We start from the raw sequence: 112,814 nt of genomic DNA, 5'->3' as shown, positions 1-112,814 counted from the left end.
GTCGACGCTGTCGCCGATCATGCCGCCCATCCGGTCGACCGACTGGCCGAACGTGAGCGGGACGATCTTCGTCTGGGCGGCGAAGCCGAGGTAGCCGGCGGCCTGGAACTTGCCGGGGACGACGTCTCCGTTGGCGTCCTTGCCGGCCACTATGTTCTTCAGCAGGTTCGCGTGGAGCACCTGCTCGTGGCCGTCGCGGCGGATGGTGAGGGTGGCGGGGCCGATGGTCTTGCGGATCTTGTCGGAGAGCGTGTTCCAGTCGTCGACCTTCTGGCCGTCGAAGGCGACGATGGTGTCGCCCTTGCGCAGCCCGGCCGCGGTGGCGGGCGAGACCGGGTCGCCCTTCTGACAGGTCTGGCGCTTGTCGCTCTGCGAGATCACGCACCTCTGGACGCCGCCGACCTCGGTGGTCTGGGTCTGGAAGCCGTAGCTCATCGCGACGCCGAAGAAGATCACCGCGGCGAGCACCAGGTTCATGAACGGGCCTGCGAACATCACGATCACGCGCTTCCACGGCTTGCGCGTGTAGAAGAGGCGGTGCTCGTCGCCCTCCTCCAGCTCCTCGAAGGCGGCGGAGCGCGCGTCCTCGATCATGCTGCGCCAGGGCGAGCTGGAGCGGGCCTCGATCCGGCCGTCGGGTCCCGGCGGGAACATCCCGATCATGCGGATGTAGCCGCCGAGCGGGATCGCCTTCACGCCGTACTCGGTGTCGCCCTTCTTGCGCGACCACACGGTCGGGCCGAAGCCGACCATGTACTGGGGCACCCTGATGCCGAACATCTTCGCGGTGGACAGGTGCCCGAACTCGTGGAAGGCGATGGAGAAGAGCAGGCCGACGGCGAACACCAGGATGCCGATGACCGTGAGAAGAATCGTCATGCGCGGGCCTCCGCCGTGGCCTTCCGTACGAGTTCCGTCGCCCGGGCGCGCGCCCAGGTCTCTGCTTCCAGGACGTCCGGGAGGGTCGGGTTCGTTCCACTGCCGGGGCCTTCGTGTTCACCGACGACCGCGGTGACGGTGTCCATGATGCCGTTGAACGGCAGCCGTCCGGCGAGGAACGCGTCGACGCACTCCTCGTTGGCGGCGTTGAACACCGCGGGCGCGGTACCGCCGAGTGCCCCGACGTGCCGGGCGAGGCCGACCGAGGGGAACGCCTCCGTGTCGAGCGGGAAGAACTCCCACGCCGACGCCTTCGTCCAGTCGAAGGCGGGGGCCGCGTCCGGGACGCGGGCGGGCCAGCCGAGGCCGATCGCGATGGGGCCCCGCATGTCGGGCGGGGTGGCCTGGGCGAGGGTGGAGCCGTCGGTGAACTCCACCATCGAGTGCACGTACGACTGGGGGTGCACGACGACCTCGATGCGCTCGAAGGGGATGTCGTACAGCAGGTGGGCCTCGATGACTTCCAGGCCCTTGTTGACGAGCGTCGCGGAGTTCACCGTGATGACCGGGCCCATGGCCCAGGTCGGGTGGGCGAGCGCGTCCTTCGGGGTGACGCCGGCCAGCTCGGCGCGGGTGCGGCCGCGGAAGGGGCCGCCCGAGGCGGTCACCACCAGCTTGCGCACGTCGGCCCTGGTGCCCGCGGCGACCGCCTGGAAGAGGGCCGCGTGCTCCGAGTCGACGGGGATGATCTGGCCGGGCTTGGCGAGGGCCTTCACCAGCGGCCCGCCGACGATGAGCGACTCCTTGTTGGCGAGCGCGAGGGTGCGGCCCGCCTCCAGCGCGGCGAGGGTCGGCGCGAGGCCGATGGAGCCCGTGATGCCGTTGAGGACGGTGTGGCAGGGGGACGCGGCGAGTTCGGTGGCCGCGCCGGGGCCCGCGAGGATCTCGGGCAGCGGCTCGCCCGCCCCGTACTCGGCCCGCAGGGCGTCCGTCAGCGCGGGCACGGCGTCCTCGCGCGCGACGGCGACCGCGGCGGGCCGCAGGCGGCGGGCCTGTTCGGCCAGCAGGGCGACGCGCCCGCCCGCTGCGGACAGCGCGGTGACCCGGAACCTGTCGGGGTTGCGCAGCACGAGGTCGATGGCCTGGGTGCCGATGGATCCCGTGGAGCCGAGGACGACGACGTCCCGGCGGCCTTCGGCCGGATCGAAGGCGATGTGGGGGTCCGCGAGAGGGGCTGGACTGTCGCTCATGGCACCCATTCTTGCCCCATTCGCCGTGCCCGCCGACAACCGAGGGGCGAGCGCCACCCGATCCGGGCCTTTCCCCGTGGTCAGCGGGGCGCACCCGGTGCGGCACCGGGGGCGCGGCGCCCCGCCGGGTCAGGCCTGCGCGTGCGGCTCGGCGTCCCAGGTGTCGCGCAGCGCGGCGAACGCCTCGTGGAAGCCGGGGAAGGTCTTGCGGACGCAGCCGGGGTCGTCGTACGTCATGCCGGGCGCGCGCAGCCCGGTGACGGCGAACGACATCACGATGCGGTGGTCGCCGTGGGTGGCGATCTCGGTGGCGCGCGGCGCGCCGGGCCGGATCTCGATCCAGTCGGGCCCTGTCGACACGTCGACTCCGAGGGCGCGCAGGTTCTCGGCGCAGGCGTCGAGGCGGTCGCACTCCTTCACCCGGGTGTTGGCGACGTCCTCGATGCGGACCGGGCCCTCGGCGTAGGGGGCGACGGCGGCGAGCGTCGGCATGGTGTCGGAGATGTCGCGCATGTTGACGGTGAGGCCTTGCAGCCGCCGGGGGCCGCGCACGGTGGTCGCGCCGTCCGCCCTGACGACCTCGGCGCCCATGCGCTCCAGCACGTCGACGAAGGCGGTGTCGCCCTGGAGGGCGTGGCGGCCGAGGCCGGGGACGGTGACCTCGCGGCCGGGGGAGAGCGCGGCGGCGGCGAAGAAGTAGCTCGCGGTGGAGGCGTCGGGCTCGATCTCGTACTCCACGGCGCGGTAGCCGCCGGGCGGGACGGTGAACCTGTTGCCCTCGCGTGTCACCCGCACGCCGAAGTCGCGCATCATCGCGAGGGTGATGTCGACGTAGGGCGCGGACACCAGCCGGGTCACGTCGATCGTCAGCCCCTCGTCGGTGAGCGGGCCGAGCATCAGCAGCGCGGTGAGGTACTGCGAGGACTCCCCCGCGTCGAGGATCAGAGGGCCGCCCTTGATGCCGTGGGCGTCGATGCGCAGCGGGTAGTGGCCCTCGCGCTCGCCGTGGGTGACGTCGACGCCGAGGTCGCGCAGGGCCCGGGTGAGCGGCCCGAGCGGCCTGCGCCGCATCTGCGCCGAGGCGTCGAAGCGGTACGAGCCGGACGGCGCGGCGGCGACCAGCGCGGGCAGGAAGCGCGCGGTGGTCGCGCCGTCCCTGCAGTACACGTCGGCCTCGGGCTCGCCCGGGCCCTCGGGGCGCCCGGCGATCCGCCAGATCCGGTCCCCGTCCTCCCGTACGACGCCGTACCCGAGCCGGGAAAGGCCCTCGGCGAACCCCTCGGAGTCGTCGGAGCGCAGGGGCCGCCGCAGCACCGTCTCGCCCCGCGCGGCGGCGGCGAGGAAGAGGGCGCGGGCGGTCACGGACTTGGAGCCGGGGATCTCGATGACGGTCACGGGCCCATTATTCCGCGCGTGCGTACGGGCCCGCCCGGAAGGGGCGGGCCCGCAGGGCGGCCGCTACAGGGCGAGGCCGGTGAGCACGAGGACGCGCTCGTAGGTGTAGTCGTCCATCGCGTAGCGCACGCCCTCCCGGCCGACGCCGGAGAGCTTGGCACCGCCGTAGGGCATCTGGTCGGCGCGGTACGAAGGGACGTCGCCGACGATCACGCCGCCGACCTCCAGCGCACGGTGCGCCCGGAACGCCGCCTGCACGTCATGGGTGAAGACCCCTGCCTGCAGGCCGTACTTGGAGTCGTTGACCGCAGCGAACGCGGCCTGCTCACCCGCCACCCTGCGCAGCGTCAGCACCGGCCCGAAGACCTCCTCACGCGCGAGCGTGGCGCCCTCCGGCACATCGGCCAGGACCGTGGGCGCGTAGGCGGCGCCGTCGCGCCTGCCGCCGGCCAGCACTCGCGCACCGGCCGCGACGGCCTCATCCACCCAGCCCTCCACCCGCCGGGCAGCGTCCTCACTGATCAACGGCCCCACATCGGTCGCCTCGTCCGCCGGATCACCGGTCACCTGCGCCCCCACCGCCGCCACCACCTTCTCCACCAGCCGGTCGTAGACGGCCGCATCGGCGATCACCCGCTGCACAGAAATGCAGGACTGCCCGCCCTGGTAGTTGGAGAACGTCGCGATCCGCCCCGCCGCCCACTCCAGATCCTCCTCCGAGGCATAGTCCGCCAGGACCACAGCCGCGCCGTTGCCGCCCAACTCCAGCGTGCAGTGCTTGCGCGGCACCGCATCCATGATCGAATACCCGACCCTCTCCGAGCCCGTGAAGGAGATGACCGGCAGCCGCTCGTCCTGCACCAGAACGGCCATCCGCTCGTTGGGCACCGGCAGCACCGACCACGACCCCGCCGGCAGATCGGTCCCGGCCAGCAGCTCACCCAGCAGCAGCGCGGACAACGGCGTCGCCGGCGCGGGCTTGAGAACGATGGGCACACCCGCCGCAAGGGCCGGGGCGATCTTGTGCGCGCACAGGTTCAACGGGAAGTTGAACGGGGCGATGCCCAGCACCGCACCCTTCGGGAAGCGCCGCGTCAACGCCAGCCGCCCGACGCCACCCGCATCCGTGTCCAGACGCTGAGCCTCACCGCCGTTGAAGCGCCGCGCCTCCTCCGCGGCGAAACGGAAGACGGAGACGGCCCTGCCGACCTCGCCACGCGCCCACTTCAACGGCTTGCCGCTCTCGTCCGAGATCAGCCGGGCGACCTCCTCCGCCCGCTCGCCGAGGCGGCGCGCGACGTGGTCGAGGGCGGCGGCCCGCACATGCGCGGGAGTGGCGGCGAAGACGGCCACGGCCGCGTGCGCGGCGGCGACGGCCTCCTCGACCTGCGCATCGGTCGGCACAGAGACCGCCCCGACCACGCGCCCGTCCCACGGGGACGTGACATCGAACGCGTCGTCGCCGGTGGCCCGACGGCCCGCGAGCCAGAAGGCGTGAGTGGAGGTCGACATGGAGTCCCGGCCCTTCCGAGTGACGTACGGCGGGCGGCGCGCCGGCCGCCTGCCTGACCTGACAGGCGGGCGTCCGCTGGACGCCCCCCGCCACACCGTAGGCCCGCGCGGGGACGCGGTCGCTTGGCCGCGGCGTAGTAGTGGACCTGGCGGCTTCTACGGTTTGGCGGGGCGCGGAGGCGGCCCGCTCCGTCCGTGCCGCTGGTGGGCGCGGCCGGGGCGGCGGCCTTCCGCTATACGGCCCGGGCCGTGGTCCCCGGCACCACCACCGTCCCCGCGGGCCACACGGTGATCGTCTCGCCGGCGCCCACCACTGCCGCGGCGCGCCTCTGACGCCCGTGCGGTGCTGAGGTGCCGGGAGGCGAGAGGGCCGGTGCGGAGGTGCGGCGAGAAAACCCGACGCAGTGGCGGTGGCGCGGGACGGCGGCGGAGCGAGGCCGCGGGCTACGCGGGGTCCTGCGGCGGGGCGGCCGCGTGCGCGGTCTGGCCCGCCGTGGCCTTCAGGGCGAGCCAGAGCTCCATCCGCACGTCGGGGTCGTCCAGCGAGCGGCCGAGGATCTCCTCGACGCGGCGCATGCGGTAGCGCAGGGTGTGCCGGTGGACGCCGAGGTCGGCGGCGGCCGCGTCCCACTGGCCGTGCCGGGACAGCCAGGCGCGCAGCGAGTCGACGAGGTCGCCGCGGCCCTTCGCGTCGTGCTCGCGCAGGGCGCGCAGCATGCCGTCGGCGAAGGCGCGTACCGCCTCGTCGGACAGGAGCGGCAGCAGGGAGCCGTCGGCGAGGTCCTCGTGCTCGACCAGCGCGCGGCGGCGGCGCCGCGCGACCGTGAGCGCCGCCTCGGCCTGCCGGTAGGCGGTGCCCGCCGCGATGGGGCCCGTCGGCGCCGACAGGCCGGTGACCACGCCCGCGTCCTCGGCCGACCGGTCCGCGTAGCCGGCGCACAGGACCGCCGCCGCGCCCTCGTCGACCACGATGGCGACCAGCCGCCCGGCCCCGTCGGGCACGAGGAGCACCGGCTCGCCGGCCCGGGTCGCCGCCGCTTCGAGGCCGCGGGCGAGCAGGTCGAGCGGCGCGTCGCCGCCCGGCTCGGCCGCCGGGTCCACGGCCTCGGCGGCCAGCAGCCTGAAGGGGGCGTCGAGCAGGGCTCCGTACAGGTCGCCCGCGACCGTACGGGCGTGCTCCGACTCGCCCGCGAGCAGCATCCGCAGCACGGCGGCCCCGAGCCGCTGCTCCGCCTCGCGCAGCGACCTGCTGCGCTCGGTGGTGAGGGTGAGCAGGGCGATGGCCGAGTGCACGGCGTAGCGCGCCGCGGTGCCTGGGGCGCCCGCCGTGCCCACGGCGAGGACGCCGCCGGGTCTGCGCCCGCTGCCGAGCGTCTGGAGCTCGACGCGGTCGCCGCTCTCGCCGCCCTCCGCGTCCGGGTCGCCCACGACGGAGCTGGTGTGCGGGCCGCGCAGCGCGAGCACCGCGGCGTCCTCGCAGAGGCGGGCCGCGCGGCGCGCGGCCCAGGCGGGCTCGGCCGCGACGACCGCGCCCGCCGGGTCGTACAGCGCGGCCCAGCCGTCGACGTGCGCGGCGAGCCGGGCCAGGAGCTCGGCGGGGCCCTCGGCGAGCGCGGCGCGCGTCAGGTCGCGCTGTGCCTCGAAGCCCTCGGTGACCGCCCGGTACTGGTCGGCCGCGACGGCCTCGGACACCGCCTTGCCGATGGCGATGAACGGCGTGCGGCGCGGCACTTCGAGCAGCGGCAGGTTCTCGGCGCGCGCCGCGTCGAGAAGCGCGGCGGGCACGTCGTCGTAGGTGACGCCGACAGCGAAGCCGAGGCCCGCGACGCCCGCGGCGGCGAGCCGCCGCACATAGCGGCGCATCGCGTCGGCGTCCGAGGCGGCCAGGTTGGTGGCGGTGACGAGCAGCAGCTCGCCGCCCTCCATGTACGGCACCGGGTCCACCAGCTCGCTGGCGTGCACCCAGCGCACGGGCACGTCGAGCCGGTCCTCACCGGCGCGCACGGAGAGCCTGAGCGCCGAGTGCTGGACGAGCGAGGCGAGGGTGGGCGGCATGCCCGAATGCTACGGCCTGTATGAAGGGCCTCGCCCGTTTGGGCCGCGATGTATGAAGAACCCGGTGGTCGGGGGCCGCGGGACCGCGCCCGGTGCGGTCCGTTCGGTCGGTGCGCCCGGTCCGGCAGGTGCGCCCGGTCCGGCCCAGTGGGGCCGGTCCCCCGGTCCGGCCCGGGGGCCGTTCGGCCGCGGGCCCGACGCGGTCAGCCCCCGGCCGGGCACTCCGCGGCGGGTGCGCGCCCGGCGCGGCCGGCGGCGAGGCGGCGCAGGGCCGCGGCGAGGGCGAGGAGCAGCAGCCCGCACAGGGCGCCGCTCGCGACGACGTCCAGCGGCCAGTGGTAGCCGCGCAGCACGAGGCCCGTCGCCGTGGCCACCGTGAGCAGCGCCGCCGCGGGGACAGTGGCGCGGCGGCCCGCGTACGGCAGCAGCACGAGCGCCGCCGCTCCGTAGGCCACCATCGCCGTGGCCGTGTGGCCGGACGGGTAGTAGCCGGTGGCGTCCGTGAGGGGACCCCTGCGGTCCGTCCAGATCTTCAGCGGTACGACGAGGGCGGGCACCGCCGCCATCGTCAGCGCGCCCGCGAGGACCGGGGCGCGGGCGCCGCGCCACAGCGCCCAGGCGAGCGCGGCGGCCAGCACCGGCAGCGCGACCGGCATGGACCCGAGGTCGGAGAGCGCCTCCGCGAGGGCCCGCGGAGCGTGGCCCACGACGGCGCGGTCCAGCCGCTCGTCGGCACCGAGGAGCGGCCCGCGCACCAGGACCTGCCAGGTGCTCAGCGCGAAGGCCACGGCGTACAGCGCGGCGACGACGGCCCGCAGCCGTCCCGCGGGCATCCCGAGGGCCGCGGCGAGTGCGGAGAGGAAGGAGGTCGGCCGTCCCGGAACAGGGGGGGTGGTTCCGGGACGGCCGACGGGACCGGTACGCCGCGCGCCCCGGGGGGGTTGGAGCGCTCGGCCGTCCGATCGGTGAGGAGATCCGGGGCTCTCGGCCCCGGACACGTGCGCGGACGCACGCCCGGCCCTGAACTGGGGATGCCCCTGACCGGATTCGCCCGCGGTTTCCCGCGCGCGGGGTGTTTCTCTCATCTGCGGGAACAGTACGCCGCCCGCGTCACGCGGGACAGCCGCACCCCCATCCCGCCATCGCCCCCGCACACCTTCTTCACAGCGGTCCCCCGGACGGGGGAACGCCCCCGGGACTCAGAGTGCGGCGAGTGCCTGCTCGAGGATGTCGAGGCCCTCGGCCAGCAGGTCCTCGCCGATCACGAGCGGCGGCAGGAAGCGCAGGACGTTGCCGTAGGTGCCGCAGGTCAGCACGAGCAGGCCCTCCTGGTGGCAGGCCTTGGCGAGCGCGGCGGCCGCCTCGGGGGCGGGCTTCTTGGTGGCCCGGTCCTCCACCAGCTCGACCGCGATCATCGCGCCGCGCCCGCGCACGTCGCCGATCACGTCGTACTTCCCGGCCATCGCCGAGAGGCGGCCCTTCATGACCTCCTCGATGCGGCGGGCCCGCGCGGGCAGGTCGAGCTCCTTCATGGTCTCGATGGCGCCGAGCGCGGCGGCGCAGGCCACCGGGTTGCCGCCGTACGTGCCGCCGAGGCCGCTCGGGTGCGCGGCGTCCATGATCTCGGCGCGCCCGGTGACCGCGGCGAGCGGCAGGCCGCCCGCGATGCCCTTGGCTGTGGTGATCAGGTCGGGCACGACGCCCTCGTCCTCGCAGGCGAACCACTGCCCGGTGCGGCAGAAGCCGGACTGGATCTCGTCCGCGACGAACACGATCCCGTTGTCCTTCGCGAAGCGCGCGAGCGCGGGCAGGAAGCCCTTGGCCGGCTCGACGAAGCCGCCCTCGCCGAGGACGGGCTCGATGATGATCGCGGCGACGTTCCGCGCGCCGACCTGCTTGCTGATCTGGTCGATGGCCTGTGCCGACGCCTCGGGCCCGCAGTTCTCGGGCCCGGTCGGCCAGCGGTACGGGTACGCCATCGGCACCCGGTAGACCTCCGGCGCGAACGGGCCGAAGCCGTTCTTGTACGGCATGTTCTTCGCGGTCAGCGCCATCGTCAGGTTCGTACGGCCGTGGTAGGCGTGGTCGAAGACGACGACGGCCTGCCGCTTGGTGTACGAGCGGGCGATCTTCACCGCGTTCTCGACGGCCTCGGCGCCGGAGTTGAACAGCGCGGACTTCTTGGCGTGGTCGCCCGGCGTGAGCGCGGCGAGCTCCTCGCAGACCGCCACGTACTCCTCGTACGGGGTGACCATGAAGCAGGTGTGGGTGAAGTCCGCGAGCTGCGCGGAGGCGCGGCGCACGACGGCCTCGGCGCTCGACCCGACGGTCGTCACGGCGATGCCGGAGCCGAAGTCGATCAGCCGGTTGCCGTCCACGTCCTCCAGCACGCCCCCCGCGGCGCGTGCCGCGAAGACGGGCATGGTCGAACCCACGCCGGCCGCGACCGCGGCCGTGCGCCTGGCCTGCAACTCCTGCGACTTCGGCCCCGGGATGGCGGTGACGAGGCGGCGCTCCTGCGGGATGGCGGTCATGCGGGCTCCTGTGGGTCTGTCCCGACGCTGCATGGTGCTGGTCCGGGTTCGTGAGCAGATCCGTGTCTTCTCCGCAGGCTAGGGGCGCGGCGGCACGGTGGGCATGCTCCGTTCGGTAGTGCTCGGCGCGTGTCGTTGTCCGTGGCGTCCATGGCGGGCCCGGGGCCCGCCGCCGGGCTCCTTGCCGGTGCACGCGGCCGGCAAACCGGCAGGTGGGACACCCCGGGCGCGCAGAACGGTGAACTCCCCGTGCAGGGGCACTAGATTGACGGGTGCACAGAGCGGTCCTGGCTGGTCAGGGGGCAGGGTGAGTATGGAATCCGACGGTACGCACGACCCACGGGGCACACGCGCCACGCCCGTGCCCCGTCCGGCGGCGCCTCCCCCGCCGCCGCCCGCTGCCCCGCCGACCGCAGGCACCACGCCCCCGCAGGGCGCCCCCCACCCGCCGCCCGCGCCCGGGTACGCCCCGACCACGGGCCCCACGCTGCGGGACTGGCTGCACACCCCGCGCCGCTCCGACGGCCCCGGCACCTGGGCGTACGGGCACAGGCCGCGGCCCGCGGTGGAGCCGGAGCTGACACCGGTGCGGCAGCTCGCGGTGGGGGCGGGGATCTCGCTGCTGGTGGGGGTCCTGCTGTGGTCGCTGCTCTGGAACCGCTATCTGGGCGGGTTCTGGCTGTGGCCGCTTGAGGCCCTCACCCCTGACGCGTGGTTCACCGACGGCTCGTCCACGACCGCGACGGTGGTCGCCTACCTCTACTACGCGATCGTCATCGCGATCCTCGCCGTCGTGTTCGGCCGTCTCGGTCGCTGGCCCGAGCTGCTGCGGCGGGTCTTCGGGCGGCGGCAGCAGCCGCGGGGTGAGGAGGCGAAGGCCGACGCGCCGCCGCCGCCCGAGAGCGACCTCGCCGAGTGGCCCGAGCTGCGGGCGGCGGGGCAGGGTGAGCTGGCGGGGCGGCTCGCGGCCGAGGTGCGCGAGGGGCGGATGAACGACGTCGACTTCACCCGTATCCGCCGGGCCTGGAGCTCGGTGCGGGTCGACCCGTCCCGCCTTGCGGCGTTCGCCGACGCGGTGCGGCGGGACGGCGCAGGGGCCTGCGTGCACCCCTCGGGTGGGCGGGACCTGCCGGTCAGGGCGGCGCGGCACGACCTGCTCACCCGTCAGGTACGGCTCGGCACGGTGCAGGACGGCGAGCGCAACCCGTACGCCAGGCGCGGCACGGGCCTCGCGCTCGATCCTGGGCTGCTCGGCACCTCGCTGCTCGCGGTCGGCCCGCCGGGCGCGGGCAAGACGCGGGCGCTGGTGCGGCCCGTGGTGGAGTCGCTCTCCCTCCAGGCGCTCGCCGGGCAGGCGGCCGTCGTCGCGGTGTGCGCGGCGGGCACGCGGCTGGGCGCCGACGCGGCGTTCGACGTCGTGGTGCGGCTCGGCGACCCCGACTCGCTGTACGACCTGGACCTGTACGGCGGGGCCGCCGACCCGGACGAGGCGGCGGCCGTACTGGCCGAGGGGCTGGTCGGGGATCTCGCGGACACGGACAGCAGGCGGGCCGCGACGGCGCTCGCCCAGCTGCTCGGCCCGTTCGCGGCGGCCCACGGCCGCCTGCCGACCGTGCCGGAGCTGCGGGAGCTGCTCGACGGGACGCCGGAGGCGCTGGCGGCGCTGCGGGCGGCGCTTGACGCGGGCGGCCACCGGGCGATGGCACGCGAACTGGACGCGCGCGAGCGCCAGTCCGCCGCGCCGGGCGATCCCGGGCGGGCGCTCGCCGACCGTGTCGCGCTGCTCGACCGGCCCGCGTTCGCGGAGTTCTTCGACACGACGGGCAGGACGCGGCTGTTCTCGCTGCGGACGCTCGAGCACCCGCTGCGGGTGCGGATCGACCTGCCCGAGCGGGGCCACGCGGAGGCGTCGCGGCTGCTCGCGCGGCTGGTGCTGGCGCAGTTCACGGCCGGTGCGGCCGCGCGCACGGACCACTCGCTGTTCGCGTGCCTCGTCCTGGACGACGCCACCCGCACCCTCACGGCGGAGACGCTGCGCGGGGTGCAGCGGCTGCGGTCGGTGAACGCGGGCGCGGTGCTGACGCTGCGGACCCTGGACGACGTGCCGGAGTCGCTGCACACTGCGCTGCTCGGCGCGGTCGGCTGCCGGATGGCGTTCGCCGGGGTCACGACCTGGGACGGCAAGCGGTTCGCGGAGGCGTGGGGCACTGAGTGGGTGGAGACGAAGGTGGTCACGCAGCGCACGGTCTTCGCGGACCAGCCGCTGACCCGGGCCATCCACTCGTTCCGCAAGATGGTCACGGGCAAGGCCGTCACCACGGACGCGGTGACGGTGCGCCAGGTGGAGCGGGAGCGCTGGTCGGCCTCCGACCTGGCGCACACGGTGCCCGCGGGGCACGCCGTACTCTCGCTGCGCACGGTGGGCGGGGAGCACGCGCCGCCGCTCCTGGTGGACCTGCGGGGCTGAGCGCGGGGCGGGTCTGCGGGCCGCCGCCCCGCGCTCGGCCCCTGGCGGTCACCCGAAGTACGCGTCGAAGGTGTCGGCGAAGGCGTTCTTGCCGAAGACGTCCCAGTTCACCGACCAGGCCATCAGGCCGCGCAGGCCGGGCCAGGTGCCGTGCGGGGTGTACGCGCCGCAGGAGGTGCCCTTGGTCAGGCAGTCGAGGGTGCTCGTGACGGCGGAGGAGTCGATGTAGCCGCCGCCCGCGTTGACGGAGGCGGGCAGGCCGATCGCCACCTGGCCGGGGCGGAGCGCGGGGAAGACGCGGGAGGTGTCGCCCGCCACCGGGAAGCCGGTGAGCAGCATGTCCGTCATCGCGATGGGGAAGTCGGCGCCGCCCATGGAGTGGTACTGGTTGTCGAGCCCCATGATGGGCCCGGAGTTGTAGTCCTGGACCGTGAGCAGGGTGAGGTCGTCGCGCAGCGCGTAGATGACGGGCAGGTAGGCGCCGGAGCGCGGGTCCTGGGTGCCGGACGCCCCCGCGCCGTAGAACTGGTAGCCGAGTTGGACGAAGAAGGTCTCGGGCGCCATGGTCAGGGTGAAGCCGCTGCCGTAGTGGGACTTGAGCGTCTTCAGCGCCGAGATGAGGTTGACGATCGCGGGGGTCGTGGGGGCGCGGAAGTCGTTGTCGCCGGGGTCGAGGGAGAGCGAGTCGTTCTCGAAGTCGATGTCGACGCCGTCGAGTCCGTAGGTGTCGATGATCTTCGAGACGGAGGCGACGAAGGCGTCCCTGGCCGCGGTGGTGGTGAGCTGCACCTTGCCGTTGGCGCCGCCGATCGACACGAGCACCTTCTTGCCCTCGGCCTGCTTGGCCTTGACCGCCGCCTTGAAGGCGTCGGCGGACTCGACGCCGGGGCACTCGCTCGTCGGGCAGAGGCTGAAGTCGATCTGGCCGGAGGTGGGCGAGGTCGGCTCGGCGAAGGCCAGGTCGATGACGTCCCAGGAGTCGGGGACGTCGGCGAGCGGGATGTAGCCGGAGCCGTTGGCGAAGCTCGCGTGCACGTAGCCGACGAGGGCGTGGGAGGGGAGTTCGGCGGCGGGCGCGGCCGCTGCGTGCGCGGGCGGGGCCGCGCCGGCGGTCTGGGAGGCGGCGACGAGGCCGCCTGCCGTGAGCAGTGCCGTCGCGCATGCCGCGACGAGCCGGGTGTAGGGGGAGCGCCGCTTGGTGGGGTCCACGAGTGCCTCCGGTGGAGCGGGTGGGGGGACGGAGCGGCGCCGAGCGCGGGACGCGTGTCCTTGCAGGGGCCATCCATGGCGTGATCCCGACAAGATGGTCCAGACCAATACCCTTGTCAAGACTCCCCGTCGGTCCACGGCCCGCCGCCCTGGCCCTCTCCGCGGTCGGCGGGACGCCCCCGTGCCCCCTCCTCCGGCGCCTCGGTCCCCGCCGACTCGGCGAGGCTCGCCGCGGCCTCGTGCATGGCGAGTTCGAGGACGGCGGGGTCGGTGAGCGTGCCCGAGCCGTCCGGTGCGACGAGCCAGCGCATCCCCGCCGATCCGCGGCCCGGGTGCGGGACGACGACCCAGGTGCCGCGGCCCGCCCCGCGCACCCCGGTGCCGAGCCAGCGCGCGGCCGTGCCGGGCGGCACGAAGAACCAGGTGCGGTCCTCGCCCGGGTCGGTGAGCACGGGCCCTGGCCGCGGGACCAGCCGCGCCAGCACGTCGAGCGTGCCGCGGCCGAGTTCCGCGGGGAGCATCAGCACGTCCCAGCGGCGCCCGGCGGGCAGCAGGGCCACGCCTGCCGGATTGCGCTCCCACTCCCAGCGGCACACCGCGGGATCGGGCGCCGCCGACGCGAGCCACTCCACCGCGCTCCTCGTGCCAGAGGTCCCACCCGAGTCAGCCATCCGCCCCGTCTCCCCTTCTCGTCTGTCGTCCGGTACGCACACCGCGCGGTCGGCGCGGTGCCTGGACGTCGTGTCCTCAAGGGAGAGAGCGGGGTGGGGCGCTGGTATGACGCGGGTTCGGCGACGGATGACGGATGTTTTCCGGTGATCTGGATCACGCGCACGTCAGTACCGGCACCGGCCGGCCTCGGCGCACCGGGGCCCGGGCAGGACCGGCGCCGCGGTCGCGGGCTCTGGTCGGCGCCGCCGGACGGGGGCTCAGCTGTCGAAGCCGAGGCCGAGGCGGTCGAGGGTGCGCAGCCACAGGTTGCGTCGGCCGGCCGTCGCGTCCGCGCGGGCCAGCGACCACTTGGTGAGGCCGATCCCGGCCCATGCCAGGGGCTCGGGCGGGAAGGGCACCGGCCTGCGCCGCACCATCTCAAGACCGGTGCGCTCGGTGGGCTCGCCGGAGAGCAGGTCGAGCATGACGTCGGCGCCGAACCTGGTCGCGCCGACGCCGAGGCCGGTGAAGCCCGCCGCGTAGGCGACGCGCCCCTGGTGCGCGGTGCCGTAGAAGGCGGCGAAGCGGGTGCAGGTGTCGATGGCGCCGCCCCAGGCGTGGCTGAAGCGGACGCCTTCGAGCTGCGGGAAGCAGCGGAAGAAGTGCGTGGCGAGCTTCAGGAACGTCTCGGGGCGCTGGTCGCGGCCGGCGTCGAGCCGCCCGCCGAAGGGGTAGACCGCGTCGTAGCCGCCCCACAGGACGCGGTTGTCCGCGGTCAGCCGGAAGTAGTGGAACTGGTTGGCGCTGTCGCCGAGCCCCTGCCGGCCGCGCCAGCCGACCGAGGCGAGCTGCGCGGGCGTGAGGGGCTCGGTCACCAGCGCGTAGTCGTAGACCGGGACGGTGTACGGGCGGACGCGGCGCAGCAGCGAGGGGAAGACGTTGGTGCCGAGCGCGGCCTGCCGGGCGCCGATCGCGCCGTACGGGGTGCGCACGGCGACGCCCGCGCCGGAGCGCGCGAGGGCGAGGCCCGGCGTGTTCTCGTAGATCCTGACGCCGAGTCCGAGGCAGGCGCGCTTGAGGCCCCAGGCGAGGGCGGCCGGGTTGACGAGGGCGACACCGCGCCGGTCCTGGAGCCCGCCGAGGAAGGTGGGCGAGTCGACCTCGGCGCGTACGGCGTCCCGGTCGAGGAGTTCGAGGCCGGTGATGCCCGCCGCCTCCGCCTCGTCCTTCAGCGCGGCGAGCTCCGCGAGCTGGTGGGGCGCGGTGGCGACGTCGATCTCGCCGGTGCGCTCGAAGTGGCAGTCGATGCCGTGGCGGGCGACGGCGCCCTCGATGGCGTCGAGGTTGCGCGCCCCCAGCTCCTCCAGGGCGCGCAGTTCACCGGGCCAGCGGGCGAGCCCGTTGGGCAGGCCGTGGGTGAGGGAGGCGGCGCAGAAGCCGCCGTTGCGGCCGGACGCCGCCCAGGCCACCTCGCGGCCCTCGATGAGGACGACGTCGCGGCCCGGGTCGCGCTCCTTGGCGATCAGCGCGGTCCACAGGCCGCTGTAGCCGCCGCCGACGACCAGCAGGTCGCACCGCTCCGCGCCGGTGAGCGCGGGGAGCGCGGCGGGCCTGCCGGGGTCGTCGAGCCAGTACGGCACGGGCCTGGCGTCCGCGAGGGACGCGGCGGCCGAGCGTGCGGCGTGCGCGGTGTCCGTGGCTCCCTGGGTCATCTCTGGCAGCTCCTTCCTGGCGCCGGCGGTCAGGACGCGGCCCTGGCACGCCGGCGGCTGACGGCCTGGCCGGCGACGACGACCAGTACGGCGATGATGAACATCGCCGTGCCGATCACGTTGATCTGCACCGGCGTGCCGCGCTGCGCCGAGCCCCAGACGAACATGGGGAAGGTCACCGTGGAGCCGGCGTTGAAGTTGGTGATGATGAAGTCGTCGAATGAGAGCGCGAAGGACAGCAGCGCGCCCGCGACGATGCCGGGCGCCGCGATCGGCAGCGTCACCCGCAGGAAGGTCTGCACGGGGCCCGCGTACAGGTCGCGCGCGGCCTCTTCGAGACGCGGGTCCATGGACATCACGCGCGCCTTCACGGCGACGACGACGAAGCTCATGCAGAACATGATGTGGGCGATGAGGATGGTCCAGAAGCCCAGCTGGACGCCGAGGTTGAGGAAGAGGGTCAGCAGCGAGGCGGCCATCACCACCTCGGGCATCGCCATCGGCAGGAAGATCAGCGAGTTGACCGGCCCCCGCCCGTGGAAGCGGTGCCTGACGAGGGCGAAGACGATCATCGTGCCGAGCAGGGTCGCGCCCATCGTCGCGTACACGGCGATCTGGAGGGAGAGGCCGAGCGAGCCGCACAGGCCGGCGGCGCCGCACGGCGACTTCCACGCGTCGAGGGAGAAGTGGTTCCACGAGTAGTTGAACCGGCCGGTGGGCTTGTTGAAGGAGAAGACCAGCACGACGGCGTTGGGCAGGACCAGGTAGGCCAGTGTGAGCAGGCCCGCGATCACCACCAGGTGCCGCCGCAGGGCGCGCAGCGCGGTCGTCACAGCAGTTCCTCCGTTCCCGCCCGGCGGATGTAGAGGGTGACCACGAGGAGGACGACCGCCATGAGGATGAAGGACAGCGCGGCGGCGGCCGGGTAGTCGAGCACGGTGAGGAACTGCGACTGGATGACGCTGCCGATCATCTTGGTGTCGGCGGAGCCGAGCAGCTGCGCGTTGACGTAGTCGCCGCTCGCCGGGATGAACGTCAGCAGGGTGCCGGAGACGACGCCGGGCAGCGACATCGGAAAGGTCACCTTGCGGAAGGTGGTCAGGGGCGCCGCGTACAGGTCGCCCGCGGCCTCGTGCAGCCGGTGGTCGATGCGTTCGAGCGAGGTGTAGAGCGGCAGGATCATGAACGGCAGGAAGTTGTAGGTGAGTCCGGTGACGACGGCGAGCGGGGTGGCGAGCAGCCGGTCGCCGCTGGTCCAGCCGAGGGCGTTGGTCAGGTCGAGTACGTGCGCCGAGTTCAGCAGCGCCACCACGGGCCCGCCGTCGGCGAGGATCGTCTTCCACGCCAGGGTGCGGATCAGGAAGCTGGTGAAGAACGGCGCGATGACGAGGACGAGCAGCAGGTTGCGGTAGCGCCCGCCACGGAAGGCGATGAGGTAGGCGAGCGGGTAGCCCGCCGCCAGGCACAGCAGGGTCGCGACGGCGGCGTACAGCAGGGAGCGCAGGAACTGCGGGTAGTACAGCTGGAGCGCGTCCCAGTACGTCTGGACGTGCCAGGTGACGCGGAAGCCCTCTTCGAGCGAGCCGGTCTGCACGGACGTGGACGCCTGGTAGACGAGCGGGACGACGAAGAACACGAGCAGCCACAGGACGCCGGGCAGCAGCAGCCAGTACGGTACGAGCCGCTTGCGGCGCGGTGTGCGGCGCGCCGCGGGCTCGTCGGCTGGGGGCGCCGCCGGTGCAGGGGGCGCCGTCGCTGCGGTCATGCGGCTCCCCCTTCGCCCGCGGTGATGTCCTGGTCGGCGCCGAGCCCGAAGGTGTGGTCGGGGTTCCAGTGCAGGACGACGTCGGCGCCCGGCGCGAGGCGGCCGTCGCGCTCGATGTTCTGCGCGTACACCTCAAGGCCCTGGCCTGCGGGGCTGTCGACGACGTACTGGGTGGAGACGCCGATGAAGCTCGCGCCCGTGATGCGCCCTGGCACGCGGTTGCGGCCCTCGGGCACGGTCTCCGCGTCGTCCGCGTGGGTGAGGGTGATCTTCTCGGGCCGCACGCCGACGAGGACCTTGCCGCCGGTGGCGGTGGGGGCGGTGCAGCGGCCCGCGGGCAGCGTGAGCTTGCAGCCGCCGCCTGAGACGGTCAGGCCCGTGCCGTCGGCGCCGAGGACCTCGGTCTCGATCAGGTTGGAGGTGCCGAGGAAGTTCGCGACGAACGTCGTGCGCGGGTTCTCGTACAGCTCGCCCGGGGTGCCGAGCTGCTCGACGCGGCCCGCGCTCATCACCGCGATGGTGTCGGCCATCGTCATGGCCTCCTCCTGGTCGTGGGTGACGTGGACGAAGGTGACGCCGACCTCGGTCTGGATGCGCTTGAGTTCGAGCTGCATCTGCCGGCGCAGCTTGAGGTCGAGGGCGCCGAGCGGCTCGTCGAGCAGCAGCACCTGCGGGTGGTTGATCAGGGCGCGGGCCACGGCGACGCGCTGCTGCTGGCCGCCGGAGAGCTGCTGCGGCTTGCGGCGCGCGTAGTCGCCGAGCTGTACGAGGTCGAGCATCTCGCCGACCTGCTTCTTCACGGACCTGATGCCGCGTCTGCGCAGCCCGAAGGCGACGTTCTCGTAGATGTCGAGGTGCGGGAAGAGCGCGTAGCTCTGGAAGACGGTGTTGACGGGGCGCTTGTGCGGGGGCAGGTCGGTGACGTCGCGGTCGCCGAGGAAGACGGTGCCCGTGGTGGGGTCCTCAAGGCCTGCGATCATCCGCAGGGTGGTGGTCTTCCCGCAGCCGGAGGCGCCGAGCAGCGCGAAGAACGTCCCCTGGGGCACGGTGAGGTCGAGGGGCCTGACGGCCTGGAACGTGCCGTACTTCTTGCTGATCCCGGTGAGGCGGACGTCGCCGCCTGCCTGCGCGGTGGGTGCGGTCTCTGTCATCGGTTCCGGTCCCGTGGCTGGTGGGTTGAGGGGCGGGGGCGGCGGCCGGGCAGGCTGGGGCCTCTCGTTCGGGTGGAGGCCCTAGGCGCCGATGAGCCGGGAGAACTTCTGCTCAAGTGCGGTGTCCTCCTTGTTGCTCAGGGCGCGGAAGGTGTGGGACGCGGCCTGCATCTTCGCGTCCGGGATGATCAGCACGTTGTCCGCGGCGTCCTTGTCGAGCGTGGCGAGCTCCGGCTTGACGTTGTCGCAGGGGCAGACGTAGTTGATGTAGGCGGCGAGCCGGGCGGCGACGGGCGGCTCGTAGTAGTAGTCCATGAGGCGCTCGGCGTTGGCGCGGTGCCGGGCCTTCGCGGGGACCATCATGTTGTCGCTGGAGATCATGTAGCCGGCCTCGGGCACGGCGTAGCGGATGTCGGGGTTCTCCGCCTGGAGCTGGACGATGTCGCCGGCCCAGGCGACGCACGCGGCGATGTCGCCCTTGTCGAGGTCGGAGGTGTAGTCGTTGCCCGCGAAGCGGCGTATCTGGTTGCTGTCGACGCCCTTCTGGAGCCGGGCGATCGCCGCGTCGTAGTCGTCGGTGGTGAAGGTGGCCGGGTCCTTGCCCATGTCGAGCAGGGTCATGCCCATGGTGTCGCGCATCTCGGTGAGAAAGGCGACCCGGCCCTTGAGTCGCGGGTCGTCGAGGAGCTGGGAGACGGAGTCGACCTTCCGGCCGCCGGTGGCCTTGACGTTGTACGCGATGACGGCGGGAATGCCGGCCCACGGGTAGGAGTGGGCCCGGCCCGGGTCCCAGTCGGGGCTGCGGAACTGGTCGATGAGGTTGGCGTAGGCGTGCGGCAGCCGCTCGGCGTCGAGGGTCTGCGCCCAGCCGAGGCCGATGATGCGGCCGACGAGCCAGTCGGTGAGCACGATGATGTCGCGGCCGATGTCCTGGCCCGCGGCGAGCTGCGGCTGGATCTTGCCGAAGAACTCGCTGTTGTCGTTGATGTCGGTGCTGTACGCGACCTTGACTCCGGTGCGCCGGGTGAACTCCTCAAGCGTCGGGTAGTGCTTGCCGTCGTCGGTGACGTCGATGTACTCGGTCCAGTTGGAGAAGACGACCTTCTTCTCGCGCGCCGAGTGGTCGGGGTCGCCGCCCGGCCCCGTGTCCTTCTTGGCCGCGGGGATGCCGCAGCCGGTGAGCGCGGCGAAGCCGCCGAAGGTCAGGGCGCCGAGGCCGCAGGACCGCAGCAGGGAGCGCCGGGTGGGCGCGCCCCTGCCGGTGGTGAGGTGCCGCCGTATCGCCGCGAGCTGGACCGGCGAGAGGCCCTCGGGTTCTTCGTCTGCCATGGGCTGTGCCCTCCCGGGAGTTTCCGTCACGTCCTGTCCCCGAAGACCGTGTGGTGCCAGTCCTTGGCCGCGGCCGCGGTGTTGTCGTACATGACGTGCTTGACCTGCGTGTACTCCTCGAAGGAGTACACGGACATGTCCTTGCCGTAGCCGCTGTGCCGAAAGCCGCCGTGGGGCATCTCGCTGATGATCGGGATGTGGTCGTTGACCCAGACGCAGCCGGCCCGCAGTTCGCGGGTGGCGCGTCCGGTGCGGTAGACGTCGCGGCTCCAGGCGGAGGCCGCGAGGCCGTAGGGGGTGTCGTTGGCGAGGGCGATGCCCTCGTCGTCGGTGTCGAAGGGGACGGCGACCAGGACGGGGCCGAAGATCTCGGCCTGCACGGCCTCGCTGTCCTGCGGGGCGTCGGCGATGAGCGTGGGCAGGTAGTACGCGCCGCCCGCGAGGTCGCCGCCCGGCGCGGCGCCGCCGGTGACGACGCGGGCGCCGGCGCGGGCCCGGTCCACGAAGCCGGCGACGCGGTCGCGGTGGGCGTGGGAGATGAGCGGCCCGATGTCGGTGTCCTCGGCGAAGGGGTCGCCGACGCGCACGGTCTCCATCAGCGCGGCGACGCGCGCCACGAACGCGTCGTACAGCGGGCGCTGGACGTAGGCGCGGGTGGCGGCGGTGCAGTCCTGGCCTGTGTTGATCAGGGCGCCGGCGACGGCGCCGCGCGCCGCGGCCTCCAGGTCGGCGTCGTCGAAGACGAGGAAGGGCGCCTTGCCGCCGAGTTCGAGGTGGAGCCGGGTGACGGTGGCGGCGGCGAGTTCGGCGACGCGCCTGCCGACGGCGGTCGAGCCGGTGAAGGACGTCATGGCGACGTCCGGGTGGGCGACGAGGTGCTCGCCGGCCTCAAGGCCCGTGCCGCACACCACGTTGACGACCCCTTCGGGGATCCCCGCGTCCCTGGCGGCCTGCGCGAACAGCAGCGACGTCAGGGGCGTGGTCTCGGCGGGCTTGAGCACGGCGGTGTTGCCCGCGGCCACGGCGGGCAGCACCTTCCACGCGGCCATCTGGAGCGGGTAGTTCCAGGGCGCGATGGAGCCGACGACGCCGATGGCCTCCCTGCGCACGTACGAGGTGTGGTCCGCGCTGTACTCGCCGGCCGCCGCGCCCTGGAGGTTGCGGGCCGCGCCGGCGAAGAACGCGGCGTTGTCGACGGTGCCCGGCACGTCGAAGCCGGTGGAGAGCTTCAGCGGCTTGCCGCACTGGAGGGACTCCGCGTGCGCGAGGTCGTCGGCGCGCTCGGCGAGCACGGCGGCGAAGCGGTGCAGGGCGTCGGAGCGCTCGCCGGGGGTGGCCGAGGACCAGGCGGGGAAGGCGGCGACGGCGGCGGCGACCGCTGCGTCCACGTCGGCGGTCGAGGCGAGGGCGTAGGAGAACACCGTCTCGCCGGTGGCCGGATCCACCACGTCCTGGGTGCGCCCCGAGGTGCCGTGCGTGAGCCGCCCGCCGATGAACTGCGCCCCGTCGACGAAGCGTTTCTCTGCCTGGAAGCGGTCCCTCATGAACGTTCTCCGTTGTTCCAGCTTCGATTGAGTGCCGATCCTGGCAGAGCATTGCCCATGCAACAAGGGATTCCGTTGTTTCCTTTTGGTTACGCAACGGAATCGGTCGACCACGCGGACTCCGGAAGGGCATCGGCCCCGGCCGCCACGGGGCCGCTGCGAGACTGGCCGCATGGACACGGAGGCGGACGGCGCGGAAGCGGAGCTGGCCGGGCGGGTGCAGCGGGGCGAGGCGGTGGGCCATCTCCTGTTCTGGGGGCATGCGCCGCGGCGGGACGGGCAGCTCTCGGTGAGCTGTCTCAGCCAGTGGTGGCCTGCGCCGTTCACGGTGGCCGGCACGGAGTACGCGACGGCCGAGCACTGGATGATGGCGGGCAAGGCGCGCCTGTTCGGCGACGCGGAAGCGGAGCGCGAGGTGCTCGCCGCCGGCCACCCGTCCCTGGCGAAGAAGGCGGGGCGGCTGGTGCGCGGCTTCGACGAGGAGGTCTGGCGGCGCGAGCGGTTCGCCCTGGTGGAGGCCCGCACCCGACTCGCCACCACGACCTGAGCCGAACAACCACGGAGCGGGCCGCCCGTAAGGCGGCCGCGAGGCCGGGACCGGGCGTGCGCGGCGGCCGCGGGACCGCCAGGAGCGTCCGCCGTCCGGTGTCAGGCCCGGGGGTTCAGGGGGTGATCGTCAGGGACGTGGCGAAGGGGTCGCCGTCGGAGAAGGGGTCGTCGTCGTGGTGGTCGGAGCGCACGCCGATGACGATCGCGACCACCAGGAAGGCGACCACCAGGGCGCCGATCACCGTGCCGATCCAGCCGAGGATCAGCCCGGCCGTGGCGGCGCCGCGGTTGTTCGCCTCGCCCCTGTCGGCCTTGCGGCGGCCCTTGATGCCCAGGACGATCGCGACGATGCCCGCGACCAGCCCGAAGACGCCGTACAGGCAGAACCCGACCACGGAGATGATGCCGAGCACCATGGCAGCGGTGCCCAGGCCGTTGGACGGCATGGGCTGTCCCGTGCCCCAGGCGGCGCCGGGGTAGGGCGCGGAACCGCCGGGGTACTGCGGGTAGCCGTAGGGGCCCGCGGGAAAGCCGGGCGCCTCGCCGTAGCCGGGCGGGCCCTGGTACGGCCCCTGGCCCTGCGCGGGGCTCCCCGCGGGCGGCTGCGTCGGGTAGGCGTACGGGCCGGGCGCGGGCGGCGGCGGGGGCACGGCGCCCGGCTGCCCCGCGACCGTCGGCTGGTCGTGCACCGAGCCGCCCTGCGGCGGCGCGGCCGGCTTGTCGAGCGACGGCCGCTGCCCCGGCGGCGCCCACGGGTCGTCCGGCCGCCCGCCGTCCGGCTGCTGCCCGTTCTCGTCTGACATCGCGATTCCCCCTCGTTCGAGCGGCCATGCTACGGCCTCGCCCGCCGCACCGGCCTGCCGGGTTTTCCCGGCACCCGCTCCGCATACGATGATCTGTCGGCGCCCGGCCGCGCCGCCCGCCAGGCCCCGCCCGACCGCGCCGCTTCACTGGAGGAGCCATGACCGACCTGCACCCGTTCATCGCGGGGCTGCCCAAGGCCGAGCTGCACGTGCACCACGTCGGCTCCGCGTCGCCGCGCATCGTCGCGGAACTGGCCGGGCGGCACGCCGACTCGAAGGTGCCGACCGACCCTGACGCGCTTGCGGACTACTTCACCTTCACCGACTTCGCGCACTTCATCGAGGTGTACCTGTCGGTGGTCGACCTGGTGCGCACGCCCGAGGACGTCAGGCTGCTGACCTTCGAGGTCGCCCGCGACATGGCGCGGCAGAACATCCGCTACGCCGAGCTGACGGTCACCCCGTCGAGCTCGACCTCCCGCGGCATCGGCGACCGCGCCTTCATGGAGGCCATAGAGGACGCCCGCAAGGCCGCCGAGTCCGAACTCGGCGTCGTGCTGCGGTGGATCTTCGACATCCCGGGCGAGGCGGGACTCGCCGCCGCCGAGGAGACCGCGAGGCTCGCGGTGGACCTGCGCCCCGACGGCCTGGTCGGCTTCGGCCTCGGCGGCCCCGAGATCGGCGTGCCCCGCCCGCAGTTCAAGCCGTACTTCGACCGGGCCGTCGCGGCCGGGCTGCACTCGGTGCCGCACGCGGGCGAGACCACGGGCCCCGAGACCGTGTGGGACGCGCTGCGCGAGCTGCGCGCCGAGCGGATCGGGCACGGCACGAGCGCCGTGCGCGACCCGGAGCTGCTGCGGTACCTCGCCGAGCACCGCGTGCCGCTGGAGGTCTGCCCGACGAGCAACATCGCGACCCGGGCCGTCGCGACGCTGGACGAGCACCCGATCGCGCTGATGGTGGAGGCGGGCGTGCTGGTGACCGTGAACAGCGACGACCCGCCGATGTTCGGCACCGACCTCAACCAGGAGTACGGGGTGGCCGCGCGCCTCCTCGGCCTCGACGAGCGGGGTGTGGCCGGCCTGGCGAAGAACTCCGTGGAGGCGTCCTTCCTCGACGCGGCGGGCAAGAAGCGCATCGCCGCCGAGATCGACGCGTACACCGACGCCTGGCTCGCCCGGTGACCGGGCGGGCCGCCGCCGCGCCGGCGCGCACGGTCGTCGCGGTGGCGCACCGCGGGGACCCGTACCGGGTGCGGGAGAACACGCTCGCCTCGATCCGCTCGGCCGCCGCGCGCGGCGCGGGGGCCGTCGAGACCGATGTGCGGCTCACCCGCGACGGGGTGCCCGTGCTGCTGCACGACGCCTCGCTCGATCGGCTCTGGGGCCATCAGCGGCAGCTCGCCGACCTGACGGCTGCCGAGGTGGCCGAGGTGACGGGCGGCGGGGTGCCGGCGCTGCGGGAGGTGCTCGCGGCCACGGACTGCCGGCTCCAGCTCGACCTGCCGGGCGCGACCTCCGGGGCCGTGCGGACCATGATGGGCGTGGTCAGGGAGTGCGGCGCGGCCGAGCGGGTCTACTGGACGGGCGCGCCCTCCACGATGCTCGCGGTGCGCGCGGAGGACGCGGCCGCGGAGATCGCGATGACCTGGAAGACGGTGGTGCCGCCGGTGCCCTCGCTGCTCGCCGCGGTGCGCCCCCGCTGGGTCAACTACCGCTTCGGCGTGGTGACACCTGAGGTCGTGGCGCGCGGGCACCGGGACGGCGTGCTGGTGTCGGCGTGGACCGTGGACACCGCGCGCACGATGCGCCGGCTGGTGCGCGGCGGGATCGACGCGCTGACCACCAACCGGGTCGACGTCCTGGTGCGGCTGCTGGCGCGCTGACCGGGCGGCTGCCGGGCGCGGACCCCGCAGCCGCCCGTGAAACCGCACGCGCACGACATCTGAACTTTCTTCCTCTTTTGCGGTATGGCTAGTATCGAAATCGCCAGACCTCCCAATGGTTTTGACCGGTTGTGCGCGACCGGTCCCACGCAAGGAGCGAGTCCTGCGCAGCGTTGTGTCCCGGCGGTCCGACACCACGAACCTTTCGCTGCGGGCGGCCCTCCTGATCCTGGCGTTCGTGCCGGGGGTCGCGCTCACCGCCCTGTGGGCGGTCACCAGCGGCCAGACGTACGCCCAGTTCCGGCACGAGCAGGCGCACAGCCGACTGGTGCAGCGGACCGGGCTGCCCGCGGTCGCCGTCTACGCGGACCTGCAGGCGGAGCGCGCGCTCAGCGCGGGCGCGCTGGCAGGCGACCCGGGCGCGGCCGGGGCCCTGGACACGCAGCGGGCCCGTACGGACGCGGCGGTGGCCGCGTTCGCGGCGCCCGCAGCTGCCGGGGCGGCGGGCGTGCCGGGCGAGATGCGCGACGCGGTGGCGAAGGAGCGCCAGGCGCTGCGCCAACTGCCCGCGCAGCGCGCCCTGGTGGACCGGGGCAGCGCGGAGGACCAGGCGTCCGTCTACCGCTCGTACACGAACCTGATCACGGTGGACCTGCACCTGTTCACGGCGCTGAGCCATGCCGACGACAGCCGGGTCAACTCGGTGGCGCAGCCGCTGATGGACCTGTTCTGGGCCGAGGAGATGCGCGCGCGCTCCGACGCGCTGCTCGCCCGCGGCTGGCGGAAGCGCGCCCTGGCGCCCGACACCGTGCAGCAGGTCAGGGACGCGGTCGCGCAGGAGTCGTTCGAGCTCGACGTGAAGGTACTGCCCTACCTCCCCGACGACGAGCGCGACGCGTGGGACGCGCTGCTGGCGGGCAAGGACTGGCAGGCGAAGACGGCGGTGGAGCAGAGCCTGCTGGTGCCGGCCGCCGCGGGCCCCGACGGCCTGCTGCCGCTCACCGCAGACGGCGCGTCCTGGCGGCGCTCGATGGACGCGCTCACGCCCCGCATCGGGGAGTTGGTGCGCCTGCGCACCGCCGACGTGGTCGCGACCGGGGACGACACCGTGCGGACGCTGCTGTGGCGGATGGTGCTGACCTCGGCCGTCGGCCTGGCTGCCGTGGTGGCGGTGGTCCTCACCACCTGGCGCCTGACCAGGTCGCTGCGGCGCAGGATCGGCGCGCTCCAGGAGCGTGCGGAGGAGCTGGAGCGCACACTGCCTGACGTCGTGGAGCGGCTCGCGCAGGGCGAGGCGATCGACGTCGACGCCGCCGCCGACGCGGGCCCCGTCCACGGCGCGCAGAGCGCCGAGGGCGGCGACGAACTGGCCAGGCTGGGCCGGGCGTTGAACCTGGCGCGGGCGAGCGCCCTGGGCGCGGCCGTCCGCCAGGCCGAACTGCACAGGGGCTTCGAGCTGCTGCTCCAGCGCATCGCGCGCCGCACCCAGCGGCTGATCGGCCAGCAGCTGAGGAAGCTGGACGAGTTGGAGCGCCGCCACGACGACCCCGAGGTGCTCGAAGGACTCTTCGACCTCGACCACCTGACGGCGCGGCTGCGGCGGTACGAGGAGAACCTTGTGATCATGTCGGGCGGTTCGCCGCACCGGCGCTGGCGCAGGCCCGTGCCGCTGCTCGACGTGCTGCGCTCCGCGCAGGGCGAGGTACGGGACTACCGGCGGGTGGTGCTCGACCCGGGCGACGGCGGCTGGCTGGCGGCGCGCGCGGTCGGCCCGCTCGGGCACGTGCTGGCCGAACTGATCGACAACGGACTTGCGTTCTCCCGGCCGCCGCGCCCCGTCGAGGTGCGCGCGGGCCGGGTGGGCAGGGGCGTCGTGATCGAGGTGGCGGACCACGGCCTCGGCATGGACGAGGACCAGCGCGCCGAGGCGAACGAGCTGATGCTGAGCCCACCGCGCCCGGACGTGCTGGCGCGCGCCGAGGACGTGCGGCTCGGCCTCCAGGTCGTGGCGCGCCTCGCGGGGCAGTACGGGCTGCGCGTGGAGTTCCTGCCCTCGGCCTCGGGCGGCACGCGCGCCGTGGTCTTCGTGCCGGACGAGCTGACGGCCGCCCCTCCCCCGCCGCCTGCCGCGGGCCCGCCGCCCCCGCCCGACCCGGCCGATCTGCTCCCGCCCGCAGGCCCCTGCCCGCCGCCCGCCGGCGGGGAGGGCGCGTACGCCTCGGACGACACGTACGCCTCGGGCGGTGCGGCGCCCGAGGACGCGCCCCTGCCGCGCCGGGTGCGGCAGGCCGCCCTGGCGGACGGGCTGCGAAGCGCCCCCGGCGGCGGCCCTGCCGTGGACCCGCAGCCGCTCCCCTCGGCCCGGCGCGCAGGCGCCGCCATCGGCGCCTTCCAGCGGCAGTCCCGCGCCCGCAGGGCCGCGCAGCAGCCACCCCACGTACCCGCCCCCTTGGACACGAGAGAAGACCGGCCATGACGCGTACGACCGCCCCGCAGCAGGATCTCGACTGGCTCCTCGACGGCCTCGTGGACTCCGTGACCGGGACCAGGCACGCCGTCCTGCTCTCCGACGACGGGCTGGTGATGGCCGCGTCCGCCTCGATCGGACCGGCCGACGCGGAGCGGCTCGCCGCGATCTGCACCGGGCAGCAGAGCCTCGCGCGCGGGGTGGGCCGCCTGTTCGAAGGCGGCGCCGTGCACCAGGTGCTTGTGGAGCTCGCCGACCTGTGGCTGTTCATCGTCTCGGCGGGCGAGGGCGCCCATCTGGCGGTGGTGGCCGCGCAGGAGGTGGACGCCGAGGTGATGTCGCTCGCCATGCACGAACTGGTCCAGCAGGTCGGCAGGAAGCTGGGCGCGCGCTCCCGCGACGCGTTCGGCGCCACGGCGCCCGCGGGCGGCCCTGCCGGGACCGCGCAGGGCGCGCACGGGGCGTGAACCGGCACGTGCGCGGCCCGGCGGACGGCGGCCCTGCCGAGCCCGCGGACGGGACGGACGGCGGCGCCGGCCGCGAGCCGCCCCCGGGCCCCGGTCTCGACGGGGACGAGGGCCCCGACGACGACGGCGCGGGCACCATGGTCCGCCCGTACACCATCACCGCGGGCCGCACCGCGCCCGAGTACGCGGACCTCACCCTGATCACGGTGCTGACCACGGTCCTCGACCCGCGCGGCGGCGCGGCCGCGCAGCCCGCGGCGCTCCAGCCCGAGCACCGGCTGATCCTCCAGCGGTGCCGGCACGCGACGGCGCTCGCCGAGGTGTCCGCCGCGCTCGGCCTGCCGGTCTCGGTGACGAAGGTGCTCGCCGGTGACCTGGTGGCGGCGGGGCTGCTGCTGGCGCGCGCCCCGCTGACGGTGGCGGGCGCCGCGGACCTCGGCGTGCTGGCCGCCGTGCGCGACGGGCTGCGCAGGCTCTGACGCCCGCCGCCGGTGGCCAGGGCCCCCGGGGTCAGTCCTCGATCGCGGTCATCACGTGCTTGACGCGCGTGTAGTCGTCGAAGCCGTAGGAGGAGAGGTCCTTGCCGTAGCCGGACTTCTTGAAGCCGCCGTGCGGCATCTCGGCGACCAGCGGGATGTGGGTGTTGATCCAGACGCACCCGAAGTCGAGGGCCTTGGACAGCCGCATGGCGCGGGCGTGGTCCTTGGTCCACACGGAGGAGGCGAGGGCGTACTCGACGCCGTTGGCGTACGCGAGCGCCTGGGCCTCGTCGGTGAAGGACTGGACGGTGATGACCGGTCCGAACACCTCGTTCTGGATGATCTCGTCGTCCTGCCGCAGGCCGGAGACGACGGTCGGCGCGTAGAAGTAGCCGCGGTCGCCGACGCGGTGGCCGCCCGCCTCGACCTTGGCGTGCGCGGGCAGCCGGTCGACGAAGCCGGTGACGCGCTCCAGCTGGGCGGCGTTGTTGAGCGGCCCGTACAGCACGTCCTCGTCGTCGGCCGCGCCGGTCTTCGTCTCGGCCGCCGCCTTGGCGAGCGCGGTGACGAAGTCGTCGTGCACGGACTCGTGGACGAGGACGCGGGTGGCGGCCGTGCAGTCCTGGCCCGCGTTGAAGAACCCGGCGACGGAGATGCCCTCGACGGCCTTGGCGATGTCGACGTCGCCGAAGACGATGACGGGCGCCTTGCCGCCGAGTTCGAGGTGGACGCGCTTGAGGTCCTTGGCCGCGGCGCCCGCGACCTCCATGCCTGCGCGGACCGATCCGGTGATGGAGGCCATCGCGGGCGTCGGGTGCTCGACCATGGCACGGCCGGTGTCGCGGTCGCCGCAGATCACGTTGAACACGCCGGCGGGCGCGACCGAGCCGATGATCTCGGCCATCAGGACCGTGGAGGCCGGCGTCGTGTCGGACGGCTTGAGGACGACGGTGTTGCCGGCGGCGAGCGCCGGGGCGAACTTCCACACGCCCATCATCATCGGGTAGTTCCAGGGGGCGACCTGCGCGCAGACGCCGACCGGCTCGCGGCGCACGAAGGACGTGAGGCCGTCCATGTACTCGCCGGCCGAGCGGCCCTCCAGCATCCGGGCAGCGCCCGCGAAGAAGCGGATCTGGTCCACCATCGGCGGGATCTCCTCGGTGCGGGTGAGGCCGAGGGGCTTGCCGGTGTTCTCCGACTCCGCGGCGATCAGCTCCTCCGCGCGCTCCTCGAAGGCGTCCGCGATCTTCAGCAGGACCTTCTGGCGCTCGGCGGGCGTGGTGTCGCGCCAGGCGGGGAAGGCCGCGGCGGCGGCCTCCATCGCAGCGTCCACGTCCGCGGGGCCCGACAGGGGCGCCGTCGCGTAGACCTCGCCGGTGGCCGGGTTCACCACATCGGTGGTGCGCCCGTCGGCGGCGTCCCGGAACTCTCCGTTGATGTAGTTGCGCAGACGGCGCGGCTCGGTGGTCACTGCCACCCCTCCTGTCGTTCCGTTGTCCGATACGTGAGACACCCACCCTAGCCAGGAGTCCGACGCTTTCGACAGGCCCGACGCCCCGTAACTTCGGATTCGGTTTATTTCAGGTATCAGAACAACGAATTTCATCGGCCGAGGGTTGCGGGACAGACGAGGAGCAAGGCAGAGTGAGGAGCGTGGTCAGTCGCAGCGCAGAGTTCAGGAACGGGAACGGCTCCGCCCACGGGCTCGACGCCGTCTCCCTCGCCATCATCGAGCAGCTCCAGGAGGACGGGCGGCGCCCGTACGCGGCGATCGGCAAGGCCGTGGGGCTCTCCGAGGCAGCGGTGCGCCAGCGCGTGCAGAAGCTGCTCGACCAGGGCGTGATGCAGATCGTCGCCGTCACCGACCCGCTGACCGTGGGTTTCAGGCGGCAGGCGATGGTCGGCGTCCGCGTCGAGGGCGACATCGAGGCCGTCGCCGAGGCGCTCACCGCGATGTCCGAGTGCGAGTACGTGGTGGTGACGGCGGGCTCCTTCGACCTGATGGTCGAGGTCGTCTGCGAGGACGACGACCACCTGCTCGACGTGATCACCCAGCGGATCCGCACGCTCCCCGGCGTGCGCTCCACCGAGAGCTTCGTCTACCTCAAGCTGAAGAAGCAGACCTACATGTGGGGAACCCGATAGCCGTGAGCAAGGACCTCTCCAAGACCGCGTACGACCACCTGTGGATGCACTTCACCCGCATGTCGTCGTACGAGAACGCACCCGTGCCCACCATCGTGCGTGGCGAGGGCACCTACATCTACGACGACGCGGGCAAGCGCTACCTGGACGGCCTGTCGGGCCTGTTCGTGGTCAACGCGGGCCACGGCAGGCACGAGCTCGCGGAGACCGCGTACAAGCAGGGCCAGGAGCTCGGCTTCTTCCCCGTCTGGTCGTACGCGCACCCCAAGGCGGTCGAACTCGCCGAGCGGCTCGCGCACTACGCGCCGGGCGACCTCAACAAGGTCTTCTTCACGACCGGCGGCGGCGAGGCCGTGGAGACCGCGTGGAAGCTGGCGAAGCAGTACTTCAAGCTCACCGGCAAGCCGACCAAGCACAAGGTCGTCTCGCGCGCCGTGGCCTACCACGGCACCCCGCAGGGCGCGCTGTCCATCACCGGGCTGCCCGCGCTGAAGGCCCCGTTCGAGCCGCTGGTCCCCGGCGCGCACAAGGTGCCCAACACCAACATCTACCGGGCGCCGATCCACGGCGACGACCCGGAGGCGTTCGGCCGCTGGGCCGCGGACCAGATAGAGCAGCAGATCCTCTTCGAGGGTCCCGAGACCGTCGCCGCGGTCTTCCTCGAACCCGTGCAGAACGCGGGCGGCTGCTTCCCGCCGCCGCCCGGCTACTTCCAGCGGGTCCGCGAGATCTGCGACAAGTACGACGTGCTGCTCGTCTCCGACGAGGTGATCTGCGCCTTCGGCCGCCTCGGCACGATGTTCGCCTGCGACAAGTTCGGCTACGTGCCGGACATGATCACCTGCGCGAAGGGCATGACGTCCGGCTACTCGCCGATCGGCGCGTGCATCGTCTCCGACCGGCTCGCCGAGCCGTTCTACCAGGGCGACAACACCTTCCTGCACGGCTACACCTTCGGCGGGCACCCGGTCTCCGCCGCCGTCGGCCTCGCCAACCTCGACATCTTCGAGCGCGAGGGCCTCAACCAGCACGTGCTCGACCAGGAGTCCGCGTTCCTGACGACGCTCCAGAAGCTGCACGACCTGCCGATCGTCGGCGACGTCCGCGGCAACGGCTTCTTCTACGGCATCGAGCTCGTCAAGGACAAGGCCACCAAGGAGACGTTCACCGACGAGGAGACCGAGCGGGTCCTGTACGGCTTCCTCTCCCACGCGCTCTACGACAACGGCCTGTACTGCAGGGCCGACGACCGCGGCGACCCGGTGGTCCAGCTCGCGCCGCCGCTCATCTCCGACCAGGCGGTGTTCGACGAGATCGAGGGCATCCTGCGCCAGGTCCTCACGGAGGCGTGGACGAAGCTCTGAGCCGCGCGGGCCCGCCGCGTCGCGGGTGCCACGCCGCGGGTGCCGCCCCGCGGGTGCCACCGATCGGGTGAGAGAGGGGCACCCGCGCCGCGTACCTCTCCCCCGGCCTGCGTGCCGCCTCCTACCGTGCCCCTGACGATCTGCTCCGAAGCCCGCCGCCGCAGCGGCGGCGGGCCGTCCGATCAGAACCGAGGTGTACGCCATGGTGGCCCCGCCCGACAACGACGTCCTCCGGGCTCGTTCCCTGCACTGCTCGCCGGGGGGCTTCCCCGCGCTCACGGGGGTGTCGCTCGGGGTGCGCGAGGGCGACGTCCTCGCCGTGCTCGGGCCGCGCGGCAGCGGCAAGACCACGCTGCTGCGCTGCCTCTCGGGGCAGCAGGTGCCCCACGAGGGCGAGGTCTGGTTCGACGGGCAGCAGGTCCACACCCTCAGCGCGGCCCGCCGCGAGCGGCTGCGCGCCGACAGCTTCGCCTGGGTGGGCGCCGAGCCCTCGCTCGTGCCCGAGCTCAGCGGCTGGGAGAACGCCGCGCTGCCGCTGCTGCTGCGCGGCACCCCGCACCGCGCCGCGCGAGCCGCCGCCATGGACTGGCTCGAACGCCTCGACAGCGCGGACTGCGCACGCGTCAGACCCGACCGGATGCCCCGCGACCAGCGGCAGCGGATCGCCGTCGCCCGCGCCCTCGCCGCCGCACCCACGGTCCTCTTCGCCGACGAGCCGACGGCCGCGCTGCACGCGGGCGACCGCACCCATGTGCTGCGCACGCTGACCACGGCGGCGCGCTCGCACCACATCACCGTCGTGCTCGCCTCCGTGGACGAGGAGGCCGCCGAGTTCGCCGACCGCGCCGTCCGGCTGGTCGACGGCCGCCGCGCGGACTCCGCGACCGGCTCGGACGAGGGGCAAGAGGCGTGCTCGCTCTCCGTCTAGCGCGCGGCTCGCGCCCACTCGTCCAGTTCCGCCGCCTGCTGGTCGCCGCCGCTTCTGGCGGGGTCGGCTTCCTGCTGCTCGCCACCCTCATGTGGGCGATCGGGCACCCCGAGGGCGCCGTGGTGCGCCTGGTGTGGTGCGTGATCCCGGCCGCCGCCGTCGTGCAGCTCGCGGTGGCGGTGGCCCGCACCGACCCCGGCACCACGCCGCGCCCCGGGCTCTCCGCGATCGGCCTCGGCCCGGTCAGGCTGACCGCGTACGCCTCCGTGACGACCGCGGTCTCCTCGGCAGCGGGGTCGCTCGCCGCGCTGCTGGTCTTCTGGCACCTGCGCGGCGACGGCAGCGGACTTCCGCTGGACGGCGCCGCGGGCGACCTGCTCGCCGCCGAGCAGCCGCTGCCGGCAGGCGCGGTGGCGCTGCTGCTCGCCGCCGTACCGGTGCTCGCCTCGGCCGCCGCCGCCTTCGCGCTGCGCCCCGCGGCCCGCGCCCGCCACGCCGAAGCGGCGGGCGAGGCGCCCGCGCCGGTCGGGCTGCCGTGGGGGGTGGCGCTCACCGCGGCCGGCCTCGCCGTGGAGACCTACGCGAGCCGGGGCCACGGCGCCCCCGTGCCGCTGCCCGGGCGCTTCGACGGCAGCCCTGCCGGGGTGCTCGCGGGCTGGGCGCTCACCGCTGTCGGCCTCGCGCTGGTCGGTCCTGGCGTCAGCCACCTGTGCGGCCGGGCGCTCCAGGCCGCGCGGCCCGGGGCGGTACGGCTGCTCGCCGGCCGGGCCCTGATGGGCCAGGCGGCGCGGATCGGCCGTCCGCTCGGTGTGCTGTGCGCGGTGGTCTCCGGCGCGTTCGCGGCCGCCGCGCTCTACGGTCCCGGCGACGAGCGCCCGTACGGCGCGCTGACGGGTCTCGGCGCGGCCGTCGTCACCGGCTGCGCCGTCGCGACCCTGCTGACCGCGGCCGTCGAGGCGGTGCAGGCACGGGAGGACACCTCGCGCTCGCTGCTCGACCTGGGCGCTCCGGCAGCGGTGCTGCGCACCGCGGCGGGTGTGCGCGTGCTCGTGCTCGCCGCCGCCTTCGCGCCGCTGACCTGGCTGGTCGCCGCGCTGGCCGCGGCCCCGCTCGGCGGCTGACGGGGCGGCTGCCCCGGCCTTGCGGGGCCCCGCGCCGCACTACGATGGCGCGGTGCCGATACCGCAGCAGAGACAGGACCAGGGCGAGGAGCGCGGCCCGGGGCTCCGGCAGGACCGGGAGATCGAGACGCTCGATGAGTTCGACCGCAGGGCGGCGGGGGGCGCGCTGGCCGGCTTCCGGGTCCAGTCCGTCGACCTGACCGGCCGCACCCGGCAGCTGCTCTCCCTGGACACCGCGGGCGCCGTCTTCCTCGGCTGCCCGATGGAGCCGGGGGCGCTCGCCAAGGTGCGCGCGGACGGCGCGCTGGTCTTCCCGCCCGTGCCGCACCTGCCGTTCGACCCGTACCGCGGCGCGCTCTACACCCCCGACCAGCTTTTCGAGCACCTCGCCGAGGGGTACGAGGCGACGCCCGACGCCCTCGCCCACGCCTGGTACCTGCGCACCCGGGGCGGCGGCGACGTCTTCGCCTCGATGCTGCGGGCCGTGCACGACGACGCCGTCTCCGACGCGCTCGACGAACGCCTCGCGGGCGCGCGGGTGGTGGGCGTGATGGGCGGCCACGCGACGGAGCGCGGCACCGACGCGTACGCGGGCGCGGCCCGCCTCGGCCGTACCCTCGCGCGCTCCGGTCTGACCGTGGCGACCGGCGGCGGGCCCGGCGCGATGGAGGCCGCCAACCTCGGCGCGTACCTCGCGGACGCCGGGCCCGAGGCGACGGCGGAGGCGCTGGAACTCCTCGGCAAGACACCGTCGTTCCGCCCGTCGGTGACCGACTGGGCGCGCGCCGCCTTCGAGGTCAGGCAGCGGTGGCCGCACGGCGGCCCGTCGGTGGGCATCCCCACGTGGTTCTACGGGCACGAGCCGCCCAACGCGTTCGCGAGCCACATCGCGAAGTACTTCGCCAACGCGCTGCGCGAGGACGGGCTGCTGGCCCGCTGCACCGCGGGCGTGGTCTTCCTGCCGGGCGCGGCGGGCACCGTGCAGGAGGTCTTCGACGCCGCGACGGCCAACTACTACGGCTCGCGCGGCGAGCCGGCCCCGATGGTGCTGGTCGACGAGGAGCACTGGACGCGCACCCTGCCTGTCTGGCCGCTGCTGACGGCGCTCGCCGCGGGGCGCCCGATGGCCGGGCGCATCGCGCTGGTCCGCACCGTGGACGAGGCCCCCGCCGCCCTTGCCGGGCTCACCCGGCTGCCGGTCGGCGCCTGATGGACGCGCCGGGGGACGTGGGGACGGCGCGCCTCGTGCTGCACCCGCTGACGCCGGACGAGGCCGAGCGGGTGGTCGCGGGCGAGCCGGGGCCTGGGGACCGCTGGGCGCCCGGCTATCCGGACGCGTTCGACGTGAAGGGCGTCAGCTCGTACCTCGCCACCTGCTCGATCAGCGGCGATCCCGCGCCGTTCGGCACGTACGAGATCCGCCGCAGGTCCGACGGGTGCGCGATCGGCGGCCTCGGCCTGCACGGGCCCCCGGCCGCCGACGAGACGGTGACGGTCGGCTACAGCGTCATCGCAGCGCAGCGCGGCAACGGCTACGCCACCGAGGCGCTGCGCGGCCTCGTCGCGCGGCTGCGCACGCTCGGCGTGACCGGCGTACGGGCCGACACCGACCTGGACAACACCGCGTCCCAGCGTGTGCTGGAGGCCGCCGGGCTGCGCGCGATCGGCGAGGACGCGACGCTGCGCTACTACGCGCTGCTGTTCTGACGCCGGGCGCGGCGAGCGCCGGGGACTCTCCGCGACTGCGCCGACGGGGCCGACGGGCTAGCGCGCTTCGGGCAGGACCAGCACGTCGGCGGGGCCGAACGCCGCGGTCACCGCCGCGCCTTCTGCCGGTGCCTCGGTGAGCGCGCACTCGGCGTCCAGCGGCGGCGAGCCGTCCTCGGGGCGCAGGCGCACGGCGACCCGGCTGCCGCGGAACGTCCTCGCCTCGGCGGTGCAGCGCAGCCCCTCCGCGCCCTCCCCCGCATCGGCGAGCCGCACCCCGGCCGGGCGCACGAGCACGGTCCGCTCGCCCTGCGGGGAGCCGGGCGCCACCGGCAGCTTGCCCCACGGGGTGTCGGCGACCCCGCCGACCACGGTGGCGGGCACCAGGTTGTCGAAGCCGAGGAAGCGGGCGACAAAGGCGGACGCCGGGCGCTGCCAGACCTCGGCGGGCGTGCCGGTCTGCGCGATCCGGCCGCCGCCCATCACCACCACCCGGTCGGCGAGGGCGAACGCCTCGCCCTGGTCGTGCGTGACGGCGAGCACCGTGGTGCCGAGCCGGTTGAACAGGGCGCGCAGCTCGACCACGAGCCGCTCGCGCAGCCCGCGGTCGAGCTGGCCGAGCGGTTCGTCCAGCATGAGCAGGCGGGGCCTCGGCGCCAGCGCCCGGGCGAGCGCGACCCGCTGCTGCTCGCCGCCCGAAAGCGCGGCCACGGCGCGGCCGCCCGCGTCGGGCAGGCCCACCAGGTCGAGCAACTCTGCGACGCGGTCGGTCTGTTCCGCGCGGGAGGCGCCGCGCACCCGCAGCCCGAAGGCCACATTGCCCGCGACGTCGCGCTGCGGGAACAGCTGGTGGTCCTGGAACATCAGGCCCACGCCCCTGCGGTGCACCGGCACGGCCGCCTGGTCGGCGCCGCCGAGCAGCACCCGCCCGGCGTCGGGCGCCCGCAGGCCCGCCACGACCCGCAGCAGCGTGGACTTGCCGCTGCCGCTCGGCCCGAGGACGCTGACGATCTCGTGCTCGGCGACGTCGAGCCGTACGGCGTCGAGCGCGGTGTGCGACCCGAACCGCACGGTCACCCCGTCCAGGGCAAGCAGCGCCATCAGAACTCTCCCGAGCGGTCGGTGCGGATGCGTTCGAGCAGCAGCAGCGAGAGCGCGCACACGGCCATCAGGACCGTGGACAGGGCCATCGCCTCGCCGTAGGTGAGGTCGCCGGGCCTGGCGAGCAGGCGGGCGACGGCGACCGGCAGGGTCGGGTTGTCCGGCCGCGCGATGAACACGGTGGCGCCGAACTCGCCCAGCGAGACGGCGAAGGCGAATCCCGCGGCCACCAGCAGCGCCCGCCGCACCAGCGGCAGGTCCACCTCGCGCAGGACCCGCAGCGGCGAGGCGCCGAGCACCGCGGCCGCCTCCCTGAGCCTGCCGTCGACGGCCCGCAGGACCGGCAGCATCGTCCTGACGACGAACGGCACACCGACCAGCGCCTGGGCGAGCGGCACCAGGATCCACGAGCTGCGCAGGTCGAGCGGCGGCGTGTCGAGGCTGATCAGGAAGCCGAAGCCGACGGTGACCGCGGACACCCCGAGGGGCAGCATCAGCAGCGCGTCGAAGGCGCGCACCAGGCGCCCTGCCCTGCGGGTCAGGGCGGCGGCGGCGAGGCCGCCGACGACGAGGGCGATCGCCGCGGCGACGACGGCGTACCGCACGGAGTTCCACACGGCATCCAGCGGCGGCACCAGGAACGTGCCGCTGGTGTCGACGGCGGTGAGCGCGCGGTAGTAGGCGAGGCCGTACCCGCCCGGGGTGTCGAGGGAGCGCTCGACCAGCACCCCGAGCGGCAGCAGGAGCAGCAGCACGACGCCGGCGAGCACCCCCGCGAGCAGCGCCCACTGCCCGGCGCCGCGCGGCCTGCGCGCGGTGCGCGCGGGATCGACCAGGCGCAGGGCGCTCTCCCTGCGCCGTACGGTCCAGGCGTGCACGGCGAGCACCGCGCCGACCGCGGCGAACTGGACGAGGGTGAGGACGGCGGCGGTCGGCAGCTGGAGCAGCTGCGCGGTCTGCCGGTAGATCTCCACTTCGAGCGTGGCGAAGCCGGGCCCGCCGAGGATCTGGATCACGCCGAAGGAGGTGAAGGTGAACAGGAAGACCATCAGCGCGGCGGCGGCGACCGCGGGGCCGAGCGCGGGCAGCGTGACGCGGCGCCAGGCGGCGAAGCGGGTCGCGCCGAGCACCCGCGCCGCCTCCTCCTGCCGCGGGTCGAGCTGCGCCCACAGGCCGCCGACGGTCCGTACGACGACGGCGTAGTTGAAGAAGACGTGGGCGAGCAGGATCGCCCAGACCGTCGTGTCGAGCCGCACGCCCCACAGCTGGTCGAGGAGGCCGCCCCGGCCGAGCAGCGCGAGGAACGCGGTGCCCGCGACGACCGTCGGCAGCACGAACGGCACGGTCACCGCGGCCCGCAGCACCTGCTTGCCGGGGAAGGCGAACCGCGCGAAGACGTACGCGCCGGGCAGCGCGATCAGCAGCGTGAGGCCCGTCGAGGCGAGCGCCTGCCAGAGCGTGAACCACAGGACGTGCAGGATGTCGGGGCGCCCGAGTACCCGGCCGAGCACGGCGAACTGCCAGCCGTCCGCCGTCCTGAGGCCGCGCCCGACGATCGCGGCGACCGGGTAGGCGAAGAAGACGGCGAAGAACGCGAGCGGCACGGCCACCAGCGCGAGCCGCACCGCCGCGGGCCGCACGGCACGGCGCCGCGGCCCTGCGGGGCGCGGCTCGCTGGGCCCGGGGGCGCTTCCCGCGGGCCCGGCGCCCGTCACGTCGTGCGGAGCGAGGGACACGTCACTTCACCAGGAGCGAGGTCCAGGTCTGGACCCACTGGTCGCGGTGCGCCGCGATCCGGGAGGGCGCCATGCTCTCACCGTGGGCGACCTTCGCACCGAACGTCGTGAACACCGCGGGCTCCTTCGCGCCCTCGACCACCGGGTCGACGAACATCTGGAGCGGCATGTCCTCCTGGAAGCGCTTGCCGATCATGAAGTCGATGAGCGCCTTGCCGCCCGCGGTGTTCTTCGCGCCGTCGAGCAGGCCGGCGAACTCGATCTGACGGAAGCAGGTCCCGGTCGCCACGCCGGTCGGCGCCTCGGCGGGCGTCTTCGGCCGCGGCTTGGCGTACAGCACCTCGGAGGGCGGGCTCGACGCGTACGAGACGACGAGGGGCCTGGTCGCCTTGGCCTTCTTGCCGCCCGCCGAGCCGGAGAAGTCCTGGTCGTAGGCCTGCTCCCAGCTGTCGACCACCTGCACGCCGTTGGCCTTGAGCTTCTTCCAGTAGTTCTGCCAGCCGGAGTCGCCGTACGCGGCGACAGTGCCGAGGAGGAAGCCGAGGCCGGGCGAGGAGGTGGCGACGTTCTCGGTCACCAGCAGGTTCCTGTACTCCGGCTTGACCAGGTCGGCGAAGGTCTCGGGCGGCGCGAGGTGGCGCTTGGCGAAGTAGGCCCGGTCGTAGTTGACGCAGAGGTGTCCGCTGTCGATCGGTGTGACGCGGTGCTTCGCCCGGTCGAGCTGCGTCGACGGGTCGACCCGGTCGAGGCCCTTCGCGGTGTACGGGGTGAAGAGGCCGTTGTCGAGGGCGCGGCTGAGCAGGGTGTTGTCGACGCCGAAGAACACGTCGCCCTGCGGGTCGCCCTTGGTCAGGACGGCCTTGTTGACGGCCTCGCCCGCGTCGCCGCTCTTGAGGACCTTGACCGCGTAGCCGGTCTCCTTCGTGAACTCCTTGAGCACGGCGGGCGAGGCGGCGAAGGAGTCGTGGCTGACCAGGGTGACGGTCTTCGTCTTCGCGGCGTCCGAGCCGCCGGACGTACCGTCGCCGCCGCAGGCGGTGAGGGCGGCGGCGCCGAGCGCGGCGGCCAGCGCCGCCGCGGCGAGCTTGCGGGTGGTGGACACTTCTCGGTTCCTCCTGGGACGTCCAGTCCAGGAAGAGACGCGGCCCTGCCCCGACCCGCCGGGCGGGTGCGGGCAGGGCGCAGCAGCTTGAGCAACGACCGAACTTCCTACCCAGAATGACCTGGGCGAGGTTCAGAGGGTCTGCGGCCGCGGCCGGGCTGTCCCGGGCCTTCGCCGCACTCTCAGCGCTGTGGCGCTCCCCTGTCGGGTGTCAACGGTATGGATGGCGTGCCGTGCGCCCCCAGGGTACACACCGGGCGCCTCCGCGCCCCGCCGCGCGCGGGTGCGGGAACTGTGGTGCCCCGGCCTCCCACGGTCCCCACGCCCCCGGCTCAGCGCTCCGCCGCCGCCAGCTGCCCGCACGCGCCGTCGATCTCCTGGCCGCGGGTGTCCCGCACGGTCACCGGGACGCCGTGCGCCGCGATCGCCTCGACGAAGGCCTTCTCGTCCTCGGGGCGCGAGGCGGTCCACTTCGAGCCGGGCGTCGGGTTGAGCGGGATGAGATTGACGTGCACGCGCCGATTTTTCAGCAGCCTGCCGAGCCGGTCGCCGCGCCAGGCCTGGTCGTTGATGTCGCGGATCAGCGCGTACTCGACGGAGACGCGGCGGCCCGACTTCTCCGCGTACTCCCAGGCGGCGTCGAGTACCTCCCGCACCTTCCAGCGGGTGTTCACGGGCACGAGCGTGTCGCGCAGCTCGTCGTCGGGGGCGTGCAGCGACACCGCGAGGCGGCACTTGAGGCCCTCGTCGGCGAGGCGCAGCATCGCGGGCACGAGGCCGACCGTGGAGACGGTGATGCCGCGCTGGGACAGGCCGAGGCCGTCGGGCTCGGGGTCGGTGAGCCTGCGGATCGCGCCGACCACCCGGTTGTAGTTGGCGAGCGGCTCGCCCATCCCCATGAAGACGATGTTGGAGAGCCTGGCGGGGCCGCCCGGCACCTCGCCGTCGCGCAGGGCCCGCATGCCGTCCACGATCTGGTGCACGATCTCGGCGGTCGAGAGGTTGCGGTCGAGGCCGTTCTGCCCGGTGGCGCAGAACGGGCAGTTCATGCCGCAGCCCGCCTGCGAGGAGATGCACATGGTCACCCGGTCCGGGTAGCGCATCAGCACCGACTCGACGAGGGTGCCGTCGTGCAGCCGCCAGAGCGTCTTGCGGGTGGTGTCGTCGTCGCAGGAGATGTGCCTGACCACCGACATCAGGTCGGGCAGCAGCGCGTCGGCGAGCCGCTGCCGGGACGCCGCGGGGATGTCCGTCCACTGGGCGGGGTCGTGCGCGTACCGCGCGAAGTAGTGCTGGGACAGCTGCTTGGCGCGGAACGGCTTCTCGCCTGCGGCGGCCACCGCCTCCCGGCGCTCGGCGGGCGTGAGGTCCGCGAGGTGCCGCGGCGGGCGCTTCGCGCCCTTGGGCGCCGCGAACGTCAGTTCCCCCGGCTTGGGCGCGGCCATCGGCGACAACTCCTCGGTACGACAGTGGTGTGGCGGGTCCCGTCCGCCGCGGCGCGCCGACGGAGGCGCGGGACCCGGGCCGCCCCGGGCGGTCTCACGGGACGGCCGCCGCGGCGCGGGGCCCGGCGGGACGGAGCACAAAGGGGTCCACCGCGTCACGCGGCGGACCCCTTCAGCGTACCTGCTCGGACCGGGACACCCGCCCGGCCGATGGCGACGGCGGCCGGCGCGGCCCGCACGGCTAGCGGGATCCCACGAACACCACCATCAGCAGCCAGACCACCGGCGCGGTCGGCAGCAGCGAGTCGAGCCGGTCCATGATCCCGCCGTGGCCCGGCAGCAGGGTCCCCATGTCCTTGATGCCGAGGTCCCGCTTGATCATGGACTCGCCGAGGTCGCCGAGCGTGGCGCTGACCGCGGCGCCGAGCCCCAGCAGCAGCCCCTGCCACCAGACGCCGCCGTCGACGAGGAAGTGCATGCACAGCGCGCCCGCCGCCATGGCGAACGCGACCGCGCCTGCGAGGCCCTCCCGGGTCTTGCCCGGGCTGATGCGCGGGGCCAGCTTGTGGCTGCCGAAGCGCCAGCCGACCGCGTACGCGCCCGTGTCGCTGATGACGGTGAGGATGATGAAGGTGAGCACGCGCCAGGGGCCGTCGTGCGCGGTGAGCAGCAGCGCGACGAAGGTGGCGAGGAACGGCACGTAGAAGACCGCGAAGACGCCCGCCGTGACGTCCCGCAGATAGCCGTCCGGCGGCTGCGCCATCCGCCAGACCAGGACCGCGAGCGCGGTCAGCGCCATCGCGAGCCAGGCGCCCTGGGGGCCCCACACGTACCCGGCGACGACCATCGTGGCGCCGCCCACCGCGAGCGGGACGATCGGCGCCCTGATGCCCTTCTTCTCGTCGAGCCTGCTGGTCAGCTCCCACAGGCCGACCACGACCGCGGCCGCGATCACCCCGACGAAGACGGCCTTGACGACGAAGAGCGAGGCGACGACCACGGCGCCGAGGCCGACGCCCACCCCTATCGCAGCGCGCAGGTCGCGCCCCGCGCGCTTCTTCTGCGGGGGCGCACCCGGGCCCTGCTGCGGTGCGGGCTGCGGTGCCGGGTTCGGCGGCATGGGCTCCTGCTGCGTCTCGTCGCGGAACAGGGGGCCGGCCTGGAGGCGCCCCGCCTCGCGGCCGGCGGCCTCGTCCCCCGTGGGGCGTTTGTCCACGGCGCCCCGGGCGGCGTACCCGGGCGCCGCGGCGTCCCGCGGACCGCCGTAGGGTCCGCCGGGCAGCGGGCCCGCCGGCGGCTGGGCGCCGGGCAGCGGACCCGCGTACGGGGCCCGGCCCCGGTGCCCGTTGGGCCGCCCGCCGGGCTCGGGGCCGCCCGGCTGCGGGCCGGCCCACGGCGGACCGCCGGTCACGGGTCCTTCGGGGCCGGGTCCTTCGGGCACGATGGGCATGGGCCGAGTCTGCTGGGCCTCGGGCTCATCGCGGGCGGGACCCGCCGGGGCAGCCCCCTGGTCGGGCGGGCCCCAGGGGCCTGCGGCCGGCCGGGTACCGCGGGAAAAGTCGTTCATCAGACCTCAAGCAGCTCGGATTCCTTGTGCTTGAGCAGCTCGTCGACCTGCGCGACGTACTTCGTCGTCGTGTCGTCGAGCTCCTTCTCGGCCCGCCTGCCCTCGTCCTCGCCGACGTCGCCGTCCTTGACGAGCTTGTCGATGGTCTCCTTGGCCTTGCGGCGCACGGCGCGGATCGAGATCTTCGAGTCCTCGGCCTTGGTCTTGGCGACCTTGATGAACTGGCGGCGCCGCTCCTCGGTCAGCTCGGGGAACACCACCCGGATGATGCTGCCGTCGTTGCTCGGGTTGACGCCCAGGTCGGAGTCGCGGATCGCCTGCTCGATGTTGCGCAGCGCGCTCTTGTCGAACGGCGTCACCACGGCCATCCGCGCCTCGGGCACCGAGAACGAGGCGAGCTGGTTGATCGGGGTCATGGCGCCGTAGTAGTCGGCGACGATCTTGTTGAACATCGCGGGGTGCGCGCGGCCCGTGCGGATCGCGGCGAAGTCGTCCTTCGCGACCAGGACGGCCTTCTCCATCTTCTCCTCGGCTTCGAGGAGGGTCTCTTCGATCACCACTTGCTCCTGGGTGTTGTGGGTGCGGTGTGCCACCGGCGGTGCGGTCCCCCACGCCTTGGGCGGTACCTGCGTCGCGTCTTTCCTGCACGGTGTCCGACCGGCAGGACTTTGTCCATACGGGACAGGTCCCGCACGGGGCGCTTGCGTGCGGGCGGGTCCGCGCGGCCTGGCTCCGTACAGCAGGGGCGCGTACGGACGGCGGCCGCGCGGGCGTCAGTCCCTGCTGCCCTGGTCGCTCACGAGAGTGCCGATCTTCTCCCCCTTGACGGCACGCGCGATGTTGCCCTCGGCCAGCAGCTCGAAGACCAGGATGGGGAGCTTGTTGTCCTGGCACAGGGTGATGGCGGTCAGGTCGGCGACGCGCAGGTCGCGCGAGATGACCTCGCTGAACTCCAGGGCGTCGTACTTGACGGCGCCCGGGTTGGTCTTGGGGTCGGCGTCGTAGACGCCGTCGACCCCGTTCTTGCCCATGAGCAGGGCCTCCGCGTGGATCTCCAGCGCGCGCTGCGCCGCGGTGGTGTCGGTGGAGAAGTACGGCATGCCCATGCCCGCCCCGAAGATCACCACGCGGCCCTTCTCCAGGTGGCGGACCGCGCGCAGCGGGATGTAGGGCTCCGCGACCTGCCCCATCGTGATCGCGGTCTGCACGCGGGTCTCGACGCCCTCCTTCTCCAGGAAGTCCTGGAGGGCGAGGCAGTTCATGACCGTGCCGAGCATGCCCATGTAGTCGGAGCGCGCGCGGTCCATGCCGCGCTGCTGGAGCTCCGCGCCGCGGAAGAAGTTGCCGCCGCCGATGACGACCGCGATCTGCGCGCCGTCGCGGACGACGGCCGCGATCTCGCGGGCGATGGCGTGCACGATGTCGGGGTCGACGCCGAGGGCACCCCCTCCGGCGAACGCCTCGCCCGACAGCTTCAGCATGAAGCGCCGGGGCCGGGGCCCAGAAGCGGTCAGATCGGCCGGGAAATGGTTGGCGTCCGCGTCTTTGCTCATGGGGTTCTCCTCGTACACGTACGACGAAGGCCATTGCCGGTGGGTCGGGGTGTCGTCCCTCGCGGCAATGGCCTCCTCGTCGGATCTGCGGTCGTCCGGCGGGTACGCGGCCGACGACTGCGTCAGACCCTAGCGGGGTCCGTCGTCCTCCGGGTACGACCGGGTCGGCGCGCTCGCGCCGACGCCGGGGTCAGGCGCCGACGCGGATGCGCGCGAAGCGCTTCAGCGTGACACCGGCCTCGTCAAGGACCTTCTTCACGGACTTCTTGTTGTCCTTGGCGAACGGCTGGTCGAGGAGGGTGACCTCCTTGAAGAAACCGTTGACCCGGCCCTCGACGATCTTCGGGAGGGCGGCCTCGGGCTTGCCCTCCTCGCGCGAGGTGGCCTCGGCGACGCGGCGCTCGTTCTCCACGACGTCGGCCGGGACGTCCTCGCGGGTGAGGTACTTCGGCGCGAACGCGGCGATGTGCTGCGCGACGTCCTTGGCGACCTCGGCGTTCTCCTTGTCCAGCTCGACCAGGACGCCGACCTGCGGCGGGAGGTCGGGCATGGTGCGGTGCATGTACGCGGCGACGAAGCCGCCGTCGGCGGGGAACTGCGCGAAGCGGTCGAGGACGATCTTCTCGCCGAGGTTGGCGTTCGCCTCGTCCACGTACGCCTGGACGGTCTTGCCGGCCTCGATCTCGGAGCCGAGCAGGGCCTGGAGGTCGGCGGGCTGCGTCTTGGCGACGTGCTCGGCGAGCGCCTGGGCAACGGACTGGAACTTGTCGCCCTTGGCGACGAAGTCCGTCTCGCACTTCAGCTCGAGCAGGACGCCGGAGGCGCGGTCATCGGCGATGAGGGAGACCACGGCGCCGTTCTCGGCGTTGCGGCCCTCACGCTTGGCGACACCCTTCTGACCCTTGACGCGGAGCAGCTCGACGGCCTTGTCGACGTTGCCCTCGGCCTCGTCGAGCGCCTTCTTGCAGTCCATCATGCCGGCGCCGGTCAGCTCGCGGAGCTTCTTGACGTCGGCGGCGGTGTAGTTCGCCATCTCTAGTTTCTCTCTTGAAGTCGAAGATCTACGGGTGGACGGCGGGAGCCGATGGCCCCCGCCGTCGCTGCGAACCCTGGGATCAGGCCTGCTCGGTGGCGGCTTCCGGCGCGGCCGGGTCGGCCGGGGTCTCGGCCTGCTGCTCGGCGTCGGCGACCTTGGCCGTCTCGGCGGAGGTCTGGACCTCGGCGTCCTCGGCGGGAGCGGCGCCCTCGGCGGGGGCTGCGGCGCCCTCGGCCGCGGCACCCTCGGCGGGAGCCTCGTCCTTCTTCTCCAGAAGGTTGCGCTCCCACTCGGCGAGCGGCTCGCCCGCGGCCTTCTCGCCCGGCTTCTGGTCGCCGGTCGCGACGCCGGAGCGGGCGATGAGGCCCTCGGCGACGGCGTCGGCGATCACGCGGGTGAGCAGGGTGACGGAGCGGATCGCGTCGTCGTTGCCCGGGATCTTGTAGTCGACCTCGTCGGGGTCGCAGTTGGTGTCGAGGATCGCGACGACCGGGATGTGGAGCTTGCGCGCCTCACCGACGGCGATGTGCTCCTTCTTGGTGTCGACGATCCAGACGGCGCTCGGCACCTTCTGCATCTCGCGGATGCCGCCGAGGGTCTTCTCCAGCTTGGCCTTCTCGCGCGAGAGGACCAGGAGCTCCTTCTTCGTGAGGCCGGAGGCGGCCACGTCGTCGAAGTCGATCTGCTCCAGCTCCTTGAGGCGCTGGAGGCGCTTGTAGACGGTGGAGAAGTTGGTCAGCATGCCGCCGAGCCAGCGCTGGTTGACGTAGGGCATGCCCACGCGCGTCGCCTGCTCGGCGATCGCCTCCTGCGCCTGCTTCTTGGTGCCGACGAACATGATGGAGCCGCCGTGTGCGACGGTCTCCTTGACGAACTCGTAGGCGCGGTCGATGTACGACAGCGACTGGAGCAGGTCGATGATGTAGATGCCGTTGCGCTCGGTGAAGATGAAGCGCTTCATCTTCGGGTTCCAGCGACGGGTCTGGTGACCGAAGTGGACGCCGCTCTCCAGCAGCTCCCGCATCGTGACGACGGCCATGGCCGCACTCCTAGGTACTCGGTTGTCGCGGCCGCCGGACGGCGGTCGCGCCTGACGCCCTGCGCGCCGTGCCGCAAAGGACCGAGAGGCGCTGGCACCGGTAGCTGATCGCCGGTGCCGGGGCGTGCGAAGTCGACCCGGTGACCCGGGCCGCACAGGAATTGTACGGGACCCTCGCACCCCCAGGTGACGGCGTTGTCCACAACCGCCGAGTTGTCCACAGATGCCGTTCATGATCCCCGCGCGGGGGCCTGCGGCGGGGAGAGTTCGGGGCATGGCAACTCTGCGTCTGCTGCTCTCCGCCGCGCTCCTGTGGGCCTGCGCGGCCCCGGCCGGGGCGGGTGCGCCCGCTGCCCCCGCGGCCGCGCCGGCGCCCGCCGCGCGCCTGCTGCCGCCGCACGGCCCCGCGGCGGGCCGGCGGGGCGGCAGGTCCTGGCCTGTGGCGGCGCGTCCCGAGGTGGTCAGGGGCTGGCTGCCGCCGCCCTCCGCCTACGGGCCGGGCCACCGGGGCGCGGACCTCGCGGCCCGCGCCGGCGACGCGGTGCTCGCGGTGGCCGACGGGCGGGTGTCCTTCGCGGGGCGCGTGGCGGGGCGCGGCGTCCTGTCCATCGTCCTGGCCGGCACGGGGGCGCCGCCGCTGCGCGTCACCTACGAGCCGGTGGCGGCGCTGGTCGCGCGGGGCGAAGTGGTGCGGGCGGGCCAGGTGGTGGGGCGGCTGGCCGCAGGGCCCTTCCACTGCGCCGCGGGCTGCCTGCACCTCGGGCTGCTGCGCGGCCCCGCCTATCTGGACCCGCTGGCTCTGCTGCCCGCGCCCGGCCCCTCCCGCCTGCTGCCGCTCGGCCCGGGCCCGCCGGACGGCGGGCGGACCGGCGAACCTGGGTCCCCGGCGTGAGGCCGGGAGGCGGGATCCGGGGCCGCCTCAGGCGTGGCCCGTGACCCCGCCGAGCGCCATGGCCACGGCGGCCTCGGCGATCTCTGCGGGCTCCTCGGCAGCGCCCAGCTCGATCCGGCGCACGGCGGCATCCACGACACCCTGGAGGAGCATGGCGGCCAGCCGGGGGCTGCGGTGGCCGAGGTCGCCGAGCGCGGCGACGACCATCGCGACGAGCCCGCCGTGGGCTGCGCGGATCTTCTCGCGGGCGCCGTCGTCCAGCTCGCTCGCGGAGATCGCGACGACGGCGCGGTGGCGCCGGTCCCCGACGAGCGCAAGCTGCGTGCGGACGTACGCCTCGATCCGCGCGGTGGGCGTCGGCGCGGCGGCCATCGCGGCGGACACCTCGGCCGCCCAGACGGGGAAGTCGACGGCGCACAGCTCCTCGACCACGGCGGCGCGGGAGCGGAAGTACTCGTAGACGGAGGACCTGGCGAGCCCCGTGCGCTCGGCGAGCGCGGGGAACGTCAGCGCCTCGGTGCCGCCTTCCGACAGCAGGGTGCGCGCGGCGTCGAGCAGGGCGTCGCGCTGCATGGTCCGGTGCTCGGCCACGGAGGCCGCTCGAATCCTGGGCACGGTCCCACTTTACAAATCCGCCAATTTGGCTCGCAGCTGGAGGACCGACTTCGTGTGGATCTGGCTGACCCTGCTCTCCGTGACGCCGAGGACGTTGCCGATCTCGGCCAGCGTCAGCCCCTCGTAGTAGTAGAGCGTCACGACGGTCTTCTCCCGGTCGGGGAGCGTGTTGATGGCGCGGGCGAGGAGCCTGCGCTGCTCCCGGTCCTCCGCGACCTCGACGGGGTCGTCGGCCGCGGTGTCCTCCAGGGTGTCCATGAGGCTGAGCCTGTCGCCCTCGCCGCCGACGTGCAGGAGCTCCTCAAGGGCGACGACGTTGGCGAGCGACAGCTGGCCGAAGACGGCGTGCAGCTCGTCGACGGCGATGCCCATCTCGGCCGCCACCTCGCTCTCCGAGGGGGTGCGTCGCAGCTTGGCCTCGAGGGTGGCGTAGGCGCGCTCGGCGGCGCGGGCCTTCTGCCGGACGGAGCGCGGGATCCAGTCCAGGGCGCGCAGCTCGTCGATCATGGCGCCGCGGATGCGGGTGATGGCGTACGTCTCGAACTTGATGGACCGCCCGATGTCGAACTTCTCGATGGCGTCGATCAGCCCGAACACCCCGGAGGAGACGAAGTCCGCCTGCTCCACGTTGGGCGGCAGGCCGACGCTGACCCGTCCCGCGACGTACTTCACCAGCGGCGAGTAGTGCAGGATCAGCTGCTCGCGCAGCCGGTTGTCGCCCGTCGCCTTGTAGGTCCGCCACAGCTCGTCGAGCGACGAGGGCGCGGGCGGCCGGTCGGCGCTCCGGGCCTGTGGGGGCGCCGACCGGGCCGCTGTGCGGTCGGACCCGGAGGTGTGCTGGGGCATGCGGTGCCTTGAGCCGTTCTGCTGTGACGTGGGGATTTACGGATGAGCGTAGCGTGATCGGCCGGTCGCGTTACGCGCATGGGTGCGGGAGCGGTACCGCACCTGCCGACCGTGCCGTCAGCGGGATATGGGGGTCATCCGCCTCACCCTGTCACCCGAATGCCCCAGGTCAAGCACCCTGCGGCGGGGTATCTCCCGCGCCCTGCGGCGGCCCGGCGGGATGCCACTTGTCGCTGTGTCGTTCGACAAACCCGAGCGAGTGAAGCTCGACCAGCCGGGCGAGGGCCGCGTCGGGCGTGGTCCCGGCGGCCCGCGCCACCTCGGTGACCCCCGCGGGGCCCCGCGCGGGCAGCGATTCGAGGACCCGTGCGCACTCCGCCCCGAGCAGGTCCCTCGGCAGCACGGGCCCCCTGCGCTCGGGGGCGAGCTCACCGACGGCGCCGACCAGTTCGATCACCTCGTCCGCGTCCGTGACCAGCACACCCTCGCCGCGCAGCAGTTCGTGGACGCCCCCGGAGAGCGCGCTCGTCACGGGCCCGGGCACGCCCATCGCGTACCGCCCGAGGCGCCGCGCCCAGCGGGCCGTCGACAGGGAGCCGCTGCGGTAGGCGGCCTCGACCACGACGGTGCCGCGGGTGAGGGCGGCGATCACGCGGTTGCGCAGGATGAACCTGCTGCGGGTCGGATGGTCGCCGGGCGGCAGTTCACCGATGACGAGGCCCTGTTCGGCGATGCGTGCGATCAACTCGGCATGACCGCGGGGATAGGCCGTGTCGATGCCGCAGGCGAGCACGGCGGCGGTCGCCCCGCCCGCGGCGAGCGCGCCGCGGTGGGCCGCGGCGTCGACGCCGAAGGCCGCGCCCGAGACGGTGACCCAGCCGCGGGCCGCGAGCCCGCAGCCGAGCGCGGCCGCCACATGGGCGCCGTAGGGCGTGCAGGCGCGGGCCCCGACCACGGCGACCGACCGCAGGGCCCACAGCCGGAGGTCGGGCGTGCCCCGCACCCACAGCCCGAGGGGCTGGGCGGCGCCGAGGTCCCCGAGCTGGCTCGGCCACTCGGGGTCGCCGGGGCAGACGAACCTGACGCCGCCCGCCTGGGCCGCAGCGAGGTCCGCCTCGGGATCGGCGGCCGCGGCGCGTGCCCGGTACCCGTCGAGCCGCCGGGGCCGCGCGCCGGTGAGCCGGGCGGCGGCCTCGTCCGCGTCGCCGGTGAGCAGGGCGAGGAGGCGGGGCGCGCCGAACCTGGCGAGCCACCCGCCGCCGGTCTCGTCGCCCGGCTCGAACACCCGCGTCAGCGCCGCCCTGGCCCGCCGCTCCCCCGTCTCCGCCGCATCGGCCACGACGCCCTCGCCGGTCACGGCACCCTCACCGGTGTCGCGGGCGGCGGAGCCTGCGGGAGGGCGCCTCGGGGGATGCCGGTGCGGAGTTCGAGGGCGAGGGCCACGTCGTGCTCTCCCGGGCGGTCGCGGCCGGCCAGGTCGGCGACCGTCCAGGCGACCCTGAGGACGCGGTCGAGGCCCCGTGCGGTGAGCAGGCCGCGCTCCAGGTCGCGCTCTGCGGCGGCGAGCGCGCCGGGCGCGAGGGGCCAGCGGGTGCGCAGCTCGTGCCCCGGCACCTCGCTGTTGAGCCCCCAGGGCATGCCCGCGTACCGCTCGGCTGCGCGCCGTCTTGCCGTGCGGACCCGGGCGGCGACCACCGCGCTCGGCTCGCCCCTGGTGCCGTCGCCCAGCAGGTCGGCGCGCTGCACGGGCTGCACCTCGACCCGCAGGTCCACCCGGTCGAGCAGGGGCCCGGACAGCCGGGCCTGGTAGCGGCGCACGGCCGAGGGCGGGCACTCGCAGGCCGCCGCGGGGCCGCCGCGCCTGCCGCACGGGCAGGGGTTGGCGGCGAGCACCATCAGGAACCGCGCGGGCAGCCGCACCACCCCCGCGCTGCGTGCCACCACGACGTGGCCGGATTCCAGCGGCTGGCGCAGCGCGTCCAGGGCGCGTCCGGCGAATTCCGGGGCCTCGTCGAGGAAGAGGACCCCCCGGTGGGCGAGGGAGACCGCGCCGGGCCTCGGCAGGCCGTTGCCGCCGCCGACGAGCGCCTGCATCGTCGCCGAGTGGTGCGGGGCGCAGTAGGGCGCCGTGCGCACCAGGGGCTCGCCCGGCGGGAGGATGCCGGCGACCGAGTGCACGGCGGTCACCTCCAGCGACTCCTGCCCCGTCAGCGGCGGCAGGATCCCTGGCAGCCGCTCGGCGAGCATGGTCTTGCCCGCGCCGGGAGGCCCTGAGAGCAGCAGGTGGTGCCCGCCGGCCGCGGCGACCTCGAGTGCGGCGCGCGCCGCGCCCTGCCCGGCGACGTCCGCCAGGTCGGGGCCCGTGGCGCCCGGCACGATGCCCGTGCCCGCCCCCGCGCCCGGCACCGAGAGCCCTGCGAGCATCGCGTCGGGCCTGCCGTCCCGCTCCTGGGCGGGTTCGTCGGGCACCGGCTCGTCGCCGAGGACCGCGATCAGCTGGCCGAGGCTGCGCACCCCGAGCACGGACACCCCGGGCACCAGCGCGGCCTCGCCCGCGGTCCGCTCGGGGACGACGACCTGCCGGTACCCCGCCTCGGCCGCGGCGAGCACCGCGGGCAGCACCCCGCGGACCGGTCTGACCCGCCCGTCGAGGCCCAGCTCGCCGATGAGCACCAGGTCCTCGATGGCGCGCGGGTCGATGCGCTCGGCCGCACCGAGCACAGCGGCGGCCACGGCGAGGTCGAAACCGCTGCCGGACTTGGGCACGAAGGCCGGGCTGAGGCTCACCGTGAGCTTCTTCTGCGGCCACGGGACGCCGGCGTTGACCACGGCGGCCCGCACCCGGTCCTTGCTCTCCACCAGGCTCTTGTCGGGCAGCCCCACCAGGGTGAAGGCCGCGACCCCTGGCTCCAGGTCGGCCTGGACCTCCACCACCACGCCCTCGACGCCGACGAGGGCGACGGAGCACGCGCGTGCGAACGCCATTCAGGCCACCCCCCGCACATGCTCGACCTCGGGGCTGCCGCGCTCCGGCAGCACCACCCCGACCAGGTCGATGCGCACACCGCCGGGTGGCGGCCCCGACGACCGCTCGATCCAGCAGGCCGCGAGGCGTCTGAGCCGGTCGGCCTTGACCGGCGTGATCGCCGCCATCGGGTGCTGGAAGCCGCCCGCCCTGCGGGTCTTCACCTCGCAGACCACGAGCGTGTCGGCGTCCATCGCCACGATGTCGATCTCGCCGGTCCTGCCGCACCGCCAGTTCCGCGCGAGCACGCGCATGCCCGCAGCGGTCAGCCGCCGGGCCGCGAGCCCCTCTCCGTACCGCCCCAGTGCCCCCGTCGCGTTCATCTCGGCACCACCTCCGGCACCGACTCTGGCGCACGGCGGGGAACCGGGTGGATCTTGGTCGGGGAACGGTGGACAACTCTCCGGGCTGTGGACAACCCGGTCACCCGTCCGAGTGAGTCAGGCGGGGGCGAGCGGGGAGAGCGGCGGGGGCCGCCGCTGCGGTCAGCCCGCGGGGAGCTCCAGGTCGTCGTTCTTGTTGAGCTCCTCGATGTTCACGTCCTTGAATGTCAGGACGCGCACCTGCTTGACGAACCTGGCCGGCCTGTACATGTCCCAGACCCAGGCATCCGCCATCGTGACTTCGAAGAAGACCTCGCCCTGCACCGAGTGCACCTGCATCTCGTAGTCATTGGTGAGGTAGAAACGGCGCTCGGTCTCGATCACGTATTTGAACAGGCCGACGACATCTCGGTACTCCCGGTAGAGCTTCAGCTCCATCTCGGTCTCGTACTTCTCGAGGTCCTCGGCGCTCATGGCATCCCCTTCAGCCGTTCGTCCCCCCATTGTGCTCCGGTGCGGGCCGCCGCTAGGCGGTTTCGGTACCGAGCATCAGCGGCGCACCGGGGGGACCCTCGTCGAGCAGCGTACGCAGCAGCCCGGCGAGCCTGGTCGGGTACACCGTCTCACGCGTCGCCTCCAGTTCCGCGCAGGTCCACCACCGCAGCCCCGCGACGCTGCGCCGCTCCAGCTCGGTCAGGCCCGCGGGCGCCGCCTCCGTCTGTTCCGTACGCCCGAGGAAGTACCACTCGTCCTGGTCCCAGCGCCGCCCGTCGAAGGGGAAGGAGCACCTGCGGCGCCACAGCACCGGGCCGAGATCGATCCGGGTGATCCCCGTCTCCTCCGCGAGCTCGCGGCGCACGGCCTGCTCGTGGCTCTCGCCGCCCTCAAGACCGCCGCCGGGGGTGAACCACCAGGTGAGCGCGGGATCGGCGGGTTCGTGCCCGTGGATCAGCAGGATGCGGTCGTCGGGGTCGAGCAGCACCATGCGGGCCACGCGCCGCGGCTCAGCGGGCACCGGCGGGCTCCGCCGCGGGCGTGCTGCGGGTCCTGCCGCGCCGGTTGAGCAGCGGGCCGAGGGCGGCGCCGACGAAGATCAGGACGGCTCCCGCGATCACGGCCCCCGCCATCAGCCGCAGCGGCCCGGGGGCCGAGACGCCGCCCGGCAGGGCGGCGAACGCGGCGGGCCGCGCCACCGTGCGGGCGGGCGGCCAGACGACCGCGTCGACCCGCCCCCGTACGTCCGAGCGGGGCACCGAGCCCTGCTCCCGGTCCTGGAGGTGGACGCGCGAGTCGAGCGACGTGGCGCGGGCGTCGCCGAGCATGAACAGCTCGCCCGCCGGCACCTTCGCGGAGAAGTTCGCGCCCGCGGCACGGTTTCCCGCGAGCGACTTGTCGGTGTAGGGCTCGTCGAGGGCGGTGCCGTTCACGGTCAGCCTGCCCTGCTTGTCGCAGCAGGCGACGGTGTCGCCGCCGACGCCGACGACCCGCTTGACCAGCGGCAGCTCGCCCCACTCCGCGTCCTTGAAGACGACCACGTCGCCCCGGTGCACGGCGCTGCCCGCTATCCGCTGGGCGAGGACCTTGTCACCCGCGTCCACCGTGGGGGTCATGGAGCCGGTGGGCACGGTGTAGGGCTGGTACGCGACGGCGGCCCAGGCGAAGCCGCCGAGGAACAGCACACAGCCGACGGCGACGACCAGCCCCGACAGCCTGCTGCCGAGGCGGCCGCCGCCGCCCTTCGTCCGTCCTGCCCTGCTCATCCCGGCACGCCCCCGTTCGGAGTGTGATCCCGGCCCTCGGGATTCCGGGAGGCACCCTACCCGGCGGTACCCGGGCCGGTGAGCCGCCTGCGGCGCCACAGGACCAGCGGTACGGCCCCCGCGACGCCGGCGGCGCCGGGGGCCGCCGTGAGGGCGGCCGCGCTGAGTCCTGACTGGTCAAAGGTGCCGGGGACGCCGAGGATGTGCCAGCGGTTGACGGGCCAGGCGACCACGAAGGCGCGCCCGACGACGTCCTTTGTGGAGACCGTGCCGTTTCCGGGGAGGTTCTGGTGGTAGCGGGAGTCGCTGGAGTCCTGGCGGTGGTCGCCCATGACCCAGATGCGGCCCTGCGGGACCTTGATCGGGCCGAACGGCATGTCGTCGCACGGGGTGTTGCCGGGGAAGATGTAGCCGGACTCGCTCAGCGCGTGGCCGTTGACGACGACCGGGCCGCCCTTCTTGCAGGAGACGGTGTCGCCGCCCACCGCGATGACCCGCTTGATCAGGTCCTTCTCCTCGGCGGACGGCATCAGGCCGATGAAGCTGAGGCCCTTCTGCACCACGTTCTGCTGGGGGGTGGGCTCGCCTTCGAGCCAGCCGCCCGGGTCGTGGAAGACGACGACCTCGCCGCGCTGCGGCTCGGAGCCGAACCACGGGGTCAGCTTGTCGACCAGGACCCGGTCGCCCCGCTGGAGGGTGTCCTGCATCGAGTCCGAGGGGATCGAGAACGCCTGCACGAGGAACGTCTTGATCACCAGCGCGAGGGCGAGGGCGATGACGACCAGCAGCGGCAGTTCCTTCCAGAAGGAGCGCTGCTGCCCCCGCTGCCGCTGCCTGCGCGACCTGCCGCCCCTGTGCGTCCGCTCGTCTTCCATCACTTCACCAGGCATTCCAGGCACTCCGTCGGTCAGGGCTTCGGGCGACTCGGCGAGCTGCTCGCGGCCCTCTTCCGGGCCTTCCTGTCCTGATCGTGAGCCGACCGCCACATCCCCCACATCCACTCCTTCACCTTGTGTGAATCCGTCGGGTCCGAATTCACTGCGTGTGACCCCGCCGGGTGCGGGCCCACTCCGTGCGGGCGTCCGCCCCGCTGCCGGGACAGAACCACCACTCCCATAACGAGCGGAAGTTCCGCAGGGCTCGGGGGCGCGGGCAATCCGTCCGAGGCCCGACGAGCCACCCTAGGGGCAGCGGCCGCGGGCGCGCCGCCAGGGCCCGCCACCGCCCCGAACGTCGCGGGATCGTCGAGTCTGCGCCAGTGCCCGAGTGGCCAGGCGATCACCACGGCGCGGCCCACGACGTCGGAAAGAGGCACCGTGCCCTGGAATTCCTCGTCCATGTGGTAGCGCGAGTCCGCGGAAAGGGCACGGTGGTCGCCGAGGAAAAACAGCCGTCCCTCGGGCACTTTCACGTCGAACGAGATCGTCGACGGCGCGTTGCCCGGGTAGAGATAGGGCTCGTCGAGGGCTTTTCCGTTGACGGTGACTTTGCCGTTCGCGTCACAACATTTGACGGTGTCACCGCCGATGCCCACGACCCGCTTGATGAGGTCGCGGTCGTCCGCCGAGGGCAGCAGGCCGATGAACGTCAGGCCCTTCTTCAGCTGCCGCACGCCGGGCCCTGAGGTGTCGGGCGCCTGCCGCTCGCCGGCCAGCCAGTCGCCCGGGTCCTTGAAGACGACGACGTCGCCGCGGTGCGGCCGCGACCCGAACCACGGAGTCAGCTTGTCGACGAGGACCCGGTCGCCGATGCGGATCGTGTCCTCCATCGAGCCCGAGGGGATCACGAACGCCTGCACCAGGAAGGTCTTCAGGACGAGCGCGATCACCACGGCGACGACGATCAGCAGGGGTATCTCGGTGACGGCCGAGCGCCGTCTGCGCCGCTTGACGCGCCGGGCCAGCCGCCTGCGCTCCGCCCTGCCCGCCAGGGCGGCACCCTCGGGACCGCCCCGCGGGCCGTGGCCGGCGGGACGGCCGCGCCTACCCATGCGCGCCGCCGGGCGCGGGCACGCGCGCGAACAGCGCGCGGCCGCCGCGTACGGACGCCCAGTGGCTCAGCGGCCAGGCGATCCACCTGGCCCGGCCGATGACCCGGTCCACGGGCACCATGCCGCCGCCGGGGTCGCCGAGGTGGTCGCGGGAGTCCCGCGAGTCGGCGCGGTGGTCGCCGAGGACGAAGAGGGTGCCCGGCGGCACCACGATGTCGAACCTGACACTTGAGGGTGCGTCGCCCGGCATCACGTACGGCTCGCTCACGGCCCGCCCGTTCACCTCGATGCGGCCCCCCGCCGTGCAGCAGACGACCCGGTCGCCGCCCACGCCCACGACGCGCTTGACGTAGTCCGTGTCCGAGGGGCCCGCGAGGCCCACGGCGGCGGCCGCGCCGCGCACCAGGGAGGTGACGGGGTTGACGGGCGGCGCCTCCTGGACGAAGGAGCCCGTGCCGTCGAACACCACCACGTCGCCGCGCGCGACCGTGCCGCCGAAACGGTACGCCAGCTTGTCGACGAGGACCCGGTCGCCGACGCGCAGCGTGGGCTCCATCGAACCGCTCGGGATCAGGAACGGCTGCATCACGAAGTGGCTGACCAGCAGCGCGCACACCACGCACAGCACCCCGACGCCGAAGACCCCGCGCCAGGAGAGCGGGCCGCGCGCTCCCGCGGCCTCCTCCCGTCCCACGGCGCCCGGCTCGTCGGGCCCCGGCTCCTCAGGGCCCTGCTGATCGGGACCCGGCCGGTCGGAGCCCCCGGGACACACGGAGCGCGGCCCCTCGTCGCCGTCCCGTGGAGGGGCGGGCGAGGGGCCGCGCTCGGTGTCGTACGCGTCGCTGTCCATCGGGCCCTGAGCTTATCGGGCCCCGCTGTGGACCCGGCGGTCAGTTGTCGCGCTTCTCCTTGATCTTCGCGGCCTTGCCGCGCAGCTCACGGAGGTAGTACAGCTTCGCGCGGCGGACGTCGCCGCGGCTGACCAGCTCGATCTTCTCGAAGATCGGGCTGTGCACGGGGAAGGTGCGCTCGACGCCGACCGAGAAGGACACCTTGCGGACCGTGAAGGTCTCGCGGACGCCCGAACCCTGGCGGCGGATGACGACGCCCTTGAACTGCTGGATGCGGGAGCGGTTGCCCTCGATGACGCGGACGTGGACGTTGACCGTGTCGCCGGGACGGAAGGCGGGGAGGTCGGTCCGCAGCGACGCGGAGTCGACGGTGTCGAGCAGGCTGGACATGAGGTTCTGCTTCCTCGCCGATGCCACAGGTCATCAGCGGAATATCGGGATGCGGTAGTGGGTGCCGCTCGCGTCGGACGGGCGTCGATCCCCCTGTGGCAGGGGCGCCAGGCGGACGCACGGCAGCGGCTCATTCTTCCACGTCGGGCGGCCTGCGCCAAAATCGCCCTCCGGGCTCGGGCGCCCAGCCGAGGATGGAGAGGGTCTCCCGGTCCTTCTTGTCGAACGCCGCGGGGTCGCAGCGCTCGATCAGATCGGGCCGGTGGGCGGCGGTCCTGGCCAGCGCCTCGTCCCTGCGCCAGCGGGCGACCCTGCCGTGGTGGCCGCTGAGCAGTACCTCGGGCACGCCCCTGCCGCGCCACTCGGGCGGCTTGGTGAAGACGGGCCCCTCCAGCAGGTCGGCCATGGCGCCGGGCGCGAAGGAGTCGTCGCGGTGGGACTCGGCGTTGCCGAGCACGCCGGGCAGCAGCCGGGCGACCGCCTCGGTGATCACCAGGACCGCCGCCTCGCCGCCCGCGAGCACGTAGTCGCCGATGGAGACCTCGTACACCGGCATCCTGGTGGCGTACTCGGCGGTGACGCGGCCGTCGATGCCTTCGTACCTGGCCGGCGCGAAGACCAGCCAGGGGCGCTCGGACAGCTCCACGGCGAGCGCCTGCGTAAAGGGCCGGCCGCTGGGCGTGGGCACGACCAGGGCGGGGCCGTGCGCGCCCTGCTCGTACCCGTCGGCCAGGAGCTCGTCCAGGGCGTCACCCCACGGTCCGGTCTTCATGACCATGCCGGGGCCGCCGCCGTAGGGGGTGTCGTCGACGGTGTTGTGCCGGTCGTACGCCCACTGCCGCAGGTCGTGCACCCGGACGTCGAGCAGCCCGCCCGCGCGCGCCTTGCCGACGAGGGAGACGTGGAGCGGGTCGAGGTACTCGGGGAAGATCGTGACGACGTCGAGCCTCATCGGGGGCCGTCCACCGGCCCGCCCGCGCCCGCGTCCCCGCTGCCGTCGGCGGCCGTACCCGGGGCTCCACCGGCCGTCTCCGTGCCCGCCGCGGCCGCGCCGGCCCCGGGCGCGGCCGTCTCCGCCTGCGCGTCGTCCAGCAGGCCGGGCGGCGGCTCGACGACGGCCCGCTGCTCTTCGAGGTCGATCTCGGTGACGATCTCCTCGACGAACGGGATCATCACCTCGCTGCCGTCCGGCCGCTCCACGATGAACAGGTCCTGCGAGGGCAGGTGGGAGATCTCCGTGATCCGGCCGACCTCGGTGCCGTCGGCGAGGACCACGTCGAGGTCCATCAGCTGGTGGTCGTAGAACTCGTCCGGGTCGTCGGGGAGCTCCTCCGGGTCGACCTCGGCGATCAGCAGGACGTTGCGCAGCGCCTCCGCGGCGCCGCGGTCCGCAACGCCGTCGAAGCGCAGCAGGAGCCGGCCGCTGTGCACCCGGCCGGTGGCGATGGTCAGGGGGCCCGCGGAGGCGGGGTCCGTGGCGAGCACGGCGCCGGGGCCGAGCCTCACCTCGGGTTCGTCCGTGCGCACCTCGACGGTGACCTCGCCCCTGATCCCGTGGGCGCGGCCGACCCGGGCAACTACCAACTGCACTGCGTGTGCCTCTCCTGATGAAACGGCACGGGCCAGGGAGGGCTCAGCCTCCCCGGCCCGTGCCGGTGTTCCACTGCGTCAGCGGACCTGGTCCACGTCGACGAGGTCGACGCGGATGCCCCGGCCGCCGATCGCGCCCACGACGGTGCGCAGCGCGCGTGCGGTGCGGCCGTTGCGGCCGATCACCTTGCCGAGGTCGTCGGGGTGGACGCGGACTTCGAGGACGCGGCCGCGGCGCAGGTTGCGCTCCGCGACGCGCACGTCGTCCGGGTTGTCGACGATGCCCTTCACGAGGTGCTCAAGAGCCTCCTCGAGCATCGTCAGCCCTCGGTCGACTCGGCGGCGGCCGAGGAGTCGGCGTCGTCGGCCTTCTTGTCGGCCTTCTTCGCCTTCTGCGTGATCGCCTCGCCCTTGGGCTCGTCGCCGGCCTCCTTGGCCGCGGCCTCGAAGAGTCCGCTGCGGTCGGCCTTCGGCTCGGGCTGCTTCAGCGGCTCGGGGGCGGGCAGGCCCTTGTGCGCCTGCCAGTCGCCGGTCAGCTTCAGGATGGCGAGGACCGGCTCGGTCGGCTGGGCGCCGACGGAGAGCCAGTACCGCGCGCGGTCCGAGTCCACCTGGATGCGCGAGGGGTTCTCGATCGGGTGGTACAGGCCGATCTCCTCGATGGCCCGGCCGTCACGGCGGGTGCGGGAGTCGGCGACGACGATGCGATAGTGAGGCGAACGGATCTTGCCCAGACGCTTCAGCTTGATCTTGACTGCCACGGGAGTGGTGTCTCCTGGTCTTGACGTGGTGGGGCCACAACGGGATGCCACGTGGGGTTGTGGTACCCGATCTGCCCGATGGACGCGTCAGCCGGAGGAGAGAGGGGTCCTGTTCGACTGTCGAGTACAGCCATTCATTGTGCCACACGTACGGAGCAGGGCCGTACGCGCTCCCGGGGCCTCGCCGCATGGCCGGACGGCCGGTGGACCCGGCCGCCCGGCCCCGGACGAGGAGTCGCGGGAGCGCTCGCGCGTGCGGCGCTCCCGCGTCAGCCCGCGGCGGCGACGACGTCCTGCGCCTCGGTCTCCGGGATGCGGAAGGGCTTGCCGCAGCCGCCGCAGACGATCGGCGCCTGCGCGAGGACGGACGGCACGACGCGGACGTTGCGCCCGCAGTCGCAGACCGCCTTCACCCGCACACCGCCGCCCGATGAGCCGTGCCGTGCGGCGGGCCCGCGGAAGCTGCGCTTGGTGTCGCCCGCGGTGGCGGCCAGATGGGCTTTGAGCGCCCGCTGGAGGCGCTCCGTCGTCGGGCGGTAGCGCCGCTTCGCCTCGGGGGTGAGCGCGACCAGCGAGAAGCCGCTGCTCGCGTGCGGCTCCTCGGGGTGGTCGAGGCCCATCTCCTCGGCGATCGCGAGGAATCGGCGGTTGTGGTAGCGGCCGGCGCGCGAGGTGTCCCGCACTCCTCGCGCGGCGGCGATGCCGTGGACCGCTTCGTGAAGCAGTCGCTCGAAGGAGAGCTCGGCGCCGCAGGCGGACGAGGACTCTCCGATCAGGGACTCTGGCGCGGCGAGATCCGGCAGCTCGGGGTGGTACCGCTGAATGTCGGCCCACGCCTGCGCCAGCTCTGCGGCGAGAACAGGTGGTGTCGTGCTCACGTCGTGTACAACGATCAGAATCGCCGCCGGGTTCCATTACGGGGCATCCCAATTAATTTGCCCGTACCCGTCAGTTGCCGTGGATGCGCGCCGACGAGGGCAGGTGCGCCGAACTGTGGATAACTCTCACAGCTCACACCAAGGCGGTACGTAGCGACCGCTACGCAGCGGCGCGTAGCCGTCGTACGCACAGCCCTGCCGCCGCCCGGGCCCCGGCTCTCCGACGCGGGGGCCCGGCTCGCGGTTCCCGCGAGTTTCCGGCGACAGGCCCGCGGGCGGCTCAGTAGGCGCGGGCGACCAGGGCGACCGTGCCGGGGGCGTCGTCGGAGCCCGGCACGGAGCCGTCCTCGCCGACGAGGCAGCGCACGGTGACGCCCTGCTCGGCGAGCTTGGCCTCGCCCTCCTCGCCGAGGTCGGCCCAGGGGATGCGCGCCCAGCCGGTCGCCGCGGCCTCGACGGCCTCGTCGACCGTAGCCACGTCCGCGGTGCGCGCCTCGCGGCGCTCCCTGGACTCGCGCAGCAGCTGCGCCTGGTCCTCCTCCAGGAGTCCCGGCAGCAGCCCGGGCAGCGCGTCGAGGGCGACGGACTCCTTGCCGCCCGGGATGCGGCGGGCCAGCATCGCCGTGCCGGCCGCCACGTCGCGCGGGCCGATCTCGACGCGTACGGGCACGCCCTTGAGCTCCCAGTCGACGGCGCGGCGGCCGAAGGGGGTGTCGGTGCGGTCGTCGACCTGCACGCGCAGGCCCGCGTCCTTGAGCCGGGCGCCGAGGGTGCGCGCCGCGTCGAGGACGGCGTCGTCCTCCTTGATCGCGAGGACGACGACCTGGGTGGGCGCGAGGCGCGGCGGGACCCGCAGGCCGCTGTCGTCGCCGTGCGACATGATCAGGCCGCCGACCATGCGGGTGGAGGCGCCCCAGGAGGTCTGCCAGACCAGCTCCTGGGTGCCCTCCTTGGAGAGGTACTGGGTGTGGAAGGCCTTGGCGAAGTTCTGGCCGAGCTCGTGCGAGGTGCCCATCTGGAGGGCCTTGCCGTCGCCCATCATGCCTTCGAGGGTGAGGGTGTTGACGGCGCCGGCGAAGCGCTCGCGGCGGGTCTTGCGGCCGAGCACCACGTCCACGGCGAGCATGTCGAACATGAACTCGCCGTACACGTTCCGGTGGATGTGCGCGGCGAAGTCGCGGGCGTCCTCGTAGGTGGCGTGGGCGGTGTGGCCCTCCTGCCAGAGGAACTCGGTGGTGCGCAGGAAGACGCGGGGGCGCAGCTCCCAGCGGACGACGTTGGCCCACTGGTTGATGAGCAGCGGGAGGTCCCGGTAGCTCTGCACCCACTTGGAGAAGTACTCGTTGATGATCGTCTCGGAGGTGGGCCTGACGACGACCGGCTCCTCGAGCTCCTTGCCGCCGCCGTGGGTGACGACGGCGAGCTCGGGCGCGAACCCCTCGACGTGCTCGGCCTCCCGCGTCAGGTACGACTGCGGGATGAAGAGGGGGAAGTACGCGTTGGAGACCCCGGCGTCCTTGATGCGGGCGTCCATCTCGGACTGCATGCGCTCCCACAGCCCGTACCCGTACGGCCTAATCACCATGGTGCCGCGCACGGGGCCGTTGTCGGCCAGCTCGGCCTTGTTGATCAGGTCCTGGTACCAGCGGGGGAAGTCGTCCGCCCGCGGTGTGAGTACGGGTGCCTTTGCCATGGCGGGCATCGTACGGCCGCGGCGTGGCGAAGCCGCAATCGGCCCGGAGCCGGGCGGCGAACGCCCCGGACACGAACAGTTTACGTGTCCCCCACTGGACGCGACCGCCGATGCGCAGTTCCCTGGCATACGGGGGGATGTGGGTGCGTACACACACGGAGGATGCCCGGCAGGGCACGACCGACCTCTCGGCGGATTGGGGCGCTTTCATGACACGCACGCTCGTCGACGACCACAGGCAGCACCGGACGAGGGACCGGGGCGCGGCCCCCGCCCCCGCGGACATCAGTCCGCGCGCCCGCGACTGGGCGGAGATCCAGGAGCGGATGCTGGTGCCGCTGTACGAGGCGGTCTACGAGCGGCTGGAAGTGCGGGAGGGGACGCGGCTGCTCGCCCTCGGCTGCGGCTCCGGGCTCTCGCTGCTGATGGCGGCGACGCTGGGCGCCCAGGTCACGGGGGTGGACTCGGACGAGGAACTGCTCGCGCTCGCCGGGGAGCGGCTGCGCGCCGGGCACGGCGCCGCACGCCGGCTGCTGCCCGCCGACCGGCTGGCGGAGGCGGAGGAGCCCGAGGCGGCGCCGTACGACGTGGTCACGGTCTTCCGCCCGGTGGGTTCTGTGGCGGGGGACACCCTGAGCCCGGTGCCCGCGCTGCGCGCGGCGCTGCCGCTGGCGCGGCGGGGCGCGCCGGTGGTGCTGGCCGGCTGGGGCCCGCCCGAGCGGTGCGCGGCGTCCGGGGTGCTGGGGGTGGCGGGGCGGCTGACGGACCGGCTGCGCAAGGGGACGTGGCGGCCCGCACACCGGGACGACCTGGAGGACGTGGCGGCGCGTGCGGGGCTGCGGCCCGACGGCTCGGGGCGGGTGGCCTGCCCGTTCGGGTACGCGGATCTGGCGAGCGCGGTGCGCGGGATGCTGTCGACCGGCGCGTTCGACGGAGCGGTGCGGGCCACGGACCGGCGCCAGGTGGAGAAGGAGATAGCCGAGGCGCTCCACCCGCATCTGCGCAAGGACGGCACGGTGTGGCTGCCGAACGTGTTCCGGTACTTGATCGCCCGGGTGCCCTGACCTGCACGCTCTCTTCGACTTAAGCGCCATGTGAATATTCCGGCCCGACGACCCTTGCCAGTATCCGGGATTCTGGTTACTGTCGCCGCGTGACCGGACTTGACGAGCGTTTCCTGACGCGCAACGGCCTTGCCGCGCGGCAGCTCGCGGTTCTCCTGCTGAACCACGAGCCGGAGACGCGGCTGCCCCGCGTGCGCGACTTCGCGCAGGAGCTCGGCGTGGGCAACGGCACCGTGCAGGCCGCCCTGCAGCTGCTCGAACAGGCCCAGGCCATCGAGACGACGGCGCGGGGCCACCTGGGCACGTTCCTGGTCCGCTCGGACCGGTCCATACTCTGGCGGCTCTCCGGCCTCGGCACCCTGCTCGCCGCGATGCCGCTGCCGTACTCGCGGCGGTACGAGGGCCTCGCGACGGGGCTGCGCGCCGCCTTCGAGGTGGCGGGCGCGCCCTTCGCGATCACCTTCATGCGGGGCGCGGGGGCACGCACGACGGCCCTGCTCGACGGCAAGGTCGACCTGGTGGTGCTCTCGCGCTTCGCGGCCGACCGGCTGATCGAGGAGCACCCGGTGGAGCTGGTGGCGGACCTCGGGCCCGCCACCTACGTCGGGGCGCACGGCCTGCTGGTGCGCCACGGCCTCACCGCGGACACGCCGGGGCTCAGGGTCGCGGTGGACCACGCGTCGGAGGACCAGCGGATGCTGGCCGAGCGGGTGTTCGCCGGGCGCGCGGACGTCACCTGGGTCGAGGCGTCGTACATGCAGCTGGGCGAGGTGTTCCAGCACGACCTGGCGGACGCCACGGTGTGGAACCTGGACGAGGCGCTCGGCCGGCTCGGGCCTGGGGTCGACGTGCTCCCGCTGGGCGACGAGGTCACCCGCGATCTGGCCCTGCGGAATTCGAGCGCCGCGGTCATCGGCAGGACGGACGGCGCGAAGGCGCTGGCCGCCGTGCGGGACACGCTGGACTTCACGGCGGTCACCCGGTGCCAGACCGAGGTGCTCCAGGGGGAGCGCACGCCCTGGTACTGACGGGCGCGCACGGCGCGCCCGCTTCGGCAGGGCCGAGGCGTAGGCTGAAAATACAGAATACGGGTTACTGAACAATCCGGTGCGGCGCCCCGGCCGCCCGCCCGCCGCGCACAACCGGTCAGAAGGAGGAAGGACACACCATGGACGACCAGCTCGCCCTCCGTATCCGGCTGTTCCGCGAGAGCGGCCAGGTGCGCCCCGAGGTCGCCGCGTTCGTCACGGAGGAGCTCGCGGCCCTGGCGGCCGGCGGGCACACCGTGACCGAGGACACGGCGGGGATGCTCACCAGCCACCTGATGATGGCCCTCACCCGCCTCCTCGACGGCGAGCCCATCGCCGCCTTCACCACCGACGAGCAGGTCGCCGACGAGCTCGCGGACCACCCCGAGGCAGTGGCGCGGGCCCGGGAGATCTCCGGCCGCGCCGAGCGCGCGCTGGGGGCCGCCCTGCCCGAGTCCGAGATCAACTTCCTGGCGCTGCACCTGGCGGTGCTCGCCCAGCACTCCCCCGCCTGACCGCAGGCGGCGCCCGCTTCCCGGCCCGCAAGGACCGGGCACGACCAGAGAAGGAACCAGCCATGACGAAGATCCTGACCGGCGGCGTCGGCAAGACCGAGGTCGCCAGGACCGTCTCGGACCTCGGGCTCGACGGCCTCACCATCACCGCGTCGAGCGACATGGACGCCGCGATGAAGCTGCGCGCCGGCCAGGCCGACTACTACCTGGGCACCTGCCACACCGGCGCCGGCGCCTCCCTCGGGGTGCTGCTCGGCCTCGTGGGCGCCGCCAAGTGCCACACGTTCGGCCGCTCCGTGCCGACCGAGGAGCAGATCACCGCACTGCTCGCCGAGGGCAAGACGGTCTTCGGCTTCGCGATCGACCAGATCGACGTCATCGCCCCGCTCATGGCACGCGCCATCGCGGCGCGGGGCTGACCGCCCGAGACACGACAGGGCACTAAGGAGTGAGCCCCGTGAACACAGTGCTGGCAGCCGGCACCCAGCTGGACTTCTCGCTGACCCAGAAACTGACCGTCATCGTGCTGGCAGCGCTGACCGCGCTCATCTCGCACATGGCGCTGGCCGTCTTCAACGACGGCACCCGCCCCTTCATGCTGGAGTTCATCCAGGGACGCGCCACGCGCGCGGCGACCGCCGCTGTCGCGTTCGGGCTCTCGGCGGGCTTCATCTTCGGCCTGGGCGCGCCGATGGCGCTCTCGTCCGGGGTCCTCAACCCGTGGCTGCTGTTCCTGCCCACGGACATCCTCGGCATCCTGGCGTTCCGCAAGTGGCTCGCGGTGCTGCTCGGCGGCGCCTGGGGCGCGCTCGTGGTCTTCGGGCTCAACGGCGCCAACGACGTGGCGCACAAGCTCCCCGTGGACTTCCTGACCGCGATGCAGCAGATGTCCACGCCGATCCTGTTCCTGTTCACGCTGTTCCCTGTCATCGCGGTGGCCAAGCAGTTCGGCAGGGTGCGCGGCGGCATCACGGCCGTCGTCGAGCTGGCGTTCGTGATCCTCACGATGAAGCTGTGGCCGAGCGTGTTCGCCGGCTCGCTCGCGATGGCCGCCGGTGTGCTGATGCTCATCGGGTTCGCCGTGCGCAAGGACCTGGTCCAGCGCGCGGCCGACCGGGCGGCCGAGGCCGAGGCGGCGGCCGGCGAGCACCCGTCCGACGGCTCCGGCGGCGGTGCGGGCGCGCCCGCACCCGCGGGCGGCGGGGGCGTCGCCACCGCCGCGGCGCCCGCCGAGGACGTCGACCTCGAAGACCCGATGGCGTCCCTGTTCAGCGCGAGCGCCACCCGGCTGCGCCGGTACCTGCCGCTGTTCATGCTCCTCGGCGCGGGCGTCTGCCTCATCGCGCAGATGCACATATTCGGCGGCGGCGAGGCGACCAGCTTCCTGATCGCGAAGGGGCACATCAGCGAGGCGGCCCAGGTCGACTTCTACCGGGTGTTCGGCTTCATCCCGCTGATCGCGACGACGGCGCTGGCCTCCGGCACGTACGGCATCGCGGGCCTCACGCTGGTCTACCCGATCGGCTACCTGATGCCGAACCCGGTCCTCGCGGCCGTGGCGGGCGCCGTGGTGCTCGCCCTGGAGATCCTCGGCCTGTCCTCCATCGGCAAGGTGCTCGGCAAGCTCCCGAGCGTCCGCGACTCCTCCGAGCACCTGCGCAGCGCCATCACGGACACCCTGCAGCTGGCCATCCTCTTCGGCTCGCTGCTCGCGGCCAACGTGATGGGCGGCGGCCTCGGCATCCTCGTCGTCGGCGGCCTCTACCTCATCAACGAGGCGATGGGCAGGCCCGTGGTGCGGATGGCCGCGGCACCCGCGGCGGTGATCGTCGGCGGCATCCTCCTCAACGTCCTGTACTGGCTCGACCTGTTCACCCCGGTGAAGGGCTGAGGCACGCCCGTCTCAGGGGCCGGGGCCCCGCGCCCCGGCCCGGAAAGGCACCCGCACCATGCAGCACCACCTGCGCACCGTCGCCGGCCCGCTGGCCGCGGACCGGATCAGGGGCCCCGTGCTCGCCCACGAGCACCTGGTCCTCGACCTCGACCGGTCGGGCGACCGGGCCGCCGTCCTCGACCCGGCGGCCCACGCGCCCGCGGTCACCGGTGAACTGTCCGCCCTGCGCGACGCGTTCGGCCTCAGTGCGGTGATCGAGCTGACCTGCCGCGGCATGGGGCGCGACCCGCGCGCCCTGGCCCGGATCTCCGCCGAGGCCGGCGTGGCCGTCGTCGCCGCGACCGGCTGGTACTACGAGCCCTTCCACCCCGCCGAGGTCGGCGGCGCGGACCCGGGACGGCTCACCGACATCCTGCTCGGCGAGATCGAGCGGGGCCTCGAAGCCGGCGGCGCCCCGACCGGCGTACGGCCTGGCGTCATCGGCGAGGTCGGCAGCCACGGCGACGCGCCGAGCCCGGCCGAGGCCCGGGTGCTGACCGCCTCGGCACGCGCCGCGGCGGCGAGCGGGCTCTCGCTCGCCACCCACGCGCAGCTCGGCCGCGGCGGCCGGGCGCAGCTGGAGATCCTCACCGCTGCGGGGCTCGCGCCGCACCGGGTCTCGATCGGCCACCAGGACCTGCTCGACGACCCGGCCGTGCACCGCGCGCTGGCCGCCGAGGGCGCCTATGTCGCCTTCGACACCGTCGGCAAGGAGAGCTACCAGAGCGACGGCACCCGGCTGCGGCTGCTGCTCGACCTGCTGGAGGCGGGCCACGCCGACCGGGCCCTGCTCAGCTGCGACATCTCACGCCACGGCTATCTGGAGTCGGAGGGCGGCCAGGGGTACGGGCACCTGTTCCGGTCCTTCCTGCCGAAGGCGCGCGCCGCGGGCGTCGACGACGACCTCGTGGACCTCATCACGCGCCGCAACCCCCTGCGCTTCCTGACCGGCGCAGACGTCGAGGAGATCTGACATGCCCCAGGGCACACCCCCCACACCCCCCACACCCCCGGCCTCCCCTTCGTCTTCTTCCGAGGCGCCCGCAGGCGCGCGGGACGTGCGGCTGCCGCCGACGGCGCCGCTGCCGACCGTGCCGGTCGAGGACGCCGTACGCACCCAGTTCAGGCTGCTCGAACAGACCGCGGCACACTTCGAGGGCCCGCAGCTGTTCGAGGCGGACACCGGCGTCGTGCCGGGCCTCGGCAGGCCGCGGACGACGGCCGGGGTCGAGGCGGTGCTCGCCGCCTTCCTCGGCGCCGACGACGCGGCCCTCGTGCAGGGCGCGGGCACCGGCGCCATCCGGGCCGCGCTCCAGGCAGCCGTCTCCCCCGGCGAGGCGCTGCTGATCCACCGCGCGCCGGTCTACCGCACCACCGCCGTCACCCTGCGGGGCCTCGGCGTGCGCACCGCCGAGATCGACTTCAACGACGGCGCGGCGCTCGCCGAGGCGCTCGCGGGTGGCCGCTTCCGCTGGGCGTACGTGCAGCACAGCCGCCAGCGCCTCACCGACTCCTACGACCCGGCCGAGGTGCTCGCCGCGTGCGCGGCCGCCGGCGTGCGCACCCTCGTCGACGACAACTACGCCGTGCTGCGCGTGCCCGCCTGCGGCGTCGAACTGGGCGCCGACGCCTCCTGCTTCTCGCTGTTCAAGCTGCACGGCCCGGAGGGCGTCGGCGCCGTCGTCGGCTCCCGCGACCTGGTGGAGCGCGTGCGCGCCGACAACTACTCGGGCGGCGGCCAGGTCCAGGGCCACCAGGCGCTCGACGCGCTGCGCGCCCTCACCCACGTGCCCGTGCTGTGGGCCGTCCAGTCGCGGGTGGGCGCCGAGGTCGCCGAGCGGCTGGCCGCGGGCGAGGTGCCGGGCGTGCGGGACGTGCGCCTGGCCAACGTGCAGGACCGCTGCCTGATCGTGCTGCTCGACCGGCCGGTCGCACGGCAGCTGCCCGCCGTCGCCGCCCGGCACGGCGCCGCGCCCTACCCCGTGGGCTCGAACTCGCGCTACGAGATCGCCCCGCTCGTCTACCGCATGTCCGGCTCGTCGCTCGACGACGCCCCCGAACTCGCCGACTGGGCCGTACGGATCAACCCGATGAGGGCCGGCGCGGACCTCGTGATCGAGATCCTCCGCCGCTCCCTGCACGACCTGAAGGGCTGACCGTGTTCCTCGACACCGTCCTCACCCGCAATGCCTCCCTCGTCGACACCGCGGCGGCCCTGCACCGCTCGGGCGCCGTGCCGCCCGACACGTACGTGCTGGACGCCGATGCCGTCGAGGCGAACGCGGCGCTGCTCGCAGCCGAGGCCGACCGCCTCGGCCTCACCCTGTGGTTCGTCGTCAAGCAGATCGGCCGCAACCCCGAGCTGATCAGGGCCGTGTCCCGGCACATCCCCGAGTTCGCCGCGATCGACCCGGCGGAGGCCAGGCTGCTGCACGCGACCGGCGCACGCGCGGGCAACCTCGGCCACCTGGTGCAGATCCCGCCGCGCGACCTGCCGGAGATGCTGGCCTGGCGCCCCGAGGCCGTCACGGTCTTCGACCTCGCCAACGCGCGGGCCGTCTCGGACGCGGCCGCCGCGCTCGGCACGGTCCAGGACGTCCTCGTACGCCTCGAAGGCGCGCCCGGTTCGGTCTATCCGGGCCAGGAGGGCGGGGTGCCGCTCGACCGGCTCGACGCGTTCGCCGCCGAGGCCGAGCGGCTGTCCGGCATCCGGCTCGCCGGGGTCACGGCCTTCCCGTGCGTGCTGTGCGACCCGGCCACCGGGCGGCCCGCCCCCACGCCCACCTTCGAGCTCGCCGTCAAGGCGAAGGCGCTGCTCGCGGCGCGCGGCCACCGCGACGTGAAGCTGAGCGCGCCGAGCGCCACGTCGATGGCGACGCTGCCGCTGCTGGCAGAACTGGGCGCCACCCACGGCGAGCCGGGCCACTCCCTCACCGGCACGACCCCGCTGCACGCGCTCGACCCGCACCAGCCGGAGCAGCCCGCGTACGTCTACGTCACCGAGGTCGCCCACACGCTGGCCGACGGCCGCCCCGCGCTGCACGGCGGCGGGTTCTACGCGCGGGCCGGCATCCGCGAGGCGCTGCTGCCGCGCAGCGGTGCCCGGCTCGCCGTGCAGCCCTCGCCGGCCGAGAACATCGACTACTACCGGCTGCTCGACGCGCCCGCGCTGCCCGACGAGGCGCGCGTCGGCGACACGGCCGTGCTGGCCTTCCGCACCCAGATCTTCGTCACCCGCTCGACGGTGGCCGTCGTCTCCGGGCTGTCGGCGGGCGCACCGCGGCTCACCGGCCTGTACGACGCGCGCGGCCGGGCGCTGTAGCGGCAGGGGAAGGAGCACTTCGCATGAGCAGGACCGTCATCGTCGTCCTCGACGGCTTCGGCATCGGGGCCATGCCGGACGCCGGGGCGCTGCGCCCCGGCGACCTGGCAGCCGACACCTGCGGGCACGTCCTCGACGCCTGCAGGGCGGCCACGGGCCGGGCGCTGCGGCTGCCGGGACTCGGGGCGCTCGGCCTCGGCGTCGTGCACCCGCACCCCGACCTGGCGCGCGCGACCCCGCTGCCGGTCTCGGTGGGCAGGGCCGCGCTCGGCTATCCGGGCGCCGACACCTTCGCGGGCCACCAGACCATGATGGGCGCGGACTTCAGCCGGGTGACGGTGGCGCGCCTCGCCGAGCACCTGCCGGAGGTCACGGCCGCGCTGAAGGCGGCAGGGCACGCGGTCACCCCGCTCGACGGCAGGCCGCTGCTGGTCGTGGACGACGCGGTGCTCGTCCACGACAACCTGGAGGCGGACCCCGGCATCAACTGGAACGCCTCGGGCCGCATCGACGACCTGCCCTTCGCCGACATCCTCGCCGTCGCCCGCACGGTGCGCACGGTGGCGCCGGTCGCCCGGGTGATCGCCGTCGGCGGCCACGCGGACGGGCCACTGCCCCGCTTCGTACGGGACGGGGACGGCGGCACGGTCGGCCTCGACACGCCCGCCACCGGCTTCTACCGCAACGGCGGCCTCGAAGTGCACCACCTGGGCGCCGCGTTGGACCACAGCCGGCAGCTGCCCGACCTGGCGGCGCGCTCCGGTATCCCGGTGACTTTGGTCGGCAAGGCGGCGGACATCCTGGTCTGCGAGGCCGCGGAGCGGCGGCCCGCCGTGGCGACGGCCGAGGTCGTCGCGCACACGCTTCAGGCCGTACGGGGCGCGGGACGCGACGCGCTCGTCGTGGCCAATGTGCAGGAGACGGACCTCGCGGGCCACCAGCAGGACGCGGCGCGCTTCGGGCGGGTGCTCGAAGAGGCCGACGCGGGCCTGTTCGAGCTGCTCGGGCTCCTCGACGCGCCGGGCGACCGGCTGATCGTCACCGGGGACCACGGCAACGACCCCACCATCGGGCACGCCTACCACACCCGGGAGTACGTGCCGGTGCTGGTCCACCGCCCCGGCGGCAGCGGCACCGAGATCCGCGGGGACGCGCCGACCCTCGCGGACGTCGGCGCGACCGCGGCGGCCGCGCTCGGCCTGGACGCGGGGGCGCTGGCGAACGGCTCGGCCGGCCGCTGACAGCCCGCACACGGGGCGCCCCGCGGGATCCCTCCCCCGGGGCGCCCCGTGTGCGGGCCGGTGCGGCTCAGCCCATGAACTTCTTGAACTCGTCGGGCAGTTCGAACTTCTCGGGCTGCTCCTGCGCGGCCCCGCCGCCGAGGGCAGCCTGCTCCTTGCGGGCCAGCGCGGCCTGCTCGTCGGCCTTGCGCTTCATCGGGTTGCCCGAGCGCTGCTTGCCCTTGGCCTGCTTCTGCTTCTTCTTCTGCCGGCCGGGGCCGCCGCCCATGCCCGGCATCCCCGGCATCCCCGGCATGCCGCCGCCCTGGGCCATCCGCGACATCATCTTGCGCGCCTCGAAGAACCGCTCCACCAGGTTCTTCACCGCGCCGACCTCGACGCCGGAGCCGCGGGCGATACGGGCGCGGCGCGAGCCGTTGATGAGGGTGGGCTCGGCGCGCTCGCCCGGCGTCATCGACTTGATGATCGCGGCCGTGCGGTCCACGTCCCGCTCGTCCAGATTGTTGATCTGGTCCTTCATCTGCCCCATGCCGGGCAGCATCCCGAGCAGCTTGGACAGCGAGCCCATCTTCCTGACCTGCTCCATCTGGGACAGGAAGTCGTCGAGCGTGAACTCCTTGGGGCCCTTGGCCAGCTTGGCGGCCATCTTCTCGGCCTCGGCCTGGCTGAAGGTCTGCTCGGCCTTCTCGATCAGGCTGAGCAGGTCGCCCATGTCGAGGATGCGGGACGCCATGCGGTCCGGGTGGAACGCGTCGAAGTCGTCCAGCTTCTCGCCGTTGGAGGCGAACATGATCTGCTTGCCGGTCACGTGCGCGATGGAGAGCGCGGCACCGCCGCGTGCGTCACCGTCGAGCTTGGAGAGGACGACGCCGTCGAAGCCGACGCCGTCGCGGAAGGCCTCGGCGGTGTTGACCGCGTCCTGGCCGATCATCGCGTCGACGACGAAGAGGACCTCGTCGGGCGAGACGGCGTCGCGGATGTCCGCGGCCTGCCGCATCAGCTCCTGGTCGATGCCGAGGCGGCCCGCGGTGTCCACGATCACCACGTCGTGGACCTTGTCCCTGGCGTAGGTGATCGAGTCCTTGGCGACCTTCACCGGGTCGCCCACGCCGTTGCCCGGCTCCGGCGCGTACACGGAGACGCCGGCGCGCTCGGCGACGACGGAGAGCTGGGTGACCGCGTTGGGCCGCTGGAGGTCGGCCGCCACCAGCAGCGGCGAGTGGCCCTGCTTGCTCAGCCAGCGGCCCAGCTTGCCGGCGAGCGTGGTCTTGCCCGCGCCCTGGAGGCCCGCGAGCATGATCACGGTCGGCGGCTGCTTCGCAAAGCGCAGCCTGCGGGTCTCACCGCCGAGGATGCCGATGAGCTCCTCGTTGACGATCTTGACGACCTGCTGCGCCGGGTTCAGCGCGCGGGAGACCTCCTCGCCTGCCGCGCGCTCCTTGATCTGCTGGATGAAGGCGCGCACGACGGGCAGCGCCACGTCGGCCTCGAGGAGGGCGATACGGATCTCGCGTGCCGTGGCGTCGATGTCCTCCGGGCTGAGGCGCCCTTTGCCCCGGAGGCTCTTGAAGGTGGCTGCGAGGCGGTCGGAGAGAGTGTCGAACACGGTGGTCGCGAATCCTCGGCTAGGGGACGGGCGGACAGGCTGCCCTCCAGGGTATCCGCAGCGGCGCACAACCCGTCCCCAGCCCGTTCCGATCACCCCGGGGCGGGCCCAGAGGGGATCGGAACGGGCTCGGAACGGAGGGTCAGGCCGCGGTGAGCGCGGACTCGACGCGCTTGGCCACCATCTCCGCGTCCTCGGGGCTCAGCGGGGTGCCGTCGGGGCGCGTCACATAGACGGTGTCGACGGCGTTCGCGCCGAGCGTGGAGACATGGGCGCTGCGCACCCGCACGTCGGAGGCTTCGAGGGCCCGGCCGATCCGGTGCAGCAGGCCGGGGGCGTCCTTGGCCCGCACCTCGATCACGGTGGCCTCCTGCGAGGCGGCGCCCGCGACGGTCACCCGGGGCGGGGGCGCCTTGGCGCCGCGCCGCCTCGGGTAGGCGGCGTCGCGCTCGGCGAGCCGCGCGGCGATGTCGAGGGTGCCGTCGAGCGCCCGTACGAGGTCGGCGCGCAGCCGCGCCTCCTCGGGCAGCGAGCCGTAGGCCGCGGCCACCCGCCAGCTCAGCAGCAGCACCTCGGTGGTGGCGCCCGAGTCGCCGATGCCGGTCGGCAGCTCCACGGCCCGCAGGTCGGCGGCGCGCACGGTGAGCCGGTGCAGCGCGAGCACCCCGGCGGCGGCGGGCAGCACGCCCGGCCGGTCGGGCAGCGCGATGTGCAGCTCCACGCCGACGGGCTCCGGCGCGGCCTCCTCTGCGGCGGCCGCCTCGGGTTCGGGCTCCGCCTGACCGCGTTCCGCGCGCAACGCGACCACGGGGCCGCCGGTGCGCAGCGCCTCGACGGCGAGCCGCTCCTGCTGGGCGCTCGGCGCGCCGGGCGCGGGGCGCTCCACCGGCTCGCCCACGAGGGCGGCGCCGACCCGGGCCACCAGGTCGGCGACGAGCCCCGCCCGCCAGGCGGACCAGGCGGCGGGTCCGGTGGCGAGGGCGTCGGCCTCGGTGAGCGCGTGCAGCAGTTCGAGGGTGGTGCGGCCGCGCACGTGCCGGGCGACGGCGGCGACGGTCGCCGGGTCGTCCAGGTCGCGCCGGGTGGCGGTCTCGACGAGCAGCAGGTGGTGGCGGACGACGGTGGCGACGACCGCGGTGTCCTCGGCGCCGAAGCCGACGCGCGCGGCCACGTCGCGCGCGATGGTCTCGCCGACCACGGAGTGGTCGCCCGGCCAGCCCTTGCCGAGGTCGTGCAGCAGGGCGCAGATCAGCAGCAGGTCGGGGCGCGAGACGCGGCGGGTCAGCGAGGCGGCCCTGACGGCGGTCTCCACCAGGTGCCGGTCGACGGTCCAGGTGTGGACGGGGTTGCGCTGCGGCCGGCAGTGGACGCGCTCCCAGTCGGGCAGCAGGCGGGTGACGAGCCCCTCGGCCTCCAGGGCCTCCCACACGGCCACCGTCGGCTCGCCCGCGCCGAGCAGCGTGACCAGTTCCTCGCGGGCCTCGGCGGGCCACGGCACCGGCAGCGGGGGCGCGGCGGCCGCGAGCCTGCGCACCGCGTGCGGGGAGATCGGCAGGCCGGCCTGGGCGGCAGCGGCGGCGGCGCGCAGCGGCAGCACCGGGTCGCGCTCGGGCCGCGCGGCGCGGGCCAGCACGGCCTCGCCGTCCTGCTCGACGACGCCGTCGGCGAGGGGGACGCGCTCGGCCGCCGGCTTCTGCCCGACGCCGAGCATGGCGCGCAGCCGGGGCCGCGCGGCCCGCGCCCCCAGGACCCTGTGCACCTCGCGCCAGGTGACGTCGGAGGCGTACGAGATGGTGCGGGCCGCCTCGTACACCTGGCGCAGCAGCGCGTCGGCGTCGGGGAGTTGCAGCGCCTGCGCGACGGCGTCCTGCTCCTGGAGCGCGAGCCGGTCGGTGGCGCGCCCGGTGGCCAGGTGGAGGGTGTCGCGGACGTCGAGGAGGCGGGTGCGGGCCTCGGCGAGCCCGGCGCGCGGCGCGTCGGCGAGCCAGGACGCGGCGACGGCGCGCAGGGCGGTGGCGTCGCGCAGGCCGCCACGCGACTCCTTGAGGTCGCCTTCGAGGAGGAACTGCAGCTCGCCGTGGCGCTCGCCGCGCTCCCTGCACAGCTCGGCCAGCGCGGGCAGGCGCTTGGCCGCGTTGTTGCGCCAGTCGGCGAGGACGGTGGTGCGCAGCTTGGTGAGGAGCCCGAGGTCGCCTGCGACGAGGCGTGCGTCGAGCAGCCCGAGGTGGACCTTGAGGTCCTCGGCCGCGGTCCTGCGGGCCTCGGCGGGCGTGCGCACGGAGTGGTCGAGGGCGAGGCCGAGGTCCCAGACGGGGTACCAGAGGCGCTCGGCGAGCGCGGCGACGGCCCCCGCGGGCGCGCCGTCGTGGAGCAGGAGCAGGTCGAGGTCGCTGCGCGGGGAGAGCTCGCCGCGCCCGTAGCCGCCCACGGCGACCAGGGCGGCGCCCCGGACGCCGGTGTGCGCGGCGGCCGCGTCGAAGAGGCCCTTCAGCCAGCCGTCGGTGAGGCCGGAGAGCGCCTCACGACGCGGGCGGCCCGGCCGCGCCTCGTCCTGGAGGAGGCGCAGCCGGGCTGCCGCGTAGCTGGTGCCCTGGTCGGGCGAGGACCGGTCCTCAGAGGGCATCGGGGCCGCGTTCGCCGGTGCGTACCCGTACGGCGGTCTCGACGGGCACGGTCCACACCTTGCCGTCGCCGATCTTGCCGGTGCGGGCGGCCTTCACGACGACCTCCACGACCTGCTCGGCGTCGTCGTCCTCGGCGAGGACCTCGATACGGACCTTGGGGACGAGGTCCACGGTGTACTCGGCGCCCCGGTAGACCTCGGTGTGCCCGCGCTGGCGGCCGTAGCCGCTGGCCTCGGTGACGGTGAGGCCCTGGACGCCGAACGCCTGCAGCGCCTCCTTGATCTCGTCCAGCCTGTGCGGCTTCACGACGGCGGTGATGAGCTTCATGCGTCCACCTTCGGGTTGGCCGCCGCGGCGGTCGGGTCGGCTGCGGGCACGCTACTACGCTGCACCGCCGCGCCGCCGACGCCCGAGTAGTCGTACGCGGACTCGGCGTGCTGCGTCATGTCGAGGCCGGTGACCTCGTCCTCCTCGGAGGCACGGAAGCCGATCGTCTTGTCGACGAGCTTCGCGAGCAGCCAGGAGACGACGAACGAGTAGGCCATCACGGAGAAGGCCCCCGCGGCCTGCTTGCCGAGCTGGGTGAGGCCGGCGGCGCCGCCGGTGGCGAGGACGCCGACGAGCAGCGTGCCGATCACACCGCCGACGAGGTGGACGCCGACGACGTCGAGCGAGTCGTCGTAGCCGAACTTGAACTTGAGGCTGACGGCAAAGGAGCAGATCGCACCGGCGACGACGCCGATGAGCAGGGCTCCCCAGGCGTTCACCGCCGCGCCTGAGGGGGTGATGGCGACGAGGCCCGCGACGGCGCCCGAGGCGGCGCCGAGGGTGGTGAACGCGCCGTGCCTGATGCGCTCGTAGGCGAGCCAGCCGATCATCGCGGCAGCGGTGGCGATCTGGGTGTTGAAGGCCATGTTGGCCGCGGTGCCGTCGGCCGCGAGCTCGGAGCCCGCGTTGAAGCCGAACCAGCCGAACCACAGCAGGGCCGCCCCTATGACGACGAGCGGCAGGCTGTGCGGCCGCATCGGGTCCTTCTTGAAGCCGATGCGCTTGCCGACGACGAGGACGGCGGCGAGCCCGCCGATGCCCGCGTTGATGTGGACGGCGGTGCCGCCGGCGAAGTCGATCACGCCGAGCTTGAACAGCCAGCCGCCCGACTGCCAGACCCAGTGGGCGATGGGGAAGTAGACAAGGGTCACCCACAGCGCGATGAACAGGGTCCAGGCGGTGAACTTCACCCGGTCCGCGAGGGCGCCGCTCATCAGCGCGGGCGTCAGGACGGCGAACATCAGCTGGAAGAAGGCGAAGGCGAGCACGGGGATGCCGCCCTTGCCGGTCAGCGTCTCGGGGCCGATGCCCTTCATGCCGAGGTGGTCGAGGTTGCCGAGGAGCCCGACACCGCCGAGGTCGTCACCGAAGGCCAGCGTATAACCGTAGAAAACCCACAGGACGCTGACCACCGCCAGCGAGATGACGGACATCATCAGCATGTTGAGGGCGCTCTTGACCCGCACCATGCCGCCATAGAAAAACGCCAGTCCCGGCGCCATCAGCATGACGAGCGCTGCACTGATCAATACGAACGCGGTATCTGCACCATTCAAGGCCGGCGTCCCCTCCGTCGGTCGGATCGGCCCTATCCGACATTTGGTATGGGCCGACTGTGTTGAGGAGGTTCGCTCAGGGCCGTTTCCGTCGAGCGTGTGCCGTGTTTCCAGATGGTGACGAAGATGATCCCCGTGTTACGCGGAGGTGAATCGCCGCCGCGTAGGGGTGATTCCGCCCCACGGCGGGGCGGGGACCGGCCGCGGTGTCGCCCTGTCGTCCTGTCGGCGGGGGAGCCGCGTCGGGCGGTACGGGGCGAGCACCGCGGCCGGGGTCTCAGACGGCCTCCGCGGGCTCGGGGAAGCGGGGGCCGAGCAGCTCGCCGAGCTCGGCGACCTCGGGGACGTCGCCGAAGTCGCGCACGGCGAGGTCGACGGTCTTGCGCAGGCGGGTGTTGACCCGCTCGGAGCGGATGGAGCGCGCGATGCCGAGCGCCTCCCGCGCGGGGCCCGCGAGCTGTTCGGGCTCGCGCCGCAGCAGGTGCACGCTGGCGAGGCCGACGAGGTTCAGCGCGTAGGAACGCTGGTGGTCCTCGTCCCCGCGGAACAGCTCGACGGCGCGCGCCATGGCGGGCTCGGCGAGCGAGGCGTAGGTGGGGCTGCGCCCGGCGACATGGGCGAGGTCGCGGAAGGAGTGCGCGTTCTCCGCGTGCAGCTCCGCCTCGGTGAAGAAGCCGATCCAGTCGGGGTCGGGCTCCCCGTCGAGGCCGACGTCGGTGAAGGTGTCCTCGGCCATCCTGACGGCGCGCTTGCACTTGCCCGGCTGGCCCATGCCGGCGTAGGCGCGCGCCTCCATCGCGTGGAGCATGGCCTGGGTGCGGGCGGTGGCGCAGTCGCGGCTGCCGTACTGCGCGAGGTGGATCAGTTCGAGCGCGTCCTCGGGGCGGCCGAGGTGGATCATCTGCCGGCTCATCGACGACAGGATGTACGCGCCGAGCGCACGGTCGCCCGCCTCCTTGGCGGCGTGCAGCGCCAGCACGAAGTACTTCTGCGCGTTGGGCTGGAGGCCCACGTCGTAGCTCATCCAGCCGGCCAGCTCGGCCAGTTCGGCCGCGCAGGTGAACAGCCGGCGGGAGACGGGGCCGGGCAGCGGCTCCTGCAGCAGGTCGGTGACCTCGTGGAGCTGGCCGACGACCGCCTTGCGCCGCAGCCCGCCGCCGCACTGCGCGTCCCAGAGGCGGAACATCGCCGTGGTCGACTCCAGCAGTTCGAGCTCGGGGCCCGAAAGCCGCGGCGTCCTGCGCGCCGCAGCGCCCTCGGGTGCGGGGGGCGCGGGCTGCTCGCCGCCCGGCGTCGGCACGAGCCAGCGCTGCATGGGCTCGACCAGGGCGGGGCCCGCGGACAGGGCGAGGGAGGAGCCGAGGAAGCCGCGGCGGCCGAGCATCAGGTCGCCCCGGGAGAACTCGCTGAGCAGCGCCACGGTCTGGGGTCCCGCCCAGGGCAGGTCGACCCCGGCGGCCGAAGGCGACTGGTGCGCGGAGCGCAGCCCGAGGTCCTCGACGGCGACGACCGCGCCGAAGCGCTCGGAGAACAGCTCGGACATGATCCGCGGGATGGGCTCGCGCGGCTGCTCGCCGTCGAGCCAGCGCCGCACGCGGGAGGTGTCCGTGCTGACGTGGTGGGCGCCCATCTGGCGCGCCCTGCGGTTGACCTGGCGGGCCAGCTCGCCCTTCGACCAGCCGCTGCGCGCGAACCAGGAGCCGAGCAGTTCGTTCGGGCGCTTGCCCGCGCCCGCCCCGTCCGAGCCGCTGCCGCTCACCTGGAACGCCCCCATCCGCTCAATCCCCCGCACGAGCCACCGCGGGGATGCCGTGTGCCGCGGCGCGGCGTCCGGCGAGTCACCGGAGCCACCCCTCGAACACGCACTCGATGTGCCTCCGGCATACCCACGAGAACAACCCTTCTCCCCAACGCGTGCACCGAAAGTAATCCTACGATCACCCCTCCAGCTAGGGGATTCCACAAACGCCACCATTCGCCACCCCTTCGAATGAACTCACCACCGAGCGGAGGCGATTCACTTGACAGGCGGCGGTCAAGGGCAGACCAAGCGAGGTGCGCCGGGGCGCACGGCAGGACCCGCACCACCCCTATTACCCCCTCGCGCCCGCGCCAACGCCCCGATGGCAACGGAGTGTCACGGGCAGACTGCGAGTCGTAACCACCGACGCGCTCGACCCGTTGGAGGGGGCATGGGCTTCACCATCGGCGGTATCCGGGACATCCGGGAGCTGCGGCCGTCAGGGCGCCGCCGCGGCCGTGCCACGGAGTGCACCGCGGTCGCCGAGTACACAGGACTCTGGGGCTGGGACGTCACGGCGGGCACCCGCGCCTCGGCCGACGGGGCGTGCTCCTGCGGCGATCCGCGCTGTACGGCGCCCGGCGCGCATCCGCTCGGCTTCTTCCCCGGCGTGCCCGCGGGCGCGACGCTCGACGAGGCCGCCCGCGCCTGGGCCCGGGTGCCGGGCGCCTCGGTCCTGCTGCCGGTGGGCCGCAGCTTCGACGTGATCGACGTGGCGCTCGGCGCCGGCGTGCACGCCCTGGCACGCCTCGAGCGGATGGGGCTGCCGCGCGGCCCGGTCCTCGCGACACCCACGGGGCGCGCGTACTTCTTCGTGGCGCCGGGCGCGGCCGCCGAGCTGCCGACCCTGCTGTACCGCATGGGCTGGGACGACGCGGACCTCGACCTCGCGGGCCTGGGCGCGGGCTGCCATGTGGTGGCGCCGCCCTCGCCGATGGGGACGCTGGGCCCCGCGCGCTGGCTGCGCCCGCCGTCCCCCGAGGCCGCGCCGGTGCCGCCTGCCAGGCTGCTGCTGGGGACGCTCGCGTACATCTGCCACCGGGTGGGCCGGGCGCGGCCCCGGTGCGAGGCGTAGCCGCACGGCTGCCGAAGCCGCGCAGCCCGCGAGACCGCAGCGCGGGCGGCGGCGGGCGCGCGAAGGGCGGGTGACCCGGTCGGGTCACCCGCCCTTCCGCCGTACGGGACGGTGCGGGGAGCGCGCCGGTCAGTCGCCGATCAGCGCGTCCACGAAGGCGGCCGGCTCGAAGGGGGCCAGGTCGTCGGCGCCCTCGCCGAGGCCCACCAGCTTGACCGGGACCCCCAGTTCGCGCTGGACGGCCACGACGATGCCGCCCTTCGCCGTGCCGTCGAGCTTGGTCAGGACGATGCCGGTGATGTCCACGACCTCGGCGAACACCCTGGCCTGCACGAGGCCGTTCTGCCCGGTGGTGGCGTCGAGCACGAGCAGCACCTCGTCCAGCGGACCGTGCTTCTCGACGACGCGCTTGACCTTGCCGAGCTCGTCCATCAGGCCCGTCTTGGTGTGCAGGCGGCCCGCGGTGTCGATCAGGACGACGTCGGCGCCCTCCGCGATGCCCTCCTTGACGGCGTCGAAGGCGACGGACGCGGGGTCGCCGCCCTCGGGGCCGCGCACCGTGCGGGCGCCGACGCGCTCGCCCCAGGTCTGGAGCTGGTCGGCGGCGGCGGCGCGGAAGGTGTCGGCGGCGCCGAGCACGACGGACCTGCCGTCGGCCACCAGCACCCGGGCGAGCTTGCCCGTCGTCGTGGTCTTGCCGGTGCCGTTGACGCCGACGACCATGACCACGGCCGGGGTGTCGAGGGGGCTCTCGGTGTTGACCGCGCGCGGCAGGTCGGCGCCGACGAGGGTGATCAGCTCCTCGCGCAGCAGCGTGCGCAGCTCCTCGGGGCTGCGGGTGCCGAGCACCCTGACCCGCTCCCGCAGCCGCTCCACCAGCTCCTGGGTCGGCTTCACGCCGACGTCCGCGGTGAGCAGCGTGTCCTCGATCTCCTCCCAGGTCTCCTCGTCGAGGTGCTCGCGCGACAGCAGCGTGAGCAGGCCCTTGCCGAGGGAGTTCTGGGAGCGCGAGAGGCGGGCGCGGAGGCGCACCAGGCGGCCGGCGGTCGGCTCGGGCACCTCGACGGGCGGCGCGGGCGCCAGCCCGACGACCGGGTCCTCGACGGCTGCCGGGGTCGCGGTGGCGGTCTCCGCGTCCGGGAGGCCGACCTCCTCGATGGTCCGGCGGCGTTCGTCGCGCGGGGTCTCGGCCTCGTCGCCGACGTGCGGCTCGGTCGGGGGGGAGGTGATGGTGGGCGCGGCGGGCGGCGGCGGAGGCAGCTTCTTCTTCGTGCGGCTTCGTCCGACCACGAGCCCGCTGAGGCCGCCGATGACGACCACGGCGATGACTACAACAAGGATGACGAGTTCCATAACGCTCCCCAGTATCGGCCACGACCGCGTGCGGCCCGGCACGGCCGCTCCCGGGACCGTACGCCGGTCCCCGGGGTGATCACACGGCCCCTCGGGCGGTGGTCTTCACCTGCTGCCAACCTATGCGGACGACCCCCCGCTCCCCGGAAGGCGCGGGAGGGCGCGGTGCGGCCCGCGCGGGCCTGTGGGCCCGTCTTCCCCGGCGCGGCCCGCTCAGCGGAGGCGCTGGCTGATCACCTTCGACACGCCGTCGCCCTGCATGGACACGCCATAGAGCGCGTCCGCGACCTCCATGGTGCGCTTCTGGTGCGTGATCACGATCAGCTGCGAGCTCTCCTGAAGCTCCTGCATGATCCGGATCAGGCGCTGGAGGTTGGTGTCGTCGAGCGCCGCCTCGACCTCGTCCATCACGTAGAACGGACTGGGGCGTGCCTTGAAGATCGACACGAGCAGCGCCACCGCGGTCAGCGAGCGCTCGCCGCCGGACAGCAGGGACAGGCGCTTGACCTTCTTGCCCGGCGGGCGCGCCTCCACCTCCACCCCGGTGGTGAGCATGTTCTCCGGGTCGGTCAGCAGCAGCCTGCCCTCGCCACCGGGGAACAGCCGGGAGAAGACGCCCTCGAACTCGCGGGCCGTGTCCCGGTACGCCTCGGTGAAGACCTGCTCGACCCGCTCGTCGACCTCCTTGACCACCTGGAGCAGGTCGGCGCGGGTCTTCTTCAGGTCCTCCAGCTGCTCGGAGAGGAAGTTGTGGCGTTCCTCAAGGGCCGCGAACTCCTCAAGGGCCAGCGGGTTGACCTTGCCGAGCTGCTGGTAGGCGCGCTCGGCGGCGCGCAGCCGCTTCTCCTGCTCGCCGCGCGCGAACGGCCGCGGCAGGTTGCGCGGGTGGCCCGGGTCCTCGGGCAGCACCTCGCCCTCGGCCGGCGGGGACGGCGGCACGGGCTGGTCGGGGCCGTACTCCGCGACGAGCCCGGCCGGCTCCACGCCCAGCTCCTCCAGCGCCTTCGTCTCCAGCTGCTCGATGCGCATCCGCTTCTCGGCGCCCAGCACCTCGCCCCGGTGCACCGAGTCCGTGAGCCGGTCGAGCTCCGCCTTGAGCTCGCGGCCGCGCTCGCGCTCCCCCGCGAGCTCGCGCTCGCGCTCCGCCTTGGCCGCCTCCGCAGCGACCCGCTCCTGCTCGGCGCGGCCCACGGAGACCTCGACGTGCGCGAGCAGCAGGCGCGCGCCCGCGGCGACCGCGCCGGCGACCGCCGCCTCGTGCCGCAGCCTCGCCCTGCGCTGCTCGGCGCGCGCCCTGGCCTCGCGCTCGGCGCGGGCGCCCCGGTCGAGGGCGTCGGCGCGGCCCGCGAGCCCCTTCACCCGCTCCTCGTGGGTGCGGACCTGGAGGCGTGCCTCCATCTCGGTCTGGCGGGCGTTGGCGCCGTCGGCCGCGAGCCGGTCCCGCACGGAGGTGTCGGGCTCGTCGTCGCCGTCCTCGCCCGCCGCCTCCTCGGCGACGAGCAGCCGCTCCGCGAGCTCCTCGGCCTCCGCGGTGGCGCGTTCGAGCGACTCGGTCGCCTTGGCGACGGCGGCCGCCGCGCGCTCCGCCTCGCCTGCGGCGCCGCGCGCCTGCCCGGCGAGGCGACCCAGCTGCCCGGAGACCGCCGACTTCTCCCGGTCGGCGGCGCGCCGTCGCTCCCCCAGCTCCTCGACCAGGGCCGCGGCCTCCGTGCGCGCCTCGGCCGCCGCCTGCTGCACCGCGGCCAGCTCCTCGCAGCGCACGGCAAGCCCGGCCAGCTCGGCCGCCGCCTCGTCGACCGACGCCTGCACCTCGAGCAGGCTGGGCGCGCCCGCCGAGCCGCCGTGCGCGAAGTGCGCCCCGAGGAGGTCGCCTTCCGCGGTGACCGCGGTCAGCGAGGGCCGCGTCCGTACGAGTTCCTCGGCGTCTTCCAGCGTGGCGACGGCCACCATGTCCCGCACCAGCCGCCCCACCGCGTCGACCAGCGCGGGCGGCCCGCCGATCAGCTCGGCGACGGGCAGCGGCTCCCCCGCGACGGCCCCGGCGTGCCACGTCTCGTGCCCGGCCGCCGCGGCCCTCTGCTTCTCCTCCCCGCCCCCGGGAGCGGGCTGCGTACGGTCCGCGGGATACGCGCCGTCCCGGCCGTGACCCGCCGCGCCGGGCCCGTCGTGCACGGTCTCCTGGCCAGGGCCGCCCTGCGCGGTCCGCGGGGGACGCGCGCCCTGCGCGGGAAGGGCCGGCGCGGCGGGCGACTGGGCGGGCACGGCGGCCGCGGGACCCGCGGACAGCAGGGTCGCGCGGCCCGCGTCCTGGTCGCGCAGCAGCCGCAGCGCCCGCGCGGCCGTGGCCGTGTCGGTGACCGCGAGCGCGTCGGCCGCCATCCCGAGGGCCGCCGCCACCTGGACCTCGTGGCCCGGCGCGAGCGACAGCAGCTCGGCCGCGGGGCCGAGCAGCCCGGTGAGCGTGTCACGCGCGGCCAGCAGCGCGCCCGAGCCGTCCTTCCTGCGCAGCCCGAGCACCAGCGCGTCATGCCGGGCTGCGACGGCGGCGCGGCGGCGCTCGGCTGCGGTGGCCGCCTCGCGCGCCGCGCTCAGCGCGGCCTCGGCATCGGCCAGGGCGCCGCGCGCCGCCTCGTGCTCGTCGCCCAGTGCGTGGTCGTCGGCGTCGAGGCCCTCGACCTCGGCCCTGAGCTGCTCGTACTCCTCCTGCGCCGCCGCGGCCCGCTGCCCCGCCCCGTCGCGGCTCGCGGCGAGCCTGTCGATCTCGGCCTGGGCCGAGGCGGCCCGGCCCTTGGCGGCGGTGACCTGCCCGTGCAGCCTGGCGAGCTGCTCCCTGCGGTCGGCGAGCGCCCGGGCCGCGTCCTTCAGCCTGCGCTCCTCGACGGCGAGTTCGCGCTCCAGGTCGGCGCGGTGGGACGCGGTGTCGTCGAGGGCGCGCTCCGCGGCGTCGAGCGCCGCCTCCAGCTCGGCTTCCTGCTCCCGGATCCTGGCGGCCTCGCGCTCCATGTCCTCGGGGTCGCGGCCGCGCCGCTCCTCGGGGGGCGCCTGGGTGGCGCTGGTGACGCGGGCGTCGGCGAGGGAGATCGTGCCGCGCACCCGCTCGGCGAGCTGCGACAGCTCGTACCAGGTCTGCTGGGCGCGGGCGAGCCGCGGCGTGAGGCGCCTGACCTCGTCCTCCAGGTCGGCCTCGCGGGTCAGCGCCGTCTTCAGCCGCGCCTCGGCCTGCTCCTTGCGGTGCTTGAGCTCGGCCTCGTCGGCGACCTCGGTGCGCAGGGCCTCCCTGAGCGTGACGAGGTCGTCTGCGAGCAGCCGCAGCCGCGCGTCGCGCAGGTCGGCCTGGATGACGGCGGCGCGGCGCGCGACGGCCGCCTGGCGGCCGAGCGGCTTGAGCTGGCGGCGCAGTTCGTCCGTGAGGTCCTGCACGCGCGCGAGGTTCGCCTGCATCGCGTCCAGCTTCCGCAGCGCCTTCTCCTTGCGCTTGCGGTGCTTGAGGACGCCCGCGGCCTCCTCGATGAAGGCCCGGCGGCCCATCGGGTCGGCGTGCAGGACGGAGTCGAGCTGTCCCTGCCCGACGATGACGTGCATCTCGCGGCCGATGCCGGAGTCGGAGAGCAGGTCCTGGATGTCGAGGAGCCGACAGGTGTCGCCGTTGATCTGGTATTCGCTGCTGCCGCCGCGGAACATGATCCGCGTGATGGTGACCTCGGCGTACTCGATGGGGAGCGCGCCGTCCGCGTTGTCGATGGTCAGGGAGACCTCGGCCCGGCCGAGCGGCGGCCGCCCCGTGGTCCCGGCGAAGATGACGTCTTCCATCTTGCCGCCGCGCAGCGACTTGGCGCCCTGCTCCCCCATGACCCAGGAGAGCGCGTCGACCACATTGGACTTGCCCGAGCCGTTGGGCCCCACGACACAGGTAATGCCGGGTTCGAAGCGCAGCGTCGTGGCGGACGCGAACGACTTGAACCCGCGCAGTGTCATGGCCTTGAGGTGCACGCCGCCGGACTCTACCCGCACAGATCGTCCGTCGGCGGTTTCACCGCTGAACGCGCAGGGCACATCACACGTTAAGAAAGAGCCGGGGGAGGATGGAAGTCGGCGGCGCCGCGGGGGAATTGGCGGTTTCGGGCGAGGGGTTCGCCCCAGGGGGACGGAGAGGAAAGAAAGAAGGGACGCCGGAGCGGCGTCCCTTGCATATCTTGCCGGCGAGAAGATCCCGCCTGACCTGCGGCCCTTGCGGGCCCGTCGGTCAGGTGAGCGCAGGCTCCTGGGAAACATCGATGTCGATGCCGTCGAGAAGCGACTCGCCCTGGTGCTGTGCGGCGGCTGCGCTCAGCGCGTCGTTCTCGGACTGGATCCGTACGAGCTCGGATTCGAGGTCCTGGACGCGCTGCTGAAGCCGTCGCATCTCGGCGAGGAGTCGCGGGTCGGAACCGCCGACATAACCGAGAAGCGCCTTTGCCATGATGGATGGTCCTCCACAATGAGTGACCGACCGGTGTGCGGTGTGGGTCGTGGTTTCGTGAGGGAAAAAGCACCCCGCGCGCCCGGCAGAGAGGGGGCAACCTCTGCGGTTCTCGCTGCCGAACAGTTGGTGTGCGCGGGGCTTCCAGAGTCTCACCAAAAAGTTTGACGGTCAACACGATCACGGTCCGTGCGGGCACGGCGGGGCGCTGCGCGGCGCTCTCGGCTGCCCGGCGGGGCCTGCCTTCCCTGGCTCCCTCGCACCGGACACGTGTGTGCTCGGCAGCCTGTCACGCGCCGGGTCGGCTTGGCAACCGCCTGGTCACCGGGGTGCCCGCGGGGCGCGCCGACCGCCGGGGGGCGTACGCCGCGGCGGCGCGGGGCGCGCGCCCGGCGGGCGGCTCATCTGATCGCGAAGCCGGAGTAGCCGCCGCGGGGCGTGTCCCAGATCTCAGTGACGCCGTCGACCCGACCGGGCGTGTCGGCGGAGCGGAGCCAGTCGAGCAGCCGGTGGCAATTCTCACGCGCCCCTTCGGCCACGACCTGGACCCGGCCGTCGTCGAGGTTGAGCGCGAAGCCGGTGAGGCCGCCGATCTCCAGGGCGTTCGCCCTGGTGAACCAGCGGAACCCCACTCCCTGTACCCGGCCGCGCACCCAGGCGGTGAGCCGCACACGATCGTCCATGTACGCACGCTAGCCGCAGGATTCCTCTGAGACCTCACCGGCCCCACACACCATGGCGTACAGTCCCGTCGCGACACGCCTTCACCCGTTCGAGTGAAGGTTTCGAGCGCGAGGAAGGACCGCGGATGGGACGCCATGGCCGCTCCGGTGCCCGGCCCGCCCCCGTACCCGACCGGGACCCGCACGCCCCGCGGAAGGCAGGGCCTGCCGCCGGCGGCAGGCGGCGCGGCGCGGGGCCCCTGCGCACCGGGCTGCTCGGCGCCTCCGCCGCGATGGCGGTCGGCGCCGTGGCCGTGGCGTCGGGCCTGATACCCGGCGGCGGCCACTACGAGGTGGGCGCAGGTGCCGCAGGCGCCCGCCAGGTGCGGGCCGACGCGGCCCCCACCGACCTGCGCGAGCAGGGCGGCGCCGACGCGTCCCCCACCCGCTCCCCCGGCGCCTCGGCGTCCCACTCCGCGAGCGCCTCGCCCGCCGCGCCGAAGGCGCACCCCTCGACGGCGGCCCCTTCGGGGAGGCCGGCGCCGCACAGCTCGACGCCGGCTTCCCTGAAGGCCGGCACGACCGCGGCGAAGGCCCCCGCGAGCCGGAAGCCCGCGCCGCCCGCGTCCCCCGACCGCGTGGAGAAGGCGCCCGCGCAGCCGGCCCCGGCAGGGGCGTCCCAGGCCGCGCAGGTCCTCGCCCTGGTCAACCAGGAGCGCGCCAAGGCCGGGTGCAGCCCGCTCAGGGACGACTCCTCGCTCGACTCGCTCGCCCAGGACTTCAGCGACGACATGGCCGCACGCGGCTTCTTCGACCACACCGACCCGGACGGCAGGACCCCCTGGGACCGGGCCGACGCGGCGGGTGTGCAGAAGCTGGGCGGCGAGAACATCGCCAGGGGCCAGTCGGACGCCCAGGCCGTGATGGACGCCTGGATGAACTCCGAAGGCCACCGCGCGAACATCCTCAACTGCGACTACACGCGCCTCGGCGTCGGCGTCCACGAGGGGCCGGGCGGCCCGTGGTGGACGCAGGACTTCGGGTTCTGAGCGGTTCCACGGCGGCCGCCGTGGAAGGCTCGGGCCGCGCGGGCGCGAGCGGCCGGCTCCGTCAGGCGCGGGCCGCCGGCCGCGGCGGGCGCTGGCAGCGGGGGCAGAAGTAGCTCGACCGGTTCATCCACGCCCTGCGCCGCATCGGCGTGGCGCACCTGAGGCAGGGTTCGTCCTCGCGCCCGTAGGCGTTGAGGGAGCGGTCGAAGTAGCCCGACTCGCCGTTGACGTTGACGTACAGGCTGTCGAAGCTGGTGCCGCCGACGTCGAGCGCCGCGGTCATCACGTCCCGCACGTGGCCGAGCAGATCGGCGATGCGGGGGCGGGTGAGCGAGGCGGTCGGGCGGTCGTAGTGGAGCCTGCTGCGCCACAGCGCCTCGTCGGCGTAGATGTTGCCGACGCCGCTGATCAGCGACTGGTCGAGCAGGGCGCGCTTGACCGTGGTGCGCTTCGCGCGCAGCGCCACGGGGAAGGCGGCGTCGTCGAAGGCGGGGTCGAGCGGGTCGCGGGCGATGTGCGCGATGACGTCGGGCAGGCCGTCCTGCGTGTTCTCGTGGAGCGAGAGGCCGCCGAAGGTGCGCTGGTCCACGAAGCGCAGCTCCGTGCCGAGGCTGTCGGCGAACCGCACCCTGATCCTCAGGTGCTTCTCGTCGGGCGCCTCCACCGGGCGCACCAGGAGCTGGCCGCTCATGCCGAGGTGGCCGAGGACCGAGGTGCCCGGCCCCTCGGCCTCGTCGAGCGGCAGCCAGAGGTACTTGCCGCGGCGGCGGGCCGGGGCGAGGGTGCGGCCCCTGAGCCGGGCGGCGAAGTCCCCGCCGCCCGCGACATGGCGCCGTACGGCGCGCGGGTGCAGCACCTCGGCCTCGGCGACCGTCCGGCCGCTCACCCAGCGCGCGAGCCCGCGCCGTACGACCTCCACCTCGGGCAGCTCCGGCACGTCACTCCTGGGGAGCGGCGGCGCCGGCGACGGCCCGCTCGTCCGCCGCGGCCTTGATGGCTCGCCACGCGGACTCGGCGGCCTGCTGCTCCGCCTCTTTCTTGCTGCGGCCGGTGCCGGTGCCGTACGAGACACCACCGACGCGGGCAGCAGCCGTGAAGACCTTCTCGTGGTCGGGACCCTTCTCCGTCACGACGTACTCGGGCACGCCGAGGCTCTCCGCCGCCGTGAGCTCCTGGAGACTGGTCTTCCAGTCGAGTCCCGCGCCGAGGTTCGAGGACTTCTCGATCAGCGGGTCGAACAGCCGGTGCACGAGTTCGGACGCCGCGTCGAGCCCCTGGTCGAGGTAGACCGCGCCGATGACCGCTTCGAGGGTGTCGGCGAGGATGGACGCCTTGTCGCGCCCGCCCGTGCCCTCCTCGCCCCGGCCGAGCCTGATGAAGGCCCCCAGGTCGAGGCCCCGGCTCACCTCGGCGAGCGCCCGGGCATTGACGACGGCCGCGCGCAGCTTGGCGAGCTGCCCCTCGGGCAGGTCCGGGTGGATGCGGTACAGCGTGTCCGTCACCACGAGGCCGAGCACCGAGTCCCCGAGGAACTCCAGCCGCTCGTTGGTCGGCAGTCCGCCGTTCTCGTAGGCGAAGGAGCGGTGCGTCAGCGCACGCACCAGAAGGGCGGACTCAAGGTGGTACCCGAGCCGCCCTTCCAGAAGCGTGTGGGACGAGGCTGCGTGGACGGTGTCTGCCTGCTTCTTTGCGTTCTTGTCCGCGGACAGTTCAGACATGGAGCCTCTCACCAGCCGCTCAGACCTCGATGACCTGGCGCTTGTTGTAGGTGCCGCAGCTGGGGCACGCGATGTGCTGCAGCTTCGGCTCCTGGCAGCGCTCGCACGCCACCAGGTTGGGGGCCACAGCCTTCCACTGCGACCGGCGGTGGCGCGTGTTGCTGCGCGACATCTTCCGCTTCGGAACAGCCACGGCTACTTCTCCTGCTTCTCGTCGGCGGCACCGGGGCCGGTGCCGTCCATGTCGTCCATCTCGCCGTCCTTGCCGGTATCGGCGAGTCCTTGCAGCGCCGCCCACCTGGGGTCGACGGCGTCGTGGTGGTGTCCGGGCTCGTCCGCGAGCCTGACCCCGCACTGGGGGCACAGGCCTGCGCAGTCCTCCGAGCACAGCGGCTGCATCGGCAGTGCGAGCACCACCGCGTCACGCAGCACCGGTTCGAGGTCGAACAGGCCGTCCTCGACGTAGAGCGTGTCCTCGTCCTCGGCGTCGTCGGCCGGTTCCGCCTTGGGGCGGCCACGGTCGTCGGCGTCGTGGTACGAGAACAGCTCCTGGATGTCCGCCTCCACCTCGCGGCTGAGCGGCTCGAGACACCTTACGCACTCCCCCGCGGCCGTGGCGCGGGCGGTACCGGAGACCAGCACGCCCTCCATGACCGATTCCAGCCGGAGCTCAAGCGCGACGGGGTCGCCCTCGGGCACGGCGATGACGCCGTCGATGCCGAAGTCCTTCGGAGCCGGCACCGACCGGGTCAGCCGCTGGAGCGCACCGGGGCGCCGCCCCAGCTCGTGTGTGTCGAACACGAGGGGGTTGCGGTGGTCGAGGCGCGCGTTCACAACCGTCCCAGCTTTCGTCGCGTCGGGGATGTCACCGAGAGGGCTGCCGCTGACGTCCGGGAACCGGACGGACCGGGCGGGCAGCCGAGATCGCGACACGTGTACGCGACCGAAGGGCCAGGATACCGGTAGGGCGCCGCAGCTCCCAATCCGGTGCCGCGACCCTGGTCAGTGACCGGCGGGCGGCCCGGTCAGCGCCCTTCCTCGTAGCGGCGCAGCGCCTCCAGGTCGATCATGCTCGTGTCGAAGAAGCTGGTCTCGTCGAGGGCGGCGCCCTGCTGCTGGGCGGGGTCCTGGGGCTGCTGCCAGCCGTAGCCCTGCGCCGCGTCCTGCCCGTACGGGGCCGCCTGGGCCGCCTGGGCCGCCTGGTCGTAGCTGCCCTGCTGCTGGTAGGCGTACGGGTCGTGCTGGTAGGCGTACGCCTCCTGCTGCTGGGCGTAGTCGGCGCCGTACGCCTGGTCGGACGGGTAGCCCTGCGCGGCGGCCGGGTAGCCCCCTGCGCCCGCCATGCCGTCCTGCCCGGCGCCCTGGCCCGCGGCCGCCCAGGCGCCGGTCTCGTACCCGGTGGGCGCGTAGCCCGGGTCCTGGTAGGGCTGCTGCGCGGGGATCGGCGGGTGCTCGTCGGCGACCGCGGGCTCGGGGGCCGCGGGCCGCTCCCTTGCCGGCGGGCGGCTCTCAGCCAGGTCGGAGAGGAAGTCGGCGTCGCTGATGAGGCCCTGCCCGCCGGCCGCGTCCTGGGCGGCCATGTGGGCGCCGAGATCGTCGGTGGCGATCCGGCCGTGGAGCTTCTGCCGGCCGCGGCCTACCGCTTCGAGCGTCTTGGACAGCACGGCCTCGAAAGCGCCGAGCTTGGCGTCGACGTAGTCGTCGGCGCGGCGGATCAGCGTGGCCGGGTCCGAGCTGTACTCGGGGGCCTCGGGGTCGGAGTCGTACGCCGACCCCGCGCCGTCGGCGTCGTCCGCGGCGTCGGCGCCTTCGCCGGGCGTCCGGCCGAGCAGCTTCTCGCGGCCCCGGTCGACGGAGCCGATGGTCTTGGTGAGGACGACCTCGAAGTTGGCGAGCTTGGAGTCGACGTAGTCGTCGGCCTCGGCGCGGATCTCCTCCGCGTCCCTGCGGGCCTCGGCGAGGATACGGTCGGCCTCGTCCTGCGACTGGCGGGCGACGGCGGTGCCGGAGGTCAGCGCGGCGCGCTCGGCGTGCGCCTCCTGGACGATCCGGTCGGCCTCCTGGCGGGCCTGGGCGGTGAGCTGCTCGTGGCCGCCGATGACCTCCTCCGCCTGGGCGAGGGAGTTCGGCAGGGCGGCGCGCACCTCCTCCAGCATCGCGAGCAGTTCGGCGCGGTTCACCACGCAGGACGCCGACATGGGCATGGACCTGGCGTTCCCCACAGCGTCGACGATCTCGTCGAGCTTCTTCTGCACGTCCACCGTGTGCTCGCCTTTTCTCAGCCGGATTACGAGACGGACGCCACGACTGTACGGCCCTGGCAACGGTGTCCGACACCGGGTGACGCACCTTCAGGCCGCGGGGCGGCCCCGCCGCCGGGCTCAGCGCGCGGCGAGCCGCTCGACGAGGGCGTCGTGGACCACGGGCGGCAGCAGGTGCGAGACGTCGCCGCCCCAGGTAGCGACCTCCTTGACCAGGGAGGACGACAGAAAGCTGTAGGTGGGGTTGGTGGGCACGAACAGCGTCTCGACGCCGGAGAGCCCGTTGTTCATCTGGGCCATCTGGAGTTCGTAGTCGAAGTCGCTGACGGCGCGCAGGCCCTTCACGATGGCGGGGATGTCGCGCTCCTTGCAGAAGTCGACGAGCAGGCCGTGGAAGGACTCGACCTCCACGTTGCCGAACTCCTCGGTGGCGCGCCGGATCAGGTCGATCCGCTCGTCGACCGTGAACAGGCCCTGCTTGGACCTGTTGATCATCACCGCGACGTGGACGACGTCGTACAGCTTGGACGCGCGGGCGATGATGTCGAGGTGCCCGTTGGTGATCGGGTCGAAGGATCCGGGACAGACGGCGCGGCGCACTGGGTTCTCCTCGCTCTCCGGGGTGGTCATGACGCGGCTGCTGCGGGTGGGGGGCCTGCCGCGGTGGCGCGGCCGTGCCACAGGGTGCCCTCGCCGTACCGGCGGGAGCGGAGCGGCTCGAACCCCTCGGGCCAGCGGAACGTACCGCCCCGGGTGGCCCGTTCAACGGTGACGACGGCGGCGTCGGCAAGCCACCCCTGGCGGCGGAGTGTGAGCAGGATCTCGCCAAGATCGTCGTCGTCGACGGCGTACGGCGGGTCGAGGAAGACCAGGCCGTACGGGTCGTCGGGGGCGGCGTCGCGCACCACCTGCTCGGCCTTCGCCGTGCGTACCTCGGCGCCCGGCAGGCCGACCGCGCGGACGTTCTCGCGCACGGTGCGGGCGGCGCGGCCGTCCGCCTCGACCAGCAGGGCGTGCGCGGCGCCGCGGGAGAGCGCTTCGAGGCCCACGGCGCCCGACCCGGCGTACAGGTCGGCGACGCGGAGGCCGTCGAAGGTGCCGAGCAGCGACTCCCAGCTGGAGAAGAGGCCCTCGCGCGCCCGGTCCGATGTGGGCCGGGTGCCGTTGCCCGGCGGCACGGCGAGCCGGCGCCCGCCGGCGGCGCCGGCGATCACGCGGGTCATGGGGTCTCCGGTTCCTCGGGTGCTCTGCGGTGCCGGGGCGCGACCGCCCGGCGTGCGGGCGCGGCGCGGGGCCCCGGCCGCCTCCACGATATGGCGTGCGGGCCCGCGCGGCAGCGCTGCCCCCGCCCTGTGCGCCGCACGCCGCGGGCCGCCGCCTCAGCCCTTGTCGAGGTAGCGCTCGCGCTCGGCGTCGAGCAGCGCGTCGAGCGCGGTGCGCAGCTGGGGGTGGTCCGTCAGCCCGGGGTCGCGCGCGACGACGGCCGCGGCCTCGTCGCGGGCCTGCGCGATGACCTCCTCGTCCTCGATGACGGCGAGCATCCGCAGGCTGGAGCGCACGCCGGACTGGGCCTGGCCGAGCACATCGCCCTCGCGGCGCTGTTCGAGGTCGATGCGGGAGAGCTCGAAGCCGTCGAGGGTGGCGGCGACCGCGCCGAGCCTGGCCCGCGCGGGGCTCGCCGCCGGCGCGTCCGTGACGAGCAGGCACAGGCCGGCCGCGGCGCCGCGGCCGACCCGGCCGCGCAGCTGGTGGAGCTGGGAGACGCCGAAGCGGTCGGCGTCCATGATCACCATGGCGGTCGCGTTCGGCACGTTGACCCCGACCTCGATGACGGTGGTCGCGACGAGCACGTCGGTCTCGCCCGCGGCGAAGCGGCGCATGACGGCGTCCTTCTCGTCGGGCGCGAGGCGGCCGTGGAGGATCTCGACGCGCAGCCCGGCGAGCGGGCCCGCCGCGAGCTTCTCCGCGACGTCCACCACGGCGAGCGCGGGGCGCTTCTCGGCGTCCTCCGCCGCCTGCTTCTTCTTCGCACCGTCCTCCTCGTCGCCGATGCGGGGGCAGACGACGTACGCCTGGTGGCCCGCCGCGACCTCCTCGCGGACCCGGTCCCAGGCCCGGGTGAGGAAGTGCGGCTTATCCTGCACGGGCACCACATGGCTGGCGATCGGCGACCTGCCCGCCGGCAGCTGGTCGAGCACGGAGGTCTCCAGGTCGCCGAAGACCGTCATGGCGACCGTACGCGGGATGGGCGTGGCCGTCATGACCAGCAGGTGCGGCGGCTGCTTGCCCTTGGCGCGCAGGGCGTCGCGCTGCTCGACGCCGAAGCGGTGCTGCTCGTCGACGACGACGAGGCCGAGGTCGTGGAACTGGACCTTGTCCTCGATCAGCGCGTGCGTGCCGATGACGATGCCCGCCTCGCCCGTGACCAGGTCGAGCAGGGCCTGGCGGCGGGCCGCCGCGCCCATCGAGCCGGTGAGGAGCACGACCTTGGTCGCGCCCTCCGCGGCGCCGAGGGTGCCGCCGTCCGCGAGGTCGCCCATCATCTCGGTGACGGAGCGGTGGTGCTGCTGGGCGAGGACCTCGGTGGGCGCGAGCATCGCGGCCTGGCCGCCCGCGTCCACGACGGCGAGCATGGCCCGCAGCGCGACCAGCGTCTTGCCCGAGCCGACCTCGCCCTGGAGCAGCCGGTGCATGGGGTGCTCGGTGCCGAGGTCGGCGAAGATCTCCGCGGTGACCTTCTGCTGGCCGTCGGTGAGGGTGAAGGGCAGGCGCGCGTCGAACGCGTCGAGCAGCCCGCCCGCGACGGGCCGCCGCGCCACCGCGGGCAGCTGCGCGTCGGCGTGGCGCCTGCGCGCGAGCGCGACCTGGAGGACGAACGCCTCGTCCCACTTGAGCCGCTCGCGCGCCTCCTCGACGTCGGCCTTGGTCCCGGGCCTGTGCACCTTGCGCAGCGCCTCGGGCAGCGAGGCGAAGCCGCGGCCCTCGCGCAGCGCGGCGGGCAGCGGGTCGACCGCCTCGGCGGCGCGCGGCAGCACCAGGTCGACGGCCTTGGCGATCTTCCAGGACTCCAGCCCCTTGCAGGCCGGGTAGATCGGGATGAGCCGGCCGGCGAACGCGTCCACGGCGGCGCCCTCGGCGTCGTCCGCGGCCCCGCCGGCTCCCGTGCCGTCCGGTCCTCCGCTCCCGGCGGCCGCGCTTCCGCCGCGCCCGTCGCGCTCGTCGCGCTCGTCATAGCCCTCGTACCCGTCGTCGCTCTGGCGGCCGAGCGTCACGTACGTGGGGTGGGCGAGCTGGAGCTTGCGGTTGAAGACGGAGACCTTGCCGGCGAACATGGCGCGGCTGCCGGGCGGCAGGTCCTTGTGCGGCTTGTGGATACCGCGGCCGAAGAACACCAGCTGGAGCGTGCCGCTGCCGTCCGTGAGGGTCACTTCGAGGCGCTGGCCGCGGCCGCCGTTGAACCGCAGCACGCGCGAGTCGGCGACCTGCGCGACCACGGTCACGTCCTCGTCGAGCGGAAGGTCGGCGAGCCGGGTGAGCCGGCCGCGCTCCTCGTAGCGCCGGGGGTAGTGGTGCAGCAGGTCGCCCACGGTGTGCAGGCCGAGGTGCTCGGCCATCACCTTGGCGGTGGGCTGGCCGAGTGTCTTCTTGAGGGGTTCGTCAAGCGCGGACACGTCGTCCATTCCACACCACGCCTCGGACATCGGGCTCATTCGACGCCGATCAGCAGGGGCGCCGTCCGCCCGCCGCCGCGGTGCACGACGGTGTCGACGGCCAGGTGGCCGCCCCGCACATGGGCTTCGAGCCGCTCCGCGAGCGCGTCGGGCACGTCGTCGCCGAGGACGAGGGTGACCAGTTCGCCGCCGGCCGCGAGCATCCGGTCGAGCACGGCCTCCGCGGTGGCGGCGAGGCTCTCGCCGATCACGGCGACGTCCCCCTCGATCAGGCCGAGCACGTCCCCGGCCCGGCAGATGCCCGCCGTCGTCCAGGCCATCCGCTCGGCCACGGCGAGTTCGCCGTAGCGGGTGGCCCCGGCCGCCGAGGTCATCGCGACGACGTCCTCGTCGAAGCGGCGCTCGGGCTGGTGCACGGCAAGGGCCGCGATGCCCTGGACCGCCGCCCTGGTGGGGATGAGGGCGACCCGTACGCCCTCGGCGCGCGCCTGCGCCGCCGCCGCTGCCGCGGTGTGCCGCAGGCCGGTGTCGTTGGGCAGCAGCACCACTTCGCGCGCGCGGGCGCGCCGGATCGCCTCGGCGATCTCGCCGCTCGCCGGCGGCTCGCCCGCTCGGGCGACGAGGGGCGTGGCGCCCGCCTCGGCGCAGAGCCCGGCGAGCCCCTCGCCGGGGACCACGGCGACGACGGCGCGCTGCACCTCGTCGCCCGCGGCCCTGGCCGCTGCGGCGGGCGTGCGCGGCGAGAGGTGGGTGACGCGGATGCGGTGCGGGCGTCCCGCCTCGATGCCCGCCTCGACGGCGGCGCCCGCGTCGTCGGTGTGGACGTGCACCGTCCACAGGCCGTCGCCGCCGCCGATGACCAGGCAGTCGCCGAGCGCGTCGAGCCGGCCGCGCAGCCGGGCGAGGGCGTCTGACCCGGCCTCGATCAGGTAGATCACCTCGAAGGCCGGGTCCTCGTCGGCCCCCGGCCCGGCCGGGCACTCGGCCTCTGCCGGGGGCGCGGCGGCACGCGGGCGCGCGGGCGGCGGGGCGGGCGCGCGCCCCGTGACCGTCTCCACGAGTGCGCCGAGGAGGGCGACGAGGCCGAGGCCCCCTGCGTCGACGACGCCCGCGCTGCCGAGGGCCGCGAGCTGCCGCGGCGTCGCGTCGAGCGCGGCGCACGCCCCGGCGTACGCGGCGCGCACGACGCCCGCGGGGTCCTGCGCGCCCGCGGCCCGCGCGGCGGCGGCGGCCGCGTCGGCGACGGTCAGGACGGTGCCCTCGACGGGATGGGCGACGGCCTCCCGCGCGGCCGCGGCGCCGCGCTCCAGGGCGCGGGTCAGCCGGTGCGCCGCGGTCCGCCGCGCCGCGCCGCCGTCCGTCCCGGCACCGGCACCTTCGGGCCCGGAGGGTCCTGCTGAGTCCGTGAGTTCGGCCGCGGCGCCGCGCAGGAGCTGGGCGAGGATCGTGCCCGAGTTGCCGTGGGCGCCGAGCAGCGCACCGTGGGCCAGGGCGCGCACGGCGTCCTCCGCGGTGGGCCCGGTGGCGGATCCGCTGTCGCCGTGCGCCGCGAACACGGCCTCCACCGCACGGACGGCGGACTCGGCCGTCAGATAGAGGTTGGTCCCGGTGTCACCGTCCGCGACGGGATAGACGTTGATCGCGTCGATCTCCTCACGGTCCCTGCCGAGGGCGTCGAGCGCGCGAGCGCACCAGGTCCGCACCGCTGCGGCGTCGAGGGTGTGCGGCACCTGCTGGTCCTCCTTGCGCGAGCCGCCCGCGGGACGGCCTGACGGGATGCTCCACGCACAGTAGTCCGCGCGGCGGCGCCGCCCCCGCGCCGGTCGCGGGGGACGGGCGCAGGGGCCGGGCCGCCGCCTCAGCGGGTGCGCCAGCCGTGGTCGACCGGGCCGATGCCGCCGCCCAGCGCGAAGCCGTGGCGCACCGCGCCGGTGACGTACTCCTTGGCGGCGCGTACGGCGGTGACGACGTCCTGCCCGCGGCCGAGCCCCGCGGCGATCGCGGAGGCGAGGGTGCAGCCGGTGCCGTGGGTGTGCCGGTTGTCGAGGCGCGGGGCGCGCAGCCAGTGCTCCTCGGTGCCGTCGGTGAGCAGGTCGACGGCGTCGCCGCGCAGGTGGCCGCCCTTGACGAGCGCCCAGCGCGGCCCGAGCGCGAGCACCGCAGCGGCGGCGCGGGGCAGGTCGCCCTCGTCCTCGACGGTGACGCCGGTGAGCCTGGCGACCTCGTCGAGGTTGGGGGTGGCGACGGTCGCCGCGGGCAGCAGCCGGGTGCGTACGGCGTCGAGCGCGGAGTCCGCGAGGAGGGCGTCCCCGTGCTTGGAGATGCCGACCGGGTCCACGACGACGGGGACCGCGGTGGCGCCGAGGAGTTCGGCGACCGCGGTGACGACCGGGGCCGAGGAGAGCATGCCGGTCTTCACCGCCTGGACACCGATGTCGTCGACGACGCTGCGGTACTGGGCGCGCACCGCCTCCACGGGCAGCTCCCACGCGCCCTGCACGCCCAGGGAGTTCTGCGCGGTGACCGCGGTGACGACGGTCATGCCGTGCACGCCGAGGGCGAGCATGGTCTTCAGGTCGGCCTGGATGCCCGCGCCGCCGCCGGAGTCGGACCCGGCGACGGCCAGGACGCGGGGCGGGGCTGCGGGGTCCGCTGCGTGGGCGGCGCTGCGCCCGGGGTCGCTCATGGCATACGACCCTACTTTTCCGCCGCGCCGAAGTGGTCCCAGCCCCCCGTGCCGGTCCAGGGCGCCCCGTCCACGGTGACCTGGGCGCGGGCGGTGTGGCCGCGCACCTCGCCGATCACCCGCCAGCGCGCGGGCAGCTTCGTCTCCGGCGGGAACGTCGCGACGATGGCGTGGTCCTCGCCGCCGGTGAGCACCCACTGGAGCGGGTCGATGCCGACGGCCTGGCCGATGTCGTGCATCTGCGAGGGGATGTCGACGCGTCCCGAGCGCAGGTCGATGCGGACGTCGCTGGCGCGCGCGATGTGCCCGAGGTCGGCGACGAGCCCGTCGCTGACGTCGGTCATGGCGGTGGCGCCGAGCCCGGCTGCCGCGGGTCCCGCGTGGTAGGGCGGTTCCGGCCTGCGGTGCGCCTCGACGAAGGCGCGCGGCGAGCGGAAGCCACGGGAGAGCACCGCGAGTCCTGCCGCCGACCAGCCGAGCCAGCCGGTGTACGCGACGAGGTCGCCGGGGCGCGCGCCCGACCTGGTGACGGCCTCGTGGCCGCGCAGGTCGCCGAGCGCGGTGATGGCGACGGTGATGGAGTCGCCGCGCACGACGTCGCCGCCGACCACGGCGGCCCCCGCGACCTGGCACTCGTCGCGGATGCCGTCCATCAGCTCGGTGGGCCAGGCGACGGGGAGTTCGCCGGGCACGACGAGGCCGAGCAGCAGCGCCGTGGGCACCGCGCCCATGGCGGCGATGTCCGCGAGGTTCTGCGCGGCGGACTTGCGCCCCACGTCGTACGCGGTGGACCAGTCGCGGCGGAAGTGGCGGCCCTCGATCAGCAGGTCCGTGCTGGCCACGACCCTGCCGTCGGGCGCGGTCACGACCGCGGCGTCGTCACCTGGGCCGAGCCGGACCGCCGGGGTGGTGGTGAGGCGGGAGGTGAGCTTGTCGATCAGCCCGAACTCCCCCAGCTCCCCCACGGTTCCCTTCACCGGGTCTCCTTTCCTTCGCTGCTGCCGTACGTGCTGTCCGTGGTGTCCGCGAGGGCGGTGCGACGGGCCGCCGCGGCGCGCGGTCGCGGCCCGGCCGCGCGGTCGGTACGGTCGACAGGGCGGCCGGCGAGTGCGACCGGGGGCCGGGAGGACGGGCGGGACGCGGCGCACGCCGGGTCTCCCCCCGGCGTGGGACGACGCGGTACCGTGGCGTCCCTTTTCCCTGGGGGTTCTCCCCGGGACATGATCCTCGCGGCCGCCCTGGAGGTTCCGTGGTGCAGGCGTACATCCTGATTCAGACCGATGTGGGCAGAGCCCACGCGGTCGCCGAGACCGTGTCCGGCTTCGACGGCGTGCTGAAGGCCGAGGACGTCACGGGGCCCTACGACGTCATCGTGCGCGCGCAGGCGGACACGGTCGACGACCTGGGCCGGATGGTGGTCGCCAGGATCCAGCGGGTGGAGGGCATCACCCGTACTCTGACCTGCCCGGTCGTGCATCTGTAGCCCCGTCTACGCTTGGCCGGTGACACCTTTCCGCCGAAGGCGTCCCGGGCGCAGGCTACCGGGCCCCCTCCTCGTCTCGTTGCCCGCCGTCGCCGTGCTGTGCGCCGCGGGGTGCTCCGGGTCCGGTTCCGCGCCGCGGGTGGCCGTGCCGAAGCCGCCGAAGGACCAGGTGGAGGTCTGCGAGGCGCTGCACCGGCAGCTTCCCGCGAAGGTCGGCGGCCAGGAGAGGAACGATCCGAGCCCGGCGTCCGACCTGACGGCCGCGTGGGGTTCGGGGGACGCGTCGATCGTGCTGCGCTGCGGAATCCCGCGGCCCGCGGAGATGTCCGACCCGCGGTCGGAGGCCGTCGACGCGGACGGGGTGAGCTGGCTGGTGCAGCAGTCCCCGACGTCGGGCCAGACCTTCACGACGACGTACCGCACCGCCTACGTGCAGGTCTCGATGGGCGCGAAGTTCGCCCAGGACGGCACCCCGATCGCGCAGTTCGCCGCGGCGGTGAAGAAGACCGACCCGGCGACCGTCTAGGCGGCGCGCCTCCTCGGGAAGGCCGCGGGGGGTGCGCGTCCCGTGGGACGCGCACCCCCCGCGCCGTCTCTGCGCCGCCGAGGGCGCTCAGCGCAGCCCGGTCGAGCGGCGCAGCGCCGCCCTGACCAGCAGGTCAACCAGCTGCGCGTAGCCGACGCCGGTCTCCTGCCACATGCGGGGGAACATCGAGATGGGTGTGAAGCCCGGCATCGTGTTGATCTCGTTGATGACGAACCCGCCGTCCTCGGTGAGGAAGAAGTCCGCGCGCACCAGCCCCTCGCAGGACGCGGCGTCGAACGCCTCCACGGCCAGCCGCCGCACCTCGGCCGTCTGCTCCTCGGTGAGCGGCGCGGGCACCACGCCGGAGGCCGCGTCGATGTACTTCGCCTCGAAGTCGTAGAAGTCGTGCGCGGTCACCGGCGGGATCTCCGCGGGCAGGCTGGCCCGCGGACCGTCGTCGAACTCCAGCACGCCGCACTCGATCTCACGGCCGCGCAGCAGCGACTCCACGATCACCTTGGGGTCGTGGCGGCGCGCCTCGGCGAGCGCGTCGTCCAGGTCCTCGGCCCCGTCGACCTTGCTGATGCCGACGGACGAGCCGCCGCGCGCGGGCTTCACGAACAGCGGCCAGCCGTGCTCGCCGGCGAAGTCCGCGATCCGGCGCCGCACCGCCGCCGCGTCACGCTCCCACTCGCGGGGCCTGATCACCAGGTACGGGCCGACGCGCAGCCCGAAGGAGGTGAACACCCGCTTCATGTACTCCTTGTCCTGGCCGACCGCGGAGGCGAGCACGCCCGCGCCGACGTACGGCACGCCCGCGAGCTCCAGCAGGCCCTGGAGCGTGCCGTCCTCGCCGTAGGGGCCGTGCAGCACGGGGAAGACGACGTCGACCTCGCCGAGCGCCTTGGGCACGGAGCCGGGCTCGCTGTAGACGACCTCGCGGTTGCCGGGGGCGACGGGGAGCACCACGTCGCCTTCCGCGGACTCGGCGATCTGCTCGACGCTGGGCAGCGCCCGGTCGGCGATCGCCATCCGCGCCGGGTCGTCGGCGGTCAGCGCCCAGCGGCCGTCCGTGGTGATGCCGATGGGCAGGACGTCGTACGCCTCGCGGTCGATGGCCGCGAGCACCGCTCCCGCGGTGACGACGGAGATGCCGTGCTCGGAGCTGCGGCCCCCGAACACAACGGCGACGCGCGGCTTGCGGGGCGGCCGCTGGGGGCTCTGGGAGGGGTTCAGGCTGCTCATATCGCGATGAGGGTACCCGCACATGCCGCGCGTGCCCGCGGCCGCTGCCCCCTTCGGCGCGCCCGCGCCCCTGACGGACGCGCGGCGCTACTCAGAGCCGTTCCGACTTGGCGCTGCGTGACATCAGGTCCTTGAGCGCGACGAGCGGCGCCTTGCCGTTGTGGACGATGTCGACGATGGTCTCGGTGATCGGCATCTCGACCCCGTGGCGGCGCGCGAGGTCGAGCACGGACTCGCAGGACTTGACGCCCTCGGCGGTCTGCCGGGTGACCGCGATGGTCTCCTCCAGCGACATGCCGCGGCCCAGGTTGATGCCGAAGGTGTGGTTGCGGGAGAGGCCGGACGAGCAGGTCGCGATGAGGTCGCCCATGCCGGCGAGCCCGGAGAAGGTCTGCGGGTCCGCGCCCATGGCGAGGCCGAGCCTGCTGGTCTCGGCCAGACCGCGGGTCATCAGGGACGCCTTGGTGTTGTCGCCGAGCCGCATGCCGTCGGCGATGCCCACGGCGAGGCCGATGACGTTCTTGACGGCACCGCCGAGTTCGCAGCCGACGACGTCGGTGTTGGTGTACGGGCGGTAGTACGCGGTGTGGCAGGCGGCCTGGAGGCGCCGGGCCACGGACTCGTCCGCGCAGGCCACGACGGCGGCCGCCGGGGTGCGGGCGGCGATCTCCAGCGCGAGGTTGGGCCCTGTGACGACGGCGACCCGCTCGGCCGGCGCCTTGGCGACCTCCTCGATCACCTCACTCATCCGCTTGGCCGTGCCGAGTTCCACGCCCTTCATCAGCGACACGAGGACGGTGTCCTGGGGCAGCGCGGGCGCCCACGCCGTGAGGTTGGCGCGCAGCGTCTGGGAGGGCACGCACAGGACCGTGAAGTCGGCGCCGCTCGCCGCCTCCGCGGGGTCGCAGGTGGCGCGGACCCCGGCGGGCAGCTCGATCCCCGGCAGGTACTCCGGGTTGGTCCCGGTGGTGTTGATGGTCTCGGCGATGTCCGCGCGGCGGGCGCAGAGCGTCACCTCGCAGCCCGCGTCGGCGAGGATCATGGCGAATGCCGTGCCCCACGAACCGGTTCCGAAGACGGCGACCCTGGTCACGTTGTTCCCTTGTCCTCTTCCACTTCCACTTCCACTGCTGCCTTGGCTACGGCCTCCGGTGCCGCCTGCGCCCCGGGTGCCCGCGCGGCCGGCCGTGCGTCCCCGCGCCGCTCCAGCGCCCGCGCCCTGCGCGGATCGTACGGCACCTCGGGGGCCGGCTCGCCGCGCAGCTGGACGAGGAGTTCCGTGATGGCGGCCATGATCACCTCTGTGACCTCGCGCAGCAGGTCCTGCGTGACGGCCTGCCCGTAGTAGCGGCTGAGGTCGACCGGGCCGCCGACGAGGACGCGGTGGGTCTTGCGCGGGAAGACGGAGGCCTTCTTCGAGTAGGGCGGGAGGACTTCGTTGGCGCCCCACTGGGCGATGGGGACCACCGGGCACTTGGTCTGGAGGGCGACGCGCGCCGCGCCCGTGCGGGCGGCCATCGGCCACTGCAGGGGGTCGCGGGTGAGGGTCCCCTCGGGGTAGAAGGCGACGCACTCGCCGCGCTCCACGGCGTCTATGGCCGCGCGGAAGGCGCCCCGCGCGTCGGAGGAGTCCCGGTAGACCGGGATCTGCCCGCTGCCGCGCATCACGGCCCCGACGAAGCCGTCCGTGAACAGGGAGCTCTTGGCGAGGAATCGCGGCACTCGCCCGGTGTTGTACTGGAAATGGCCGTAGGCAAAGGGATCGAGATGCGAATTGTGGTTCACCACGGTGATGAATCCGCCGTCCGCCGGAATGTTCTCCGCACCCTGCCAGTCCCGCTTGAACAGAAGGAGGAGCGGCGGCTTCGCCAGGACCGCGGCCAGGTGGTACCAGAAGCCGACTTTTCGGCGGGACACGCGACACCTTCCTCACTGCCTGCCCGGCCCTTCGCCCGGCTGCTGGGGGTCAAGTGTCGCCCCGGGCCCCTGGTCTGTCGAGCACATGGCACGACGGGTCGCGGGGGGCCGGGCGACAATGGGCGGACGGCCGCACGAGCACGGGAGCACGCCACGAGAACCGATCCGACGACCGGCTGGTCGCTGGTCGTCCCGCTGAAACCGCTGCGCCGCGCGAAAAGCAGGCTCGGCCCCGACGCGGACGCGTCGCAGCGTCCGCTGCTGGCGCTGGCGTTCGCCCAGGACACGGTGGCGGCGGCGCTCGCCACCGAGGGCGTGCGGGATGTGGTGGTTGTCACGGACGACGCCGAGGCGGGTGCCGCCCTCGCCGCCCTCGGCGCGCTCGTCGTCCCCGACTCCCCGGGCGCCGGGCTCAACGCGGCGCTCGCGCACGGCGCCCGCGCGGTCGCGCTGCGCCGCCCCGGGGCCCCGCTCGCCGCGCTCAACGCGGACCTGCCGGCGCTGCGCCCCGCGGAGCTCGCGGTGGTGCTGCGGCGGGCAGCGGCTTTTCCGCGGGCGTTCCTCCCGGACGCTGCGGGGATCGGCACGACCCTGCTCGCCGCGGGCCCCGGGGCGGAACTGCGGCCCGCGTTCGGCGGACTTTCCCGGCTGCGCCACGCGGCGGGCGGCGCGGCGGAAATCCCGGTGGCGGGCGCGGATTCCGTACGGCAGGACGTGGACACGGCGGCTGACCTGCGGGCGGCCGTGGCGCTTGGGCTCGGCCCGCACACGGCCCGGGTGTACGCGGCGCTCGCGCCGCTGCTCTCGCCGTAGCGGCAGGTGACCGGCGGGCGGGATCGCCCGGTCGCGGTTACGCTGCGGGCATGCAGGCCACCGCGTACACGTTCGTTCCCGAGACCCGCAGCGGCAGTGTGCTGCTCGACGACGGCACACCGGTCGATTTCGACGCCGCCGCGTTCGACGCGGGCGGGCTGCGGCTGCTGCGTCCGGGGCAGCGGGTGCGGATCGAGACAGAACCCGTGAAGGGCACTGAGGGCGCCGGGGACGCCGGGGGCGCGCAGCCGCCGCGGATCACCCTGGTGACGTTGCAGACCTTCTGAGCGCGCCGAGTTCGCCGGCCTGCGGCGCGCCGCGCCGGAACGCGCCGCGGGCCGGGTCTCCCCGAGGGGAGCCCGGCCCGGCGTGAAACGCGGCCCGTGCCGCCGACCGCTGCCCGGTGCTTACTTGCTCCTGGCGGTGGTCTTCTTCGCGGTGGTGCGCGAGGCGGCCTTGCGGGCGGGGGCCTTCTTGGCGGGGGCGGTCTTCTTCGCGGTGCCCGTCGCCTTCTTGGCGGTCGTCTTCTTCGCGGCCGTGGTGGTCTTCTTCGCCGTGGACTTCTTGGCGGGCGTGGCCTTCTTCGCCGTGGCCTTCTTCGCCGCGGTGGTCTTCTTCGCCGTCGACTTCTTGGCGGTGGCCTTCTTGGCCGCGGCCTTGGCGGTCGTACGGGTGGAAGAGCCGCCGGAGAGGCTGCCCTTGGGCGCCTTCTTCACGGAGACCTCGCCGCCCCTGGGGAGCTTCTTGGAGCCGCTCACCAGGTCCTTGAAGCCCTGTCCCGCGCGAAAGCGCGGCACCGAGGTCTTCTTGACCCGCACGCGCTCACCCGTCTGCGGGTTGCGGGCGTAGCGGGCGGGGCGGTCGACCTTCTCGAACGAGCCGAAGCCGGTGACCGACACGCGGTCGCCGCTCACGGTGGCGCGCACGATGGCGTCGAGGACCGCGTCCACGGCGTCCGCGGCCTGCTGACGGCCACCGAGCTTGTCCGCAATCGCTTCTACGAGCTGAGCCTTGTTCACGTCTTCCCCTTCGGAGACATTGCCAGAACGAATGTGTTCAAGCCTTTTCGCACGTTAGGCAGATATATACCGCAAATCAAACACGAAACGGGCTAATCACCCTAGTGCCGCAACGAAGTCGGCCCGGCGGACTTCCACCCGTCAGTCCTCTTCCGGAAAGCGACCCTCGTCAAGATCCGCCAGGAGGCGGTCGAGGCGCCGTGCCGCATCCGGGAGATCGTGCTTCGCCGCCGCGGTGATGACCAGCAGCTTCCGTGTGAGCGCCATGCGTACGCCCTCCGCGACTTGCAGTTCACGCACGCGCGCGTGCGCTTCTTTCAGTTGTCCGGCGACCGACTCGTAGAGTGCGAGTTGGCTGTCGCGTTCCATGCACCGATTGTGCCATCTGGGGCGAGTTGTCGCCCCACGGGGGCTCAACATGCAACTGCACCCCCTGCCTGGGGGCAGGGGGTGCAGTAGGGGAAAACCGCTGATCAGAGGTGGTTCAGACGGCAATTGTGCGGGGCTTGAAGGCGGGGCGCGCGGCCTCGTAGGCGGCGATGTCGGACTCGTTCTGAAGGGTGAGGCTGATGTCGTCGAGACCGTTCAGCAGACGCCAGCGACTGTTCTCGTCAAGGTCGAAATCAGCCGTGACGCGCTCCGTTCCGCCCGACGCGGCGCGCACCTGCCGCCGCTCCAGGTCGACCGTGACCTCGGCGGCCGGGTCGCCCTCCACGAGCGCCTGGAGGCTCTCCACGACGTCCTGCGGCAGGACCACCGTCAGGAGCCCGTTCTTCAGCGAGTTGCCGCGGAAGATATCGGCGAAACGCGAGGAGATGACGGCCTTGAAGCCGTAGTTCTGCAGGGCCCAGGCGGCGTGCTCGCGGGACGATCCTGTGCCGAAGTCGGGGCCGGCCACCAGGACCGTGGCGCCCCGGTAGCGCTCCTGGTTGAGCACGAACTCCGGGTCCTTGCGCCACGCCTCGAACAGGCCGTCCTCGTAGCCGTCGCGGGTGACCTTCTTGAGCCAGTGGGCGGGGATGATCTGGTCCGTGTCGACGTTGCTGCGGCGCAGCGGGACGGCACGGCCGGTGTGGACGGTGAAGGCTTCCATGGTTATCGCGCTCCAGCGGGCGTGCGGTCGGCGTCGGACAGGTCGGCGGGTGAGGCCAGATGGCCCAGCACCGCCGTCGCGGCGGCCACCTGCGGGGAGACCAGGTGGGTGCGGCCGCCCTTGCCCTGCCTGCCCTCGAAGTTGCGGTTGGAGGTGGACGCCGAGCGCTCGCCGGGCGCCAGTTGGTCGGGGTTCATGCCGAGGCACATCGAGCAGCCCGCGTGCCGCCATTCGGCCCCCGAGCCGGTGAACACCTTGTCGAGGCCCTCCTCGACGGCCTGGAGCGCCACCCGGACGGAGCCGGGGACGACCAGCATCCGTACGCCGTCGGCGACTTTGTGCCCTTCGAGGACGGCGGCGGCCGAGCGCAGGTCCTCGATACGGCCGTTGGTGCACGAACCTACGAAGACGGTGTCGACCCTGATGTCCCGCAGGGCCTGTCCCGCGGTCAACCCCATGTACTCCAGGGCCTTTTCGGCGGCGTGGCGCTCCGAAGCGTCGTCGTACGAAGCGGGGTCGGGGACCCGCTCGGACAGCGGCGAACCCTGGCCCGGGTTGGTGCCCCAGGTGACGAACGGGGCGAGTTCGGCGGCGTCGAGGAAGACCTCGGCGTCGAAGACCGCGTCGTCGTCGGTGCGCAGCGTGCGCCAGTACGCGACGGCCTTGTCCCACTCGTCGCCCTCGGGCGCATGCGGGCGCCCCTTGAGGTAGGCGAAGGTGGTCTCGTCGGGAGCGATCATGCCCGCGCGGGCGCCGGCCTCGATGGACATGTTGCAGATGGTCATGCGGGACTCCATCGAGAGCTTCTCGATGGCGGAGCCGCGGTATTCGAGGATGTAGCCCTGGCCGCCGCCGGTGCCGATCCGCGCGATGACGGCGAGGATCAGGTCCTTGGCCGTGACGTCGGCGGGCAGTTCGCCCTCGACGGTGATGGCCATGGTCTTCGGGCGGGCCATGGGCAGCGTCTGGGTGGCCAGCACGTGCTCGACCTGGCTGGTGCCGATGCCGAACGCGAGCGCGCCGAACGCGCCGTGCGTGGAGGTGTGGGAGTCGCCGCACACCACCGTGGTGCCTGGCTGGGTCAGGCCGAGCTGCGGGCCGACGACGTGGACGACGCCCTGCTCGACGTCGCCGAGCGGGTGCAGCCGCACGCCGAACTCGGCGCAGTTCTTGCGCAGGGTCTCCAGCTGGGTGCGGGAGACGGGGTCGGCGATGGGCTTGTCGATGTCGAGGGTGGGGGTGTTGTGGTCCTCGGTGGCGATGGTGAGATCGAGGCGCCGGACCTTCCTGCCGCTGAGGCGGAGCCCGTCGAACGCCTGCGGACTGGTGACCTCGTGCAGCAGGTGCAGATCGATGAAGAGAAGGTCGGGCTCGCCCTCGGCGCGCCGGACGACATGGTCGTCCCAGACCTTCTCCGCGAGTGTCCTACCCATCGCTTTCCCTCCGGCCGGCGTCCTCGCCGGCACTCCTAGAGACATGTGGGCCGCGCCCGTCCCCCTGCTCCTCGGACCGCGGCTGCGGGCTCCCGGTACGCGAGCCCCCGCCGTACAGGTTGGCAAGTTCCCCGCGAAAAGGAACTTGCGTTTCACAGAGTGAGACGCGAATATCGTTGCATGGACAATTCTAGCGGCGTGGGCGTTCTCGACAAGGCCGCTCTCGTCTTGAGCGCCTTGGAGTCGGGCCCGGCCACGCTGGCCGGGCTTGTCGCGGCGACGGGGCTGGCGCGGCCGACGGCCCACCGGCTGGCCGTCGCCCTCGAACACCACCGGATGGTGGCGCGGGACATGCAGGGCAGGTTCATCCTCGGCCCGCGGCTCGCGGAACTCGCGGCGGCGGCGGGCGAGGACCGGCTGCTCGCCACTGCGGGCCCGGTCCTCACGCACCTGCGGGACGTGACGGGCGAGAGCGCGCAGCTCTACCGCAGGCAGGGCGACATGCGGATCTGCGTGGCGGCCGCCGAGCGCCTCTCCGGGCTGCGGGACACCGTGCCGGTGGGCTCGACGCTGACGATGAAGGCGGGCTCGTCCGCGCAGATCCTGATGGCGTGGGAGGAGCCGGAGCGGCTGCACCGCGGGCTTCAGGGCGCGCGCTTCACGGCGACGGCCCTCTCCGGCGTGCGGCGCAGGGGCTGGGCCCAGTCGATCGGCGAGCGCGAGCCGGGCGTCGCCTCGGTGTCGGCACCGGTGCGCGGCCCGTCGAACCGGGTGGTCGCGGCGGTCTCCGTGTCGGGGCCGATCGAGCGGCTGAGCCGGCACCCCGGGCGGATGCACGCGCAGGCCGTGATCGACGCGGCGGGCCGGCTGTCGGAGGCGCTGCGCAGGAACGCGTGACGCCGCGGCGTCCGCCGCCACAGCCCCCAACGCCGTGGGCAGGGGCGGCGGGACGCGCGGCCCGCGCCCGGGCGAGGCCGGCCCCGCCCGGGCAGGACGCAGGACGGACCGGGCGCACACACGGCGAGGCCCCCTCCGCGTGGGAGAGGGCCTCGCCGTTTTCTCGTGTACCCCCGACCGGATTCGAACCGGCGCTACCGCCTTGAGAGGGCGGCGTGCTAGGCCGCTACACAACGGGGGCCTGCTGTGGTGGAGCTGGGCTACCAGGACTCGAACCTAGACTAAATGAACCAGAATCACTCGTGCTGCCAATTACACCATAGCCCATGGTATAGACCAGTAGCCCCGACCGGATTCGAACCGGCGCTACCGCCTTGAGAGGGCGGCGTGCTGGGCCGCTACACAACGGGGCCCCAGCGGTCTTCCGCGAGGAAGACACGTACCCCCGACCGGATTCGAACCGGCGCTACTGCCTTGAGAGGGCAGCGTGCTAGGCCGCTACACAACGGGGGCGCTGCAGAGAGATCTGCGCTGGGCTACCAGGACTCGAACCTAGACTAACTGAACCAGAATCAGTCGTGCTGCCAATTACACCATAGCCCACCAGAACACAACTCCTCGCCGGAGTCCTGTTCGGCTTGCGCCTCCCGGAAACCCTGTCCTTCCCGGTTCCCGCTTGGGCGGCGCAGGAAGAACATTACCCGATGCGGGACACCGCTCCAAAACGAGATCCCCCGCGCAGCGGGGCCCGCGGCGGGCGGGCTCCGGCCGCCGGGAACAGGCCGGACGGCGGGCGGGGCGGAGGCCGGCCGAGCGGGCTCCCGCCCCCGCCGCGCGGGCGCGCGGCTACGCGCCCGCGAGCTTCGCGAGGGCCGCGTCGACCCGGGCCAGGGTCCGCTCCCTGCCCAGCACCTCCAGCGACTCGAACAGCGGCAGGCCCACCGTGCGCCCGGTGACCGCGACCCGCAGCGGGGCCTGCGCCTTGCCGAGCTTGAGCCCGTGCTCCTCGCCCGCGGCGAGGACCGCGTCCTTCAGGGGCTCCGCGCGCCACTCGGCGTCCGCGAGGCGGCCGCGGACCGTGGTCAGCAGCGCGGCGGGGTCGCCCTTCATCGCCTTGTTCCAGGACGCCTCGTCCCGCACCGGCTCGTCGAGGAAGAGGAAGTCGACGTTGGCGGTGATGTCGGAGAGGACCGTGACCCGGGTCTGGGCGAGCGGCGCGAGCGCGTCGAACGCCGCCTGGTCGAACCGCTCGGGCGCCCAGGGCGCGTGCGGGGCGGTAAGCCAGGGCCCGCACGCCTCGGTGAACGCCTTCACGTCGAGCTGCCTGATGTGGTCGGCGTTGATCGCCTCGGCCTTCTTCAGGTCGAAGCGGGCCGGGTTGGCGTTGACCGCGCCGAGCTCGAACGCGGCGACCATCTCGTCGAGCGAGAAGATGTCCTGGTCGGCGGAGAACGACCAGCCCAGCAGGGACAGGTAGTTGAGCAGCCCCTCGGGCAGGAAGCCGCGCTCGCGGTAGAGGTTGAGCGACGCCTGCGGGTCGCGCTTGGAGAGCTTCTTGTTGCCCTCGCCCATCACGTACGGCAGGTGGCCGAAGGCCGGGACGCCCTTGGCGACGCCGAGCTCCATCAGCGCGCGGTACAGCGCGATCTGGCGCGGGGTGGAGGAGAGCAGGTCCTCGCCGCGCAGCACGTGCGTGATCTCCATCAGCGCGTCGTCCACCGGGTTGACCAGCGTGTACAGCGGGGCGCCGTTGGCGCGCACGATGCCGTAGTCAGGGACGTTGTCGGGCGAGAAGGTCAGCTCGCCGCGCACCAGGTCGGTGAAGACGACCGGCTCGTCGGGCATCCGGAAGCGGACGATGGGCGCCCTGCCCTCGGCCTCGTACGCGGCGACCTGCTCGGCGCCCAGGTCGCGGCAGTGGCCGTCGTAACCGGAGGGGCGCCCGGCCGCGCGGGCGGCCTCGCGGCGCTGGTCGAGCTCCTCGGTGGTGCAGTAGCAGCGGTACGCGTACCCGCCGGCGAGGAGGCGCTCGGCGACGTCGCGGTAGACGTCCATGCGCTGCGACTGGCGGTAGGGGGCGTGCGGGCCGCCGACCTCCGGGCCCTCGTCCCAGTCGAGGCCGAGCCAGCGCATGGCGTCGAGCAGCTGCCCGTAGGACTCCTCGGAGTCGCGGGCGGCGTCCGTGTCCTCGATGCGGAAGACCATGGTGCCGCCGTTGTGCCGCGCGAAGGCCCAGTTGAACAGGGCGGTGCGGACCAGGCCCACATGGGGGTTGCCGGTCGGCGAGGGACAGAAACGTACGCGGACGGAGCCGTTAGCCACGCTTGATCACCTTGTTGGTGAGAGTGCCGATGCCTTCGATGGTGACGGCGACCTCGTCGCCGACGGAGAGCGGGCCGACGCCCGCGGGGGTGCCGGTGAGGATCACGTCGCCCGGTACCAGGGTCATGGCCTCGCTGACGTGGACGACCAGGTCCTCCACCGTGCGGATCATGTCGCTGGTGCGGCCGAGCTGCCGCTGCTCGCCGTTGACCGTGCACTGCACGGTCACGTCGGACGGGTCGAGTTCGGTCTCCACCCAGGGGCCGAGCGGGCAGGCGGTGTCGAAGCCCTTGGCCCTGGCCCACTGCTTCTCGGACTTCTGGAGGTCGCGGGCGGTGACGTCGTTGGCGCAGGTGTAGCCGTAGACGACGTCCTTCACGCGCTCGCGCGGCACCTCGCGGCAGAGCGTGCCGATGACGACGGCGAGCTCGGCCTCGTAGTGGACGTCGCTGGAGAAGTGCGGGTACACGATGGGGTCGCCGGAGCCGACGACCGAGGTGCTGGGCTTGAAGAAGGTCAGCGCCGCCTCGGGGACCTCGTTGCCCAGCTCGGCCGCGTGCTCCGCGTAGTTGCGGCCGACGGCCACGACCTTGCTGGGGAGCACGGGCGGCAGGAGCCGCACCTCGCTCAGGCGCACCTTGGTGCCCGTGAGCTGGGCGCCGCCGTAGGGGACGCCCTTGATGATGTCGAGGAGCAGGCCGGCCGGGTCGCCGCCTCCCGCGTCCTCGACCGCGCCGAAGGCGACATTGCCGTCGATGGAGAACCTGGCGATGCGCACGGTTTGCTGTCGCCCCTCACTTCACTCGCGGTCCTGGTCGGAATGTCCAGAGAACTGGAGCATCAGGCTAGCGCGGCGCCGGAGGCCGGACGCGTACCGCCCGCCGCCCCGGGGAAGGGGCCGGGGAGGCCGGAGCCCGCGCGGCGGGGGGCGGCGGCCGGGCCACGGGCCGCATCCACGGTCTCAGGACCCCGGGCGGGAGGTTCGGCCGGAAGACCCGAGTGGAGGCCGCCGGCTAAACATTCGGTTTTCGCCAAACGAACGTCTCCCGACCTTTGTTGCTGTGATTTTGCTCACGAGTCAACGGACATTCCGCGCAAAAATCCGGCCCCCAGGCCGCCATGAAAACGGTCATCTCGCACCAGACATCAGCATTCCGCTGCCGATCATGAACACTGGGACACCGGCCGGGTGTCCGCGAGCCATCCGTAATCGACCGTTTCCTCCCTGATCCCCTTCCACGATTCGTGATCCACTCGTCACCGGGTGTCATACAGGTCACGGCGCCGCCGTCAGACCTTGTTGCAGATCCGGCACTGTGCTGGAATCACTGCCACCGCCGCGAGTTCCCACCCGGCGCACACGGGCGCGACGGACGTCACGTGGGCGAGGAGAGGGGAACGGCGCCGGTGACTCACGACCACCACTGGGGGGCGTCTCGCACCCCCACGACGCCGACACCGTCCTGCCGCACGCGGTGGGACGCCTGGTCCAGAGGTTGCGACGCTAGTGCAGGGACGTTCTCAGAGGGATAGCAGTGCCGCGGCGGAGCAGGAGCCCCGCGGCGCGACCGAACGCGGCTCCTCGGCCCAGCACACCCAGAGCAGGAACACGGCGGGCCCCTCGGGGGAGAACGACCGCGTGGCGCGCCCGGGCGCCGCGGCCGACACCGGGCCGCAGCGGCCGTCCGCTCCCACCCCGGACGCCGGCTCCCGAATAGCCCTGCGCAACTGGCGCATCAGCACCCGCCTCGTCTCCCTGCTCGCGCTGCCCGTGGTCGCCGCCACCACGCTGGGCGCCCTGCGCATCGACGACTCGGTCAACGACATCCGCCAGCTCGACCACATGCAGCTGCTGACGGAGATGACCAAGCAGGCGACCAACCTCGCCGCACAGCTCCAGGCGGAGCGCGACCAGGAGGCGGGCCCGCTCAGCCACGGCGTCCCCCCCACCGACCTCAGCATCAAGCAGCTGCGCACCCAGACCGACCGGGCGAGCAAGTCGTTCCTCGACGCGACCAACCAGATCGGCAACACCGACAGCGGCGACGACACGCTCAACAGCATCCGCGCCAACGTCAACCAGATCGCCACCCAGGTCCAGCAGATCAGCGACCTGCGCAGCAACGCCTACGCGACGGGCTCGTCCTCGCTGACGGTCGACTCGTACGACCAGCTGGTCACCTCGCTGCTGAGCCTGTCGCAGGACATGGCGCAGGCGACCAACAACCCGGACATGATCAAGCGGACCCGCGCGCTCGCCGCGTTCTCGTCCGCCAAGGAGTACGCCTCCATCCAGCGCGCGATCATCGCGGCCGCGCTGCCCGCCGACCCCAACAAGCACGTCGGCCACCTGAACAACTCCGACCGCCTCTACGGCAACGCGGCGGCGAAGAAGGAGCAGAACGAGCTCACCACGTTCCGCTCCCTCTACGAGTCGATGGGCGGCAACGCCGAGGAGCTGATGGCCCCCCTGGAGGGCGAGGGCAGCCCCGAGATCCAGGCGGCGCAGGACTACGAGAACCGCGTGCTCGGCGGCCCCGACGGACTGGCGAACCAGCCCAACCGCAGCTACGAGGACTGGATCGACCAGGCGTCGGTCCGCATCAACACGATGAAGACCATCGAGTCCACGCTGCTGGGTCAGATGGAGACCAAGGCGACCCAGCTGCGCGAGCAGTCCCAGCGCGACGCCATCATCAACGGCGCGCTGATCCTGCTGGTCCTCGGCGTCTCGCTGATCGGCGCCTTCATCGTGGCGCGGTCCATGATCCGCTCGCTGCGGCGGCTCCAGGACACGGCCACCAAGGTCGCCCAGGACCGGCTGCCCGAGCTG

103 protein-coding genes, 5 tRNA genes, 2 pseudogenes and 1 riboswitch (2 of these 111 cut by a window edge) are annotated in these 112,814 nt (G+C 73.7%); of the genes and pseudogenes, 32 read left to right on the top strand and 78 right to left on the bottom strand.

Annotated elements, in window-relative coordinates; all coding sequences use genetic code 11:
• The 4 genes from AB0910_RS07980 to AB0910_RS07965 form a co-directional block, all read right to left on the bottom strand.
• A protein-coding gene (locus AB0910_RS07980; RefSeq protein ID WP_366743653.1) for a site-2 protease family protein crosses the window boundary here: on the bottom strand, positions 1 to 879 show its 5' portion. 423 nt of this gene lie to the left of the window's left edge; only the first 879 of its 1,302 coding nucleotides appear in the window; the start codon lies at positions 877 to 879; its stop codon lies off the left edge, out of view.
• Positions 876 to 2,129 (bottom strand): 1-deoxy-D-xylulose-5-phosphate reductoisomerase, encoded by a 1,254-nt coding sequence (gene dxr / locus AB0910_RS07975; protein ID WP_366743652.1) that lies wholly within the window; start codon positions 2,127 to 2,129, stop codon positions 876 to 878. The genes AB0910_RS07980 and dxr overlap by 4 nt, the downstream gene beginning before the upstream one ends.
• 129 nt (positions 2,130 to 2,258) lie before the next feature.
• Complete coding sequence (aroA, locus tag AB0910_RS07970) at positions 2,259 to 3,524, bottom strand: 3-phosphoshikimate 1-carboxyvinyltransferase (protein ID WP_366743651.1); 1,266 nt, start codon at positions 3,522 to 3,524, stop codon at positions 2,259 to 2,261.
• Positions 3,525 to 3,587: 63 nt separating this feature from the next.
• Positions 3,588 to 5,036, bottom strand: coding sequence for an aldehyde dehydrogenase family protein (locus AB0910_RS07965; RefSeq protein WP_366743650.1), 1,449 nt, complete (start codon positions 5,034 to 5,036; stop codon positions 3,588 to 3,590).
• A gap of 195 nt (positions 5,037 to 5,231) precedes the next feature.
• On the opposite strand from AB0910_RS07965, the gene AB0910_RS07960 reads away from it, so the two are divergent.
• Positions 5,232 to 5,369: a hypothetical protein gene (locus tag AB0910_RS07960; RefSeq protein ID WP_366743649.1), complete on the top strand. Its 138-nt coding sequence runs from the start codon at positions 5,232 to 5,234 to the stop codon at positions 5,367 to 5,369.
• A gap of 111 nt (positions 5,370 to 5,480) precedes the next feature.
• On the opposite strand, the gene AB0910_RS07955 is transcribed toward AB0910_RS07960, so the two are convergent.
• The 3 genes from AB0910_RS07955 to gabT all read right to left on the bottom strand — a co-directional run bounded on the left by AB0910_RS07955 (position 5,481) and on the right by gabT (position 9,625).
• Positions 5,481 to 7,091: a PucR family transcriptional regulator gene (locus tag AB0910_RS07955; RefSeq protein ID WP_366743648.1), complete on the bottom strand. Its 1,611-nt coding sequence runs from the start codon at positions 7,089 to 7,091 to the stop codon at positions 5,481 to 5,483.
• A 203-nt stretch (positions 7,092 to 7,294) separates the two neighbouring features.
• On the bottom strand, positions 7,295 to 7,924 hold the full coding sequence (locus AB0910_RS07950; protein WP_366743647.1) for a phosphatase PAP2 family protein: 630 nt from the start codon (positions 7,922 to 7,924) through the stop codon (positions 7,295 to 7,297).
• Positions 7,925 to 8,290: 366 nt separating this feature from the next.
• Positions 8,291 to 9,625: a 4-aminobutyrate--2-oxoglutarate transaminase gene (gene gabT / locus AB0910_RS07945; protein WP_366743646.1), complete on the bottom strand. Its 1,335-nt coding sequence runs from the start codon at positions 9,623 to 9,625 to the stop codon at positions 8,291 to 8,293.
• Between the two features lie 313 nt (positions 9,626 to 9,938).
• Between gabT and AB0910_RS07940 the strand changes: the two genes are divergently transcribed.
• A complete protein-coding gene (locus tag AB0910_RS07940; RefSeq protein WP_366743645.1) occupies positions 9,939 to 12,092 on the top strand; it encodes an ATP-binding protein in 2,154 nt (717 codons plus the stop codon).
• Positions 12,093 to 12,140: 48 nt separating this feature from the next.
• Here the strand turns inward: AB0910_RS07940 and AB0910_RS07935 are convergent.
• From AB0910_RS07935 to AB0910_RS07900, 8 genes and pseudogenes are all read right to left on the bottom strand, one after another.
• Positions 12,141 to 13,163: pseudogene (locus tag AB0910_RS07935) on the bottom strand (chitinase); the annotation flags it as partial.
• Between the two features lie 254 nt (positions 13,164 to 13,417).
• A complete protein-coding gene (locus AB0910_RS07930) occupies positions 13,418 to 13,972 on the bottom strand; it encodes a hypothetical protein (RefSeq protein ID WP_366743644.1) in 555 nt (184 codons plus the stop codon).
• Positions 13,973 to 14,230: 258 nt separating this feature from the next.
• A complete protein-coding gene (locus AB0910_RS07925) occupies positions 14,231 to 15,664 on the bottom strand; it encodes an FAD-dependent oxidoreductase (protein ID WP_366743643.1) in 1,434 nt (477 codons plus the stop codon).
• Between the two features lie 29 nt (positions 15,665 to 15,693).
• Positions 15,694 to 16,485, bottom strand: coding sequence for an ABC transporter permease (locus AB0910_RS07920; protein WP_366743706.1), 792 nt, complete (start codon positions 16,483 to 16,485; stop codon positions 15,694 to 15,696).
• Between the two features lie 8 nt (positions 16,486 to 16,493).
• Positions 16,494 to 17,429: an ABC transporter permease gene (locus tag AB0910_RS07915; RefSeq protein ID WP_366743642.1), complete on the bottom strand. Its 936-nt coding sequence runs from the start codon at positions 17,427 to 17,429 to the stop codon at positions 16,494 to 16,496.
• Complete coding sequence (locus tag AB0910_RS07910; protein WP_366743641.1) at positions 17,426 to 18,580, bottom strand: ABC transporter ATP-binding protein; 1,155 nt, start codon at positions 18,578 to 18,580, stop codon at positions 17,426 to 17,428. Before AB0910_RS07910 ends, AB0910_RS07915 begins: the two co-directional genes overlap by 4 nt.
• Before the next feature lie 81 nt (positions 18,581 to 18,661).
• Positions 18,662 to 19,909, bottom strand: coding sequence for a spermidine/putrescine ABC transporter substrate-binding protein (locus AB0910_RS07905; RefSeq protein ID WP_366743640.1), 1,248 nt, complete (start codon positions 19,907 to 19,909; stop codon positions 18,662 to 18,664).
• Positions 19,910 to 19,935: 26 nt separating this feature from the next.
• Positions 19,936 to 21,453 carry a gamma-aminobutyraldehyde dehydrogenase gene (locus AB0910_RS07900; RefSeq protein WP_366743639.1) on the bottom strand — a complete coding sequence of 506 codons (1,518 nt, stop codon included), beginning with the start codon at positions 21,451 to 21,453 and terminating at the stop codon, positions 19,936 to 19,938.
• A 172-nt stretch (positions 21,454 to 21,625) separates the two neighbouring features.
• Here AB0910_RS07900 and AB0910_RS07895 point away from each other — a divergent pair.
• Positions 21,626 to 21,967: pseudogene (locus AB0910_RS07895) on the top strand (NADAR family protein); the annotation flags it as partial.
• A 148-nt stretch (positions 21,968 to 22,115) separates the two neighbouring features.
• Here AB0910_RS07895 and AB0910_RS07890 read toward each other — a convergent pair.
• Positions 22,116 to 22,805, bottom strand: coding sequence for a DUF4190 domain-containing protein (locus AB0910_RS07890; protein WP_366743638.1), 690 nt, complete (start codon positions 22,803 to 22,805; stop codon positions 22,116 to 22,118).
• A gap of 158 nt (positions 22,806 to 22,963) precedes the next feature.
• Here AB0910_RS07890 and AB0910_RS07885 point away from each other — a divergent pair, with 158 nt between their 5' ends.
• From AB0910_RS07885 to AB0910_RS07865, 5 genes are all read left to right on the top strand, one after another.
• Positions 22,964 to 23,989, top strand: coding sequence for an adenosine deaminase (locus tag AB0910_RS07885; RefSeq protein WP_366743637.1), 1,026 nt, complete (start codon positions 22,964 to 22,966; stop codon positions 23,987 to 23,989).
• A gap of 41 nt (positions 23,990 to 24,030) precedes the next feature.
• The gene (locus tag AB0910_RS07880; RefSeq protein WP_366743636.1) at positions 24,031 to 24,690 is read left to right on the top strand and encodes a glycerophosphodiester phosphodiesterase; all 660 of its coding nucleotides are present in this window, start codon (positions 24,031 to 24,033) and stop codon (positions 24,688 to 24,690) included.
• 175 nt (positions 24,691 to 24,865) lie between these two features.
• The gene (locus AB0910_RS07875) at positions 24,866 to 27,166 is read left to right on the top strand and encodes a nitrate- and nitrite sensing domain-containing protein (protein ID WP_366743635.1); all 2,301 of its coding nucleotides are present in this window, start codon (positions 24,866 to 24,868) and stop codon (positions 27,164 to 27,166) included.
• Entirely contained in the window at positions 27,163 to 27,624 is a 462-nt protein-coding gene (locus tag AB0910_RS07870; RefSeq protein WP_366743634.1) for a roadblock/LC7 domain-containing protein, read from the top strand. The genes AB0910_RS07875 and AB0910_RS07870 overlap by 4 nt, the downstream gene beginning before the upstream one ends.
• A 137-nt stretch (positions 27,625 to 27,761) precedes the next feature.
• Complete coding sequence (locus AB0910_RS07865) at positions 27,762 to 28,103, top strand: DUF742 domain-containing protein (RefSeq protein WP_366743705.1); 342 nt, start codon at positions 27,762 to 27,764, stop codon at positions 28,101 to 28,103.
• A gap of 31 nt (positions 28,104 to 28,134) precedes the next feature.
• On the opposite strand, the gene AB0910_RS07860 is transcribed toward AB0910_RS07865, so the two are convergent.
• The gene (locus AB0910_RS07860; protein ID WP_366743633.1) at positions 28,135 to 29,574 is read right to left on the bottom strand and encodes a gamma-aminobutyraldehyde dehydrogenase; all 1,440 of its coding nucleotides are present in this window, start codon (positions 29,572 to 29,574) and stop codon (positions 28,135 to 28,137) included.
• 182 nt (positions 29,575 to 29,756) lie between these two features.
• Between AB0910_RS07860 and AB0910_RS07855 the strand changes: the two genes are divergently transcribed.
• From AB0910_RS07855 to AB0910_RS07830, 6 genes are all read left to right on the top strand, one after another.
• Positions 29,757 to 30,248 carry an Lrp/AsnC family transcriptional regulator gene (locus AB0910_RS07855; RefSeq protein ID WP_366743632.1) on the top strand — a complete coding sequence of 164 codons (492 nt, stop codon included), beginning with the start codon at positions 29,757 to 29,759 and terminating at the stop codon, positions 30,246 to 30,248.
• On the top strand, positions 30,233 to 31,612 hold the full coding sequence (locus AB0910_RS07850; RefSeq protein WP_366743631.1) for an aspartate aminotransferase family protein: 1,380 nt from the start codon (positions 30,233 to 30,235) through the stop codon (positions 31,610 to 31,612). The genes AB0910_RS07855 and AB0910_RS07850 overlap by 16 nt, the downstream gene beginning before the upstream one ends.
• Positions 31,613 to 31,814: 202 nt before the next feature.
• Positions 31,815 to 32,540 carry an ATP-binding cassette domain-containing protein gene (locus AB0910_RS07845; RefSeq protein ID WP_366743630.1) on the top strand — a complete coding sequence of 242 codons (726 nt, stop codon included), beginning with the start codon at positions 31,815 to 31,817 and terminating at the stop codon, positions 32,538 to 32,540.
• Complete coding sequence (locus AB0910_RS07840; RefSeq protein ID WP_366743629.1) at positions 32,522 to 33,661, top strand: hypothetical protein; 1,140 nt, start codon at positions 32,522 to 32,524, stop codon at positions 33,659 to 33,661. The genes AB0910_RS07845 and AB0910_RS07840 overlap by 19 nt, the downstream gene beginning before the upstream one ends.
• A 52-nt stretch (positions 33,662 to 33,713) precedes the next feature.
• A complete protein-coding gene (locus AB0910_RS07835; RefSeq protein ID WP_366743628.1) occupies positions 33,714 to 34,871 on the top strand; it encodes an LOG family protein in 1,158 nt (385 codons plus the stop codon).
• Positions 34,871 to 35,368, top strand: coding sequence for a GNAT family N-acetyltransferase (locus AB0910_RS07830; protein WP_366743627.1), 498 nt, complete (start codon positions 34,871 to 34,873; stop codon positions 35,366 to 35,368). Before AB0910_RS07835 ends, AB0910_RS07830 begins: the two co-directional genes overlap by 1 nt.
• Positions 35,369 to 35,425: 57 nt before the next feature.
• Here the strand turns inward: AB0910_RS07830 and AB0910_RS07825 are convergent, their stop codons facing one another.
• The 9 genes from AB0910_RS07825 to rpsB all read right to left on the bottom strand — a co-directional run bounded on the left by AB0910_RS07825 (position 35,426) and on the right by rpsB (position 45,947).
• Positions 35,426 to 36,469, bottom strand: coding sequence for an ABC transporter ATP-binding protein (locus AB0910_RS07825; protein ID WP_366743626.1), 1,044 nt, complete (start codon positions 36,467 to 36,469; stop codon positions 35,426 to 35,428).
• A complete protein-coding gene (locus tag AB0910_RS07820; RefSeq protein WP_366743704.1) occupies positions 36,469 to 38,094 on the bottom strand; it encodes an iron ABC transporter permease in 1,626 nt (541 codons plus the stop codon). The genes AB0910_RS07825 and AB0910_RS07820 overlap by 1 nt, the downstream gene beginning before the upstream one ends.
• A 112-nt stretch (positions 38,095 to 38,206) precedes the next feature.
• Positions 38,207 to 39,307 carry a thiamine ABC transporter substrate-binding protein gene (locus AB0910_RS07815; protein WP_366743625.1) on the bottom strand — a complete coding sequence of 367 codons (1,101 nt, stop codon included), beginning with the start codon at positions 39,305 to 39,307 and terminating at the stop codon, positions 38,207 to 38,209.
• 86 nt (positions 39,308 to 39,393) lie between these two features.
• Positions 39,394 to 39,520, bottom strand: a riboswitch (TPP riboswitch).
• Positions 39,521 to 39,639: 119 nt separating this feature from the next.
• Positions 39,640 to 40,752, bottom strand: a complete 1,113-nt coding sequence (gene rlmN, locus AB0910_RS07810; RefSeq protein WP_366743624.1) for a 23S rRNA (adenine(2503)-C(2))-methyltransferase RlmN — start codon at positions 40,750 to 40,752, stop codon at positions 39,640 to 39,642.
• Positions 40,753 to 40,993: 241 nt separating this feature from the next.
• Positions 40,994 to 42,319, bottom strand: a complete 1,326-nt coding sequence (locus AB0910_RS07805; protein WP_366743623.1) for a phosphatidate cytidylyltransferase — start codon at positions 42,317 to 42,319, stop codon at positions 40,994 to 40,996.
• Complete coding sequence (gene frr, locus AB0910_RS07800) at positions 42,319 to 42,876, bottom strand: ribosome recycling factor (protein ID WP_329455399.1); 558 nt, start codon at positions 42,874 to 42,876, stop codon at positions 42,319 to 42,321. Before frr ends, AB0910_RS07805 begins: the two co-directional genes overlap by 1 nt.
• Positions 42,877 to 43,092: 216 nt before the next feature.
• A complete protein-coding gene (pyrH, locus tag AB0910_RS07795; protein WP_345655955.1) occupies positions 43,093 to 43,800 on the bottom strand; it encodes a UMP kinase in 708 nt (235 codons plus the stop codon).
• 262 nt (positions 43,801 to 44,062) lie between these two features.
• Positions 44,063 to 44,905 carry a translation elongation factor Ts gene (tsf, locus tag AB0910_RS07790; protein ID WP_366743622.1) on the bottom strand — a complete coding sequence of 281 codons (843 nt, stop codon included), beginning with the start codon at positions 44,903 to 44,905 and terminating at the stop codon, positions 44,063 to 44,065.
• Positions 44,906 to 44,987: 82 nt separating this feature from the next.
• A complete protein-coding gene (rpsB, locus tag AB0910_RS07785; protein WP_366743621.1) occupies positions 44,988 to 45,947 on the bottom strand; it encodes a 30S ribosomal protein S2 in 960 nt (319 codons plus the stop codon).
• Between the two features lie 274 nt (positions 45,948 to 46,221).
• Here rpsB and AB0910_RS07780 point away from each other — a divergent pair, with 274 nt between their 5' ends.
• Entirely contained in the window at positions 46,222 to 46,839 is a 618-nt protein-coding gene (locus AB0910_RS07780; RefSeq protein ID WP_366743620.1) for a M23 family metallopeptidase, read from the top strand.
• 27 nt (positions 46,840 to 46,866) lie between these two features.
• Here AB0910_RS07780 and AB0910_RS07775 read toward each other — a convergent pair whose 3' ends face one another.
• The 18 genes from AB0910_RS07775 to proS form a co-directional block, all read right to left on the bottom strand.
• Positions 46,867 to 47,430 carry a helix-turn-helix domain-containing protein gene (locus AB0910_RS07775; RefSeq protein WP_366743703.1) on the bottom strand — a complete coding sequence of 188 codons (564 nt, stop codon included), beginning with the start codon at positions 47,428 to 47,430 and terminating at the stop codon, positions 46,867 to 46,869.
• Between the two features lie 33 nt (positions 47,431 to 47,463).
• A complete protein-coding gene (whiG, locus tag AB0910_RS07770) occupies positions 47,464 to 48,300 on the bottom strand; it encodes an RNA polymerase sigma factor WhiG (RefSeq protein ID WP_366743619.1) in 837 nt (278 codons plus the stop codon).
• A gap of 169 nt (positions 48,301 to 48,469) precedes the next feature.
• A complete protein-coding gene (dprA, locus tag AB0910_RS07765; protein WP_366743618.1) occupies positions 48,470 to 49,657 on the bottom strand; it encodes a DNA-processing protein DprA in 1,188 nt (395 codons plus the stop codon).
• On the bottom strand, positions 49,654 to 51,285 hold the full coding sequence (locus tag AB0910_RS07760; protein ID WP_366743617.1) for a YifB family Mg chelatase-like AAA ATPase: 1,632 nt from the start codon (positions 51,283 to 51,285) through the stop codon (positions 49,654 to 49,656). Before AB0910_RS07760 ends, dprA begins: the two co-directional genes overlap by 4 nt.
• Positions 51,286 to 51,648 (bottom strand): YraN family protein, encoded by a 363-nt coding sequence (locus AB0910_RS07755; RefSeq protein ID WP_366743616.1) that lies wholly within the window; start codon positions 51,646 to 51,648, stop codon positions 51,286 to 51,288.
• A gap of 162 nt (positions 51,649 to 51,810) precedes the next feature.
• Complete coding sequence (locus AB0910_RS07750; protein ID WP_225013617.1) at positions 51,811 to 52,122, bottom strand: DUF2469 domain-containing protein; 312 nt, start codon at positions 52,120 to 52,122, stop codon at positions 51,811 to 51,813.
• Between the two features lie 52 nt (positions 52,123 to 52,174).
• On the bottom strand, positions 52,175 to 52,663 hold the full coding sequence (locus AB0910_RS07745) for an NUDIX hydrolase (RefSeq protein WP_366743615.1): 489 nt from the start codon (positions 52,661 to 52,663) through the stop codon (positions 52,175 to 52,177).
• Positions 52,653 to 53,408 carry a signal peptidase I gene (gene lepB, locus AB0910_RS07740; protein ID WP_366743614.1) on the bottom strand — a complete coding sequence of 252 codons (756 nt, stop codon included), beginning with the start codon at positions 53,406 to 53,408 and terminating at the stop codon, positions 52,653 to 52,655. The genes AB0910_RS07745 and lepB (AB0910_RS07740) overlap by 11 nt, the downstream gene beginning before the upstream one ends.
• A gap of 56 nt (positions 53,409 to 53,464) precedes the next feature.
• The gene (gene lepB / locus AB0910_RS07735; RefSeq protein WP_366743702.1) at positions 53,465 to 54,394 is read right to left on the bottom strand and encodes a signal peptidase I; all 930 of its coding nucleotides are present in this window, start codon (positions 54,392 to 54,394) and stop codon (positions 53,465 to 53,467) included.
• Entirely contained in the window at positions 54,316 to 55,398 is a 1,083-nt protein-coding gene (lepB, locus tag AB0910_RS07730) for a signal peptidase I (RefSeq protein ID WP_366743613.1), read from the bottom strand. The genes lepB (AB0910_RS07735) and lepB (AB0910_RS07730) overlap by 79 nt, the downstream gene beginning before the upstream one ends.
• Positions 55,391 to 56,248 carry a signal peptidase I gene (lepB, locus tag AB0910_RS07725; RefSeq protein WP_366743612.1) on the bottom strand — a complete coding sequence of 286 codons (858 nt, stop codon included), beginning with the start codon at positions 56,246 to 56,248 and terminating at the stop codon, positions 55,391 to 55,393. Before lepB (AB0910_RS07725) ends, lepB (AB0910_RS07730) begins: the two co-directional genes overlap by 8 nt.
• A gap of 40 nt (positions 56,249 to 56,288) precedes the next feature.
• Positions 56,289 to 56,639, bottom strand: coding sequence for a 50S ribosomal protein L19 (rplS, locus tag AB0910_RS07720; RefSeq protein WP_225013609.1), 351 nt, complete (start codon positions 56,637 to 56,639; stop codon positions 56,289 to 56,291).
• Positions 56,640 to 56,769: 130 nt separating this feature from the next.
• Positions 56,770 to 57,591 (bottom strand): tRNA (guanosine(37)-N1)-methyltransferase TrmD, encoded by an 822-nt coding sequence (gene trmD, locus AB0910_RS07715; protein WP_366743611.1) that lies wholly within the window; start codon positions 57,589 to 57,591, stop codon positions 56,770 to 56,772.
• Positions 57,588 to 58,229 (bottom strand): ribosome maturation factor RimM, encoded by a 642-nt coding sequence (rimM, locus tag AB0910_RS07710; RefSeq protein WP_366743610.1) that lies wholly within the window; start codon positions 58,227 to 58,229, stop codon positions 57,588 to 57,590. The genes trmD and rimM overlap by 4 nt, the downstream gene beginning before the upstream one ends.
• A gap of 78 nt (positions 58,230 to 58,307) precedes the next feature.
• The gene (locus AB0910_RS07705; protein WP_366743609.1) at positions 58,308 to 58,547 is read right to left on the bottom strand and encodes an RNA-binding protein; all 240 of its coding nucleotides are present in this window, start codon (positions 58,545 to 58,547) and stop codon (positions 58,308 to 58,310) included.
• 2 nt (positions 58,548 to 58,549) lie between these two features.
• Positions 58,550 to 58,990 (bottom strand): 30S ribosomal protein S16, encoded by a 441-nt coding sequence (gene rpsP, locus AB0910_RS07700; RefSeq protein ID WP_366743608.1) that lies wholly within the window; start codon positions 58,988 to 58,990, stop codon positions 58,550 to 58,552.
• A 269-nt stretch (positions 58,991 to 59,259) separates the two neighbouring features.
• On the bottom strand, positions 59,260 to 59,868 hold the full coding sequence (locus AB0910_RS07695; RefSeq protein ID WP_345653168.1) for a hypothetical protein: 609 nt from the start codon (positions 59,866 to 59,868) through the stop codon (positions 59,260 to 59,262).
• A 280-nt stretch (positions 59,869 to 60,148) separates the two neighbouring features.
• Positions 60,149 to 61,561, bottom strand: a complete 1,413-nt coding sequence (gene proS, locus AB0910_RS07690) for a proline--tRNA ligase (RefSeq protein ID WP_366743607.1) — start codon at positions 61,559 to 61,561, stop codon at positions 60,149 to 60,151.
• A gap of 209 nt (positions 61,562 to 61,770) precedes the next feature.
• On the opposite strand from proS, the gene AB0910_RS07685 reads away from it, so the two are divergent.
• The 9 genes from AB0910_RS07685 to AB0910_RS07645 all read left to right on the top strand — a co-directional run bounded on the left by AB0910_RS07685 (position 61,771) and on the right by AB0910_RS07645 (position 70,664).
• A complete protein-coding gene (locus tag AB0910_RS07685; RefSeq protein WP_366743606.1) occupies positions 61,771 to 62,625 on the top strand; it encodes a methyltransferase domain-containing protein in 855 nt (284 codons plus the stop codon).
• A gap of 89 nt (positions 62,626 to 62,714) precedes the next feature.
• Entirely contained in the window at positions 62,715 to 63,653 is a 939-nt protein-coding gene (yhfZ, locus tag AB0910_RS07680; protein ID WP_366743605.1) for a GntR family transcriptional regulator YhfZ, read from the top strand.
• A 140-nt stretch (positions 63,654 to 63,793) separates the two neighbouring features.
• Positions 63,794 to 64,168, top strand: coding sequence for a PRD domain-containing protein (locus AB0910_RS07675; RefSeq protein ID WP_366743604.1), 375 nt, complete (start codon positions 63,794 to 63,796; stop codon positions 64,166 to 64,168).
• A gap of 62 nt (positions 64,169 to 64,230) precedes the next feature.
• Positions 64,231 to 64,587 carry a DUF2620 domain-containing protein gene (locus tag AB0910_RS07670; RefSeq protein WP_366743603.1) on the top strand — a complete coding sequence of 119 codons (357 nt, stop codon included), beginning with the start codon at positions 64,231 to 64,233 and terminating at the stop codon, positions 64,585 to 64,587.
• A gap of 38 nt (positions 64,588 to 64,625) precedes the next feature.
• Positions 64,626 to 66,059, top strand: a complete 1,434-nt coding sequence (locus AB0910_RS07665; protein WP_366743602.1) for a YhfT family protein — start codon at positions 64,626 to 64,628, stop codon at positions 66,057 to 66,059.
• Between the two features lie 58 nt (positions 66,060 to 66,117).
• Entirely contained in the window at positions 66,118 to 67,074 is a 957-nt protein-coding gene (locus tag AB0910_RS07660; protein ID WP_366743601.1) for a phosphotriesterase, read from the top strand.
• Between the two features lie 85 nt (positions 67,075 to 67,159).
• Positions 67,160 to 68,257: an aminotransferase class V-fold PLP-dependent enzyme gene (locus AB0910_RS07655; RefSeq protein WP_366743600.1), complete on the top strand. Its 1,098-nt coding sequence runs from the start codon at positions 67,160 to 67,162 to the stop codon at positions 68,255 to 68,257.
• Positions 68,258 to 68,259: 2 nt separating this feature from the next.
• The gene (locus AB0910_RS07650; protein WP_366743599.1) at positions 68,260 to 69,423 is read left to right on the top strand and encodes an alanine racemase; all 1,164 of its coding nucleotides are present in this window, start codon (positions 68,260 to 68,262) and stop codon (positions 69,421 to 69,423) included.
• A 23-nt stretch (positions 69,424 to 69,446) separates the two neighbouring features.
• Positions 69,447 to 70,664, top strand: a complete 1,218-nt coding sequence (locus AB0910_RS07645; protein WP_366743598.1) for a phosphopentomutase — start codon at positions 69,447 to 69,449, stop codon at positions 70,662 to 70,664.
• A 67-nt stretch (positions 70,665 to 70,731) separates the two neighbouring features.
• Here AB0910_RS07645 and ffh read toward each other — a convergent pair whose 3' ends face one another.
• The 5 genes from ffh to AB0910_RS07620 all read right to left on the bottom strand — a co-directional run bounded on the left by ffh (position 70,732) and on the right by AB0910_RS07620 (position 78,257).
• A complete protein-coding gene (gene ffh, locus AB0910_RS07640; RefSeq protein WP_366743597.1) occupies positions 70,732 to 72,270 on the bottom strand; it encodes a signal recognition particle protein in 1,539 nt (512 codons plus the stop codon).
• Positions 72,271 to 72,412: 142 nt separating this feature from the next.
• Complete coding sequence (locus tag AB0910_RS07635) at positions 72,413 to 74,893, bottom strand: [protein-PII] uridylyltransferase (RefSeq protein WP_366743596.1); 2,481 nt, start codon at positions 74,891 to 74,893, stop codon at positions 72,413 to 72,415.
• A complete protein-coding gene (locus AB0910_RS07630; RefSeq protein ID WP_345653134.1) occupies positions 74,883 to 75,221 on the bottom strand; it encodes a P-II family nitrogen regulator in 339 nt (112 codons plus the stop codon). Before AB0910_RS07630 ends, AB0910_RS07635 begins: the two co-directional genes overlap by 11 nt.
• Positions 75,218 to 76,498 carry an ammonium transporter gene (locus AB0910_RS07625; protein ID WP_366743595.1) on the bottom strand — a complete coding sequence of 427 codons (1,281 nt, stop codon included), beginning with the start codon at positions 76,496 to 76,498 and terminating at the stop codon, positions 75,218 to 75,220. Before AB0910_RS07625 ends, AB0910_RS07630 begins: the two co-directional genes overlap by 4 nt.
• Positions 76,499 to 76,775: 277 nt before the next feature.
• Positions 76,776 to 78,257: a hypothetical protein gene (locus AB0910_RS07620; RefSeq protein ID WP_366743701.1), complete on the bottom strand. Its 1,482-nt coding sequence runs from the start codon at positions 78,255 to 78,257 to the stop codon at positions 76,776 to 76,778.
• Between the two features lie 433 nt (positions 78,258 to 78,690).
• Here AB0910_RS07620 and AB0910_RS07615 point away from each other — a divergent pair, with 433 nt between their 5' ends.
• Positions 78,691 to 79,374: a bifunctional DNA primase/polymerase gene (locus AB0910_RS07615; RefSeq protein WP_366743594.1), complete on the top strand. Its 684-nt coding sequence runs from the start codon at positions 78,691 to 78,693 to the stop codon at positions 79,372 to 79,374.
• Positions 79,375 to 79,503: 129 nt separating this feature from the next.
• On the opposite strand, the gene ftsY is transcribed toward AB0910_RS07615, so the two are convergent.
• The 4 genes from ftsY to AB0910_RS07595 form a co-directional block, all read right to left on the bottom strand.
• Positions 79,504 to 80,727: a signal recognition particle-docking protein FtsY gene (ftsY, locus tag AB0910_RS07610; RefSeq protein WP_366743593.1), complete on the bottom strand. Its 1,224-nt coding sequence runs from the start codon at positions 80,725 to 80,727 to the stop codon at positions 79,504 to 79,506.
• 213 nt (positions 80,728 to 80,940) lie between these two features.
• On the bottom strand, positions 80,941 to 84,717 hold the full coding sequence (locus AB0910_RS07605) for an AAA family ATPase (RefSeq protein ID WP_366743592.1): 3,777 nt from the start codon (positions 84,715 to 84,717) through the stop codon (positions 80,941 to 80,943).
• Between the two features lie 253 nt (positions 84,718 to 84,970).
• Complete coding sequence (locus tag AB0910_RS07600) at positions 84,971 to 85,186, bottom strand: hypothetical protein (protein ID WP_366743591.1); 216 nt, start codon at positions 85,184 to 85,186, stop codon at positions 84,971 to 84,973.
• 401 nt (positions 85,187 to 85,587) lie between these two features.
• Positions 85,588 to 85,869, bottom strand: a complete 282-nt coding sequence (locus AB0910_RS07595; RefSeq protein WP_366743590.1) for an acylphosphatase — start codon at positions 85,867 to 85,869, stop codon at positions 85,588 to 85,590.
• A 125-nt stretch (positions 85,870 to 85,994) separates the two neighbouring features.
• Here AB0910_RS07595 and AB0910_RS07590 point away from each other — a divergent pair, with 125 nt between their 5' ends.
• Positions 85,995 to 86,897 (top strand): CAP domain-containing protein, encoded by a 903-nt coding sequence (locus AB0910_RS07590; protein WP_366743589.1) that lies wholly within the window; start codon positions 85,995 to 85,997, stop codon positions 86,895 to 86,897.
• Between the two features lie 61 nt (positions 86,898 to 86,958).
• On the opposite strand, the gene mutM is transcribed toward AB0910_RS07590, so the two are convergent.
• The 11 genes from mutM to AB0910_RS07535 form a co-directional block, all read right to left on the bottom strand.
• On the bottom strand, positions 86,959 to 87,834 hold the full coding sequence (gene mutM, locus AB0910_RS07585) for a bifunctional DNA-formamidopyrimidine glycosylase/DNA-(apurinic or apyrimidinic site) lyase (protein WP_366743588.1): 876 nt from the start codon (positions 87,832 to 87,834) through the stop codon (positions 86,959 to 86,961).
• A gap of 1 nt (position 87,835) precedes the next feature.
• Positions 87,836 to 88,615, bottom strand: coding sequence for a ribonuclease III (gene rnc, locus AB0910_RS07580; protein WP_366743587.1), 780 nt, complete (start codon positions 88,613 to 88,615; stop codon positions 87,836 to 87,838).
• A gap of 19 nt (positions 88,616 to 88,634) precedes the next feature.
• Positions 88,635 to 88,808: a 50S ribosomal protein L32 gene (gene rpmF / locus AB0910_RS07575; protein WP_225018003.1), complete on the bottom strand. Its 174-nt coding sequence runs from the start codon at positions 88,806 to 88,808 to the stop codon at positions 88,635 to 88,637.
• A 2-nt stretch (positions 88,809 to 88,810) separates the two neighbouring features.
• Entirely contained in the window at positions 88,811 to 89,449 is a 639-nt protein-coding gene (locus AB0910_RS07570; protein ID WP_366743586.1) for a DUF177 domain-containing protein, read from the bottom strand.
• A 191-nt stretch (positions 89,450 to 89,640) separates the two neighbouring features.
• Entirely contained in the window at positions 89,641 to 90,876 is a 1,236-nt protein-coding gene (locus tag AB0910_RS07565; protein WP_366743585.1) for a cell division initiation protein, read from the bottom strand.
• Positions 90,877 to 90,996: 120 nt separating this feature from the next.
• Positions 90,997 to 91,476, bottom strand: coding sequence for a pantetheine-phosphate adenylyltransferase (coaD, locus tag AB0910_RS07560; RefSeq protein ID WP_366743700.1), 480 nt, complete (start codon positions 91,474 to 91,476; stop codon positions 90,997 to 90,999).
• Positions 91,477 to 91,502: 26 nt separating this feature from the next.
• Positions 91,503 to 92,099 carry a 16S rRNA (guanine(966)-N(2))-methyltransferase RsmD gene (rsmD, locus tag AB0910_RS07555; RefSeq protein ID WP_366743584.1) on the bottom strand — a complete coding sequence of 199 codons (597 nt, stop codon included), beginning with the start codon at positions 92,097 to 92,099 and terminating at the stop codon, positions 91,503 to 91,505.
• A 156-nt stretch (positions 92,100 to 92,255) separates the two neighbouring features.
• Positions 92,256 to 94,556, bottom strand: coding sequence for an ATP-dependent DNA helicase RecG (gene recG, locus AB0910_RS07550; protein WP_366743583.1), 2,301 nt, complete (start codon positions 94,554 to 94,556; stop codon positions 92,256 to 92,258).
• A 26-nt stretch (positions 94,557 to 94,582) separates the two neighbouring features.
• Positions 94,583 to 96,277, bottom strand: coding sequence for a DAK2 domain-containing protein (locus tag AB0910_RS07545; RefSeq protein ID WP_366743582.1), 1,695 nt, complete (start codon positions 96,275 to 96,277; stop codon positions 94,583 to 94,585).
• A gap of 128 nt (positions 96,278 to 96,405) precedes the next feature.
• Positions 96,406 to 97,233: a bifunctional hydroxymethylpyrimidine kinase/phosphomethylpyrimidine kinase gene (gene thiD / locus AB0910_RS07540; RefSeq protein ID WP_366743581.1), complete on the bottom strand. Its 828-nt coding sequence runs from the start codon at positions 97,231 to 97,233 to the stop codon at positions 96,406 to 96,408.
• 11 nt (positions 97,234 to 97,244) lie between these two features.
• Positions 97,245 to 98,210: a thiamine-phosphate kinase gene (locus AB0910_RS07535; protein ID WP_366743580.1), complete on the bottom strand. Its 966-nt coding sequence runs from the start codon at positions 98,208 to 98,210 to the stop codon at positions 97,245 to 97,247.
• 272 nt (positions 98,211 to 98,482) lie between these two features.
• Between AB0910_RS07535 and AB0910_RS07530 the strand changes: the two genes are divergently transcribed.
• Entirely contained in the window at positions 98,483 to 98,716 is a 234-nt protein-coding gene (locus AB0910_RS07530; RefSeq protein ID WP_345650874.1) for an Lrp/AsnC ligand binding domain-containing protein, read from the top strand.
• 94 nt (positions 98,717 to 98,810) lie between these two features.
• On the top strand, positions 98,811 to 99,242 hold the full coding sequence (locus tag AB0910_RS07525; RefSeq protein WP_366743699.1) for a DUF3515 domain-containing protein: 432 nt from the start codon (positions 98,811 to 98,813) through the stop codon (positions 99,240 to 99,242).
• An 87-nt stretch (positions 99,243 to 99,329) separates the two neighbouring features.
• Here AB0910_RS07525 and AB0910_RS07520 read toward each other — a convergent pair whose 3' ends face one another.
• The 3 genes from AB0910_RS07520 to AB0910_RS07510 form a co-directional block, all read right to left on the bottom strand.
• A complete protein-coding gene (locus tag AB0910_RS07520; RefSeq protein WP_366743579.1) occupies positions 99,330 to 100,487 on the bottom strand; it encodes a D-alanine--D-alanine ligase family protein in 1,158 nt (385 codons plus the stop codon).
• Positions 100,488 to 100,578: 91 nt separating this feature from the next.
• Positions 100,579 to 101,580: an NAD(P)H-dependent glycerol-3-phosphate dehydrogenase gene (locus AB0910_RS07515; protein ID WP_366743578.1), complete on the bottom strand. Its 1,002-nt coding sequence runs from the start codon at positions 101,578 to 101,580 to the stop codon at positions 100,579 to 100,581.
• On the bottom strand, positions 101,577 to 102,404 hold the full coding sequence (locus tag AB0910_RS07510) for a lysophospholipid acyltransferase family protein (protein WP_366743577.1): 828 nt from the start codon (positions 102,402 to 102,404) through the stop codon (positions 101,577 to 101,579). The genes AB0910_RS07515 and AB0910_RS07510 overlap by 4 nt, the downstream gene beginning before the upstream one ends.
• A 183-nt stretch (positions 102,405 to 102,587) precedes the next feature.
• On the opposite strand from AB0910_RS07510, the gene cofC reads away from it, so the two are divergent.
• Positions 102,588 to 103,217, top strand: coding sequence for a 2-phospho-L-lactate guanylyltransferase (gene cofC, locus AB0910_RS07505; protein WP_366743698.1), 630 nt, complete (start codon positions 102,588 to 102,590; stop codon positions 103,215 to 103,217).
• A 50-nt stretch (positions 103,218 to 103,267) separates the two neighbouring features.
• Positions 103,268 to 103,504: a hypothetical protein gene (locus tag AB0910_RS07500; RefSeq protein ID WP_366743576.1), complete on the top strand. Its 237-nt coding sequence runs from the start codon at positions 103,268 to 103,270 to the stop codon at positions 103,502 to 103,504.
• Positions 103,505 to 103,624: 120 nt separating this feature from the next.
• Here AB0910_RS07500 and AB0910_RS07495 read toward each other — a convergent pair whose 3' ends face one another.
• The 4 genes from AB0910_RS07495 to leuC form a co-directional block, all read right to left on the bottom strand.
• On the bottom strand, positions 103,625 to 104,236 hold the full coding sequence (locus AB0910_RS07495) for an HU family DNA-binding protein (RefSeq protein ID WP_366743575.1): 612 nt from the start codon (positions 104,234 to 104,236) through the stop codon (positions 103,625 to 103,627).
• Between the two features lie 141 nt (positions 104,237 to 104,377).
• Positions 104,378 to 104,605, bottom strand: a complete 228-nt coding sequence (locus tag AB0910_RS07490; protein WP_366743574.1) for a hypothetical protein — start codon at positions 104,603 to 104,605, stop codon at positions 104,378 to 104,380.
• Positions 104,606 to 104,720: 115 nt separating this feature from the next.
• Positions 104,721 to 105,329 carry a 3-isopropylmalate dehydratase small subunit gene (gene leuD / locus AB0910_RS07485; protein WP_366743573.1) on the bottom strand — a complete coding sequence of 203 codons (609 nt, stop codon included), beginning with the start codon at positions 105,327 to 105,329 and terminating at the stop codon, positions 104,721 to 104,723.
• Positions 105,330 to 105,331: 2 nt separating this feature from the next.
• A complete protein-coding gene (gene leuC, locus AB0910_RS07480) occupies positions 105,332 to 106,762 on the bottom strand; it encodes a 3-isopropylmalate dehydratase large subunit (protein ID WP_366743572.1) in 1,431 nt (476 codons plus the stop codon).
• Positions 106,763 to 106,942: 180 nt separating this feature from the next.
• Here leuC and ndgR point away from each other — a divergent pair, with 180 nt between their 5' ends.
• Entirely contained in the window at positions 106,943 to 107,659 is a 717-nt protein-coding gene (gene ndgR, locus AB0910_RS07475; protein ID WP_366743571.1) for an IclR family transcriptional regulator NdgR, read from the top strand.
• 168 nt (positions 107,660 to 107,827) lie between these two features.
• On the opposite strand, the gene AB0910_RS07470 is transcribed toward ndgR, so the two are convergent.
• The 7 genes from AB0910_RS07470 to AB0910_RS07440 form a co-directional block, all read right to left on the bottom strand.
• Positions 107,828 to 107,900 (bottom strand) — tRNA-Glu (locus AB0910_RS07470).
• Between the two features lie 14 nt (positions 107,901 to 107,914).
• Positions 107,915 to 107,986 (bottom strand) — tRNA-Gln (locus AB0910_RS07465).
• Between the two features lie 13 nt (positions 107,987 to 107,999).
• Positions 108,000 to 108,072 (bottom strand) — tRNA-Glu (locus tag AB0910_RS07460).
• A gap of 27 nt (positions 108,073 to 108,099) precedes the next feature.
• Positions 108,100 to 108,172: transfer RNA gene (locus AB0910_RS07455), tRNA-Glu, on the bottom strand.
• Positions 108,173 to 108,190: 18 nt separating this feature from the next.
• Positions 108,191 to 108,262 (bottom strand) — tRNA-Gln (locus AB0910_RS07450).
• Between the two features lie 243 nt (positions 108,263 to 108,505).
• Positions 108,506 to 109,981 (bottom strand): glutamate--tRNA ligase, encoded by a 1,476-nt coding sequence (gene gltX, locus AB0910_RS07445; protein WP_366743570.1) that lies wholly within the window; start codon positions 109,979 to 109,981, stop codon positions 108,506 to 108,508.
• On the bottom strand, positions 109,974 to 110,759 hold the full coding sequence (locus tag AB0910_RS07440) for a fumarylacetoacetate hydrolase family protein (RefSeq protein ID WP_366743569.1): 786 nt from the start codon (positions 110,757 to 110,759) through the stop codon (positions 109,974 to 109,976). Before AB0910_RS07440 ends, gltX begins: the two co-directional genes overlap by 8 nt.
• Positions 110,760 to 111,488: 729 nt before the next feature.
• Here AB0910_RS07440 and AB0910_RS07435 point away from each other — a divergent pair.
• Positions 111,489 to 112,814, top strand: the 5' portion of a protein-coding gene (locus tag AB0910_RS07435; protein ID WP_366743568.1) for a nitrate- and nitrite sensing domain-containing protein. Its footprint extends 2,865 nt past the window's final position; the window shows 1,326 of its 4,191 coding nt (coding positions 1–1,326); the start codon lies at positions 111,489 to 111,491; its stop codon lies off the right edge, out of view.

It is taken from the genome of Streptomyces sp. NPDC047002 (assembly GCF_040704505.1).
GTDB lineage: Bacteria > Actinomycetota > Actinomycetes > Streptomycetales > Streptomycetaceae > Streptomyces.
This window is presented reverse-complemented; position numbering and strand designations above follow the sequence as displayed.

What these genes read in the sequence shown, in the direction of transcription:
- dxr (WP_366743652.1), bottom strand. Translation starts at nt 2,129, where the DNA reads ATGAGCGACAGTCCAGCCCCTCTCGCGGACCCCCACATCGCCTTCGAT.
- AB0910_RS07965 (WP_366743650.1), bottom strand. Translation starts at nt 5,036, where the DNA reads ATGTCGACCTCCACTCACGCCTTCTGGCTCGCGGGCCGTCGGGCCACC.
- AB0910_RS07955 (WP_366743648.1), bottom strand. Translation starts at nt 7,091, where the DNA reads ATGCCGCCCACCCTCGCCTCGCTCGTCCAGCACTCGGCGCTCAGGCTC.
- AB0910_RS07950 (WP_366743647.1), bottom strand. Translation starts at nt 7,924, where the DNA reads ATGCCCGCGGGACGGCTGCGGGCCGTCGTCGCCGCGCTGTACGCCGTG.
- gabT (WP_366743646.1), bottom strand. Translation starts at nt 9,625, where the DNA reads ATGACCGCCATCCCGCAGGAGCGCCGCCTCGTCACCGCCATCCCGGGG.
- AB0910_RS07940 (WP_366743645.1), top strand. Translation starts at nt 9,939, where the DNA reads ATGGAATCCGACGGTACGCACGACCCACGGGGCACACGCGCCACGCCC.
- AB0910_RS07930 (WP_366743644.1), bottom strand. Translation starts at nt 13,972, where the DNA reads ATGGCTGACTCGGGTGGGACCTCTGGCACGAGGAGCGCGGTGGAGTGG.
- AB0910_RS07925 (WP_366743643.1), bottom strand. Translation starts at nt 15,664, where the DNA reads ATGACCCAGGGAGCCACGGACACCGCGCACGCCGCACGCTCGGCCGCC.
- AB0910_RS07915 (WP_366743642.1), bottom strand. Translation starts at nt 17,429, where the DNA reads ATGACCGCAGCGACGGCGCCCCCTGCACCGGCGGCGCCCCCAGCCGAC.
- AB0910_RS07910 (WP_366743641.1), bottom strand. Translation starts at nt 18,580, where the DNA reads ATGACAGAGACCGCACCCACCGCGCAGGCAGGCGGCGACGTCCGCCTC.
- AB0910_RS07905 (WP_366743640.1), bottom strand. Translation starts at nt 19,909, where the DNA reads ATGGCAGACGAAGAACCCGAGGGCCTCTCGCCGGTCCAGCTCGCGGCG.
- AB0910_RS07900 (WP_366743639.1), bottom strand. Translation starts at nt 21,453, where the DNA reads ATGAGGGACCGCTTCCAGGCAGAGAAACGCTTCGTCGACGGGGCGCAG.
- AB0910_RS07890 (WP_366743638.1), bottom strand. Translation starts at nt 22,805, where the DNA reads ATGTCAGACGAGAACGGGCAGCAGCCGGACGGCGGGCGGCCGGACGAC.
- AB0910_RS07885 (WP_366743637.1), top strand. Translation starts at nt 22,964, where the DNA reads ATGACCGACCTGCACCCGTTCATCGCGGGGCTGCCCAAGGCCGAGCTG.
- AB0910_RS07870 (WP_366743634.1), top strand. Translation starts at nt 27,163, where the DNA reads ATGACGCGTACGACCGCCCCGCAGCAGGATCTCGACTGGCTCCTCGAC.
- AB0910_RS07865 (WP_366743705.1), top strand. Translation starts at nt 27,762, where the DNA reads ATGGTCCGCCCGTACACCATCACCGCGGGCCGCACCGCGCCCGAGTAC.
- AB0910_RS07845 (WP_366743630.1), top strand. Translation starts at nt 31,815, where the DNA reads ATGGTGGCCCCGCCCGACAACGACGTCCTCCGGGCTCGTTCCCTGCAC.
- AB0910_RS07830 (WP_366743627.1), top strand. Translation starts at nt 34,871, where the DNA reads ATGGACGCGCCGGGGGACGTGGGGACGGCGCGCCTCGTGCTGCACCCG.
- AB0910_RS07825 (WP_366743626.1), bottom strand. Translation starts at nt 36,469, where the DNA reads ATGGCGCTGCTTGCCCTGGACGGGGTGACCGTGCGGTTCGGGTCGCAC.
- rlmN (WP_366743624.1), bottom strand. Translation starts at nt 40,752, where the DNA reads ATGGCCGCGCCCAAGCCGGGGGAACTGACGTTCGCGGCGCCCAAGGGC.
- AB0910_RS07805 (WP_366743623.1), bottom strand. Translation starts at nt 42,319, where the DNA reads ATGAACGACTTTTCCCGCGGTACCCGGCCGGCCGCAGGCCCCTGGGGC.
- pyrH (WP_345655955.1), bottom strand. Translation starts at nt 43,800, where the DNA reads ATGCTGAAGCTGTCGGGCGAGGCGTTCGCCGGAGGGGGTGCCCTCGGC.
- tsf (WP_366743622.1), bottom strand. Translation starts at nt 44,905, where the DNA reads ATGGCGAACTACACCGCCGCCGACGTCAAGAAGCTCCGCGAGCTGACC.
- rpsB (WP_366743621.1), bottom strand. Translation starts at nt 45,947, where the DNA reads ATGGCCGTCGTCACGATGCGGGAGCTGCTGGAGAGCGGCGTCCACTTC.
- AB0910_RS07780 (WP_366743620.1), top strand. Translation starts at nt 46,222, where the DNA reads ATGGCAACTCTGCGTCTGCTGCTCTCCGCCGCGCTCCTGTGGGCCTGC.
- whiG (WP_366743619.1), bottom strand. Translation starts at nt 48,300, where the DNA reads ATGCCCCAGCACACCTCCGGGTCCGACCGCACAGCGGCCCGGTCGGCG.
- AB0910_RS07760 (WP_366743617.1), bottom strand. Translation starts at nt 51,285, where the DNA reads ATGGCGTTCGCACGCGCGTGCTCCGTCGCCCTCGTCGGCGTCGAGGGC.
- AB0910_RS07755 (WP_366743616.1), bottom strand. Translation starts at nt 51,648, where the DNA reads ATGAACGCGACGGGGGCACTGGGGCGGTACGGAGAGGGGCTCGCGGCC.
- AB0910_RS07750 (WP_225013617.1), bottom strand. Translation starts at nt 52,122, where the DNA reads ATGAGCGCCGAGGACCTCGAGAAGTACGAGACCGAGATGGAGCTGAAG.
- lepB (WP_366743614.1), bottom strand. Translation starts at nt 53,408, where the DNA reads ATGAGCAGGGCAGGACGGACGAAGGGCGGCGGCGGCCGCCTCGGCAGC.
- lepB (WP_366743613.1), bottom strand. Translation starts at nt 55,398, where the DNA reads ATGGGTAGGCGCGGCCGTCCCGCCGGCCACGGCCCGCGGGGCGGTCCC.
- lepB (WP_366743612.1), bottom strand. Translation starts at nt 56,248, where the DNA reads ATGGACAGCGACGCGTACGACACCGAGCGCGGCCCCTCGCCCGCCCCT.
- rplS (WP_225013609.1), bottom strand. Translation starts at nt 56,639, where the DNA reads ATGTCCAGCCTGCTCGACACCGTCGACTCCGCGTCGCTGCGGACCGAC.
- trmD (WP_366743611.1), bottom strand. Translation starts at nt 57,591, where the DNA reads ATGAGGCTCGACGTCGTCACGATCTTCCCCGAGTACCTCGACCCGCTC.
- AB0910_RS07705 (WP_366743609.1), bottom strand. Translation starts at nt 58,547, where the DNA reads ATGCTCGAGGAGGCTCTTGAGCACCTCGTGAAGGGCATCGTCGACAAC.
- proS (WP_366743607.1), bottom strand. Translation starts at nt 61,561, where the DNA reads ATGGCAAAGGCACCCGTACTCACACCGCGGGCGGACGACTTCCCCCGC.
- AB0910_RS07685 (WP_366743606.1), top strand. Translation starts at nt 61,771, where the DNA reads ATGACACGCACGCTCGTCGACGACCACAGGCAGCACCGGACGAGGGAC.
- AB0910_RS07675 (WP_366743604.1), top strand. Translation starts at nt 63,794, where the DNA reads ATGGACGACCAGCTCGCCCTCCGTATCCGGCTGTTCCGCGAGAGCGGC.
- AB0910_RS07670 (WP_366743603.1), top strand. Translation starts at nt 64,231, where the DNA reads ATGACGAAGATCCTGACCGGCGGCGTCGGCAAGACCGAGGTCGCCAGG.
- AB0910_RS07660 (WP_366743601.1), top strand. Translation starts at nt 66,118, where the DNA reads ATGCAGCACCACCTGCGCACCGTCGCCGGCCCGCTGGCCGCGGACCGG.
- AB0910_RS07645 (WP_366743598.1), top strand. Translation starts at nt 69,447, where the DNA reads ATGAGCAGGACCGTCATCGTCGTCCTCGACGGCTTCGGCATCGGGGCC.
- AB0910_RS07635 (WP_366743596.1), bottom strand. Translation starts at nt 74,893, where the DNA reads ATGCCCTCTGAGGACCGGTCCTCGCCCGACCAGGGCACCAGCTACGCG.
- AB0910_RS07630 (WP_345653134.1), bottom strand. Translation starts at nt 75,221, where the DNA reads ATGAAGCTCATCACCGCCGTCGTGAAGCCGCACAGGCTGGACGAGATC.
- AB0910_RS07615 (WP_366743594.1), top strand. Translation starts at nt 78,691, where the DNA reads ATGGGCTTCACCATCGGCGGTATCCGGGACATCCGGGAGCTGCGGCCG.
- ftsY (WP_366743593.1), bottom strand. Translation starts at nt 80,727, where the DNA reads ATGGAACTCGTCATCCTTGTTGTAGTCATCGCCGTGGTCGTCATCGGC.
- AB0910_RS07600 (WP_366743591.1), bottom strand. Translation starts at nt 85,186, where the DNA reads ATGGCAAAGGCGCTTCTCGGTTATGTCGGCGGTTCCGACCCGCGACTC.
- AB0910_RS07595 (WP_366743590.1), bottom strand. Translation starts at nt 85,869, where the DNA reads ATGGACGATCGTGTGCGGCTCACCGCCTGGGTGCGCGGCCGGGTACAG.
- AB0910_RS07590 (WP_366743589.1), top strand. Translation starts at nt 85,995, where the DNA reads ATGGGACGCCATGGCCGCTCCGGTGCCCGGCCCGCCCCCGTACCCGAC.
- rnc (WP_366743587.1), bottom strand. Translation starts at nt 88,615, where the DNA reads ATGTCTGAACTGTCCGCGGACAAGAACGCAAAGAAGCAGGCAGACACC.
- rsmD (WP_366743584.1), bottom strand. Translation starts at nt 92,099, where the DNA reads ATGACCCGCGTGATCGCCGGCGCCGCCGGCGGGCGCCGGCTCGCCGTG.
- recG (WP_366743583.1), bottom strand. Translation starts at nt 94,556, where the DNA reads ATGGACGACGTGTCCGCGCTTGACGAACCCCTCAAGAAGACACTCGGC.
- thiD (WP_366743581.1), bottom strand. Translation starts at nt 97,233, where the DNA reads ATGAGCGACCCCGGGCGCAGCGCCGCCCACGCAGCGGACCCCGCAGCC.
- AB0910_RS07520 (WP_366743579.1), bottom strand. Translation starts at nt 100,487, where the DNA reads ATGAGCAGCCTGAACCCCTCCCAGAGCCCCCAGCGGCCGCCCCGCAAG.
- AB0910_RS07500 (WP_366743576.1), top strand. Translation starts at nt 103,268, where the DNA reads ATGCAGGCCACCGCGTACACGTTCGTTCCCGAGACCCGCAGCGGCAGT.
- AB0910_RS07490 (WP_366743574.1), bottom strand. Translation starts at nt 104,605, where the DNA reads ATGGAACGCGACAGCCAACTCGCACTCTACGAGTCGGTCGCCGGACAA.
- leuD (WP_366743573.1), bottom strand. Translation starts at nt 105,329, where the DNA reads ATGGAAGCCTTCACCGTCCACACCGGCCGTGCCGTCCCGCTGCGCCGC.
- leuC (WP_366743572.1), bottom strand. Translation starts at nt 106,762, where the DNA reads ATGGGTAGGACACTCGCGGAGAAGGTCTGGGACGACCATGTCGTCCGG.
- ndgR (WP_366743571.1), top strand. Translation starts at nt 106,943, where the DNA reads ATGGACAATTCTAGCGGCGTGGGCGTTCTCGACAAGGCCGCTCTCGTC.